Annotated in this window: 110 protein-coding genes, 1 tRNA gene and 2 pseudogenes (1 of these 113 running past the window's edge); 62 read left to right on the top strand and 51 right to left on the bottom strand. The window is 73.0% G+C overall.

The annotated features are described in order from the left end of the window. A protein-coding gene (locus ABT092_RS14370; RefSeq protein WP_351243505.1) for a MarR family winged helix-turn-helix transcriptional regulator crosses the window boundary here: on the bottom strand, positions 1-76 show its start. Its footprint begins 503 nt before the window's first position; only the first 76 of its 579 coding nucleotides appear in the window; it begins with the start codon at positions 74-76; its stop codon lies beyond the left edge, outside the window. Between the two features lie 565 nt (positions 77-641). Here ABT092_RS14370 and ABT092_RS14365 point away from each other — a divergent pair. Genes ABT092_RS14365 through ABT092_RS14330 form a run of 8 tightly spaced genes read left to right on the top strand, consistent with a single transcriptional unit; the run spans position 642 to position 8854 of the window. Beyond that, the gene (locus tag ABT092_RS14365) at positions 642-1565 is read left to right on the top strand and encodes a VOC family protein (protein WP_351243503.1); all 924 of its coding nucleotides are present in this window, start codon (positions 642-644) and stop codon (positions 1563-1565) included. Continuing rightward, positions 1562-2368 carry an aspartate dehydrogenase domain-containing protein gene (locus ABT092_RS14360; RefSeq protein ID WP_351243501.1) on the top strand — a complete coding sequence of 269 codons (807 nt, stop codon included), beginning with the start codon at positions 1562-1564 and terminating at the stop codon, positions 2366-2368. The genes ABT092_RS14365 and ABT092_RS14360 overlap by 4 nt, the downstream gene beginning before the upstream one ends. After that, a complete protein-coding gene (locus tag ABT092_RS14355) occupies positions 2368-3171 on the top strand; it encodes an alpha/beta fold hydrolase (RefSeq protein WP_351243499.1) in 804 nt (267 codons plus the stop codon). The genes ABT092_RS14360 and ABT092_RS14355 overlap by 1 nt, the downstream gene beginning before the upstream one ends. A 43-nt stretch (positions 3172-3214) precedes the next feature. Next, a complete protein-coding gene (locus ABT092_RS14350) occupies positions 3215-3721 on the top strand; it encodes a cupin domain-containing protein (protein ID WP_351243497.1) in 507 nt (168 codons plus the stop codon). A gap of 6 nt (positions 3722-3727) precedes the next feature. Beyond that, on the top strand, positions 3728-4528 hold the full coding sequence (locus tag ABT092_RS14345; protein ID WP_351243495.1) for an SDR family oxidoreductase: 801 nt from the start codon (positions 3728-3730) through the stop codon (positions 4526-4528). A 38-nt stretch (positions 4529-4566) separates the two neighbouring features. Next, positions 4567-6222 (top strand): thiamine pyrophosphate-binding protein, encoded by a 1656-nt coding sequence (locus tag ABT092_RS14340; protein ID WP_351243493.1) that lies wholly within the window; start codon positions 4567-4569, stop codon positions 6220-6222. After that, positions 6219-7715 (top strand): aldehyde dehydrogenase, encoded by a 1497-nt coding sequence (locus tag ABT092_RS14335; protein ID WP_351243491.1) that lies wholly within the window; start codon positions 6219-6221, stop codon positions 7713-7715. Before ABT092_RS14340 ends, ABT092_RS14335 begins: the two co-directional genes overlap by 4 nt. Positions 7716-7729: 14 nt before the next feature. Continuing rightward, complete coding sequence (locus ABT092_RS14330; protein ID WP_351243489.1) at positions 7730-8854, top strand: FAD-dependent monooxygenase; 1125 nt, start codon at positions 7730-7732, stop codon at positions 8852-8854. A gap of 119 nt (positions 8855-8973) precedes the next feature. On the opposite strand, the gene ABT092_RS14325 is transcribed toward ABT092_RS14330, so the two are convergent. The 8 genes from ABT092_RS14325 to ABT092_RS14290 all read right to left on the bottom strand — a co-directional run bounded on the left by ABT092_RS14325 (position 8974) and on the right by ABT092_RS14290 (position 17162). After that, positions 8974-10002 carry an aldo/keto reductase gene (locus ABT092_RS14325; RefSeq protein ID WP_351243487.1) on the bottom strand — a complete coding sequence of 343 codons (1029 nt, stop codon included), beginning with the start codon at positions 10000-10002 and terminating at the stop codon, positions 8974-8976. After that, on the bottom strand, positions 9999-10973 hold the full coding sequence (locus tag ABT092_RS14320) for a Gfo/Idh/MocA family oxidoreductase (protein ID WP_351243485.1): 975 nt from the start codon (positions 10971-10973) through the stop codon (positions 9999-10001). The genes ABT092_RS14325 and ABT092_RS14320 overlap by 4 nt, the downstream gene beginning before the upstream one ends. Before the next feature lies 1 nt (position 10974). Further along, positions 10975-12282: a protocatechuate 4,5-dioxygenase subunit alpha gene (gene ligA / locus ABT092_RS14315; protein WP_351243483.1), complete on the bottom strand. Its 1308-nt coding sequence runs from the start codon at positions 12280-12282 to the stop codon at positions 10975-10977. Between the two features lie 27 nt (positions 12283-12309). Continuing rightward, a complete protein-coding gene (locus tag ABT092_RS14310; protein WP_351243481.1) occupies positions 12310-13230 on the bottom strand; it encodes an amidohydrolase family protein in 921 nt (306 codons plus the stop codon). 9 nt (positions 13231-13239) lie between these two features. Beyond that, the gene (gene ligK / locus ABT092_RS14305) at positions 13240-13929 is read right to left on the bottom strand and encodes a 4-carboxy-4-hydroxy-2-oxoadipate aldolase/oxaloacetate decarboxylase (RefSeq protein WP_351243479.1); all 690 of its coding nucleotides are present in this window, start codon (positions 13927-13929) and stop codon (positions 13240-13242) included. Positions 13930-13951: 22 nt separating this feature from the next. Continuing rightward, positions 13952-14977 carry an amidohydrolase family protein gene (locus ABT092_RS14300; protein ID WP_351243477.1) on the bottom strand — a complete coding sequence of 342 codons (1026 nt, stop codon included), beginning with the start codon at positions 14975-14977 and terminating at the stop codon, positions 13952-13954. Between the two features lie 93 nt (positions 14978-15070). After that, a complete protein-coding gene (locus ABT092_RS14295; protein ID WP_351243475.1) occupies positions 15071-16282 on the bottom strand; it encodes a 4-hydroxybenzoate 3-monooxygenase in 1212 nt (403 codons plus the stop codon). A 112-nt stretch (positions 16283-16394) separates the two neighbouring features. After that, positions 16395-17162 (bottom strand): IclR family transcriptional regulator, encoded by a 768-nt coding sequence (locus tag ABT092_RS14290; protein ID WP_351243473.1) that lies wholly within the window; start codon positions 17160-17162, stop codon positions 16395-16397. A 75-nt stretch (positions 17163-17237) separates the two neighbouring features. On the opposite strand from ABT092_RS14290, the gene ABT092_RS14285 reads away from it, so the two are divergent. After that, the gene (locus tag ABT092_RS14285) at positions 17238-17933 is read left to right on the top strand and encodes a substrate-binding domain-containing protein (RefSeq protein WP_351243471.1); all 696 of its coding nucleotides are present in this window, start codon (positions 17238-17240) and stop codon (positions 17931-17933) included. 117 nt (positions 17934-18050) lie between these two features. Here ABT092_RS14285 and ABT092_RS14280 read toward each other — a convergent pair whose 3' ends face one another. Continuing rightward, a complete protein-coding gene (locus ABT092_RS14280) occupies positions 18051-18974 on the bottom strand; it encodes a LysR family transcriptional regulator (protein ID WP_351243469.1) in 924 nt (307 codons plus the stop codon). A gap of 114 nt (positions 18975-19088) precedes the next feature. Here ABT092_RS14280 and ABT092_RS14275 point away from each other — a divergent pair, with 114 nt between their 5' ends. The 5 genes and pseudogenes from ABT092_RS14275 to ABT092_RS14255 all read left to right on the top strand — a co-directional run bounded on the left by ABT092_RS14275 (position 19089) and on the right by ABT092_RS14255 (position 21004). After that, entirely contained in the window at positions 19089-19616 is a 528-nt protein-coding gene (locus ABT092_RS14275) for a DapH/DapD/GlmU-related protein (protein WP_351243547.1), read from the top strand. A gap of 161 nt (positions 19617-19777) precedes the next feature. After that, positions 19778-20002 (top strand): annotated as a pseudogene (locus ABT092_RS14270) (hypothetical protein). Further along, positions 19995-20303, top strand: a complete 309-nt coding sequence (locus ABT092_RS14265; protein WP_351243467.1) for a hypothetical protein — start codon at positions 19995-19997, stop codon at positions 20301-20303. Before ABT092_RS14270 ends, ABT092_RS14265 begins: the two are co-directional and overlap by 8 nt. A gap of 172 nt (positions 20304-20475) precedes the next feature. Further along, on the top strand, positions 20476-20700 hold the full coding sequence (locus ABT092_RS14260) for a hypothetical protein (protein WP_351243465.1): 225 nt from the start codon (positions 20476-20478) through the stop codon (positions 20698-20700). Beyond that, positions 20684-21004, top strand: a complete 321-nt coding sequence (locus ABT092_RS14255) for a hypothetical protein (protein WP_351243463.1) — start codon at positions 20684-20686, stop codon at positions 21002-21004. Before ABT092_RS14260 ends, ABT092_RS14255 begins: the two co-directional genes overlap by 17 nt. A 54-nt stretch (positions 21005-21058) precedes the next feature. On the opposite strand, the gene ABT092_RS14250 is transcribed toward ABT092_RS14255, so the two are convergent. The 3 genes from ABT092_RS14250 to ABT092_RS14240 all read right to left on the bottom strand — a co-directional run bounded on the left by ABT092_RS14250 (position 21059) and on the right by ABT092_RS14240 (position 23633). Further along, positions 21059-21850 (bottom strand): SAM-dependent methyltransferase, encoded by a 792-nt coding sequence (locus tag ABT092_RS14250; RefSeq protein ID WP_351243461.1) that lies wholly within the window; start codon positions 21848-21850, stop codon positions 21059-21061. 163 nt (positions 21851-22013) lie between these two features. Then, positions 22014-22256: a DUF3263 domain-containing protein gene (locus ABT092_RS14245; RefSeq protein ID WP_351243459.1), complete on the bottom strand. Its 243-nt coding sequence runs from the start codon at positions 22254-22256 to the stop codon at positions 22014-22016. A 102-nt stretch (positions 22257-22358) separates the two neighbouring features. After that, positions 22359-23633 (bottom strand): extracellular solute-binding protein, encoded by a 1275-nt coding sequence (locus ABT092_RS14240; RefSeq protein ID WP_451361543.1) that lies wholly within the window; start codon positions 23631-23633, stop codon positions 22359-22361. A 276-nt stretch (positions 23634-23909) separates the two neighbouring features. On the opposite strand from ABT092_RS14240, the pseudogene ABT092_RS14235 reads away from it, so the two are divergent. The 3 genes and pseudogenes from ABT092_RS14235 to ABT092_RS14225 form a co-directional block, all read left to right on the top strand. Beyond that, positions 23910-24782 (top strand): annotated as a pseudogene (locus ABT092_RS14235) (ROK family protein); the annotation flags it as partial. A gap of 254 nt (positions 24783-25036) precedes the next feature. Next, a complete protein-coding gene (nagA, locus tag ABT092_RS14230; RefSeq protein WP_351243457.1) occupies positions 25037-26188 on the top strand; it encodes an N-acetylglucosamine-6-phosphate deacetylase in 1152 nt (383 codons plus the stop codon). Positions 26189-26345: 157 nt separating this feature from the next. Then, a complete protein-coding gene (locus ABT092_RS14225) occupies positions 26346-27278 on the top strand; it encodes a 1-phosphofructokinase family hexose kinase (protein WP_351243455.1) in 933 nt (310 codons plus the stop codon). A gap of 15 nt (positions 27279-27293) precedes the next feature. Here the strand turns inward: ABT092_RS14225 and ABT092_RS14220 are convergent, their stop codons facing one another. The 4 genes from ABT092_RS14220 to cdgB form a co-directional block, all read right to left on the bottom strand. After that, on the bottom strand, positions 27294-29024 hold the full coding sequence (locus ABT092_RS14220; RefSeq protein ID WP_351243453.1) for an LCP family protein: 1731 nt from the start codon (positions 29022-29024) through the stop codon (positions 27294-27296). A gap of 292 nt (positions 29025-29316) precedes the next feature. Beyond that, a complete protein-coding gene (locus tag ABT092_RS14215; protein ID WP_351243451.1) occupies positions 29317-30288 on the bottom strand; it encodes a carbohydrate-binding protein in 972 nt (323 codons plus the stop codon). A 264-nt stretch (positions 30289-30552) separates the two neighbouring features. Further along, positions 30553-31275 carry a SanA/YdcF family protein gene (locus tag ABT092_RS14210; protein ID WP_351243449.1) on the bottom strand — a complete coding sequence of 241 codons (723 nt, stop codon included), beginning with the start codon at positions 31273-31275 and terminating at the stop codon, positions 30553-30555. 102 nt (positions 31276-31377) lie between these two features. Beyond that, the gene (gene cdgB / locus ABT092_RS14205) at positions 31378-33072 is read right to left on the bottom strand and encodes a diguanylate cyclase CdgB (protein ID WP_351243447.1); all 1695 of its coding nucleotides are present in this window, start codon (positions 33070-33072) and stop codon (positions 31378-31380) included. Between the two features lie 510 nt (positions 33073-33582). On the opposite strand from cdgB, the gene ABT092_RS14200 reads away from it, so the two are divergent. Both ABT092_RS14200 and ABT092_RS14195 read left to right on the top strand, forming a co-directional pair. Next, positions 33583-34158 carry a flavin reductase family protein gene (locus tag ABT092_RS14200; RefSeq protein WP_445394859.1) on the top strand — a complete coding sequence of 192 codons (576 nt, stop codon included), beginning with the start codon at positions 33583-33585 and terminating at the stop codon, positions 34156-34158. 564 nt (positions 34159-34722) lie between these two features. Then, entirely contained in the window at positions 34723-35100 is a 378-nt protein-coding gene (locus ABT092_RS14195; RefSeq protein WP_351243445.1) for a DUF6281 family protein, read from the top strand. Positions 35101-35148: 48 nt separating this feature from the next. On the opposite strand, the gene arfB is transcribed toward ABT092_RS14195, so the two are convergent. Beyond that, positions 35149-35577, bottom strand: a complete 429-nt coding sequence (gene arfB, locus ABT092_RS14190; protein WP_351243443.1) for an alternative ribosome rescue aminoacyl-tRNA hydrolase ArfB — start codon at positions 35575-35577, stop codon at positions 35149-35151. Positions 35578-35844: 267 nt separating this feature from the next. Between arfB and ABT092_RS14185 the strand changes: the two genes are divergently transcribed. After that, positions 35845-36420 carry a TerD family protein gene (locus ABT092_RS14185; RefSeq protein ID WP_351243441.1) on the top strand — a complete coding sequence of 192 codons (576 nt, stop codon included), beginning with the start codon at positions 35845-35847 and terminating at the stop codon, positions 36418-36420. A gap of 134 nt (positions 36421-36554) precedes the next feature. Here the strand turns inward: ABT092_RS14185 and ABT092_RS14180 are convergent, their stop codons facing one another. Further along, complete coding sequence (locus ABT092_RS14180) at positions 36555-38066, bottom strand: M1 family metallopeptidase (protein ID WP_502968438.1); 1512 nt, start codon at positions 38064-38066, stop codon at positions 36555-36557. Between the two features lie 108 nt (positions 38067-38174). Further along, positions 38175-38795, bottom strand: coding sequence for a GlcG/HbpS family heme-binding protein (locus ABT092_RS14175; RefSeq protein WP_351243439.1), 621 nt, complete (start codon positions 38793-38795; stop codon positions 38175-38177). Positions 38796-39009: 214 nt separating this feature from the next. On the opposite strand from ABT092_RS14175, the gene ABT092_RS14170 reads away from it, so the two are divergent. The 4 genes from ABT092_RS14170 to ABT092_RS14155 all read left to right on the top strand — a co-directional run bounded on the left by ABT092_RS14170 (position 39010) and on the right by ABT092_RS14155 (position 42729). Then, positions 39010-40299 (top strand): sensor histidine kinase, encoded by a 1290-nt coding sequence (locus tag ABT092_RS14170; protein WP_502968437.1) that lies wholly within the window; start codon positions 39010-39012, stop codon positions 40297-40299. After that, on the top strand, positions 40296-40994 hold the full coding sequence (locus ABT092_RS14165; protein WP_351243437.1) for a response regulator: 699 nt from the start codon (positions 40296-40298) through the stop codon (positions 40992-40994). Before ABT092_RS14170 ends, ABT092_RS14165 begins: the two co-directional genes overlap by 4 nt. 104 nt (positions 40995-41098) lie before the next feature. Continuing rightward, positions 41099-42178, top strand: coding sequence for a hypothetical protein (locus tag ABT092_RS14160; protein WP_351243435.1), 1080 nt, complete (start codon positions 41099-41101; stop codon positions 42176-42178). Positions 42179-42228: 50 nt separating this feature from the next. Then, positions 42229-42729 (top strand): hypothetical protein, encoded by a 501-nt coding sequence (locus tag ABT092_RS14155; RefSeq protein WP_351243537.1) that lies wholly within the window; start codon positions 42229-42231, stop codon positions 42727-42729. Positions 42730-42781: 52 nt separating this feature from the next. On the opposite strand, the gene ABT092_RS14150 is transcribed toward ABT092_RS14155, so the two are convergent. Continuing rightward, positions 42782-43795, bottom strand: coding sequence for a saccharopine dehydrogenase family protein (locus ABT092_RS14150; protein ID WP_351243433.1), 1014 nt, complete (start codon positions 43793-43795; stop codon positions 42782-42784). Positions 43796-43880: 85 nt separating this feature from the next. Here ABT092_RS14150 and ABT092_RS14145 point away from each other — a divergent pair, with 85 nt between their 5' ends. Beyond that, positions 43881-44471: a TetR/AcrR family transcriptional regulator gene (locus ABT092_RS14145; protein ID WP_351243431.1), complete on the top strand. Its 591-nt coding sequence runs from the start codon at positions 43881-43883 to the stop codon at positions 44469-44471. A gap of 85 nt (positions 44472-44556) precedes the next feature. On the opposite strand, the gene ABT092_RS14140 is transcribed toward ABT092_RS14145, so the two are convergent. Next, positions 44557-45309, bottom strand: coding sequence for a class I SAM-dependent methyltransferase (locus ABT092_RS14140; RefSeq protein ID WP_351243429.1), 753 nt, complete (start codon positions 45307-45309; stop codon positions 44557-44559). A 100-nt stretch (positions 45310-45409) separates the two neighbouring features. Then, positions 45410-46075, bottom strand: coding sequence for a pentapeptide repeat-containing protein (locus ABT092_RS14135; RefSeq protein WP_351243427.1), 666 nt, complete (start codon positions 46073-46075; stop codon positions 45410-45412). 135 nt (positions 46076-46210) lie between these two features. Here ABT092_RS14135 and ABT092_RS14130 point away from each other — a divergent pair, with 135 nt between their 5' ends. From ABT092_RS14130 to ABT092_RS14110, 5 genes are all read left to right on the top strand, one after another. Further along, complete coding sequence (locus tag ABT092_RS14130) at positions 46211-46534, top strand: hypothetical protein (RefSeq protein WP_351243425.1); 324 nt, start codon at positions 46211-46213, stop codon at positions 46532-46534. 52 nt (positions 46535-46586) lie between these two features. Continuing rightward, positions 46587-47255, top strand: a complete 669-nt coding sequence (locus ABT092_RS14125; RefSeq protein WP_351243423.1) for a class I SAM-dependent methyltransferase — start codon at positions 46587-46589, stop codon at positions 47253-47255. Positions 47256-47345: 90 nt separating this feature from the next. Next, complete coding sequence (locus tag ABT092_RS14120; protein WP_351243421.1) at positions 47346-48377, top strand: zinc-binding dehydrogenase; 1032 nt, start codon at positions 47346-47348, stop codon at positions 48375-48377. Positions 48378-48442: 65 nt separating this feature from the next. After that, on the top strand, positions 48443-49972 hold the full coding sequence (locus ABT092_RS14115) for an MFS transporter (RefSeq protein ID WP_351243419.1): 1530 nt from the start codon (positions 48443-48445) through the stop codon (positions 49970-49972). 140 nt (positions 49973-50112) lie between these two features. Next, positions 50113-50703, top strand: a complete 591-nt coding sequence (locus ABT092_RS14110) for a dihydrofolate reductase family protein (protein WP_351243417.1) — start codon at positions 50113-50115, stop codon at positions 50701-50703. 70 nt (positions 50704-50773) lie between these two features. Here ABT092_RS14110 and ABT092_RS14105 read toward each other — a convergent pair whose 3' ends face one another. From ABT092_RS14105 to ABT092_RS14090, 4 genes are all read right to left on the bottom strand, one after another. Beyond that, positions 50774-51262: a GNAT family N-acetyltransferase gene (locus ABT092_RS14105; protein ID WP_351243415.1), complete on the bottom strand. Its 489-nt coding sequence runs from the start codon at positions 51260-51262 to the stop codon at positions 50774-50776. Between the two features lie 66 nt (positions 51263-51328). Then, a complete protein-coding gene (locus ABT092_RS14100) occupies positions 51329-52246 on the bottom strand; it encodes an aminoglycoside phosphotransferase family protein (protein ID WP_351243413.1) in 918 nt (305 codons plus the stop codon). A gap of 100 nt (positions 52247-52346) precedes the next feature. Next, positions 52347-54488 (bottom strand): restriction endonuclease, encoded by a 2142-nt coding sequence (locus ABT092_RS14095; RefSeq protein ID WP_351243411.1) that lies wholly within the window; start codon positions 54486-54488, stop codon positions 52347-52349. Positions 54489-54786: 298 nt separating this feature from the next. After that, on the bottom strand, positions 54787-55362 hold the full coding sequence (locus ABT092_RS14090) for an ATP-binding protein (protein ID WP_351243409.1): 576 nt from the start codon (positions 55360-55362) through the stop codon (positions 54787-54789). A 301-nt stretch (positions 55363-55663) separates the two neighbouring features. Between ABT092_RS14090 and ABT092_RS14085 the strand changes: the two genes are divergently transcribed. The 4 genes from ABT092_RS14085 to ABT092_RS14070 all read left to right on the top strand — a co-directional run bounded on the left by ABT092_RS14085 (position 55664) and on the right by ABT092_RS14070 (position 60082). Beyond that, positions 55664-57037 carry an NsdA family TPR-like regulatory protein gene (locus ABT092_RS14085; RefSeq protein ID WP_351243407.1) on the top strand — a complete coding sequence of 458 codons (1374 nt, stop codon included), beginning with the start codon at positions 55664-55666 and terminating at the stop codon, positions 57035-57037. A gap of 189 nt (positions 57038-57226) precedes the next feature. After that, positions 57227-58189, top strand: a complete 963-nt coding sequence (locus ABT092_RS14080; RefSeq protein WP_351243405.1) for a hypothetical protein — start codon at positions 57227-57229, stop codon at positions 58187-58189. Positions 58190-58221: 32 nt separating this feature from the next. Next, positions 58222-58755 (top strand): hypothetical protein, encoded by a 534-nt coding sequence (locus ABT092_RS14075; protein ID WP_351243403.1) that lies wholly within the window; start codon positions 58222-58224, stop codon positions 58753-58755. A gap of 436 nt (positions 58756-59191) precedes the next feature. Continuing rightward, positions 59192-60082, top strand: a complete 891-nt coding sequence (locus ABT092_RS14070; RefSeq protein WP_351243401.1) for a hypothetical protein — start codon at positions 59192-59194, stop codon at positions 60080-60082. Between the two features lie 84 nt (positions 60083-60166). Here the strand turns inward: ABT092_RS14070 and ABT092_RS14065 are convergent, their stop codons facing one another. After that, complete coding sequence (locus ABT092_RS14065) at positions 60167-61669, bottom strand: 5'-methylthioadenosine/S-adenosylhomocysteine nucleosidase family protein (protein ID WP_351243399.1); 1503 nt, start codon at positions 61667-61669, stop codon at positions 60167-60169. Positions 61670-61835: 166 nt separating this feature from the next. Here ABT092_RS14065 and ABT092_RS14060 point away from each other — a divergent pair, with 166 nt between their 5' ends. Beyond that, positions 61836-62372: a hypothetical protein gene (locus ABT092_RS14060; RefSeq protein WP_351243397.1), complete on the top strand. Its 537-nt coding sequence runs from the start codon at positions 61836-61838 to the stop codon at positions 62370-62372. Between the two features lie 1092 nt (positions 62373-63464). Here ABT092_RS14060 and ABT092_RS14055 read toward each other — a convergent pair. Then, positions 63465-63538: transfer RNA gene (locus ABT092_RS14055), tRNA-Thr, on the bottom strand. A 230-nt stretch (positions 63539-63768) separates the two neighbouring features. Here ABT092_RS14055 and ABT092_RS14050 point away from each other — a divergent pair. The 3 genes from ABT092_RS14050 (at position 63769) to ABT092_RS14040 (ending at position 66509) form a co-directional block, all read left to right on the top strand. Continuing rightward, the gene (locus tag ABT092_RS14050; protein ID WP_351243395.1) at positions 63769-64899 is read left to right on the top strand and encodes an ABC transporter ATP-binding protein; all 1131 of its coding nucleotides are present in this window, start codon (positions 63769-63771) and stop codon (positions 64897-64899) included. Positions 64900-65199: 300 nt separating this feature from the next. Next, positions 65200-65646: a hypothetical protein gene (locus tag ABT092_RS14045; protein WP_351243393.1), complete on the top strand. Its 447-nt coding sequence runs from the start codon at positions 65200-65202 to the stop codon at positions 65644-65646. A 131-nt stretch (positions 65647-65777) separates the two neighbouring features. Next, positions 65778-66509 (top strand): nucleotidyltransferase family protein, encoded by a 732-nt coding sequence (locus ABT092_RS14040; protein ID WP_351243391.1) that lies wholly within the window; start codon positions 65778-65780, stop codon positions 66507-66509. A gap of 190 nt (positions 66510-66699) precedes the next feature. Here ABT092_RS14040 and ABT092_RS14035 read toward each other — a convergent pair whose 3' ends face one another. From ABT092_RS14035 to ABT092_RS14005, 7 genes are all read right to left on the bottom strand, one after another. Further along, positions 66700-68373 (bottom strand): DoxX family protein, encoded by a 1674-nt coding sequence (locus ABT092_RS14035; protein WP_351243535.1) that lies wholly within the window; start codon positions 68371-68373, stop codon positions 66700-66702. An 85-nt stretch (positions 68374-68458) separates the two neighbouring features. Continuing rightward, positions 68459-69406: a 23S rRNA (guanosine(2251)-2'-O)-methyltransferase RlmB gene (gene rlmB / locus ABT092_RS14030; RefSeq protein WP_351243389.1), complete on the bottom strand. Its 948-nt coding sequence runs from the start codon at positions 69404-69406 to the stop codon at positions 68459-68461. A 119-nt stretch (positions 69407-69525) separates the two neighbouring features. Then, positions 69526-70923, bottom strand: a complete 1398-nt coding sequence (gene cysS / locus ABT092_RS14025; RefSeq protein ID WP_351243387.1) for a cysteine--tRNA ligase — start codon at positions 70921-70923, stop codon at positions 69526-69528. A 124-nt stretch (positions 70924-71047) separates the two neighbouring features. Further along, on the bottom strand, positions 71048-71452 hold the full coding sequence (locus ABT092_RS14020; RefSeq protein WP_351243385.1) for a PPOX class F420-dependent oxidoreductase: 405 nt from the start codon (positions 71450-71452) through the stop codon (positions 71048-71050). Positions 71453-71618: 166 nt separating this feature from the next. After that, positions 71619-72119, bottom strand: a complete 501-nt coding sequence (gene ispF, locus ABT092_RS14015) for a 2-C-methyl-D-erythritol 2,4-cyclodiphosphate synthase (RefSeq protein ID WP_351243383.1) — start codon at positions 72117-72119, stop codon at positions 71619-71621. Then, entirely contained in the window at positions 72109-72876 is a 768-nt protein-coding gene (gene ispD / locus ABT092_RS14010) for a 2-C-methyl-D-erythritol 4-phosphate cytidylyltransferase (RefSeq protein WP_351243381.1), read from the bottom strand. Before ispD ends, ispF begins: the two co-directional genes overlap by 11 nt. A gap of 415 nt (positions 72877-73291) precedes the next feature. Further along, positions 73292-73774 (bottom strand): CarD family transcriptional regulator, encoded by a 483-nt coding sequence (locus ABT092_RS14005; RefSeq protein ID WP_003953493.1) that lies wholly within the window; start codon positions 73772-73774, stop codon positions 73292-73294. 804 nt (positions 73775-74578) lie between these two features. Here ABT092_RS14005 and ABT092_RS14000 point away from each other — a divergent pair. Then, positions 74579-75226 carry a copper chaperone PCu(A)C domain-containing protein gene (locus ABT092_RS14000; protein ID WP_351243379.1) on the top strand — a complete coding sequence of 216 codons (648 nt, stop codon included), beginning with the start codon at positions 74579-74581 and terminating at the stop codon, positions 75224-75226. Between the two features lie 84 nt (positions 75227-75310). Here ABT092_RS14000 and phoP read toward each other — a convergent pair whose 3' ends face one another. Together phoP and phoR are read right to left on the bottom strand one after the other, a co-directional pair. Further along, entirely contained in the window at positions 75311-75982 is a 672-nt protein-coding gene (gene phoP, locus ABT092_RS13995; RefSeq protein WP_502968439.1) for a two-component system response regulator PhoP, read from the bottom strand. A 5-nt stretch (positions 75983-75987) separates the two neighbouring features. Continuing rightward, positions 75988-77283, bottom strand: coding sequence for a two-component system sensor histidine kinase PhoR (gene phoR, locus ABT092_RS13990; protein ID WP_351243375.1), 1296 nt, complete (start codon positions 77281-77283; stop codon positions 75988-75990). Between the two features lie 202 nt (positions 77284-77485). Between phoR and phoU the strand changes: the two genes are divergently transcribed. Further along, a complete protein-coding gene (phoU, locus tag ABT092_RS13985; RefSeq protein ID WP_351243373.1) occupies positions 77486-78169 on the top strand; it encodes a phosphate signaling complex protein PhoU in 684 nt (227 codons plus the stop codon). A 96-nt stretch (positions 78170-78265) separates the two neighbouring features. On the opposite strand, the gene ABT092_RS13980 is transcribed toward phoU, so the two are convergent. Continuing rightward, positions 78266-78433, bottom strand: coding sequence for a hypothetical protein (locus ABT092_RS13980; RefSeq protein ID WP_351243549.1), 168 nt, complete (start codon positions 78431-78433; stop codon positions 78266-78268). A 450-nt stretch (positions 78434-78883) separates the two neighbouring features. Here ABT092_RS13980 and ABT092_RS13975 point away from each other — a divergent pair, with 450 nt between their 5' ends. The 3 genes from ABT092_RS13975 (at position 78884) to ABT092_RS13965 (ending at position 82340) form a co-directional block, all read left to right on the top strand. Next, the gene (locus ABT092_RS13975) at positions 78884-80713 is read left to right on the top strand and encodes a trypsin-like serine protease (protein WP_351243371.1); all 1830 of its coding nucleotides are present in this window, start codon (positions 78884-78886) and stop codon (positions 80711-80713) included. A gap of 311 nt (positions 80714-81024) precedes the next feature. Then, complete coding sequence (locus tag ABT092_RS13970) at positions 81025-81579, top strand: hypothetical protein (RefSeq protein ID WP_351243369.1); 555 nt, start codon at positions 81025-81027, stop codon at positions 81577-81579. Between the two features lie 125 nt (positions 81580-81704). Continuing rightward, positions 81705-82340: an NADPH-dependent F420 reductase gene (locus ABT092_RS13965; RefSeq protein ID WP_351243367.1), complete on the top strand. Its 636-nt coding sequence runs from the start codon at positions 81705-81707 to the stop codon at positions 82338-82340. 74 nt (positions 82341-82414) lie between these two features. Here the strand turns inward: ABT092_RS13965 and ABT092_RS13960 are convergent, their stop codons facing one another. Continuing rightward, entirely contained in the window at positions 82415-83743 is a 1329-nt protein-coding gene (locus ABT092_RS13960) for an MDR family MFS transporter (RefSeq protein WP_351243365.1), read from the bottom strand. A 221-nt stretch (positions 83744-83964) separates the two neighbouring features. On the opposite strand from ABT092_RS13960, the gene ABT092_RS13955 reads away from it, so the two are divergent. Next, positions 83965-84726 (top strand): phosphoglyceromutase, encoded by a 762-nt coding sequence (locus ABT092_RS13955; RefSeq protein WP_351243364.1) that lies wholly within the window; start codon positions 83965-83967, stop codon positions 84724-84726. 80 nt (positions 84727-84806) lie between these two features. Here the strand turns inward: ABT092_RS13955 and ABT092_RS13950 are convergent, their stop codons facing one another. After that, positions 84807-84932: a hypothetical protein gene (locus tag ABT092_RS13950; RefSeq protein WP_451364110.1), complete on the bottom strand. Its 126-nt coding sequence runs from the start codon at positions 84930-84932 to the stop codon at positions 84807-84809. A 717-nt stretch (positions 84933-85649) separates the two neighbouring features. Between ABT092_RS13950 and ABT092_RS13945 the strand changes: the two genes are divergently transcribed. Further along, positions 85650-86609, top strand: coding sequence for an SRA domain-containing endonuclease (locus ABT092_RS13945; RefSeq protein ID WP_351243362.1), 960 nt, complete (start codon positions 85650-85652; stop codon positions 86607-86609). A gap of 51 nt (positions 86610-86660) precedes the next feature. On the opposite strand, the gene ABT092_RS13940 is transcribed toward ABT092_RS13945, so the two are convergent. Next, positions 86661-87131: a hypothetical protein gene (locus ABT092_RS13940; RefSeq protein ID WP_351243360.1), complete on the bottom strand. Its 471-nt coding sequence runs from the start codon at positions 87129-87131 to the stop codon at positions 86661-86663. Positions 87132-87239: 108 nt separating this feature from the next. Then, positions 87240-87878: a class I SAM-dependent DNA methyltransferase gene (locus tag ABT092_RS13935; protein ID WP_351243358.1), complete on the bottom strand. Its 639-nt coding sequence runs from the start codon at positions 87876-87878 to the stop codon at positions 87240-87242. A 159-nt stretch (positions 87879-88037) separates the two neighbouring features. Between ABT092_RS13935 and ABT092_RS13930 the strand changes: the two genes are divergently transcribed. Together ABT092_RS13930 and ABT092_RS13925 are read left to right on the top strand one after the other, a co-directional pair. Further along, a complete protein-coding gene (locus tag ABT092_RS13930; protein ID WP_351243356.1) occupies positions 88038-88181 on the top strand; it encodes a hypothetical protein in 144 nt (47 codons plus the stop codon). Between the two features lie 63 nt (positions 88182-88244). Further along, complete coding sequence (locus ABT092_RS13925) at positions 88245-89537, top strand: penicillin-binding transpeptidase domain-containing protein (protein ID WP_351243354.1); 1293 nt, start codon at positions 88245-88247, stop codon at positions 89535-89537. 83 nt (positions 89538-89620) lie between these two features. Here ABT092_RS13925 and ABT092_RS13920 read toward each other — a convergent pair whose 3' ends face one another. Together ABT092_RS13920 and mshA are read right to left on the bottom strand one after the other, a co-directional pair. Then, positions 89621-90139 carry a type III secretion system chaperone family protein gene (locus ABT092_RS13920; RefSeq protein ID WP_351243352.1) on the bottom strand — a complete coding sequence of 173 codons (519 nt, stop codon included), beginning with the start codon at positions 90137-90139 and terminating at the stop codon, positions 89621-89623. 60 nt (positions 90140-90199) lie between these two features. Continuing rightward, a complete protein-coding gene (mshA, locus tag ABT092_RS13915) occupies positions 90200-91558 on the bottom strand; it encodes a D-inositol-3-phosphate glycosyltransferase (protein WP_351243350.1) in 1359 nt (452 codons plus the stop codon). A 339-nt stretch (positions 91559-91897) separates the two neighbouring features. Here mshA and ABT092_RS13910 point away from each other — a divergent pair, with 339 nt between their 5' ends. From ABT092_RS13910 to ABT092_RS13900, 3 genes are all read left to right on the top strand, one after another. Further along, positions 91898-92683: a class I SAM-dependent methyltransferase gene (locus ABT092_RS13910; protein ID WP_351243348.1), complete on the top strand. Its 786-nt coding sequence runs from the start codon at positions 91898-91900 to the stop codon at positions 92681-92683. Between the two features lie 533 nt (positions 92684-93216). Then, positions 93217-94293, top strand: a complete 1077-nt coding sequence (locus ABT092_RS13905; RefSeq protein ID WP_351243346.1) for a C40 family peptidase — start codon at positions 93217-93219, stop codon at positions 94291-94293. A 288-nt stretch (positions 94294-94581) separates the two neighbouring features. Next, positions 94582-95997, top strand: a complete 1416-nt coding sequence (locus ABT092_RS13900) for a PP2C family protein-serine/threonine phosphatase (protein ID WP_351243344.1) — start codon at positions 94582-94584, stop codon at positions 95995-95997. Between the two features lie 129 nt (positions 95998-96126). Here ABT092_RS13900 and ABT092_RS13895 read toward each other — a convergent pair whose 3' ends face one another. The 3 genes from ABT092_RS13895 to ABT092_RS13885 form a co-directional block, all read right to left on the bottom strand. Beyond that, positions 96127-96459, bottom strand: a complete 333-nt coding sequence (locus tag ABT092_RS13895) for a DUF2516 family protein (RefSeq protein WP_351243342.1) — start codon at positions 96457-96459, stop codon at positions 96127-96129. Positions 96460-96557: 98 nt separating this feature from the next. Next, complete coding sequence (locus tag ABT092_RS13890; RefSeq protein WP_351243340.1) at positions 96558-97280, bottom strand: hypothetical protein; 723 nt, start codon at positions 97278-97280, stop codon at positions 96558-96560. A gap of 87 nt (positions 97281-97367) precedes the next feature. Next, the gene (locus tag ABT092_RS13885; RefSeq protein WP_351243338.1) at positions 97368-97838 is read right to left on the bottom strand and encodes a helix-turn-helix domain-containing protein; all 471 of its coding nucleotides are present in this window, start codon (positions 97836-97838) and stop codon (positions 97368-97370) included. Between the two features lie 347 nt (positions 97839-98185). Between ABT092_RS13885 and ABT092_RS13880 the strand changes: the two genes are divergently transcribed. Further along, complete coding sequence (locus ABT092_RS13880) at positions 98186-99274, top strand: protein phosphatase 2C domain-containing protein (RefSeq protein ID WP_351243336.1); 1089 nt, start codon at positions 98186-98188, stop codon at positions 99272-99274. Positions 99275-99303: 29 nt separating this feature from the next. Here ABT092_RS13880 and ABT092_RS13875 read toward each other — a convergent pair whose 3' ends face one another. Next, positions 99304-100071: a hypothetical protein gene (locus tag ABT092_RS13875; RefSeq protein WP_351243334.1), complete on the bottom strand. Its 768-nt coding sequence runs from the start codon at positions 100069-100071 to the stop codon at positions 99304-99306. A gap of 71 nt (positions 100072-100142) precedes the next feature. Beyond that, positions 100143-101555 (bottom strand): proline--tRNA ligase, encoded by a 1413-nt coding sequence (gene proS / locus ABT092_RS13870; protein WP_351243332.1) that lies wholly within the window; start codon positions 101553-101555, stop codon positions 100143-100145. A gap of 120 nt (positions 101556-101675) precedes the next feature. Between proS and ABT092_RS13865 the strand changes: the two genes are divergently transcribed. The 11 genes from ABT092_RS13865 (at position 101676) to lpdA (ending at position 113222) form a co-directional block, all read left to right on the top strand. Beyond that, entirely contained in the window at positions 101676-102587 is a 912-nt protein-coding gene (locus tag ABT092_RS13865; RefSeq protein WP_351243330.1) for a phosphotransferase, read from the top strand. Positions 102588-103195: 608 nt separating this feature from the next. Then, complete coding sequence (locus ABT092_RS13860) at positions 103196-105358, top strand: MMPL family transporter (protein WP_351243328.1); 2163 nt, start codon at positions 103196-103198, stop codon at positions 105356-105358. A gap of 90 nt (positions 105359-105448) precedes the next feature. Further along, on the top strand, positions 105449-106045 hold the full coding sequence (locus tag ABT092_RS13855) for a DinB family protein (RefSeq protein ID WP_351243326.1): 597 nt from the start codon (positions 105449-105451) through the stop codon (positions 106043-106045). Positions 106046-106282: 237 nt separating this feature from the next. Next, positions 106283-106792, top strand: coding sequence for a hypothetical protein (locus ABT092_RS13850; protein WP_351243324.1), 510 nt, complete (start codon positions 106283-106285; stop codon positions 106790-106792). Between the two features lie 85 nt (positions 106793-106877). Continuing rightward, a complete protein-coding gene (locus ABT092_RS13845; RefSeq protein WP_351243322.1) occupies positions 106878-107720 on the top strand; it encodes a DUF4097 family beta strand repeat-containing protein in 843 nt (280 codons plus the stop codon). An 81-nt stretch (positions 107721-107801) separates the two neighbouring features. Further along, a complete protein-coding gene (locus tag ABT092_RS13840) occupies positions 107802-108794 on the top strand; it encodes an ATP-binding cassette domain-containing protein (RefSeq protein WP_351243533.1) in 993 nt (330 codons plus the stop codon). After that, the gene (locus ABT092_RS13835; protein ID WP_351243320.1) at positions 108791-109573 is read left to right on the top strand and encodes an ABC transporter permease; all 783 of its coding nucleotides are present in this window, start codon (positions 108791-108793) and stop codon (positions 109571-109573) included. Before ABT092_RS13840 ends, ABT092_RS13835 begins: the two co-directional genes overlap by 4 nt. A gap of 135 nt (positions 109574-109708) precedes the next feature. Continuing rightward, complete coding sequence (locus tag ABT092_RS13830) at positions 109709-110491, top strand: DJ-1/PfpI family protein (RefSeq protein WP_351243318.1); 783 nt, start codon at positions 109709-109711, stop codon at positions 110489-110491. A 73-nt stretch (positions 110492-110564) separates the two neighbouring features. After that, positions 110565-111050, top strand: a complete 486-nt coding sequence (locus ABT092_RS13825; protein WP_351243316.1) for a MarR family winged helix-turn-helix transcriptional regulator — start codon at positions 110565-110567, stop codon at positions 111048-111050. Positions 111051-111154: 104 nt separating this feature from the next. Beyond that, a complete protein-coding gene (locus ABT092_RS13820) occupies positions 111155-111670 on the top strand; it encodes a TIGR03618 family F420-dependent PPOX class oxidoreductase (RefSeq protein WP_351243314.1) in 516 nt (171 codons plus the stop codon). Positions 111671-111809: 139 nt separating this feature from the next. After that, entirely contained in the window at positions 111810-113222 is a 1413-nt protein-coding gene (gene lpdA, locus ABT092_RS13815) for a dihydrolipoyl dehydrogenase (protein WP_351243312.1), read from the top strand. A 36-nt stretch (positions 113223-113258) separates the two neighbouring features. Here lpdA and ABT092_RS13810 read toward each other — a convergent pair. Further along, positions 113259-113573, bottom strand: a 315-nt coding sequence (locus ABT092_RS13810; protein ID WP_351243310.1) for an ATP-binding domain-containing protein, incomplete at its 5' end; no start/stop codon positions are given.

Below are 113573 nucleotides of genomic sequence, written 5' to 3'. Positions count from 1 at the left end.
GGGCCGGGCCCGCATCCCCCGGCTCCTGAGGTGCCGGTCGGGACGGTGCGGAACGCTTGGCGGTTCGCTGGCTCACGAGTACCCCTGCCTTCGGGTTGTGAGGGAAAGGCTGGGCGTGAAGAGTAACAGCCCTATGTATTGACGCTCTGAGATGCTTAGATCAAAGTAGTTATTCCCGTCCGGACCGGTACACACCGGACTGGCACACAAGGGGCGTCGGCACCTACGACCGGGGGGCAGCGCACCGCCCCTCCGGACACGACCCGGCGACTGCGCCGACCGCCCGGCGGGCGACCCGAGCCGCACGGAGCAGGGCCCGCCGACCCCCGGCAGCGGCCTTCCCGGCCCGCCCGGTCGACTCGCCGAGCCGACCCCCGGGGCGAACCCGACATCGGAGGGCGGGCGCCGGCCCCCACCGCCCCGGCGACCGAACCGACCCCGCCCATCCGTCACCCCGCCCCGGCCGAGCGGCCGACCCGGGCCGACGGAGAAGGCAAGGCGGTCCTCGCACCGCACGAGCGGCCAACACGGTGGCACGGGGCGACCGTGCGCCTCCCCGAGATGACTCACCACAAGGGACATCTTGACTATAAGCCTCTCAGCTCTTAATGATTAAGCCCTGAGGTAAATGGAGGTGGGCCATGGAACAGCCGGTCGTGCGTTTGCACTCACTGCGCTCGGTGCAGCTGAAGGTGCCTGATCTGGCCGCTTGTACGGACTTCTACTCGGAGGTCTGGGGACTCTCGGTCGTCGAGCGCGACTCCGACGACACCTGGTTGCGGGGCACCGGCACGAACCACCACGTGCTCCAGCTCTCCCGTACGGAACGCAACGCGCTGGGCAGCATCAGCTTCGCCGTCCGCACCCGGGCCGAGGTCGACGAGGCCGGCCGCCGGCTCGTTGCCCGGGGCGTGCCGCTGCTGCGCGAGCCGGGCCCCCTCGACGCCGTCGGCGGTGGTTACGGACTGGAGCTCGTCGACCCCGAGGGCCGCCGCATCGAACTGAGCTGCGAGGTGCACGCGGTCACCCCGCAGGGCCACGACGGGGCGGTGCCGACCGGTGTCACGCACGTCGTCCTCAACACCGTCGACATCGACGCGGCCGTCACCTTCTACACCGAGGTGCTCGGCATGCGGGTGTCGGACTGGTCGGAGCACCAGATGGCGTTCCTGCGCTGCAACACCGACCACCACAGCATCGCCTTCAACCAGGCCGCATGGACCTCGGTCAACCACGTGGCGTACGAGATGCCGTCGATGGACCACTTCATGCGCGGCATCGGCTCGCTGAAGCACCACGGGATCACCCCCCTGTGGGGCCCCGGGCGGCACGGCCCGGGCAACAACACCTTCTCCTACTTCGCGGACCCGGCAGGGCTCGTGTGCGAGTACACCTCGGACGTCGCCCAGATCGTCGAGGACCAGTGGCTGTGCCGGGTCTGGCGCCGGGTACCGGAGCTGTCCGACCTGTGGGGCACCGCCGGTCCGCCCTCGCGCCAGGTGCGCAGCCACATGGCCGGCGTCGAGGACCGCGGAGCGTTCACGGGAGCGGAGCAGAGCCGGTGACCCGCCCCGTGCCGAAACCGGTACGCGCCGCGGTCATCGGCGCCGGAGCGATCGGGACCACGGTGATCGGCGCCCTCAGGGCCGGGCGTCTGCCCGGAGTCGAGCCCGTCGGTTTCGTCAACGACCGTCGGACGGGCGACCTCGGCCTGCCGCAGATCAGTCTCGCCGAGGCGATGGAGCGGGCCGACGTGATCGTCGAGTGCGCGGGGCAGACCGTGATCGCCCAGTCGGGCCCGACCATCCTCGACCACGGGGTCGACCTCCTGGTCACCTCGGTCGGTGCCCTCTGCGACCCCGAGGTCGCGGCGGCACTCGACGCGGCCGGCCCGGGACGCTACCTGATCACCTCGGGCGCCGTCGGCGGACTGGACATCCTCACGGCTGCCGCCGCCCAGGCACCGTTCGACAGGGTCAGCGTCACCACCGTCAAGCTGCCCGAGACCCTCGTCCAGCCCTGGATGGACGAGGCCGCCGCCGACCGGCTGCGCCGCACTGCCGAGCCCGTCGAGATCTTCCGGGGCAATGCGGCCGAGGCCACCCGTCTCTTCCCCCGCTCGCTCAACGTCGCGGCGACCGTCGGCTGGGGCGTCGGCGACATCGGTCTGGTCGAGGTGCGACTCCTCGGCGACCCGGAGGCCGCCCTGACCCGCCACGTCATCGAGGCCGAGGGCCCCTGCGGCAGCTACCGGTTCGAGATCGCCAACCTGCCCTCCGCACAGAACCCGCGCACCAGCGGCGTGGTCCCGCACGCGGTCCTCCGCTCGCTCGGCGTCCTGGTCGGGCAGCCCAGGGGGGTGATCTGATGGTCCCCGCCCACCGCACGGCCGGCACCGGCCCGGGAATGCTCCTGCTGCACGGCATCGGCTCCTCGTCGGCCTCCTTCGCGCACCAACTGGACTCACTTGCCGAGGAGTTCACCCTGATCGCCTGGGACGCTCCCGGCTACGCCGCCTCACCGGACCCGGCGGAGCCGGTCACGCTGGACGGGTACGTCACCGCCGCGGGGGCCGTCGCCCGTGCCGCACTGGGCCCGGGCCCGTTCCACCTCGTCGGCGTCTCCTGGGGCGGGGTGATCGCGCTCCGGCTCGCCGCCACCCACCCGGAACTGGTGCGGTCCCTGACCGTGATCGGCGCCAGCCTCGGCTCGGGCACCGACCCCGCGCGCGCCCGGCAGATGCGCTCCCGGACCGCCGAACTGCGACGACTGGGCCCGCAGGCGTTCGCCCGCGCCCGCGCGCCCCGCCTCCTCGCACCCGACGCCCCGGCCGAACTGGTCGAGACCGCCACCCGCACGATGGCCGAGGCGATCCGGCTGCCGGGCTACGGGGAGGCCGCCGAGTCCATGGCGTCCGCCGACCTCACCGCCGACCTGCCCCGGATCACCGCACCGACCCTCGTGCTCGCCGGCGAGCACGACACCGTCACCGGCCCGGAACGGGCCCGCGAGATCGCCGCCGGCATCCGCGGAGCCGTCCTGGCCACCATCCCCGGCGCCGGCCATCTGGCCAACCAGGAACAGCCGGACCGGGTCAACGACTGGCTGCGCCGGACGGCCCTCGCCACCGGGCCCGGCCACCCGCCACCACCCCGCCCGGTACACCCCTGACGCCACACCCGCGACACCCGTCGCCCCAAGGAAAGGAAACGTCATGACCCTGCACTACGAGGACGCCGACCTCGACGCGTTCACCGACTCCCTCATCCTCACCAGGGCCACCCGCCACGAGGACTGGGACACCCTCGGATTCCAGGCCAAGGCGGGCGCGCAGTTCGCCCGCGCCCAGATCAGGTACGTCGGCTCCGGCGCCACCGGAAACCACGAGACGGACCGCCGCACCATCGCCTCCCGCGGCTTCACGTTCTCCAACATGCTGCTGCCCCCCGGCGCCGAAGGCCCCGAGCACACGCACCACGACGCCGAGGAGGCGTTCTTCGTGCTCGAAGGGGAGGTCGAGGTCGGCATCCACCGGGACGGAAAGGTCGAGAAGCGCACCCTCGGCTACCGCGACATGATCGTCGTCCCCGCCGGAGTGCCGCGCAGCCTGAAGAACAACGGCGACACCAACGCCCTCTTCTGCGTGGTCATCGGCGCGCAGAAGCCGCAGATCCCCACCTACCCCGAGACCTCCGCCATGCACGGCGTCTCCCGGGACTGACCCGCGATGGACCTGCTGCTGAAGGACCGTACCTGTCTCGTCACCGGCGGCAGCTCCGGCGTCGGCGCGGCCACCGTGCGCCTGCTCCTGGCCTCCGGCGCCAGGGTGGTCACCTGCGGGCGCCGCGCCGACGCCCTCGCCGACGCCGCGGACCGGATCGCCGAACAGGCCGGGGCACCCCGCGAGAAGCTTCTGGCCCTGCCCTGCGACGTGCGCGACGCCGAGGCCGTCACGGGGCTCGTCGAGGCCGCCACCGAACGCTTCGGCGGCCTCGACGGCGTGGTCAACAACGCCGGCCAGTCCCGGATGGCCGGCCTCGACACCGCCGGACCGGCCGAGTTCCGGGACGAACTGGACCTGAAGTTCAGCAGCGTGCTGCACGTCCTCGCCGCCGCCCGGCCCTGGCTGGAGAGATCGCCCGCGGCCTCGGTGGTCAACGTGAACGCGGTGCTCGCCAAACAGCCCGAACCCCGGCTGGTGACCACCTCGGCGGCTCGCGCCGGACTGCTCAACCTGTCCAAGTCGATGGCGATCGAGTACGCCCCCCGGGGCATCCGGGTCAACTCGGTGTGCCTCGGACTGATCGACACCGGGCAGTGGCGCCGCCGCCACGCCGAAGCCGGGAGCGGAACCCCCTTCCCCGAGTGGGAGCGCGCGCTCGCCGAGGACCGGGGCATCGCCCTCGGCCGGTTCGGCACCGCCGAGGAGGTCGCCGCGGCCATCGCCTTCCTGCTTTCGCCCAGGTCCTCGTACATCACCGGAGCGGCCCTCGACGTGTGCGGCGGCGTCTCGCGCGGACTCTTCTGAGAGCCGTCCCCGTTCGGCCAGACAAGGAGCAATGACCCATGGCAACACCAACAGGGCACACGGGCGGTGACCTGCTCGTCGAGGTGCTCCGGCGCCATGGCGTGGACACCGTCTTCGGGATCGTGAGCGTGCACAACCTGCCCCTGGTCGAGGCAGTCGACCGGGAACTGCGCTTCGTACCCGTCCGACACGAGGCGACCGCGGTCAACGCCGCCGACGGCTACGCCCGCGCCCGGGGCGGCCTCGGCTGCGCCCTCACCAGCACCGGCACCGGTGCCGGCAACGCGGCCGGCTCCCTCGTGGAGTCGCTCAGCGCCGGAACGTCCGTCCTCCACGTCACCGGCCAGGTGGACACCCCGTACCTGGGCTCGGGGCGCGGCTTCATCCACGAGACCAAGGACCAGCTCGGGATGCTGACGGCCGTCTCCCGGCACGCCGTCACCCTCACGGACCCGGAGAGCGCCGGAGCCCTCCTGGAGGAGGCCGTCGCACGGGCCCTCGCCGCGCCGGGCGGGCCCTCCTCCGTCGAATGGCCCATCGACCTCCAGTACGCCACCCATCCGTTGCTCGGCCCCGCCGGCAGCACGCCCGCCCCCGGTGCCCCGCCCGAACCGAACGCCCTCGCCGCCGCCGCCGGCCTCCTCGCCGCCGCCGAACGGCCCGTCGTCTGGGCCGGCGGAGGCGTCGCGGACGCGGGCCCGGCCTTGCGGGCCGTCGTCGAACTGCTGGGAGCCGGGCTGCTCACCAGCAACTCGGGCCGCGGCGCGGTCCCCGAGGACCACCCCCTGTGCGTCGGCAACTACGCGACGTCCCCCGGCGGCCGGGCACTGCTCGCCGAGGCCGACGTACTGCTCAGCATCGGCACGCACTTCCGCTCCAACGAGACCGCCGACTACACCCTCGCCGTGCCCGCCGCGCACATCCAGGTCGACCTCGACCCGGCCGCCGTCGGCCGGGTGTACCCGGCGACCCACGGACTCGTCGCCGACGCGGACGCGTTCCTCACGGCGCTCGCCGCCGAACTCGCCGCGCTCGGCGCGGCACCGCGCGCCCCCTGGACCACCCGGGTACGGGCCGCCCGCGAGGCGGTCCGCGAGCAGCAGCGCGCCGCACTCGGTGACCACACGGCCTTCCCCGACGCGCTCCGCAAGGTCCTGCCGCGCCGGGCCGTCATCGCCCGGGACGTCACCATCGCCTCCAGCTCCTGGGGCAACCGGCTGCTGGAGATCCACGATCCGCGGGACAACCTCTTCCCGCGCGGCGGCGGCATCGGCCAGGGCCTCGGCATGGCCATCGGAGCCGCCGCCGCACGGCCCGAGGAGCCCACGGTGTGCATCGCCGGGGACGGCGGCCTCGCGGTGCACTTCGGCGAACTGATGACCCTGGCCCAGGAAGCCCCCTGGCTGGTGCTCCTGGTCTTCGACGACGGCGGCTACGGGGTCCTGCGCAACATGCAGGACGGGCTCGGTCGGGCCCGGTCCGGCGTCGACCTGACCAGCCCGGACTACGCCGCCGTCTGCCGGGCCCTCGGCCTGGCCCACACGAGGATCACCGACCCCACCTCCGTCACCTCGGCCCTGGACGACGCGGTCGGGCTGCGCCGCCCCGTCGTCGTCGAAGTCGACCTGGCGGCCTACCCGCCGATGCCCGCCCCCTTCACCCCGCCCGTCCACGTACCGGGAGCACCGTCTTGAACGCGACCGCCCCCGTCCCGGAACGGCTCGCCCCGCCCGGCCGCATCCTCGTCGGCGGCAAGTGGACCGAGGGCCGCGGCAGAGAACTCACCACCACCGACCCCGCCGACGGCAGCGTCCTCGCCACCTTCACGGGGGCGGCCCCGGAGGACGTCGACGAGGCAGTCCGGCTCGGCGAAGCGGCCCGCGCCGAACGGTCCTGGCGCGAGCTGCTCCCGCACCAGCGGGCCCGCCACCTCGCCCGCACCGCCGAGCTCATCGAGTCCCGCGCCGAACAACTCGCCCTGCTCCAGAGCCACGACAACGGCAAACCGATCGCCGAGACCCGGGCCCTCGTGGCGAGCGCCGCCGGCACCTTCCGGTACGTGGCCGCACTCCTGGAGACCCAGGAGGGGGCGATCCCGCCGTCCCGCGGAGAGCACCTCGCGTTCTCGGTCCACGAGCCGATCGGGGTCGTGGGCGCGATCACCCCCTGGAACAGCCCGATCGCCTCGGACGCCCAGAAGGTCGCTCCCGCCCTCGCGGCCGGCAATGCGGTGGTCCTCAAGCCCGCCGCGTGGACCCCCCTGCTCTCCCTGGAACTCGGCGCGCTGCTCCTGACGGCCGGATTCCCCCCGGGCCTGGTCAGCGTCCTCCCCGGCCCCGGGGCCACCGTCGGGCAGCGCCTGGTCGAGCACCCCGGCGTCGGACACCTCTCCTTCACCGGCGGCACCGACACCGGCCGGCGCCTCGCCGCGACCGCCGCCGGGCTGCTCAAGACCACCTCGCTCGAACTCGGCGGCAAGTCCCCGACCATCGTGCTCCCCGACGCCGACCTCGACCTCGCCGTCAACGGAATCCTCTACGGGATCTTCAGCTCCCAGGGCCAGTCCTGCATCGCCGGCTCCCGCCTGTTCGTGCACGACGACGTGTACGAGGACGTGGTCGGCCGCGTCGCCGAACGCGCCGACCGGCTCCGGGTCGGCCACCCCCGCGCCGAGGACACCCAGCTCGGACCGCTGGTCACCGCCTCGCACCGCGCCTCGGTGGAGGAGTACGTCGCCTCGGGGCTGGCCGAGGGAGGAACCCTGCGGGCCGGCGGAAGCCGCCCCGACGACCCCGCACTGACCGCCGGCAACTACCTCCGCCCCACCGTGCTGGAGGGCCTCGCCCCCGACGCCCGGGTGGTGCGCGAGGAGGTCTTCGGGCCGGTGCTGGTGGCACTGCGGTTCCGGGACGAGGACGAACTGGTCGCGGCCGCCAACGACTCGCCGTACGGACTCGCCTGCGGGATCTGGACCCGGGACTTCCCCCGCGCCTGGCGCCTCGGCCGCGCGATCCACGCCGGCACCGTCTGGATCAACACCTACAAGCAGCTCTCCGTCGCCACCCCCTTCGGCGGGGTCAAGGACAGCGGCTCCACACGCGAGAAGGGCCTCGGCGCCGTCCGCGCGTACCAGCGCCAGAAGAGCATCTACCTCGGCACCGGCGGCCCGCTCGCCTGGGCCGACTGAACGGGAAGCCAAAGATGAGTGTGCACATCGGTATCGTCGGAGGCGGCATCGGAGGTCTCGCCGCCGCCATCGCGCTGCGGTCCTGTGGCCACCGGGCCACGGTCTTCGAGCAGGCACCTGCCTTCGGCAGGGTCGGAGCGGACATCAACCTCACCCCCAACGCCGTCCGGGCACTGGACGAGCTCGGCGTCGGCGACGCGCTCCGCGAGACCGCGGCCCGCCCCAGCCACCGGATCAGCCGCACCTGGGACACCGGCCGGGAGACCTCACGGCTGGAGATGAGCGACACCGCGGAACGGAAGTACGGCGCCCCCCAGCTCACCGTCCACCGCGCGGACCTGCTCACCGCGCTGGAATCCGCCCTGGACCCGGCGGTGATCCGCCTGGGGCACCGGCTCACCGCACTGGAACAGGAGGGAGACCGGGGCGTACGGCTGTCCTTCGCGGACGAACCCGCCGTCGAGGTGGACGCCGTGGTGGGAGCCGACGGCATCCACTCCGTGGTGCGGACCGCCCTCTTCGGGCAGGAGAGCCCCGACTTCACCGGGGTCGTCGCCTACCGGGCGGTCTTCCCCACCGACCGGCTGGACATCCCCGATCTCGGCGCCTTCACCAAGTGGTGGGGGCCCGATCCGGAGACGCAGATCGTGACCTTCCCGCTCAACCGGGGCCGCGACACCTTCGTCTTCGCCACCACCCACCAGGACAGCTGGACCGAGGAGTCCTGGACCTCGCCGGGCGACGTCGTCGAACTGCGCTCCACGTACGAGCACTTCCACCCCGAGGCGCGCGCCCTCCTGGACGCCTGCGACTCGGTCCTCAAGTCGGCGCTCTACGTCCGGGACCCCCTGCCCCGCTGGTCCGTCGGCCGCGCGACCCTGCTCGGTGACGCCGCCCACCCCATGATGCCGTTCATGGCCCAGGGCGCCGGCATGGCGATCGAGGACGCCGTCGTCCTCGCCTGCGCCGTCGCCGAACGGCCCGGCGACCTCACCGCAGCCCTGGAGACCTACGAGACCGCTCGGATCGGGCGGACCAGCCGGGTCCAACTCGGATCGCGCGGAAACACCTGGCTGAAGTCCGGTGAGGACGCCGACTGGGTCTACGGCTACAACGCGTGGAAGGCCCTCCAGGTCTGAACGGCTCCGGGCCGGCCGACCGCGGCCGGCCCGGTACCGCCGCATCGGAAGGCTGCGGGCGCAACCACCCGAAGACGGGGCGGGACCGGTGCCGAACACGGGGGGCACCGGTCCCGCCCTCAGCCCGCTCGGCCGCAGCGCTCGGTATCGATCTCGGCGAGCGTGGCCCCGGGGTAACGGGCCCCGTGGACGGTCCTGTCGTTCAGCACCCGTCCCGCCGCGGCGAGGGCCTCACCGGGCGGGTCCAGGTCGAGGACGGAGAGGTTCTCCCGCAGGTGGTGTACCGAGCGGGTCCCCGGAACGGCGACGACATGAGGTCCCTGGGAGACGACCCAGGCCAGGGCGAGCTGCGCCGGGGTGAGCCCGGCACCGTCGGCGATCCCCGCGACCTCGCTCCGCAGCCTCAGGTTGTCCGGGTAGTGGTGGGCGTCGAAGCGGGGCATGCCCCGGCGGATGTCGCCCGCGGGAAGGGTGCCGAAGTTCGGCGGCATCGAGGTGAGGAAGCCCCGTGCCAGGGGGCTGAAGGCCACCAGGGTGACGCCGAGTTCGCGGGTCGCCGCGAGCGTGCCCCGCTCGGGGTTGCGCGTCCAGAGGCTGTACTCGTTCTGTAGTGCGGCGATCGGGTGCACGGCGTGGGCCCGCCGCAGGGTCGCGGCGGAGACCTCGGACAGGCCCAGGGCGCGCACCTTCCCGGCCGTGACGAGCTCCGCCATCGCGCCGATGCTCTCCTCGACCGGCACCGTCCGGTCGAGCCGGTGCAGGTAGTAGAGGTCGATGACGTCGGTACGGAGCCGGGCCAGCGCCTCGTCGGCGGTGCGCCGGATGGTCTGTGGGCGTCCGTCGATCACCCGCCGCCCGTCGACTCCGGTCATCCCGCACTTGCTGGCCAGCACGACCCGGTCCCGGTGCCGGGCGAGGACCCGGCCCACCAGCTCCTCGTTGGCGCCGAAGCCGTACAGCGCGGCCGTGTCGAAGTGCGTCACGCCTTCGTCGAGGGCGGTCAGCAGCAGCCGCTCGGCGGCCCGTGGAGTCGGCGGGACGCCGTACGCGTGGCTCAGGTTCATGCAGCCCAGGCCGACGGCCGGGACCTCGAACGGGCCGATCCGGCGCGGGGCACGCCCCGCGCCGACGAGGACCGGCCCGGTCACGGGGCGCTGACCGCGTTCAGCTGCTCCTCCAGGCCGGCCAGCGTGCGGTAGCAGGCGATCACCTGGGCGAGGGAGGAGTTCGGCTCGCGGCCCTCGCGGATCGCGGCGACGAACTCGCGGTCCTGGAGCTCGATGCCGTCCGTCGACACGTCGACGCCGCTCACGTCGATCGGCTCGTCCTTGCCGGTGAACAGGTCGTCGTACCGGGCGAGGTAGGTGCCGGTGTCGCCGATGTAGCGGAAGAACGTTCCCAACGGGCCGTCGTTGTTGAACGACAACGACAGGGTGCACAGGGCGCCGTTCTCCGCCTGCAGCTGGATCGACATGTCCATCGCGATGCCCAACTCGGGGTGGATCGGGCCCTGGAGGGCGTTGGCCCGCACGATCGGCGAACCGGTCTGGTGGGCGAACAGGTCGACGGTGTGCGCGGCGTGGTGCCAGAGCAGGTGATCGGTCCAGGAGCGCGGCTCCCCGAGCGCGTTGAGGTTCTGCCGGCGGAAGAAGTACGTCTGCACGTCCATCTGCTGGACGGCGAACTCGCCGGCCTCGATCCGCCGTTTCACCCACTGGTGGCTGGGGTTGAAGCGGCGGGTGTGGCCCACCATCGCGACGAGCCCGGTGAGCTCCTGGGCCGCCAGGCACGCCTCGGCGTCGGCGAGCGAGTCGGCGAGCGGGATCTCGACCTGGACGTGCTTGCCGGCCTCCAGGCAGGCCAGCGTCTGGGCGGCGTGCATCTGGGTGGGGGTGGCGAGGACGACGGCGTCGACGTCGTCCATCGCCAGCACCTCGTCCAGGGAGGCGACGGCGCGGCCGACGCCCTGCTCGGCGGCGAACTTCCGGGCGCGATCGAGGCTGCTGCTCACGACGGCGGCCACCTCCACGCCGTCGATCCGCTTGAGCGCGGCCGCGTGCTTGGCGCCGAAGGCACCGCCGCCGGCCAGGGCGATCCGCAGGGACCGGTCGTCAGTCATGTCACTCCTTCTCCGCGGGCCCTTCGGCCCGGGGGTGGTTCTCGATGATCAGGTGTCCGACGGCGGTGTTGGACGCGGGCACGTGGTAGAAGCGGTGCTTGACCTCGACCCCGCCCGAGCCGTCGACGTCGCTCAGGGCGCCGCGGGCGATCAGCCACATGACCAGCTCGATGCCCTCGGAGCCGGCCTCCTCGACGTACTCCAGGTGGGGGGCCTCGGCCAGCCCGGCCGGGTCCTCGACCAGCCGGTCCAGGAAGGCGTTGTCCCACTCCCGGTTGATCAGGCCGGCGCGCGGGCCCTGGAGCTGGTGGCTCATGCCGCCGGTGCCCCAGACCTGCACCTTCAGTGGCCGGTCGTACGACTCGATCGCCCTGCGCAGGGCTTGGCCCAGCCGGAAGCAGCGGGCGCCGGAGGGCACCGGGTACTGCACCACGTTGACGTGGAACGGGATGACCTTGCACGGCCATCTCTCGACGTCGCCGAACATCAGCGACAGCGGGACGGTCAGCCCGTGGTCGATGGCCATCTCGTTGGCGAGGGTGAGGTCGAAGTCGTCCCGGATCAGGGAGTGCGCGATGTGCGCGGCCAGGTCGGGTTCGCCCTCGATGCCGGGGACGGGGCGGGGCCCGTACCCTTCGTCGGCGATGGGGTAGGCGGCGCCGGTGCCGAGGACGAAGGTGGGGATCAGCGACTGGTCGAAGGTGCTGGCGTGGTCGTTGTAGACCAGGAAGATCACGTCGGGGACGTTCTCCCGTTCCCACGCCTTGGAGTACTCGTACCCCTCGAAGACCGGCCGCCAGTACGGCTCCTCGGTCTTGCCGTGGTCCATCGCCGCGCCGATCGCCGGCACGTGCGAGGTGAAGACGGCGCCGGTGATCGTGGCGTGCTCGGCCGGCGGGGTCGGGTCGGCGTGTGCGGCCTCCAGGACCGCGTGGTCGATGCGGTTGCCCTCGACCGAGCGGCCCCCGCCCACCATCATGGCGCGGTACTCCTCCTCGGTCATGCCGGTCATGGAGCCCGCCATCTGCTGGAAGGAGAAGCCCAGTGTGGCGCCCCACTTGGCGAGGAAGTAGATGTTGCCGCCCTCGCGCATCGCCGCGTTGAGGTCGCGGTCGAGCAGGGCCCGCTTCTGCTCCTCCCGCAGCGGCCACGCGTCCAGGTAGGCACGCTCGTCGGCGAGGTAGGCCGCGCGGTTCTCCGCCGTCATCAGGGACATGCAGAACTGGTTGAGGTGATAGCCCTTGGCGGACTGTTCGGCGTCGAAGACGGTCGTCCCCGGCACCAGCTTGTAGGTCTTCTCCAGTGACATGGCGTGCTTCCGATCGTCCGGGCGGGTTCAGTCGGCTTCGGGCCAGTACAGGCGCGTCGGGTTGTCGACGAGGAGCTGGTGGCGGAGCTCGGGCGTCGGCGCGATGTGCGGGACGAAGTCGACGAGCAGTCCGTCGTCGGGCATGTGGTCGGTGAGGTTGGGGTGCGGCCAGTCGGTCCCCCACAGCACCCGGTCGGGGAACTCCTCGACCACCCGCCGGGCGAAGGGGACGACGTCGCGGTAGGCGGCCCGCTCCCCGTCGAGGGCCGGCGGGCCGCTCACCGTCAGCCGCTCCGGGCAGGTGACCTTGCACCAGATGTCGGGTCTGGCCCGCATGAAGTCCAGGAACCCCTCGAACTCGGGCCCTTCGGGGTCCTTCGACGTGTCCGGGCGACCCATGTGGTCCACGACCAGCGGCACCGGTATCGACAGGAAGAAGTCCCGCAGCTCGGGCAGGTCGGCCGCCTCGAAGTAGACGACGACGTGCCACCCGTACGCGGAGATCCTCTCGGCGATGTCCCGCAGGTCCTGCTCCGGGGCCGCGTCCACCAGCCGCTTGACGAAGTTGAACCGGACGCCGCGCACGCCCGCCTCGTGCAGCTCCCGCACCTCGGCGTCGGTGACGTCGGGACGCAGCGTCGCCACCCCCCGGGCAAGGCCGCCGGAGGCCCGCAGGGCGTCGACCATGGCGGTGTTGTCGGCGCCGTGGCAGGTCGCCTGCACCACGACGTTGCGGGTGAAGCCGAGGTGGTCGCGGAGCGCGAACAACTGCTCCTTGGACGCGTCGCACGGCGTGTACTTGCGCTCGGGCGCGTACGGGAACTCCTCGTGCGGGCCGAAGACGTGGCAGTGCGCGTCCACGGCGCCCTCGGGCACCTGGAACCCGGGTCGGCTCGGACCGGCGTACCAGTCCAGCCAGCCGGGCGTCTTCTCGTAGCTCGTCGTCATCGTCGGCCCTCAGTCCTCGTAGCGCAGTCCGAGCTCGGCCAGCGGGCCGCGCATGCCGTACAGGTCCAGACCGAGACGGCCCGCGCGGAACTGCGCGCGCTTGCCCTCCTCGTTCGCCTCGCGGGCGGCGGAGGCGGCGGCCACCTCGGCGGCGCGCTCGCGCGGCACCACCACGACGCCGTCGGCGTCGGCGACGATCACGTCACCGGGGCGCACCAGGGCGTTGGCGCAGACCACGGGCGTGTTCACGGAGCCGAGGGTGGCCTTGACCGTGCCCTTGGCGTTGACCGCGCGGGAGAAGACGGGGAAGTCCATTGCCTCCAGGTCGGTGACGTCCCGGACGCCGCCGTCGATGACCAGGCCCCGGCAGCCGCGGGCCCGGAACGAGGTGGCGAGCAGTTCGCCGAAGAAGCCGTCCTCGCTCTCCGTCGTGCAGGCCGCGACGACGACGTCCCCGTCCTGGACCTGCTCGGCGGCCACGTGCAGCATCCAGTTGTCGCCGGGCTGGAGGAGCACGGTGACGGCCGTGCCGCACATCCGGGCCCCGGGGTAGACGGGCCGCAGGTAGGGGCGCATCAGGCCGACCCGGCCCATCGCCTCGTGGACGGTCGCGACACCGAACGCCGAGAGGGCGGCGACGGCTTCGGGGGCGGCCCGGTCGACTGCGGTGTGCACCACGCCGATCTCGGTGTGTTCCATGGGTCCTCCTGGAGGGACGGGGTCAGCGGCCGGCCGCGGCGAGACGGGCGGCGAGACGGGGGTAGACGCGCAGGGCGTTGCCGGAGTACACGGCGGTGCGCTCCTCGTCCGACAGGTGCGCGGTGGCGTCGACGTAGCGCTTGGTGTCGTCGAAGTGGTGGCCGGTGAGCGGGTCGACGTCGCGGACGGCGCCGATCATCTCGCTGGCGAAGAGGACGGACCGGCTGGGGATCACCCGGGTCAGCAGGTCGACGCCGGGCTGGTGGTAGACGCAGGTGTCGAAGAGGACGTTGTCGAGCAGCGCCTGGGGGTCCGGCCTGCCCAGCGCCATGGCCAGGCCCCGGAACCGGCCCCAGTGGTACGGGACGGCGCCGCCGCCGTGCGGGATCACGAACCGCAGTGTGGGGAAGTCCGCGAAGAGGTCGCCCTGGACCAGCTGCATGAAGGCCGTGGTGTCGGCGTTGAGGTAGTGCGCGCCGGTGGTGTGGAAGGCCGGGTTGCAGGAGGTGCTGACGTGGATCATCGCGGGGACGTCGTACGCCGTCATCGCCTCGTACAGCGGGTACCAGCTGCGGTCGGTCAGCGGCGGCGCGGTCCAACGCCCGCCCGAGGGATCGGGGTTGAGGTTGACGGTGACCGCGCCGAGCTCCTCGACCGCACGGGTCAGTTCGGGCAGGCAGGTCGCGGGGTCGACGCCCGGCGACTGCGGCAGCATCGCGCCCGGCGCGAAGCGGTCGGGGTAGCGGAGGCTGACGCGGTGGACCAGGTCGTTGCAGATCCGTGCCCACGCCGAGGAGACCGCGAAGTCACCGATGTGGTGGGCCATGAAGCTGGCGCGCGGCGAGAAGACGGTGAGGTCGATGCCGCGCTCGTCCATGAGCCGCAACTGGTTGCCCTCGATCGCCGCGCGCAGGTCGTCGTCGGTGATGACCAGCTCGTCGGGGTCCGGGACGGGGCCGTGCCCGTCGGCCGCCGCGATCTGCCGCTCGCGCCACTGCGCCAGTTGCGGCGGGGCGGTGGTGAAGTGACCGTGACAGTCGATGATCATGGGTGCGCTCCTGGAGGAGTGGCGCCGGACGGACCGGGCGGGCCGGGGTGGGCGGGGGAACTGCGGACGGAGGACGCCCGGCGGGCGGAGACCTCAGCCCCGGGTGCTGACGGGCCAGCCGGTGTACTGCTCCGAGAGGTAGGCGCGTCCGGCGTGCGTGCCCACCACGTTGTCGAGCTCACCGAGTTGGCGCCGCAGGTCGAAGGCGGAGGCGCCGGGCGCGGTGTGGAGCAGCCGCGTCATCCAGTACGAGAAGTTCTGCGCCCGCCACACCCGCTGGAGCGCGCGCTGCTGGTACTCCTCCAGGACGCTCTCCCCGCCGCCGCCGAGGGCCCGCACCAGCACGTCGGCGAGGACCTTCACGTCGTGCAGCGCCAGGTTGAGCCCGCGGGCGCCGGTCGGCGGCACGGTGTGCGCCGCGTCCCCGGCGAGCAGCAGCGAACCCCAGCGCATCGGCTCCTGCACGAAGGAGCGGAACCTCAGCACCGTCTTCTCCAGGACCGGGCCCTCCTCCAGGCGGAAGCCGTCCTCGCCGGCCACCCGCGCCTGGAGCGTCTCCCAGATCCGGTCGTCGGACCAGGCGTCGACGGACTCGTCCGGCGAGCACTGGAAGTACATCCGCTGCACCGACTCGGTGCGCTGGCTGATCAGCGCGAAGCCGTGCTCGGAGTGGGCGTAGACCAGCTCGGGCGCGCTCATCGGCGCCGCGGCCAGGATGCCGAACCACGCGAAGGGGTAGTCCTTGCCGTACCGCACCCGCCGCTCCTCGGGCACCAGGTCGCGGCACATGCTCCGCGACCCGTCCGCGCCGACCACGTACCGCGCGCGGATCTCGTGCCGGGAGCCGTCGGCCGTGGTGTAGCGCACCCGCGGGGCGTCCGTGGTGACGTCGAGGACTTCGGTGTCGCTGACACCGAAGTGGACCGTGCCGCCGTCGCGTTCCCGGGCGTCGGCGAGATCGATGAACACGTCGGTCTGCGGGTAGAGCCACACCGACTCGCCCACCAGCTCCTTGAAGTGGATCCGGTGCGCCCGGCCGCCGAAGCGGAGCTCGGTGCCCTCGTGTTCGTGGCCGTCCCGCAGGATCCGGTCGGAGACACCCGTCTCGATCAGGTCCCGGGCCACGTCGGCCTCCAGGATGCCCGCCCGCTGCGTCGTCTCGATCTCGTGCCGGGTACGGGTGTCGAGGACGATCGTCCCGACCCCCGCGCGCCCGAGCCGGTGCGCCAGCATCAGACCGGCGGGGCCGGCGCCGACGACGGCCACGGGGACCGAGGCGACGGTGTCGACAGGGGCATCGGTCATGGCGACTCCTGAGCGGCGGGGAACGTGGTGGCCACCACGCACGTTGGCAGCCGATCCGCCGTCCAGTCGCCATCGTTTCCGTCAGGCGGAAACCTGCCCCGGTCCGCGCCCTTCAGGAGGCCGTACGGGCACGTCGGCCGAGCTCGTCGGAGATCCCGTGGGCGGCCCGCAGCAACGCTTCGCGCAGCCCGCGCGAGCGCCCGGCGTCCGGCGCCGCGAACACGATGCCCAGCGCGGCGCTCACCGGGCCGGCCCGGCCGATGCGCACCGGCGCGGTCACCGCCACCGTGCTCTCCGAGAGCTGCCGGTCGCTGACGAAGACGTGCTCGCGGCGGATCCGGTCCAACTGCGCCCGCAGCGCCTTCGGATCGACGATCGTGTGCGGGGTCCACGCACGCAGCGGCGAGTCGAGGACCTCCTCCTGGATCTCCCGCGGCGCGTGGGCGAGGAGCACCCGCCCCATTCCGGTGGAGGCGACCGGGAACCGTTTGCCGACCGTCGTGAGGAGCTCCACCGACCGGTGCCCGGCGATCCGCTCGACGAACACGAGCTCGGTGCCCTCCCGCACCGCCAGCTGCACGTTCTCGTGGGTCGCCTCGTACAGGTCCTGCATGAACGGCAGCGCCACGTCCCGCAGGATCTGTGTGCGCGGGCACCCCGAGGCGATCTCCCAGAGCCGCAGACCCACGTGCCACGACCCGTCCTCGGCCCGTTCCAGCACCCCCCAGCCCGCCAGCTCGGCCACCACTCGGTGCGTGGTGCTCAGTGCCAGCCCCGTACGCTGGGCCATCTCCGACAGGGTCTGCGAGGGATGCTCGCGGTCGAAGGCCGCGAGGACCTTGAGGACCTTTCCCGCCGCCGTGGTCTGGGTCGTGCTCATGCCGCCAGTCTCACAGACCGGCCGAGCAGCCGGACCGGGTGCGCCCGCCGCCCGTCCGCGAACCAAGGAGCCCCAGTGAGCCGCGAGATCTCCGGACTGTCCTCGATGGCGACCCGACCGGTCCTGGCCGAGCTCTCCGAACACATCCGGACCGTCCACGGCATCCCGGTGCGTTTCGAGGCCGCCGGCGGGGTCCAGACCGCTCGGCGCGTCCGCGAGGGCGCCGGGGCCGACCTGCTCGTCCTCGCCGCCGGAGCCCTGGCGGCGCTGGAGGAGGAAGGCCACGTCCTGCCGGGCACGGCTCGCCCCCTGTGGCTCTCGGAGGTCGTCGCCGCGGTACCGCAGGGAGTTCCGCTCCCGGCCCTGGAGACGGAGGCCGACCTGCGGAACACCCTCCTGTCCGCACGGCGGATCGCCTACTCCACCGGTCCGAGCGGCACGGCCCTCGTCGACCTGGTCGCCCGGACGGGGCTCATCGACACGCTCCGGGACCGGCTCGTCCAGGCGGCGCCGGGCGTCCCCGCCGGCAGCCTCCTCGCCTCCGGCGAGGCCGACCTGGCCTTCCAGCAACACAGCGAACTGATGGGCCTTCCCGGCGTCGTGGTCGTCGGCCCCCTCCCGGGTGGTTCCGCGATCAGTACGACGTTCAGCGGGGGCGTACTGGCCTCCTCCACCCAGCCGGACCGTGCCCGCGAGGCCCTCGAACTCCTCGGTTCCGACGCCGGGGCGAGCATCGCCCGCACCAGGGGGATGCGGTCCCCCGGTGAGTAGAGGACACGGAATCAACCGCTTCCAGCGCCATGGTGCCGTCGCCGCCCGCCCGCACGAGCCGACAGCCCGCTGGGAGGCGAACGCCGAGGAAGCGGGGAGAGGTCTCACCCCGCGCTCTCATGCCCAGTCCGGCACCCACGCGTCGGGCGGGGTGCGCGGGCTCACGGCGCGCAGGTGCTCGCGGAGCGCGGTCAGCACCGGGTGCCGGTCCCCGCTGCGGAACAGCAGCAGGTGCGGGTAGACCGGGGTCGGGTCGTGCAACGGGATGCGCCGCAGGTCGTGGCCGTGTGGCCACAGGTACCGGTCCCCGCTGCCCACGAGGGTGGCCAGCGAGGCCGAGTCGGCCAGCGCGTCCATCAGGGCCTCGTCGCCGAAGTGGGGGCCGAGCGCGTCGATGCCGAGGCCGAAGTCCTCGGAGAACGAGCGGTAGAACGCCGCCCACTCGGTGTCCGGCCTGATCCCGGGGACCCAGATCCGGTGGCCGGCCAGGTCCGCGGGGCGGACCCGGGGCGCGTCGGCCAGCGGGTGGCCGGGGCCGACCAACAGTTCCAGGGGTGCGTCCAGGAGCCGCTCGGTGCTGATCCCGGCCGGCACCCCGTCCGCCGGCAGGGCGCGGAAGGAGGCGTCGACGGTCCCTTCGAGCACTGCCCGGGCGGCCTCGGCGGCGTTCTCCTCGCCCAGCGTGAGCACGTCCAGCTCCGTCCCGGGGCGGGAGCGGTAGAACCGGTGGACGGCCTGAGCGGGGGCGATGCGCCGGTGGAGGACGTCGACGCGCAGGGGACGGCTGCCGGGGCGCACCGCCCGCTCGGCCTGTTCGAGGGCGGCCAGCACCTTCCTGGCGTGCGGCAGGAGGACCTGCCCGTCCAGGCTCAGCCGGGAGCCGCGGGAGGTCCGCACCAGGAGGGTGACCCCGGTCTGCCCCTCCAGTGCCGCGATCCGCTTGGAGACCGCCTGCTGGCTGACCCCCAGCTCGTCGGCGGCTGCCTGGAAGAGGCCGGTCTCGGCGACGGCCACGAACGTCCGCAGTGCTTCAACATCCACGCCCCCACCCTAGGTGCACAACCAGCAGTGGTGTCTGTGGTGGTCCTGGTTGTTTGATCGAGCGTTCCGTGCGGTGGTGGGATGAGGCGCATGTCTACCCGCACCGAGCAGGTCATGTACGTCCAGACAGCGGAGTTCACGCGTCATGTGGAGCGCATCGTGGAGGTGACCGAGGCGACGTCCCGGTTGAACGTCCTTCCGTTCAGCGACACCGAGGCTCGTGCAGAACTCCTTTCTGTTGTGTTCGGTGGCCCCTTGCCGGAGTCGGTGACGATCTACCCGCCGTTCTTCACCGAGCACGGGCTCAACACGACGTTCGGGAAGGACGTCTTCGTCAACCAGGGGTGCACCTTCATGGACCGGGGCGGCATCCGCATCGGCAACGGCGTGATGATCGCCCCGAAGGTCAGCCTCGTCACCGGAGGCCACCCGCTGCCCCTGGCCGAGCGCCGCGAGCACCTCTCCTTCGCCCCGATCGTCATCGAGGACGAGGTCTGGATCGGGACCGCCGCCGTGGTCACGCAGGGGGTGACCATCGGCGCCGGCGCGGTGGTCGCCGCCGGCGCGGTGGTCACCCGGGACGTTCCCGCCGGCACCGTGGTCGCGGGGGTGCCGGCCCGGGTGGTCAAGACGGTCGACTGAGCCCGGCGCCCCGACCGCTCGACAGCGGGCCGTCGGGGCCGGGGTGGGATTTCCCCGTGGACCTCGCACGTCCGTCAACACCGACGACGCTCGACCCACGTGCGGGTGAACGCGCCCGTACTCCCGCCCGGCGCGCACGCGTGCGGCGATATCCCTGACCCGTGGCTCTGGGAGACAGGCACCAGAAGAAGGACATCGAGGCAGCACTCAAACGCGCGGAACGCGCCGGCCTCAAAGTGACGCACGACAAGAACCGACACCGGTGGGGGTGAGTGCTCTGCTGCCCCTGCAACCAGTCCCAGGTGGTGTACTGCACGCCCCGCAACCCAGGAGACGAGGCACGCAAGATTGACCTCTTCGTCAGCAACCACCGCGGCCATGCGTAAGTGGCACTTCACCCTGCACCTCCAGGAGCCGCTGACACCGGAACAGGCGGACACCGTGGACGGGCTCGACCGCTTCAACGACGGCCGGATCGGCCGGGTGGAGAGTCCCGGGCACACGGAGTTCAGCTGCCTCTTCGGGGCGGAGTCCTTGACCGACGCCGTCGCGGAAGCGCTGGGGTTCTTCGAGGACTTCCCCGGAGTCCTGGTGCGGAGCGTGGAGTTGAACGCCGTCGCACTCGACCACAACGGCATGGCCACCCCCGCCGTGGTTCCCGTGCCGCCGCTGCCCGACGCCCCCTGACCCGTGGCGCCCCGAGGCCCGCCCCGGGGACGGGCACCGGGTTCGACCAGGGCGTCGACCAGTCCGTAGGCGTCAAACTCGTCCGTCAATACTGATGGGCCTCGACCCACGTGCGGGTGAACGCGCCCGTACTCCCGCCCGGCGCGCACGCGTGCGGCGATATCCCTGACCCGTGGCTCTGGGAGACAGGCACCAGAAGAAGGACATCGAGGCAGCACTCAAACGCGCGGAACACGCCGGCCTCAAAGTGACGCACGACAAGAACCGACACCGGTGGGGGTGGGTGCTCTGCTGCCCCTGCAACCAGTCCCAGGTGGTGTACTGCACGCCCAAGAACGCCGGCAACGAGGCCAGGGAAATTGAACAATTCACTCGAAAGCATGCGAACTGTGCGTAATTGGCGCTTCACCTTGCACCTTCAGGGACCGCTCACGCCGGAGCAGTCCGACACCCTGGATGGTTTGGACAGCTTCAGCGACGGGCTGATCAACCTGGTCACGGGGCCGGACTCGGCCGCGTTCTGGTGCTCGTTCGACGCCGAACACCTCACCGACGCCATCGCCGAAGCGCTCGGACGGTTCGAGCACTTCCCCGGAGTGCTCGTCCGTAGCGTCGAGTTGGACGAGATGGCCCTGGACGACAACGGCATGGCCACCCCTGCCGTCCTCCCCCCGCCACCTCCCCTGCCCGACGCCCCCTGACCCGCGGCGCCCCGGGGCCCGCCCCGCCCCGGCGGGCCACGGACGCCCCGGCGGTCACTTGCGGGCGACCCCGACGTAGAACCCGGGCGGATCGCCCGCCCCCGGGACGGGGTCCCCGGGGTCCGGGCGCCATGCGTCGGGTGCCCCCACCCCGGGCTCGACGAGCTCCCACCCCCGGAAGAAGCGGACGAACTCCTCCCGGGTCCGCAGCCGGAACGGGATGCCTCCCTTCCGGTAGACCTCGACCACCCCGGCGACCTCCTCGGGGTCGCCCCCGTCGAGGGTGCCGTGGGTGAGGACCAGGCTGCTGCCGGGTGCCAGCGGCGCCGTCAGGGCGTCGACCAGTCCGTAGGCGTCGAACTCGTCCGGGACGAAGTGCAGCAGCGCCACCAGGGAGAGGGCGACCGGCCGGGTGAGGTCCAGCACCTCCCGGGCCTGCGCCACGATGCGCTCCGGATCCCGCACGTCCGCCTGCACGTACGAGGTCCGCCCCTCCGGCGTGCTGCGCAGCAGCGCCTCCGCATGGCGGAGGACGACGGGGTCGTTGTCGACGTACACCACCCTGGCGTCGGGTCTGATCCCCTGGACCACCTGGTGCAGGTTGGGCTCCGTCGGAATGCCGGTGCCGATGTCGAGGAACTGGCGGATGCCCTGCTGCGCCAGGTGACGGACGGCCCGGTGCATGAACCGCCGGTTCGCCCGGGCGAGCCGCTTGGCGTCCGGGACCACGGACACCACCCGCTCGGCGGCCTCCTCGTCGACCTCGTAGTGGTCCTTGCCGCCCAGGTAGTAGTCGTACATCCGGGCGGGATGCGGTCGGCTGGTGTCGATCGGGGGTAACGCCATGGCCTTCGCCCTTCGTCGGCTGGTGCGCGTGGGTCGGCCCGCTCAGGGGCCGCCGGTGCCGCGCTGGGCACCGGGTCACCCACTATGCAGGGGCCGGGGTGCGGAGGCCCACCGTCCGGTCGCGCGGGCGCCGGGAACGGGTCACGGCGCCCGTCCCGGGGCGTCAGCGGTCGGCGCGGCGGGTGTCGCGCAGGCGGCGCAGCCGGTTGATGGTGACCGGGTCGTGGCGCAGGGCGCGGGCGTCGTCCAGGAGGGCGTTCAGCAGCTGGTAGTAGCGGACGGGGGCCATGCCGAGCCGCTCCCGGACGGCGCGTTCCTTGGCGCCCGGGCCGGACCAGCTCTGCCGTTCGAGGGCGAGCACGTCGCGCTCGCGCTCGCCCAGCTCCTCCGCCGCCCCATCGTCCACGTCCCCAACCTACCGGGGAGGTGCGACAACCCACCGGGAGGTGCGACGCCCCCCGCACCTCACTGCGGTGCGGGGGGCGTCGCGGTCACGGTGCCGCCGGCCTCACTTCTCGGCGCGTTCGGCCTTCACGGCGCGCTGCTGGATGCCGCCGAGGACCTGTGCGGGGTCCCCGTCGGGGGCGAGCGCCGCCCCGACGTTCTTCTTGATGTCGGCGCTGACCTGCGGCCACGACGTCTTGCCCACCGGGTACAGCTGGGCGTCCCGCAGCCCGTCGACGAAGTTGAGCAGGTCGGCGTCCCCCTTGCTCTCGGCCATGTCGTTGATCGCCGAGTTGGTCACCGGCAGCAGGTCGTAGCGTCGGGAGAAGTCGAGGACGTTCTCCTTCGCGTACACGAAGTCGAGGAACTTCCCTATCTCCTCGCCCTGGCCGTTCTGCTTGAAGGCCAGCATCCAGTCGGAGACGCCGAGCCCCGTGGTGCTCCGGCCGGTGCGGCCGGGCATCGGGACCATGCCGTAGTCGACGTCGCTGCCCTTGCTCATCCGCATGAGCGTGGGGTGCCCGTTGAGCATGCCGACCTCGCCGCGGGTGAACGCCTCGAAGGCTTCGGCCCGGTCGAGCTCGGCGGGTGCCGTGGGTCCCACCAGCCCGGGTCCGACGAGCTCGTCCTTCAGCCAGGTGAGGGTGCGGACGTTGGTGGCGGAGTCGAGGACGTAGTCCCCGGTGTCGCCGGTGTAGCCGTCACCGCCGCTCAGCAGCCACATCAGCGTCTCGCCCTGGGCCTCCTCGGGGCCCAGCGGCAGGGCGTACGGGTAGCGCACGCCCTTCCCCTTGAGGAGGACGGCCGCGTCCTTCAGCTCCTCCCAGGTGCGGGGCGGGCTGGTGATGCCGGCCTCCGCGAACAGCTCCTTGTTGTAGAAGAGCAGTCGGGTGGAGGACGCGAAGGGCATCCCGTACTGGGTGCGGACGATGCGCCCGGCGGCGCTGAGGGTGGGGAGGAAGTCCCCCCGGACGCTGAGCGAGAGCAGCTCGTCCGCGTCGTAGAGCTTGCCGTCCGCCGCGTAGTCCGAGTACGCGCCGATCTGGGCCATGTCGGGGGCCTTGCCCTCCGCCACCCGCTTCTTGACCTCGGCGTCGACCTCGGTCCAGGGCAGGACCGTCACCTCGATCTCGGTGTCGGGGTGGTCCATCTCGTAGTCGGCGACGACCTCGTCCCAGTAGGTGGTGGTGCTGTTCTGCACCGAGTTCCCGTAGTCCGCCGCGATGAGCGTCAGTGTGGTGTTGCCCGGCTCGCCGTCCCCTCCGCATCCTGTCAGTACCGTCGTCGACATCATCAGCACGGCCCCCGCCGCGATCAGAGTCCTTTTCCGATCTAGCACGTTGTGCTCCCACGCTCAAGCACCCGTCGTCGCCCCCGACGACGGGTCCTGTGGATCAATTGGCGGCGAGTCTGGTGCCGTGCCTCGGAAGGGGTCTAGCTCCGTGCCGTATCACTTCGACAACGTTCGGTGACCATGGTGATGTACCGCAACTGGACTAGACCTCTTGGGCGTCTACACGCGACACTGTCCTCCGTGACTGCAACGACCCGGGAGACACCCCCCGGACCCCCGGCCGGAGAACACGTCATCGCCCTGGATGTGGGCGGGACCGGGATGAAAGCCGCCCTCGTGGCGAAGGACGGAACGCTCCTCTACACGTGCCGCCGGGCCACCCGGCGGGAGCGCGGCGCCGAGGCCGTCGTCGAGGGCATCCTCGACTTCGCCGCGGACCTGCGCGCGTACGGCGTCGAGAACTTCGGCGTCACTGCTTCCGCCGCGGGTGTCGCGGTACCCGGCATCGTCGACGCCGAGGCCGGCGTCGCCGTCTACGCCTCCAACCTCGGCTGGCGTGACGTCCCCATGCGGGAGCTGCTCAGCGCACGGCTCGACGGCGTACCGGTGGCCCTGGGCCACGACGTGCGCACCGGCGGACTCGCGGAGGGACGGATCGGCGCGGGCCAGGGCGCCGACCGGTTCCTCTTCGTCCCGCTCGGCACCGGCATCGCCGGCGCCATCGGCATCGACGGGCGGATCGAACCCGGAGCCCACGGCTACGCGGGTGAGATCGGGCACATCGTGGTCCGCCCCGGCGGACCCGAGTGCGGCTGCGGCCAGCGCGGCTGCCTGGAACGGCTGGCCTCGGCCGGCGCGGTGAGCCGCGCCTGGGCGAAGGCCGCGGACGACCCGACGGCGGACGCGGCGGACTGCGCCAAGGCCGTCGAGTCGGGCGACCCGCGGGCCGTCGCGGTCTGGCAGGAGGCGGTGGACGCGCTCGCGGACGGGCTGGTCACCGCGCTCACCCTGCTGGACCCGCGGATGCTGATCATCGGCGGCGGACTCGCCGAAGCCGGAGAGACCCTGTTCACGCCCCTGCGGGCGGCGGTCGCGCAGCGCGTGACCTTCCAACGCATGCCCGGGATCGTCCCCGCGGCCCTCGGCGACAGCGCCGGGTGCCTGGGGGCCGGACTGCTCGCCTGGGACCTCGTCATCGCCGGCGGCGGCGCTCCTGCGACCGCCCCGACCGCCCCGGCGCGCCGGGGCACGACGACCCGGCCCGCCAAGCCGACCAAGGCGGAGGGCCGGCCCGGCAAGAGCGGCGCGGCGGGCAAGGGCGAGGGCAAGGCCAGCGGCAAGGGCGAGGGCACCGGCAAGGGCGGCAAGGCGGTCACGAAGAAAGGCAAGGCATCCCGTTCCGGATCACGAGGATCCGGAACCGCTGACTCCTCGGAGGTTCCCGCCTGATGGCCCCCAGCAACGTGCTCGCCGGCGCCCGGGTGGTGCTGCCCACCGGGATCGTGGACGGCGGTGAGGTGACCGTCGACGGTGACCGGATCGTCCCCGCGCGCCCCGGCGCCGCCCCCGCGTCCGCCCTCGACCTGACCGGCCACTGGGTGGTCCCCGGGTTCGTGGACATGCACAACCACGGCGGCGGCGGCACCTCGTTCGCCAACGGCACCGCGGACGAGATCCTGCACGCCGTGCACACCCACCGGCTGCACGGCACCACCACCCTCGTGGCCTCCACCGTGACCGGCGACATGGACGCCCTCGCCCAGCAGGCGGGACTGCTCTCCGAACTCGCCGAGCAGGGCGAGATCGCGGGCGTCCACTTCGAGGGCCCGTTCATCTCGCCCTGCCGCAAGGGCGCCCACGCCGAGGACCTGCTGCGCGACCCGGACCCGGCCGAGGTCCGCAAGCTGCTGGACGCGGCGCGCGGGCGGGCCAAGATGGTCACCCTCGCCACCGAACTGCCCGGCGGCCTCGACTCGGTGCGGCTGCTGGGGGAGCACGGGGTGATCGCCGCGATCGGCCACACCGACGCCACCTTCGAACAGACCGTGGAGGCGATCGACGCGGGGGCGACCGTCGCGACCCACCTGTTCAACGCGATGCCGGGGCTCGGGCACCGGGCCCCCGGACCGATCGCCGCGCTGCTCGCCGATCCCCGGGTCACCGTCGAGCTGATCAACGACGGCACGCACCTGCACCCGGCGGCGCTGGAGCTGGCGTTCCACCACGCGGGCGCCGCCCGGGTGGCGTTCATCACCGACGCGATGGACGCGGCCGGGTTCGGCGACGGCGAGTACCGGCTCGGCCCGCTGGCCGTGGAGGTGAAGGACGGGGTGGCCCGTCTGGTGGAGGGCGGCTCCATCGCCGGCTCCACGCTCACCCTGGACCGGGCCTTCCAGCGTGCGGTGACCGTCGACGGCTTGCCCGTGGAGGACGTGGTCCGGGCGATCTCCGCCAACCCGGCCGTGCTGCTGGGCGTCGACCACGAGGTGGGCTCCCTGGAGCCCGGCAAGTACGCCGACCTGGTCGTCCTCGACGAGGAGTTCGCCCTCAAGGGCGTGATGCGCCGCGGCGAGTGGATCGTGCAGCCGGCCCTGGGCTGACCTCCCCGCGGGCGCGGGAGAGCGGGGCGGCGGTCGGCGGAGCGGTCTGTGCCGGCCGCCGCCCGTTTGGCATGATCAGGTCTGCACCCGGTCGGACCGTCCGACCGGCCCCGGCCCGGGGGACCTCGGGCACCCGCCTTCCGGGGGGAGGCCCACGGTGATCCTCACGGTCACGCTGAACACCGCGCTCGACCTCACGTACCGGGTGCCGTCCCTGCGCCCGCACGCCTCGCACCGGGTGCGCGAGGTCATCGAGCGGCCCGGCGGCAAGGGCCTGAACGTGGCCCGGGTGCTGGCGGCGCTCGGCCACCGGGTGACGGTGACCGGGTTCACCGGCGGCGAGACCGGCCGGGCGATGCGCGCCGGGCTGGTCGCCCTGGACGAGGGCGGACTGATCACCGACGCCCTGGTGCCGACCGCCGGGGCCACCCGCCGCACCATCGCCGTCGTCGACGCCGTGACCGGCGACACCACCCAGCTCAACGAACCCGGACCGCTGGTCTCCGCCGCCGAGTGGAACGCCCTCCTCGACCGCTACGACGCCCTGGTGCCCGGGGCCGCGGCGGTGGCGCTCTGCGGCAGCCTGCCGCCCGGGGTGCCGGTCGGCGCCTACGCCCGACTGGTGCGCACCGCCCGCTCCGCGGGCGTGCCGGTGCTGCTGGACACCAGCGGGGAACCGCTGCGCCGCGGGGTGGCCGCCCGCCCGGACCTGGTGAAGCCGAACGCCGAGGAACTCGCCGAGCTGACCGGCTCCCACGACCCGGAGCAGGCCGTGCGGGAGGTCCGCCGCCGGGGTGCCCGGGCGGTGATCGCCTCGCTCGGCCCGCAGGGGCTGCTGGCGGTCACCCCGGAGGGCCGCTGGCGGGCGGTGCCGCCGGGCCTGGTGAAGGGCAACCCGACCGGGGCCGGCGACTCGGCGGTCGCCGGGCTGCTCTCGGCCCTGGTCGACGGCGTCCCCTGGCCGGTCCGGCTGACCCGTGCGGTCGCCCTGTCGGCGGCGACGGTACGGGCCCCGGTCGCGGGCGAGTTCGACGCCGCCGCCTACACCGCGTACCTGGACCGGGTCCGGGTCAGCGCCGAGCCGGTCTGAGCACCGGCCCGGGGTTCACTGGGCGCAGACCTTCTTGTCGGCCTCCACCCGCTGCACGCCCTCGGGGGCCTTCGTCGGTCCGGTGATCGGCACGCCCGGGCCCTTGAAGTCGGCGCCCAGCACCAGGGCCATGGGCTCCATCGGGTCGGCGTCCGCGGTGCCGGGCCTGAGCCCCGCGGCGGGCAGGCCCAGGTAGTCGGCGAGGGTCCTGGCCTGCTCGATCTGGTTCGCCCCGAAGGCCAGGGTGGTCTTCGGCTGCTTCTGCGGGGCGTTGCTCCGGTTCGTCGACTTCGCAACGCCCTTGGTGTTCTGCAACCAGTCGAGGGTGCGCTGGGCGGCGCCCCGGGTGTCGCTGCCGTTGAACACGTCCACCCGGACCTGGTCGGCGGGCGCCCGGGGGCCCTTGAGGAGGGCGTCCTGCTTGCTCTTGGCCGCCTTCTTCTTCCGCTTCACCTCGGTGAAGGAGACGTCGTTCTGGAGCATGCTGAACATCTGGGGGGCCCTGGTCTCGTCGAGGACGACGGTCGCCTTGACGATCTCGGCGGGGTTGTCCCGCACCGGGACCGTGGTGAAGGTGATGTTCTTGACGTTGATCTTGCCGATCTCCCGGGCCAGTTCGGTCAGCTTCGGGACGTCGCCGATCTCCTTGTTCACGGTGAGGGCCTTGGTCGCCGCGTCCGCCAGGTCGAACATCCGCTTGGCGTCGCCGAGGACCTCGTCCTTCATCTTGCGGATCATCGAGGCGACGAACTGCTGCTGCATCTTGATGCGGTCGAGGTCGCTCTCGTTGCCGAGGCCGTGCCGGTTGCGGACGAAGGCGAGCGCCTGCTCGCCCTGGACGGTGTGCGGCCCCACGGACAGGTCCAGCTTCGACTCGTCGTCCTTGATGGGCTTCGCCAGGCAGACGTCCACGCCGCCGATCGCCCGGGTCAACTCCTTCACCGCGTTAAAGTCCGCCATCATGAAGTGGTGGATCGGCACTCCGGCGATCTCCTTGACGGTGCGCATGGTGCACCCCGGATCGCGGCCGGCCACTCCGAAGCTCTCGTTGAACCGCCGGTCGAGGACCCCGGGAATCACCTTCTCGGTCCCGTCCGACTGCTTCGTCGGACAGTCCGGAATGTCGACCTTCAAATCCCGCGGAATGCTCACCGCCGTGGCATTGCTCCGGTCCTCGGACACATGGAGCAAGAGGGTGGTGTCGGCATGGCCGGAGGAGTTCTTCCGGTCCCCGTACCCCGTGTTCCCCTTGCCGCTGCGCTTGTCGATGCCCAACAGCAAGATGTTGAGCGGGCCGTCCTTCAAACTGCCGCCCTCGGCGGCGTCCCCGACGTCCAGCGCGTCGATGTTGCCGTTGAGCCGCTCGTAGACGAGATAGCCGCCGACGCCCGCGACGACCACCACGAAGGCCGTGACGCCGCCCGTCCACAACAGCGCCTTCCGGGTGCCCGACTTCTTGCCCCCGGCGCTCTTCCGCTTGCGCCGATCCGTCCGTGCGGTTCCGTCAACTCGCTTTCCAGCAGGGGAACTGACGGCCCGTCGGGTGCGCTGGGCGGGCACCGGACGGCTCTCCCGGCGGGGCCGGGGACGGGCCCTTCCGCCGGCCGGGGAGGCGCCGTCGGGGGCCTCGGCCGGCGATGCGGGGTCCGAGGGCAGGCGCAGTTCGTACTCCCCGGTCCGCGGGTTCTTCACCCACTGGTCCGCGGGGTCGATGCCGTCCGCCCTGTCGCGGCCTTGCGTGTCCACGGTTGTGTGAATCCTCCGTTGACGCCCGGACTCCCCGCCCTCGCACGGACGCCGGCCGCGCCGATCCGATGGCCGCCCCACCCGGTGCCGGGCGGCTGCGGGCAGCACTGATTCACGCCAGACTATCCGTCAAACAGACGATCCTTCTACGTCGAACCCGCAGTCACGGACGGCCGTTCCGGTCACCGGCACCGACATTCCAGACAAGCACCCCGGGCCGACCCTTCCGCGGAACGCGCCCGCCCCCGCGGGGGCGGGCGACGGATCGCCGCCGGCGCGCACGGGTCGGGGTTCAGCCCCTGGTGACCCACCCCTTGGCGAGCCAGACCCGGTCCAGGTCGGCGTCGCACTGGTTGCCCTCCTCGCAGGACAACTTGACGGTGTTGGTGCCCTTGTTGAGCTCCACGTAGCCGTAGGACTCGGTCCAGCCCTTCGCCCGGTCGCCGTCGGAGGCGTTCGCGTAGTTCTTCAGGCTGAACGGCCGGGTCTGGGCGGTGCCGTTGACGGTGATGGTGGCGTTCGCGTCCTTGCCGGGCACCGTGTAGCCCACGAACACGGTGTACTTGCCGGGCTCCACGATGTCGTCCAGGGTCCAGGTGACCGCCGCGCCGACCTTGTTGAAGCCGGTGACGTACACCCCGCCGGCGGCCTTCGCCCCCGACACGTCGGTGGAGGTGCTGACGCCCCCCTCCTGCTTCAGCGCCTTGGCGTCGAGCCGGGGGAGCTCGCCGGGCTCCGGCGTCTTCTCGTCGCCGTCGCCCTTCGGGGCCTTGTCCTCCTCGCCCTCGTCACCGCCCTGGGCGGGCGCCGAGGGGGTGCTGTCCGCACCGGCCGGGGTCTTGTCGTCGTCCTTGCCCTTCAGCACGACCACGCCGATGCCGACCACCACGGCCGCCAGGACCGCGATCGCGCCGATGAGGATGCCCCGGGTGTTCGGCCCGCGCCCCCGGCCGCCCCCCGGACCCCCGTGGGCCGCCGGCGGGCCGGGCGGCACCTGCTGCTGGCCGTACGGCGGCTGACCGTACGGCGGCTGCTGCGGCGGGACCTGGCCGTGGGCCGGGGGCTGCTGGGCGTACTGCTGCTGCGGCCCCTTGTACTGGCGCTCGCCCACCGGGCGCACCTGGTGGTACGAGGAGCGGGGGCCCGGGTAGCCGTAGCCTCCGCCACCACTGGGCGGGGTGGCCCCGGCCGCCTGCCCGTCGGCGTACAGATAGCCGAACGGGTCGTCGTCCGCGGGCTTGCTGCCGTTGTCTCCGGCGGTCATCCCTGGGTCACTCCTCAGCATGGTCCAGTGCACGCGTGATGCGGGCGAGCCTACCCGTTCCGACTCATCCCATTGAGTGACGGTTCCCCCCACCTCCGCACCGCACCGGAAACTTCCATGGTAAAGGGTGACGAAGCAGGCATACCCCCCGTTCCGCGGCCCGTGACGCCCCCTCGGGCGGCGTCATCCGCACCGCCGACGGCGTCCGCGCCCACGAGCTGCACCACCACGGGGGGCGCGTCCTCGACTGAGCCGCGGCCCGACTCACGGAACGGCCGTGACCAGCGCCTCCCGGACGCCCTTCTCCTGCGCCCCCAGGAAGCGCGGGTCCGGGTCGAGCAGCACGTCCAGCGCGCCCTTGCCCGCGGCGAGGACCTCCCGGGCCTTGCCCCCGTACCAACTGGCGTCGAGCGGCTCGCTCACCCCGATGCCGTGCGACTCCACCCCCGCGGAACGGCAGAGCGTCACCGCCCGGCGGATGTGGAAGTCCTGGGTCACCAGCACCGCCCGGTCCACGCCGAACACCTTCTTCGCCCGGACGCAGGAGTCCCAGGTGTCGAAGCCGGCGTAGTCGCTGACGATGTGCCCGTCGGGCACCCCGCGCCCGGTCAGGTACGTCCGCATGGCGTCGGGCTCGTCGTACTCCGCCCGCCCGTTGTCCCCGGTCACCAGGACCACCCGGACCTTGCCCGCGTGGTACAGCTCCGCCGCCGCGTCCAGCCGGTGCGCCAGGTACGGCGACGGCTCGCCCTCCCGCAGCCCGGCCCCGAACACCACCGCCACCTCCTGCCGCGGCACCTCGGCGACCGTGGTGACCGCGTCCTCGGCGGCCAGGTGCATCCAGGTGACCGGTGCCAGGCCGACGACCGAGGCGACCATGGCCGCCTGCACCAGCCACCGCTGGGCGCGGCGGGAGCGCGCCAGGGCGCGCAGACCGACGGGGTCGGGGAGCCGGAGCCGGACCGCCGGGAACAGTCGTCGTGTCATACCCGCACCGACGCCCACGCGCGCAGAATGGTTTCGCCAGGCCGGCCCCGCGGGGCGTGCGTCCCGGCCGGACGGAACGCACGCACCCCGGGGAGACCCGTGTCAGCCCGCGCGGCGTTGTTGCTTCGCCCGGGCCCGCTTCTCCACGTACATCAGTTGGTCCGCGGACTTCAGCACCTCTTCCGCGGTCATCCCGCAGCGCGCCCAGCCGATGCCGAAGCTGGCGCCGACCCGCACGCCCCGCCCGTCCACGCGGATGGGCGGGATGATCGCGTTGCGCAGCCGCACCGCGAGGTCCTGGGCGTCGGCGCTGCCGAGGCCGTCCGCGAGGACGACGAACTCGTCGCCGCCGAGGCGGGCCACGGTGTCGCCGTCGCGGACCCCGCTGGTGAGCCGGCGGGCCACTTCCATGAGGACGGCGTCGCCGGTGTGGTGGCCGAACCGGTCGTTGATCGACTTGAAGCCGTCGAGGTCGCAGAAGAGGACGGCGAGGCCCTTGGTCCCGTCGTCCTGGCCGCCCTCGGGGGCGACCACGTGCACGTGGTCGTAGCCCACCACGGGTTCACCGGCCGGGGTATCGAACCGTTCGGCGGCGCGGGCGGCCCGCTCGGCGAGCGCCTCCGCCTCCTGGTCGAAGTCCTGCACGCCGGGCCCGCCGTACGCCGCGTCCACGGACTCCCCGGCCGCGGCCCGGGAACTGGCGCTGCCCTGGGGACGGCGGCAGAGCCGGGAGGACAGCCGGGACCGCAGCTCCGCGGCGTTGGGCAGCCCGGTGAGGGCGTCGTGGCTGGCCCGGTGCGCGAGTTGCAGCTCGCGGCGCTTGCGTTCCTCGATGTCCTCCACGTGCGTGAGCAGGAAGCGCGGGCCGTCCGCGGCGTCCGCGACGACGGAGTTGCGCAGGGAGACCCAGAGGTAGGTGCCGTCGCGGCGGGCGAGCCGCAGCTCGGCGCGGCCGCCCTCGGCGGAGGTCCGCAGCAGCGTCCCGATGTCCTCGGGGTGCACCAGGTCGGAGAAGGAGTAGCGGCGCATCGCGGCGGCCGGCCGGCCGAGCAACCGGCACAGCGCGTCGTTGGTGCGCAGGATGCGGCCGTGCTGGTCGCCGCCCATCTCGGCGATGGCCATGCCGCTGGGCGCGTACTCGAACGCCTGGCGGAAGGACTCCTCGCTGGCGCGCAGGGCCTGCTGCTCGCGTTCGAGCCGGACCAGCGCGCGCTGCATGTTTGCTCGCAGCCGGGCGTTGCTTATCGCAATGGCGGCCTGGAAGGCGTACATCTGGAGCGCCTCGCGCCCCCATGCGCCGGGTAGCCGCCCGTTGCGCGGACGGTCCACGGAGAGCACCCCGATCAGTTCGCCGGGGAGGCCGCCGTTGGCGTAGAGGGGGGCGAGGAGGCGGTCGGCGGGGTGCCACTCGTCCTCGAAGCGGGGCTCGGGGCCGTCGGTGTACCACGACGGGACGTCGTCCTCGTCGAGCACCCAGCCCTCGTTGTGCGGGATGAAGATGAGGCTGCCCCAGCGCTCGCCCATGCCGAGCCGGCGGTCCCAGGCGGTGCGGGAGCCGACCCGACCGGTGATCATGGCTTCGGCGTCGGCGTTGCCAGCGAAGGCGGCCACCACGAGGTCGCCGTCCGGACGGACCAGGTTCACCGCGGCCAGCTCGTAGTTCAGTCCGGTGACGACGCCGTTGGCGACGGTCTGGACGGTGTCGGCGAGGCTGCGGGCCGTGTTCATGTCGGCCATGACCTGGTGCAGCTGTCGCAGGGTCGCCAGGCGGACGTACGGCTCCGACTCGGTGTCCATGCTCGCCCTCCCCGAGACGTCTGCGGCTACTCCGGGTTCTCTCTTCGGCCGGGTGCACCCGAGTACACCTGAGCACGGCGTCCCCGTCACTGAATCACAGTGAGCTGTCCGCCCGGTACACAGGGTCAGCAAATAATCGGCCGTGTGACTCATATCACATCAGCCGAATATGCCGATTGACGCGCATAGACAAGCGCGCGCTTCGTTTGCTGCGGGCAAAGCGCGAGGCCGCAGAGGCCCCATTTGACGGGCGTTTCGTGGGGAGCCCGGGGGAGCCGTTCGGAGGGGGAGGGGGCGCACTCGGCACTTCCGAATATGCTCCCGGAAATCGCAGATAAGGGTTTTGGATACATACGGCGTTGGGTATACACATCCGCTTCCCTTCGTGGGGTACGCAGACGGTACCCCGCTGGCCGCCCGCGCAGCGACGAAACCCGTCCGAAGGACCTAGGACCATCGTCGATCGCTGGGCCGATGTGCCGAAATGCGCCATACGGCTAGCGTGGCGGGGTGCTGAACACCTCCTCCACCGCGCCGTCCTCCCCCGCCACCGCCCCGGCCGGGCATCCTGGGGGAGTGACCCACGACGAGTTCCGCGCCGCACTGTCCCGGCTGGCCGCGGGGGTCGTCCTGGTGACCGCGCACGAGCCGCCGCTCTCGCCCGAGGGCCCCCGCGGCGAGGACGTCGGCATGACCGCGACCGCGTTCCTCTCGGTGTCGCTCGAACCGCCGCTGGTGCTCATCAGCCTGCGCGAGGGCTCCCGCATGGACGACCTGCTCGCCGAGCAGCCGAACTGGGCGGTGTCCCTGCTGGCGGAGAGCCAGCGGCACATAGCGGGCCGGTTCGCCATGCGGGGCCGCATCAGCGACCGACTGCTCTTCGAGGACATCCCCTACGTGCGGGGCGAGGCGTCCGGGGCGCCCCTGGTCGGGGGCGCGCTGGTGACCCTGGAGTGCAGGACGGAGCAGCGCGTCACCGCCGGCGACCACACCCTCGTCATCGGCCGCGTCCTCACCGCCGACCTCCCGAGCCCGAACGGGGAGCCCCTGGCCTACTTCCGGGGCCGCTACCGCCGACTGGGCTGAGCCGGGACGGGGCCCTCGACCGGCGGAAACGGATGGAACACGGCATTCCGCGAAAGCGTCCCACTCTTCCGCACATGGCCGGATCTTGCAGTTTTCCCTGCGCGAAAGTCTGAATTCCAGCCAGCGGGCCTTCCGCACCGGGCGCCAGGGAAGAGAAATGCACGTCATGCCGGCTCTCGGCCTCCGCGCCGGACGTGAAACTCGGGCGACATACCCGCCGCTGCCCGCCCGCGAGGTCGTCCCGCGAGCCTTCGAGGTCGGCGACCGGGCCGGTGCCGGGCTCCCGGAACGGGACGAAAAGCCTTGTTCCACAGCCTTGTTGGGGCCGACCTCGCCCCGGCCGGCGGACCCCTGACCGCCCCCCGAAAGGCGGTCCCCTCCGCATCGCGCACACCCGAACGGATAAGGACGTCGACCGTCGGGAATTTCTTTCGCGAGGCTCTGGCGCGGGTCGCCCGAATGGCCTTCGATATCCGTATGGACAATTCCTCGACAGCCGGTCGGCCGGCACGGAAGAACAGGGCGCACATCGGCACGGCATTAGGGGCGATCACCCTCACCGCATTGTCCGCCGGATGCAGCGGGAGTGCGTCGACTTCCGACGCGCAGCGGGCGGAACCGTCCGGGACCGCCCATCTGCCCGCCCCCGCGTGCCCGCTGCGGGTGCGGTTCGACACCCGCGTCTACGAGGACGCGGGGCCGCTGCGGGCCGGGGTGGGCCCGGAGGTGGGGACCGGGTCCTCGGCCCCCTGCGAGGACACCGGCCGCGGCACCGGCACCGAGGACCCGGGCACCTGGACCCTGCACGCGGTCGAGGGCCTGGACCCCGAGGCGGCGCTGGCCGTCGACGGCCCCGAGGAGGGACCCCGGCTGCTCGCCGTCCGCGACGGCGGCGGCCTCCCCGAGGAGGTCGAGGAGTACCTCGACCAGGACCGCCGCTGAGGGGACCCGGGCACCCGTGCCGAGGGCTCGGCCCCGCCGCCGCCCGGCTCAGCCCCAGTCGCGGCCCGAGCGGCCCCGCTTCGTCTCGGCGCGGGCCTTCTTCTCCCGCAGCCTCCGCTCGTTGATGCCCCGTGGAATCCGGGTGGCCTTGCGCGGCTTGGGCGGCGGGGCGGTCGCCTCGGCCAGCAGCCCGGCCAGCCGGACCGCCGCCGTCTCGCGGTTGCGCCACTGGGAACGGTGCTCGGAGGCCCGTACGGTGACGACCCCGTCGACCAGGCGGTCGGCCAACCGGGCCAGGGCGCGTTCCTTCCACACCGGGGGCAGGGCGGTGGTCCGTGCCAGGTCGAAGCGCAGCTCCACCTGTGAGTCGGTGGTGTTGACGTGCTGGCCGCCGGGCCCGGAGGACCTGGAGAACCGCCACATCAGCTCGGCCTCCGGCAGGAGGACCGAACCGCGGATGACATGAGGACCGGACATGCCGTCCATGGTCCCGCCCGGGCGGCCGGCCGTCACCCCCATTTCCCGCTGCCGGGCGCCCGTCCCGCCCGCGCCCCCGGCCGGTGCGTCCGTTCCGGTGGAGGCGCGGGTGTCCCGGGCGGCCGGTGAGGCCGTCGGGGCGCCAGGCGCGGAGAAGATAAGGAGGGGTGTCAGGAACCCGGGGGCACCCGCGCGGCGTTGCTAGGGATGACGGTAGTTTCGTCCAGAGTACGAAACCCGACACTTCGCGAAGAAAGGGACATCCCCATGGCTGTAAGCCTGTCCAAGGGCGGCAACGTCTCGCTCACCAAGGAGGCACCGGGCCTGACCGCCGTCACGGTGGGCCTCGGCTGGGACGTCCGCACGACCACCGGCACCGACTTCGACCTCGACGCCTCGGCCATCGCCGTGAACAACCAGGGTCGGGTCTACTCGGACGCGCACTTCGTCTTCTTCAACAACAAGCAGACCCCGGACCAGACCATCGTCCACACCGGTGACAACCGCACCGGTGAGGGCGCCGGCGACGACGAGGCGATCAACGTCAACCTGGCCGCGCTGCCGGCCGACATCGACAAGATCGTCTTCCCGGTCTCGATCTACGACGCCGAGTCCCGCAGCCAGAACTTCGGCCAGGTGCGGAACGCCTACATCCGCATCGTCAACCAGGCCGGCGGCACCGAGATCGCCCGCTACGACCTCAGCGAGGACGCCGCCACCGAGACCGCCATGGTCTTCGGCGAGCTGTACCGCCACGGCGCCGAGTGGAAGTTCCGCGCGGTGGGCCAGGGCTACGCCTCCGGTCTGGTGGGCATCGCCCAGGACTTCGGCGTCAACGTCTGAGCAGCCGTACGACGGCCGGGCCCCGCAGCCAGCGGTTGCGGAGCCCGGCCGTCGTGCCGTCCGCGGGTCCCGGCCGCCCGGGACGGTCCCCGGCCGCCGCCGGCCGCCGCCGGCCGGGGCGGGCCTCCGGCCGGTCAGGGTCGCGGCGGCTTGCCCTCGCCGTACAGCCATCCGTCCCACACCCGGCGCAGGGCCGCGCGGTGCTCGGGGGCGGCGCGTTCGACGTGGGCGGTGAAGGCGGCGGTGTCCGCGTTGCCGTGCCGGTGGCGGGCGGGCCAGTCGCGCAGCAGCGCGCGGAAGGCGTCGTCGCCGATGGTGCGGCGCACCCGGTGCAGCACCAGCGCGCCCCGCTGGTACACCGGCGCCTGCGAGATGTCCGCGGCACCCGGCGGGTCGGCGGGCGGGAAGGCCCACACCGCCTCGTTCGCGCCCGGCTCGACCGCCTCGTCGTAGTAGTCGCCCCGGTACAGGGCCTCGGCGACGCTCTGCGCGCTCCGCCCGCCGTGCTCCTCGTCCCACAGCCACTCGGCGTAGGTGGCGAAGCCCTCGTTCAGCCACATGTCCCGCCAGGTGCGCGGGGTCACCGAGTTGCCGTACCACTGGTGGGCCAGTTCGTGGACGACGAGGAGGACGTCCGGCGCCCCCGGGTAGACCGGGCGGGTGTGGGTCTCCAGGGCGTAGCCGGCGTCGCCGCCGCGCTCCACGATCGAGCCCGCGGCGGAGAACGGGTACGGGCCGAAGGTGCGCTCGCCCCAGGCGATGACCTCGGGCACCCGGGCGAGCACCCCGCGGGCCGCCGCCGCCTCCCGCGGGTCGACGGCCGTGTGCACGGGCAGGGTCCGGCGGGCCCGGCCGGCGCCGTCCGCCTCGGTGCGCGGCTGGGCGCGCAGCACGGACTCGGTGACCTCGTAGCGGCCCACGCCCACGGTCGCGGTGTAGCTGGCGAGCGGCTCCGGACTGTGCCAGTGGAAGGTGGTGCGGCCGTCCGCGGTCCGGGTGGAGCGCAGTGCGCCGACGCTCACCGCGGTCAGCCCCTCGGGGACGGTGACGGCGATGTCGTAGGCGGCCTTGTCGGCGGGGGTGTGGTTGCCGGGGAACCAGGTCATGGACCCGGTGGGCTGGCCCAGCGCGATCGCCCCGTCCGCGGTGGGCAGCCAGCCCTCCCGGGAACCGTCCGGGTCGGTGACGCTCCGGGGCCGGCCCGCGTAGCGCACCGTGGTGCGGAACTCCTCGCCGCGGACCAGGGCGGTGCGCGGCCGGACGGTCAACTCCTGGCCCGCCCGCCGGACGGCGGCGGGCTCGCCGTCGACGGTGACCGCTTCGACCGTCATGCCCAGCAGGTCCAGGTGGAAGGCGGCGAGGTCCCGGGTGGCCCGGGCGGTGAGGGTGGCGGTGCCGGTGAGGTGCCGGTCCTCGGGCCGGTAGGTGAGGTCGAGGTCGTAGTGGGCGACGTCGTAGCCGCCGTTGCCGAGCAGCGGGAAGTACGGGTCGCCCGCCCCCGCGGCCCCGGTGTCCCGGGCGTCGGGGCGGCTCGCCGACCCCGTTGCCGGGTGGGTGCAGCCGGCCAGCAGCAGGAGCGCGCAGCAGCAGGTGGCGAGGGGGCCCGGGCGGGGGCGGCCGGGCCGGTTCCGGCGGGCGGGGTCCACGGGGCGATCCTAGGCACCGCGCGGCCGCCCCGCCCGTCGTCCCGCGGCCCCGGCCCCCGGTCCCGCCGAGGGGGACGGGCGGGGCCGGGGCGTCCGGGCGGGCGGCGGTCAGCGGTTCAGCGCGGCCACGCCGGCCTTGGCGAACTTCTCGTCCAGGTCGCCGGACGGGGCGCCCGCGACGCCGATGCCCGCGACCGGGGCGCCCTTCACGGTGACCGGCGCGCCGCCGCCGAGGAACAGGGTGCCGGGGATGTCCTTCAGGTTCGGGGTCTGCGCCAGCCGCTTGACCAGCTCGGAGGTGGGCGCGTTCCAGGAGACGGCGGTGTACGCCTTCTTCTCCGCCGACTCGTACGACTGCGGGCCGGCGCCGTTGCCGCGCAGGGTGACGAGGGTGTTGCCGTTGCGGTCCACCACGGCGACGGTCACCCGCTGGTTCTCCCGCTCGGCGGCGTCCAGGGCGGCCTGGGCGGCGCGGGTCGCGGCGTCCACGGTGAGGTGCGTGGTCTGCTGGAGGTGCCGGTTGGAGGCGTCCGAGGTGACGGTGGAGCGGCTGGACGCGGCCGGGGACTCGGCGCTCGCCGACACGGCGCCGAAGGTGCCGGCGCCCAGCGCGGCCAGGGCCACGACCCCGGCGCCGATCCCGGCCCGGCGCGAGAGGCGGCCCTTGGCCCGGTGGCGCGGGGCGGCGGCGTCGGTGGTGGTCTCGGGGGTGTCGAGCGGGTGGTTCATGGTGACGGGTCCTGTCCTTCGGCGGGGGCGACCGGTTCCGGTGGTCCGGGTCGGGCCGGCCGGTGCGGTGGCGACCGGCTCTGCTTCGATCCTGGGGCCGGACCGGGGCCGTTCCCGTCGGCGTACCGGACACCTCGACGGCGCGGGACGGTCGACCCCGGGGTCGACCGATCGGATGACCCCGGCGCCGGGGCACCGGGTCACAATGGGAGGCATGCCGGAAACCGAACCGGTCCACCGGGGCGCACCGCGCCCGGGGGCCACCCCGCCCCCGGCCGCCGCGGTCGCCGATCCGGACGCCCGCTGGCTGGCCGCCGTGATGCACACGGCCTTCTTCCTGCTGCTGGGCGCCTCCCTGGCCCGGTTCCTGCTGCGCCACCCCGGCGAGCCCCGCACCCCGTGGATCATCGCCCTGTCCGTCGCGCTCGCCCTGCTGTACGTCCTCGGCCCGGCCCTCGGCAGCGCCTCCCCCGCCGGTGCCGCGCGCGGGACCGGCGGGCGGGCGCGCACCTCGGTGGTGCCGTGGCTCGCTCTGGTCGTCGCCGTGTGGGTGGTCCTGGTGGTGCTCGCGCCGAGCTTCGCCTGGTGCGCGGTGCCCCTCTTCTACACCGGGCTGCGCACCCTGCCGGCCCGCCCCGCGCTGGTGCTGATCGCCGTGCTCACCGCGTTCGTCGTCGCCGCGCAGTGGCGGCTCGCGGACCGCTTCGACCCGAACCTGCTGCTCGCCCCGCCCGCGGTGGCGGCCATCGCCACCGCCGGCTTCGTGCACATGCAGCGCCAGGCGGCCCGGCAGCGCGACCTGATCGACGACCTGATCCGCACCCGTCGCGAACTCGCCGCCACCGAACGCCGCGAGGGCACCCTGGCCGAGCGGCAGCGGCTCGCCATGGAGATCCACGACAGCCTGGCCCAGGGCCTGTCCAGCCAACGGATGCTGCTCCAGGCCGCCGACCGGGTGTGGGACGGCGACCCGGCGAAGGCGCGGGCCCATGTGCGCACCGCCGCCGCCATCGCCGAACGCAGCCTGGCCGACGCCCGCCGCTTCGTCCACGACCTCGCCCCCGCCGACCTCGCCGAGGGCGGCGGGCTGGTGGCGGCGCTGCGCCGGGTCGCGGCCCGCGAGTCGCGCGCCGCACTCCCGGTGCGGTTCCACCTGGAGGGCACTCCGACCGCCCTGCCCGAACGCACCGAGGCGGCGCTGCTGCGCATCGCCCAGGGCGCGCTGGCCAACGTCCGCGAGCACGCCGGGGCCACGGCCGCGGCGCTCACCCTGACCTGCCTGGACGACGAGATCGTGCTGGACGTCGCGGACGACGGGCGGGGCTTCGTCCCCGCGGAGGTGCCCGCGGCCGGCACGGGGGTGCGCGGGCACGGGCTGCCCGCGATCCGGGCCCGGGCGCGCGCGCTGGGCGGCACCCTCAGCATCGAGTCGGCCCCGTCCGAGGGCACGGTCCTGACCGTGTCGATCCCCCTGCCCGCCCCCGTCGCCCGGGAGCCCCGATGACCCCCCGCAACCGTGCCCGTTCCGCACCGCCCGAGCCCTCGGCACCGCCCGGGGCCCCCGGCGTCGAAGCCGGCACCGGCCCGGTGCGGCTGCTGCTCTGTGACGACCACGCGGTGGTCCGGGCCGGGTTGCTCGCCCTGCTCGGCAGCGAGCCCGACTTCGACGTGGTCGGCGAGGCCGGCTGCGGGGACGAGGCGGTGGCGATGGCGGCGAAGCTGACCCCGGACCTCGTCCTCATGGACCTCCAACTCGGCGAGGGCATCGACGGGGTGGAGGCCACCCGCCGGATCTCCGCGGCCGGCGGCCGGGTGCTCGTCCTCACCACGTACGACACCGACGCGGACATCACCCGGGCGATCGAGGCGGGGGCCACCGGCTACCTGCTCAAGGCGGAGCGCCCCGAGGAGCTGTTCGCCGCGATCCGGGCCGCCGCGCAGGGCCGCACCGCGCTGTCGGCGCCGGTCGCCAGCCGGGTCATGGAGCGGATGCGCAGCCCGCGCCCCTCGCTGACGGACCGCGAGCGGGACATCCTCGGCCAGTTGGCGCGCGGCCTGGGCAACCGGGAGATCGCCCGGGCCCTGTTCATCAGCGAGGCCACCGTGAAGACCCATCTGGGCCGCATCTACGACAAGTTGGGGGTCGACACCCGGGCCGGCGCGGTGGCGGTCGCCACCGAGCGGCGGCTGTTGGCGTAGGGCTCCCCCGGCGGGCCGGACGCACGGAGCCGCCGCCGCCGGCCGTTGACCCTCGCCCGGGACCGAGGGACCATCACGGCGGTCGACGGCGAGGAGGACGGACGATGGGCGCGGGGACGCTTCCCCTGTCGGCACTGGACCGGGCGGGGTGGGCACGGCCGCCGGACGGCGGTCCGGCGGTCGAGGTCCCGGCCCGGCTGCGCGCCCTGGTCTCGCCGGACGGGGAGGCCCGCGCCGCGGCCTGGCACTGGTGGGAGACGTGGTTCCTGGGCGGGCACGAACAGCCGGCGCTGGCCCGCGCGGTGCCGTTCCTGCTGGGGCTGCTCGCGGACGGGGGCACCCCCGACCGGGAACGGGCCCTGGGCGGTCTGTCGCGACTGGTCGAACGCCCGCCGGGCGCGGACGGACCCGGGCCCGGTGGACCGGTGCGGGCGGCGGTGATCGCCGGGGTGCCCGCGCTCGTCCCGCTGCTGGAGGCGGCCGACGTCCGGACCGCCGGAGCGGCGGCCGAACTGCTCGCCTGGCTCCCCGAGCGGGCGCGGGAGGTCCTCCCGGCCCTGCGCGGGTTGTGCGCACGCGCGGGGCCCGGGCCGGAACGCGCCACCGCACTGATCGCCCTCGGCACCCTCGCCGGCACCCCGGCCGGGTCCGCCGCCGATCGCGCCGTGTTGGAGGGCGCCCTGCGCGGCGGGCCGGACCCCGACCGTTGGGCGGCGGCCGTCGGGCTGTGCCGGGCCGCCGCCCCCGCGCCGCCCACCGGAGTGGTCGTGCCCCTGGTGACCGAACTGGCCGCGGCGCACCGCGATCCGGACGGGTACCCGGCGGTCCGGCGCACCCGGTTCCACGACGACGACGTCGCCGGGCTGCTGGCAGCGACCCTGCGGACCCTGCCCGCGCCGTGCCGGGAGGCCGCCGGCCTGGCCGTCTCGGCCTGTCTGAGCGCACCGGACCAGCGCCCCGAGGAAGCCGACGGGTTGGCGTCCGCGCTGGTCGTGGACGCCCTGGGCGACCTGGAGCAGGTGGCCGCACGGGCGCTCACCCCGTGGCAGCGGGCCGTCCTCGGGGCGCTGCCGGGCGCCGACCCCGTGTGGGCCTCGGGCGAGCTGGGCCGCTGGCTCGGATCGGCGTACGGGCTGCCGGGCACTCCGGGGGCACTGGCCCGGTGGTGCGCCGCCCGCCCCTGAGGGCCGCCGACCCGGGCCGGGCAGCGGCGGCGGCCGTGGGACCATGGGGGGTGCTCGACATCGGCTACGCCCTCTCCCCCCGCTTCCCCGACCCCCCGCAGACCGACTACCGGCGGGCGGACGTGCGGGCGCTGCGGTACGACCTGTTCTGCGGGGACGTGTACCTCGCGGACACCGAGGAGGACCGGGAGCTGGCCACCGCCTGGGGGTGGGTGCCGGTGCTGGACTTCGCCTGGGCGCTGTGCGACATCGTCGAGCGCCTGGACCGCGACCCGCTGGGGTCCCGGTCGGCGCAGCCGCAGTACGCGGAGCTGGACTTCACGGAGTCGACGGACCGGCTGTTGTTCGAGCGGCGCTTCGGGTGGGTGGAGATCGAGGCCGAGTGGCGCCCGGTGGGCGAGAAGCCGCTGTCCTTCGCGCACTCCGCGTTGCGCCGGGAGGCGCGGGACTTCCTCCACGACCTGGTGGCCGACCTGGTCGACCTGCACGAGGACCTGGCCGACAACCCGGCGGTGTGGACCCTCCAGTCCCGTTTCCCGCGACTGCCCTGAGTGCTCCGCCGGCAGGGGGAACGCGAGGGGTGCGGTTCCTCCGGGGCGGGGCTCAGTCGTCGCCGGGCGGGCCGACGAGGACGGCGCCGGTCTCCGCCATCCGCTCGACCGCGTAGGCCGGGTCGATCAGTGCTTCGGGGGTGTGGAGGCCCGGTGCGACGGCTTCGCCGCGCAGCCCGAGCAACCGCTCGACGCCGAGGGCGATGCCGGTCGCGGTCAGCGGGCGCTGCCCTGCCGGGTGGACCAGGTAGCGGCTCGTGCTGATCGGTGCGCCCGCCCGGTCCGTTCCTTCGAGGTCGATCCGGGCCTCGAAGGACGCGGGGCCGCCGCGGCGTCGGCCTGCGGATTCGCCGACCGCGAAGGCGAAGCGGACGTGGGGCGCGTCCGTGGCGAGGGCGAGGCTCGGTACGTCGAGCACGGCGATGTGCCGGCCGGGCAGGTCGATGCCGTCGGTGCTGCGCACGTGCGTCCGTGCGTCGGGGCCGGAGACCCAGGTGAAGACGCCGTCCCGGCGCACGAGGCCCGCCGTGGTGGCGGTGGACCACCGCTGGAGATCCGCCGTCCCCGCGGGCCCGCCGGTGTCCAGTTCGTCCAGTACGGTGCCGATGCGGACGGTGTCGATCCGGTCGAACCGCCGGGCCGAGTGCAGTGCCGCGAGGACGACCGCACCGGCGCAGTAGTGGCTGGCCACCAGGATCGGCGCGGCGTTCGCCTGCTGGGCGCCCGCCACGACCTCCGGCGCGATGTCCGTCAGGCCGCTGGAGATGCTGAGGTACGGCAGCCCGCGGCGCTGCGCGTAGCGCAGCCCGTGCAACCGGTCGTCCCAGAGCGCGGCGACCACCGCCGAGTGGGGGCGGTCGGCCGGGAGGCCGAGATCGCCGCGCCGCAGATCGATGCCCGTGGCCGTCGCGGCGCCGAGGCCGTCGGCCACCCTTTGGGCGCGCTCGACGTCGCGACCCGCGATCGTCAGCGGCAGGTCCGGGTGCCACTGCCGCAGGAGGGCGGCGGCCCCCGTGCCCGCCTGGCCCGTACCACCCAAGATCAGTACCGATTCCGACCGTCCCACTGCGGGTCCCCCTCGCGTCCATGAAGTTACATTTTGTAGCCTACGTTTTGTAGCTTAACGTGGGGCGGGAACGCAAGGGAGGACCATGGCCACCACACCGACCCGCCTGTCCAAGCCGGCCAGACGGGAGCAACTGCTCGACACCGCCGTGGCGATCGTGCGCGCCCGGGGTGCCGACGGCCTGACGCTGGTCACCCTCGCGGAGGAGGCCGGGGTGAGCCGGCCGATCGCCTACGACCACTTCGCCACCCGCCCCGGCCTGCTGCTCGCGCTCCACCGACGACTCGACGAACGCCACCGGGCCGCGATCACACGGGCGTTGCGGGACGCCGCGCCCGGCGCCGGCGCGGTCGCCCGGGTCATCAGCACCGCCTACTTCGCCTGCGCCACCGACATGCCGGAGCTCATCGCCGTTTCCGCCGCACTGAAGGGAAGCCCGGAACTGGAGTCGGTCCAGCACGGGTCGACCGAAGGCTACGCGGACCTGATGGCCACCGCGCTGTCGCCGTACTCCGCCCTCGCACCCCGAGCCCTCCGGCTCCGGTGCGTCGGCGTGCTGGGGGCGGCCGAGGCGATCGCCGACGAGCTGAACCGGGCGCGGACGACCGACGGCGAAGCGGTCACGGCGTTGACCGGGCTGATCGTGGGCGCTCTCGACTCCGGGGCCGACCGCTAGCCCTTGCGATCGGCCCCGTCGCGCCCCGGTGGCCCCGGCATGGGGGACGGCATCGCCCGGCCGCCGGGGGCGGCCGGGCGACCGGTCACGGGGCGGGCGGGAGCCGGTAGACGGAGACGTGGGAGGGGGAGTCGGCGGTGAACTCGGCGCCGACCCAGTCCGCGTGCCGGTCCTCCAGCGCGAAGCCGGCCAGTTGGGCCATGAGGTCGAGCTCGGCGGGCCAGACGTAGCGGTGGGGGGTGCGGAACAGTCGTGCCCGCCGGGTCCCGTCGAAGCGGAAGTGGTGGGACACGAGCAGTTGGTGGACGGTGTCGTAGGTGTCCAGGCCGAGGTAACCGGGCTCGACCCCCCAGACCGTGGCGTCCCGGCCCGGGGGCAGCCGTCGGAGTTCGGGCACGCCGAGCTCGACCACGAACCGGCCGCCGGGCCGCAGGTGGCGGGCGGCGTTGCGGAAGCACTCGACCTGTTCGGCCTGGGTGAGCAGGTTGGAGATCGTGTTGTAGACGAGGTAGACCAGGGTGAACTCGCCGGGCACCACGGTGGTCGCCATGTCGCCGACGGTCACCGGGACGGTCGCCGCGTCGACCTTGGCGCGCAGGTGCTCCACCATCGCCGGGGACGACTCGATGCCGTGGACGGGCACCCCGCGCTCGGCGAGCGGGACGGCCACCCGCCCGGTGCCGACGGCGAATTCGAGTGCCGCCCCCTCCCCCGCGAGCCCGGCCAGGCGTGCCACGGTCGGCCCGAGGACCTCCGGTGCGAACATCCCGGTTCCGGGGGTGTCGTAGTCGCGTGCCGCCTCAGCGTCCCACAGGTGCGTCGTCCGTTCCGTCTGCATGCCGTCCACGCTCACCGCCGACCCGGCGGCCCGTCCACCGAATATGCACCCGGACGGGTGACCGTGGACGAGAACGCGCCAGGCCGCACCGGTACCCCGCTCACCCCGTCACCCGCACCCCCAACTCGGCGGCGAACCGCCAGGAGAGGTCGAGGAGTTGGGCGGGACTGATGACGGCGCCGCGGAGTCCGCCGATGCCGCGCGCGTCCTCCAGCCCACTGGCGCCCCGCAGGTCCACGTCGGTCATCCGGGCCGCGTGGAAGTCGGCCTCCCTGACCGTGCAGTCATGGAACTCCACCCGCTCCCAGACCGCGCCCGCGAAGTCCGGCTCGACCAGCACCACCGACTCGAAGACCACGTCCCGCAGCCGGGCCTGGCGCAGGTTCAGGTAGTCGATCTTGCCGCCGCGGATCACCACCCGCTCCAGGCCCGCCCCGTACAACTGCACCCCGCCGAGCCGGGCGTCGACCACCTCGGTGTCCCGCAGGGTGGCCCCGGCCAGGTCGGTGCCGACGCCGCGGGGAGCGGTGAGCACCGAATCGATCAACCGGGACCGGTGCAGCCGGGTCTCGTCCAGGACGACGCCCCCGAGCCGGCATTCGAGGAACTGCGCCCCGCCGGCGTCCCAGCGGGTGCAGTCGAGGTCGGTGAACTCGACCCCGTCGTAGTCGCCGTCCGGTTCCCATTCCGTGCCGGTGAACGGCACCAGCACCGGTTGCCCGAGCCGGGGTCGTCGGGCCGGCTTCACCACCGCGTCGCGCGTCATGCCGTCCATCGTGCACCCCACCACTGACATCGACGCCGCCCGGCGGGTCCCGGCACCCGTCGCGGGCGGTCGAACGCCCTGCGGCACCGGCCGTTCGCTGCTTGGATGGTCCCTCCGGCACGGACTCGACGAACGGTGGGCGGCGCAGTGGTACGGGACCTGTACAACGTCCGGTTGCGAGCGGCGGAAGGGGCCCCGACGCCCCTGACCGAGGAGGAGGAGCAGCGCACCCGGGCGGTGTTGTTCCACGAGCTCGGCAACGTGATCGCCGAGCGGGGCCGGGTCCGGTTCCCGGCGTACTCGCCGCCGGAGCGCCGTCGACTGGTCGAGGTCGCGCAGCGGCTCGGCGCCCACTGGGGGCAGCAGGTCTTCGTGGTGGCCGAGGACGAGTGCGCCCTCCTGCTCCACCTCGCCGGCCACGGACCGGAGTCGACGGCTCCGGGGCTACCCGGGGCGTAGGACCCGCCGCGTGGTGGGGGCGGGCCGCGGGCGGGGTCCGTAGGGTCCCCGCATGGCCGAGCCCTCCCATCTGACAGCGGTGCGGGAGTCGTACGACACCGTGGCCGCCGCCTACGCCGAGCGCGTCCCCGACCCGACCGCCCTGGACCCCCTCTCGCGGGCGGTGCTCGCCGCGTTCGCGGAGCTGGTGCGGGTCGGCGACCGGGGGCCCGTCGCGGACCTGGGCTGCGGGCCGGGCAAGGTGACGGCGCACCTGGCCGGCCTCGGAGTGCCGGTGTTCGGGGTCGACGTGTCGCCGAGGATGATCGAACTGGCCCGCGGGGCCCATCCGGGGTTGCGGTTCTCCGTGGGTTCCATGGCGGCGCTGGAGGTCGGGGACGGCTCCCTCGGCGGCGTCCTGGCCCACTACTCGACCCACCACACGCCACCGGAGCTGCTGCCGGAGGTGTTCGCCGAGTTCCACCGGGTGTTGGCACCGGGCGGGCAGGTGCTCCTGGTCGGCCACGTGGGCGCCGGCGAACGGCTGCGGCCGACCCGCGCCTACGGCGACCGCCCGGTGTCGTACGACTCCCACCGGCCGCCCGCCGACCGGCTCGGGGAGTTGCTGGAGCGGGCCGGGTTCGTGGTCGGCGCCCGGCTGCTCCAGGAACCGCCGGCGGGGTCGACCTGGCGGATCGCCAGCTTCCTGGCGCACCGGCCCGCCGACGTCGGCGCCCCTTGACCTCAAGATTGGTTGAGGTCGCAGGGTGGGGTCGTACCGTCGCTCCCGGGTCCCCGGGGGCACGTCCCCGGTCACGAGGAGTCGTCCGCCATGCGCGCCATCCGTCTGCACGCCTTCGGTCCCACCGAGAACCTGCTGTTCGAGGAGGTCCCGGACCCCGTTCCGGCGGCCGGCGAGGTCCTGATCGAGGTCGCCGCCGCCGGGGTGCACGTCCTGGACACGGTGTTGCGGCAGGGCGTCGCCGGTCCCGGGCCGGGGCCGGCCGTGCTGCCCACCGTCCCGGGGCGCGAGGTCGCGGGCACCGTCGGCGCGGTGGGCCCCGGCGCCGACCCCGCCTGGGCGGGGCGACGGGTGGTGGCCCACATCGGGATGAACCCGGGTGGGTACGCCGAGCGGATCGCGGTGCCCGCCGAGCGGTTGCACGAGGTGCCCGAGGGCCTGGACGCCGCCGCCGCGGTCGCCATGATCGGCACCGGCCGCACCGCGATGGGCATCGTCCAGTTCGCCGAGCCCGGCCCGGACGACGTGGTGGTCGTCCCCGCCGCGGCCGGCGGGCTGGGCACCCTGCTCGTGCAGCACGCCAGGAACGCGGGCGCGGTGGTCGTCGGCCTGGCCGGCGGGGCGGCCAAGGTCGCCCGGGTCCGGGCGGCGGGCGCCGACCTCGCCGTCGACTACCGCGAACCGGGCTGGGCGGGGACCGTGCGGGCGTTCCTGGACGCCGGCGCCGGGCGCCCCGGCACCCCGCGCGGGGCGACGATCGTCTACGACGGGGTCGGCGGGGACACCGCACGGGCCGCCGTGGACCTGCTCGCACCCGGCGGCACCCATGTCGTCTTCGGCTGGTTCGGCCACGCCGACCCCCTCGACGCGGGGCCCCACCGGCCGGACGAGACGTATCTGAAGGAGCGGGGGATCAGCTCCCGGGAGGTGCTCGGGCCGGTGATGCTGGAGCGGGCGGGCGGCGAGAACCCGCTGCGCACCCTGGAGCTGCGGTCCCTGTCGCTGGCCGCCCGGGGGTTGCTGGTCCCGGCCGTGACCCGGTACCCGCTCGCCGAGGCGGCCCGCGCCCACCGGGAGCTGGAGGACCGGCTCACCGTCGGCAAGGTCGTCCTGGAACCCTGATCGCGGACCGGCCGGGCCCGGAGTCCGCGGATGCGGGTCGGGGGGTTCCGTGGTGTTCTGGCGGGGTGAGTACCTCCCCGAGCGGTGCCCCGGCAGGCGAACCGGCGACGGAGGTCGCCCCGGACCGGCACCGCTGGTGGGGGCTGGTCGTCATCGCGCTCGCCCAACTCATGGTGGTCCTCGACGCGACGATCGTGAACATCGCCCTGCCGTCCGCCCAGCACGACCTCGGCATCTCCAACGCGGACCGGCAGTGGGTGATCACCGCGTACACCCTGGCCTTCGGCGGTCTGCTGCTGCTGGGCGGGCGGATCGCCGACCGGGTGGGGCGCAAGCGCACCTTCGTCATCGGCCTGATCGGCTTCGCCGCCGCCTCCGGGCTCGGCGGGGCCGCCGTCAGTTCGGGCATGCTGTTCGGGGCGCGGGCGCTCCAGGGCGTGTTCGCCGCCTTGCTCGCGCCCTCCGCGCTCTCCCTGTTGACCACCTCGTTCATCGACCCGAAGGAACGGGCCCGGGCGTTCGGGGTGTACGGGGCGATCGCCGGCGGCGGGGCCGCGATCGGGCTGATCATGGGCGGGGTGCTCACCGAGTTCCTGTCCTGGCGCTGGTGCCTGTACGTGAACGTGCCCATCGCCGCGATCGCCGTGCTCGGGGCCCTGTGGCTGCTGCACGACCGCCCCGGACACCGGGACTCCCGCCTCGACGTGCCCGGGGTGGTGCTGGGCTGCGGCGGGCTGGTGGCGATCGTCTACGGGTTCAACGAGGCCGAACCGCGCGGCTGGGGCGATCCGCTGGTGCTGGGGCTGCTGCTGGGCGGGGTCGCCCTGCTCGCCGTCTTCGTCTGGTGGCAGGGCCGCGCCCCGCACCCCCTGCTGCCGCTGCACGTGATCCGGGAGCGGAACCGGGCCGGCTGCTTCCTGACCATGGCACTGGTCACCATCGGGCTGTTCGGCACCTTCCTGTTCCTCACCTACTACCTCCAGACCGTGCTCGGGTACTCGCCGCTGAAGGCCGGGCTGGCGTTCCTGCCGATGACCGCGGCCATCATCATCGGCTCGACCCAGGTCTCGGCGCGGCTGATGCAGCACGTGCCGCCGCGGACCCTGATGGTGCCGGGGCTGATCGTCGCGGCGGCCGGGTTGACGATCCTGACCCAGCTGACCGTGCACGCCGAGTACGCGACGCACGTGCTCCCCGCGGAACTGCTGCTCGGGCTGGGCATGGGCACCACGTTCATGCCGGTGATGGCCACCGCCACGCAGGGCGTCGCCCCGCGGGACGCCGGGGTCACCTCGGCCACCGTGAACACCTCCCAGCAGGTGGGCGGCTCCATCGGAACGGCGCTGCTCAACACCATCGCCACCAGCTCCGCGACCGCGTACGTGGCCTCCCGGCTGACCCCGGCGGAGGCCCGGGACCCGGCGGCGGTGGCCCGGCTCACCAACGTGGGCGTGGTGCACGGCTACACGGTCGCCATCTGGTGGGCCGTGGGCATCATGCTGCTGGCCGCGGTGATCGCCGGGACGATGGTGACGGGACGTCCGCAGCGCCAACCGACCCCGAGCGGACGGCCCCTGGGCGGGGCGGCCTCCTGACCGCCGCGACCGTCACCGCCTCCTCCGGCACCTCCCGCGGCAGCCTGACGGCCTCTCCCCCGGCGCGGAGCGATGAGTTTCCGAACGTGCCGCGGTCTGTACTGTCGTCAACGTCAAGTGATCGAAGAGGAGCGAGTCCCGTGCGCATCGTGATCAGCGAGTTCATCAGCCTCGACGGAGTCGTCCAGGCGCCCGGCGGCCCGGACGAGGACACCGACGGCGGTTTCACGCACGGCGGTTGGACCGCCCCCTTCTTCGACCCGGAGGTCCTCGGCGGCTTCATCGACGGCGCCCTGTCCTCCGCCGAGGCGCTGCTCTTCGGGCGCCGCACCTGGAAGGTGATGGCCGGCGCCTGGCCCGAGCGGTCCGGCGACCCCTTCTCCGACCGGATGAACGCCCTGCCCAAGTACGTGGTCTCCCGCACCCTGACCACCGAGGACCTCACCTGGAACAGCACCCTGGTCCCCGGCGACGAGGCGGTGCCCCGGCTGCGCGCCCTGGCCGGTGCCGAGGGCGGCGACCTGCTGGTGATGGGCAGCCCCGCCCTGGTGCGCACCCTGCTCGCGGAGGACCTCGTCGACGAACTCCGGTTGATGACCATGCCGGTGCTGCTCGGCGGCGGCAAGAGCATCTTCCCCGCCGACGGCGGCCTGCGCACCCTGGCCCTCGCCGGCACCGCCACCACCCCCAAGGGCGTGGTCACCAGCACCTACCGGCGGACGACGGGGTGACGGCGCGGGGCCCGGACCCACGGCGACCGTTTCCAGGGGCCGGGCCCACCGCCGGGCCCGGACGCGCGGGCTAGGGGGCCGGGACCGGCGCGCCCAACGCGGCCAGCGCCCCGTCCGTCAGCCGGTACACGGTCCACTCGTCCTGGGGGCGGGCGCCCAGCGCACGGTAGAAGTCGATCGAGGGCCGGTTCCAGTCGAGGACGGACCATTCGAGTCGCTCGTAGCCGCGGGCCACGCAGATCCGGGCGAGTTCGGTCAGCAGGGCCTTGCCGTGGCCGCCGCCGCGCCGCTCGGGGCGGACGTACAGGTCCTCCAGGTAGATGCCGTGCACCCCGCGCCAGGTGGAGAAGTTCAGGAACCACAGGGCGAAACCCACCGGCTCCCCGCTCGCGTCGTCCACGGCCAGGTGCGCGTACGCGGCGGGCCGCTCCCCGAACAGCGCCTCGTGCAGCTGCTCCTCGGTGGCCCGCACCTCGTGCAGCGCCTTCTCGTAGTCGGCCAGCTCGCGGACCATGGCGTGGACGGCGGGCACGTCGTCGGGGGTGGCGGTACGAATCATGCCGGCAGTAAACCCCGTGTATCGGACAGCGGTCCAGTGCTCCCGAGGGGCGGGAGGACCCGGCGCTCAGCCGAGCCGGTGGGAGAGCAGCCGCTCGGCGATCCGCAGCTGGACGTCCTGGAGGGGCTCGCCGTCCTCGACGTCCCAGAGCGAGTTCTGGAGCACCCGGGCCAGCGTCCAGCGGGCCGCACGGGCCCGGTCCAGGCCCAGCCGCTCGGTGAGGTGGTCGAAGCGCCACAGCGTCTCGCCGTCCTCGTAGCGGTTGTCGAGGGCCGGCATCAGGTCGAAGCCCGGGTCCCCGACCAGCGGGTTCGGGTCGATGGCGAGCCAGGGCTCCCGCGTGGCGGCGAGGACGTTGTCGAAGTGCAGGTCCCAGTGGAGCAGCCGGTCCCCCGGCTCGGGCAGCACCTCGCGCACCGCCTCCCCGCAGGCGTCCAGCACCCGCCGGGCCCCCGGGTCCTCGATCCCCTCCAGGGCGGCGGGCAGCGCCGCGAGCATGTCCGCGGCGATGTCCGCGAGGTGGCGCATCCCCGCCGGGCCGGGGACCGCGGTCAGCCGGGCCAGCAGCTCGCCGATCACCGCGACCGCGGCCCGGGAGTCCGCCACGTCGTCCAGCGAACGCCCCCCGTCGGCGCGCTCCAGCAGTTGGGTGGTGGTCCGCCCGTCCTCTTCGAGGAGCCGGACGCACCCCCGGCCGTCCCACAGCCGCAGGGCGAGCCCCTGGTGCTCGCTCTCCTCGTCCGCCACCTGCATCTTCAGCACCGCGGGCGTCCCGTCGGCCCGGTCCACCGGCAGCACCAGGGACGCCATCCCGTGCATGGCCGGGCCGGTGACGCTCAGCTCCCAGCGCTCGACGAACTCGGCGGCGCGCCGGGGCAGGTCGGCGATGAACGCCCGACCCGCCTCCCGCTTGTACCGGTGCTGGCTGGCGATCAGTTCTGCGGGGATCTCGAACAGGGGACGCGGCTGGGGCTTCTCGGTCATCCGGCCGATCCTAGGGAGCGTCCCCCGCGGGACGCCCCCGAATTTCGGGCGGTGCCCTCCCTTCGGCGGGTACCGGGCGCCCGGGCCGCCCCGCCGCGGCTCACTCCACGTCGATGCCGAAGTCCCCCACCAGCTCCTCCAACCCGCCCTCGTACCCCTTGCCGCCGACCACGAAGTCCCAGTCGCCGCCCGCCCGGCGCCGGAACGAGCCGAGGACCAGGGCCGTCTCGGCGGGACGGCCGTCGGAGACCTCCAGCCGGTCGAGTTCGGCGCCGTCGGCGTCCCGCAGCCGGATGCCGGCACCGGTGAACCCGGCCAGGTCGGCGTCCGGGTTGACCTCCGGGTCCACGGCGGCCACCAGCACCAGTCGGTCGGCCCCGGCGGGCAGCGCGTCGAAGGCGACCCGCACCGCGGCCCGGTCGCCGGCGAAGCCGCCGAGCATCCGCACCGCACCGTCCGGGGTGCCGGGGTTGTTGAAGAACACGAACCAGTCGTCGCCCAGCACCCGGCCGCCCCGGCAGACCAGGGCGCACACGTCCAGGGCGACCGCACCCGACCAGTCCATGCCGAGCACGTTGTACTCCTCGCCCGCCGCCCCCTCGGCCGGGGCGCCGGCGGGCGGGTCCACCGGCAGCAGCAGGGTCGCCGCCGAGGCGGGCGCCGCCGGGGCGGTGCTCGGGGCGGGGCCGCCGCCGAGGCGCCCCAGCAGTCCGTGCCTGTGCAGCAGGTCGACGAGTTCGGGGCCGGACACCAGGGTCAGCGGCTTGCCGTTGGCGAAGGTGTACGAGCCGGGGCCGAAGCCCGAAGTGGTCACCAGGACGCCCTTGTTGGCCCCCTGGTCCTGCACGGTGCCGTACAGGTCCCGCACCGCGCTCGGCGGGACGGTGTTGCGGTAGCGCTTGACCTGGACGACGATCTTGCCGCCGCTGATCGGGTCGGGGTCGACGGCGTCCACGTCCACCCCGCCGTCGCCCGAGCGCTGGGTGGTGACGGCCTGCATGCCCCGGGCCCGGAACAGTTCCGCCACCAGGTCCTCGAACTCCAGCGGGTCCATCTCCAACAGGTCCGGTTCGGCGCCCCCGCCGTGGCTGACCACGTCCACGCCCACCTGCTCCGGGGTCCGCACCGGCCGCACCGCGGCCCGCTGGTCCGGCTTGGTCGACAGGGTGCCGCCCAGGGCGTCGCCCAGGCAGTCCACTGCGTTCACCAGCTCCAGCCGGAGCCCGCCGAACACGGCCCGCTCCGCGACCACGGAGGCCACCACGATCTCGGCCCGCCGGCCGGTCGCCGGGTCGTAGTCGTCCACGAAGCCGTTGAGCGCGACGGATTCCAACACCCGGTACTCATCGGCGGCGAACACGTCCCGCAGGGCCAGCAGCACGCTCTGCGCGAGCACCTCCCGGTACAGGGAACGCCGCTGGGTGACCGGCCGCGGACTCTCCTTCACCTGGTCCGCGTTGATCACGTACCGGGCGGACCTGTTCTCCGGGACGACGTCCAGCGCGGGCAGCTCCCAGGTCAGCACGAGTTGCCGGGGCCCGGGGTCGAAAGCCGCCGTCACCTGCCGCGGAAAGCCCTCCGGCCAGACCGAATTGGCGTACAGGGCGGCGGAGAAGTACTCCACCACCGTGTCGGGCTCCGCGGCGCGCAAGGCGACGGCCATCGTCCCCACGCCCTCGTTGTGGGCGCGCACCTCGGCCAACTGGCCGGCGGCCCACTGCTCGTAGCGGTGCCGGTAGTCCGCGAGTTCGCGCAGCCGGCGCTCCTCGGCGAGCCGGGCCGTCTCCCAGTCCTGCCGGTACCGGTCCTGCGCCTCCTGCTGGGCCCGCGCCCGCGCCCCCGGCCCCCAGCCCCCGCCCTGGGCGACGTAGGCCCGCGGGTCCGGCACCGGCACCGGGACGGCCAGCGGCCCGGGCGCGAACTCCGCCACCGCGGCCTCGCGCCGCAGCGCCGCCACCCGGAACGCCGGAGCCCCGCAGCCGGCGGCCAGCAGCCCGGACAGCTCCGCGACCCGGGCCTCGATCTCCTCGGTGCGGCGCAGTGCGTCCGCCTCCCGCTGCCTGCGGTACGCGGCCTGCTGTTCCCGGTGCATCCGCGCCAGGTCGCGTTCCCGGGCCCGCTGGTCCCGCTCGTACTCCCGTTGTCGTCGTGCCTCCTGCCGCCGGGCCTCCTCGTACTGCCGCTGCTGCTGCCGCTGAGCCTCGGCCCACGCCCCGATCAGCCCACCCGAACGCCGCCCCACCGAGCCCGTCCCCTAACTCTCCTGCGCGCCACCACCGCACGGCCCCGAACCTTTCCCCGCCCGGCCGCCCGGTGCTCCGGCCCACCAGTCTGGCCAATGCACTCACGTTCCGACAGGTTTTCGCCTGAATTCGGCGGAGTGCACGTCTCGCCGGATCGTGGACGGAGGCGGGGACCTCCAGGGTACGCGGCGGGCCACGCACGGTGACGGGCACGGCGGACGGGCGCCGTGCCCGGGTCACCGCACGGGCTCAGCCCCGCCATCCGGCGCCCCCGGGGCGGGACGGAGACGGAGACGACTACGAGGGCGAGGGCGAGGACAGGGTGCACCAGACCACCGCTCCCCCGGCCTGGACCCCCCAGTCGTCGACGAGCGCCTCCACCAGGTCCAGACCGCGCCCCCGCTCCGACAGCGGGTCCTGCGGTATCGGCTCCGGGGGCACGGAGCTCCGTGGGCCCGGCGCGCTCCGGTCGAAGCCCTCACGCGGGGCGTACGCGGCGCGAGGGCCAGGACGCGGCACGGGCCGGGCACCGGCGCGGGGGGCGTGCGCCGCCGTAGCGGACGGGACCCCCCGCGCCTCCGAGCCGGACCGCGAACCGGGTCGGGCGTACGGGGCGACCTCGTGCACCGGCCCGGTGCGCACCTCGATGCGCACCGTGCGCCCGCTACGGCCCAACCGGATGCCGACCTCGTCGCCGCGGGCGTGCTGGAAGGCGTTGGTGACCAGTTCGCTGACCACCAGTTGGGCTGGCTCGACGAGGTCCTCCAGCCCCCAGTGGCGCAGTTGCGCCCGGACGATGCGGCGGACCTGCCCGGGGCGGGCCCGGTCCCGTTCGGTGAGGGTGCCGGGGGGCGAGGCGCGCAGGTAACTCACGGCACAACCCGCCTGAGCCGTCGCACCCGTCGCCCTCGGACCCCCGTCCGCGCCCCCTGTCGCACATTCGTTCCTGAGGTCGATCGTTCTGGTGCCGCTCACCCTGAATTCTCCCGATGGACTGGTTCGCTCTGTGTCGATGGATGTCGCTGGTTGTCAATGGATGCTGCTGGATGGCTCTGGATGGCCTTCAATGTCCGTGCAAGAGATAACCGTCTGGGTGGTGTTCACCGGTACCTTTGGAGACCAGTGGGACCGTGAATACCGTGAACAACCCAGATCGGCACGGGGAGTTGAGGTCATGGCCACGAGAAAACGCACTCCTAACCCGAACCTCGCCCGGCTACTCGACGAGGCCGGATGGACGCGGACGCAACTCGCACAGCAAGTGAACCGGCTCGGGCCGCAGGCCGGTTTACGTCTGACCTACGACCGCACCGCGGTCGCGCACTGGATCGCCGGAACCTCACCGAGGCCGCAGGTCAGAGCACTGATCGTGGAAGCGTTGTCCGCCCGCCTGGGACGCCCGGTGACCCACGCCGAGGCGGGCCTGGCACCGGCCGCACGCACCTCGCCGACCGGCGAGCCGGGCTCCACCGGGGACTCGGTGGAGGAACTGATCGAACTGGGCCGGGCCACCATGGACCCGTCCCGCCGGGGCGTCCTCGCGGCCTCGGTGTTCTCCGCCGCGCTCACCCTGCCCGCGTTCGCCGCCCCCGCGCACGCCGCTCCCCGCCCCACCGCCACCTGGCGACCCGGGCAGCGCACCGTGCGCATCGGGGCCTCGCAGGTCTGGTCGGTGCGGACGATGACCACCCGGATCGCGGACATCCTCGACGAACTGGGCGCCGCCCACGCCATGCCGATGGCCTCCGCGTTCCTCGTCAACACCGTCGGCCCCTGGCTCAAGGCCCAGGCCGACGAGCCGGTCCGCAAGGACATGCTCGCCGCGGCGGCCGACCTGGCCTACCTCACCGGGTGGATGGCCATGTACGAGAAGGCCCACGGCATGGGTCAGCAGTACTACGTACAGGCCCTGAGCCTCGCCCGGGAGGCGGAGGACCAGGTCACCTACTGTCGGACGCTCCGCGGCATGTCCCTCCAGGCGTCCCACCTCGGGCACGGCCGCAAGGCGCTGGAACTCGCGGACTCGGCGGCCGAGGCCGCTCCCTCCGCGGCACCCCGACTGGTCGCGTTCCTCCGCGGCCAACAGGCCCACGCCGCGGCGATGGTGGGTGACCGTCGACAGGCGCACGACCGGCTCAGGGAGGCGGAGAACGCCCTGTCCCGGGCGGACGACCGACGCGAGGCGGTCGGCGGCTACGACCGCACGGCCTGGCTGTTCCACATGGCCCACGTCCTGCACGAGGAACGGGACCTCCAGGGCAGCGTCCGGGTGCTCCAACAGTCGATCAAGCACCAGCCCACCCAGGAACGCCAGGGCCGCGCCCATGCCTACGCGGTGCTCGCGGGCCGACAACTCGCCCTGGGCCACGTGGACGCGGCCTGCCACAGTTGGGGCCGGTTCCTCGACGACTACGAACACGTCAGCAGCGCCCGCGCCGACGACCACTTCCGCACCCTGCGCGGCGTCCTGCGCCGCCACGCGGGGGCCCGCCCGGTCACCGCGCTCACCCAACGGACGGGAGACATCGCGGCGTTGAAGGCGGCGTAGCACCGACCGTCCGCGCCCGACTAGTCACGGTGGACACCCGGCACGCATCGTCCGCCACCCCTCCCCCGCCCGCCGGTCCGCGCCTAGACTGCCCCGCCCGGGCCCGCCGATCCGCCTCCGCGCGGCTCGGGCGCGGTCCGCGCGGAGGCGGAAGCACGGAACGCGAACGGCGGGGGAGGGCGACGGACAGTGCCCAGGAGAACGGACCCGGGAAGGCGCATCTCCCGGCTGCGACAACGCGGCCGGGAGACCGAACGGGTGGCGCGTGCCCAACAGTTGCGCAAGCCCACCGAACCCGAACCGCCCACCGGCCTCCTCCGACGCACCTTCCGCGACCACACCTGCCTCACCACGGCCATCGGTGGAGCACTCGCCGCAGTGCTCACCGCCGCCGCCTTCGCGCTCGCCACCGACCTGGTCGACCTCCCCCGGTCCCGCGACGAGCTGCGGCGCGGTCCGGACGTATCCGCGGTCGTGCGACCCGTCCACCTGGACGACGAGGGCTGGTCCAAGGCCACCCGTGCCGAATACCATCCGCCTCCGCAGATCAGCGCCATGATGTCGCGACCGAACGCGGCGGTCTCACCGGACTTCCACGAGGCGATCCGGAAGGCGGGCGCGATCCACGTCGACACGCTCACCCTGCGGATCGTCCTGACCGGCCGCCGCAACCAACAGGTGAACGTCGTCGACATCGCCCCGGAGATCGTGGAACGCACCGAGCCCTGGTCGGGCACCCTGTTCAGCGTCCCCTCCCAGGCGGGTGCCCCCACCATGAAGATGCTCTTCGACATGGACCGCCCACATCCCGTCGCCCGTGAAATGGACTACGACGGGAAGACCGGTGAACTCGGTCCCGGAAAAGCCTTCTTCGCCCAACGGACGATCACCTTGAAGGACACCAAACAACAAGTCGTCATCCTGCGCGCCACCACCGAGCACCACTACGTGGCCTTCCGCCTCAAGGTCACCTACATGCTGGGCGACCAGGAGAGGACCCTGGTCGTCGACGAGGCCGGACGCCCCTTCCAGCTCACCGCCTTCAAGGCGGACGAGCAGCGCGAACGGCCGGACTACTCCAGGGTCTTCACCCTCCAACAGGGCTACTCCCTCTGCCAGTCCGTCCCTCCGACCCGGGGGTGCGAGCCGTGAGGGCCCGCTGGCTGGCGCCAGGTCCACTGCTCGTGGCACCAGCACTCCTCGCGGCCGGCACCGCTGCAGCGCTCCTCCTGACCTCCGACCCCGGCACGGCCCCACCCCGGGCACGGCCGACCACCTCCACGCCGAGCCCCGCCCCACCACAGTGCACCGAACCCGACCTGACAGGCGTCGATCCGGCGGCCCGAGCCTTCTGGAAGCAGATGCTCGCTCCGGTCCACCGGGCGGCCTGCACCCGCGACTACCGACGCCTCGCCTCCTTCGTCCAGTTCGAGGGCGACCCCAGCGGCTTCACCACCGCCCAGTGCGCCGGCTGCTCCTCGGCGGAGATCGTCGGCATGTGGCGCCAGGAGTACGGCTTCCGAGCCGAAGACCTCGCCCGCCTCCTGGAGACCCGCCCCCTCGTGGAACAGGGCGGCCTACGCTACCAACACGGCCGAGCCGTCGCCTGGTTCGCCCGCGGCACCTACGGCACCCCGGGCCAGTGGACAGCCTTCTACCCCGACTGCACCACGGAACCGGACTGCTCCGACCACACTGGGACGCCGCCTCCGCCGTAGCCACCGACCGCGACGGTGTCGGAAGGCGCTGCCCACGTCACGAGTGACGAACGCACCCAACCGGAAGGACGAGCCGTGCAAGGAAGCGCTGGGAGACCCGTGACCAGCAGCACGGCGTTCACGATCGGCTGCCCCGTGGCGGTCCGCGGTGGCATCGGTCCCCGGGTTCGTGCGACAGGGCTCCCCAATGCGGCAGCCCGGAGTGCGGTTCCGAATCTCGGAGGAGCAGATGCCCCGGCACCCGTGCCCAGCCTCGCCCTTGGCAGGCCGGGCACGGCCCCTGCCCTCGTCAACGCGGTCTCCGGCGATGACCGCGACCTGCACGTTCCAGCCGCCAGGTTCACAGATTGAGTCATAAAAAATGCAATACCGGACAGATATAGCCAATTCCGACCCTCAGGGAGACTCCCTCCAGTGAAGACCATAAGATTTTGATATGCGCTCCAACGTTTCATCACTGAAGGAAGACCCCACCCCTCGGCCCGTCACGATCACACCTGAGCTCGCCGAGGACTTACTGTCCCGCACTGCAGTCAACAGACGCCTGGACATGGGGGTAGTCGACTTCCTAGCAGAGACGATTCGTCGCGGGGAATGGCAGTTGACCCACCAAGGAATCGCCCTTGACGGCCCCTTGGAGAGCGGCTCACTCGTCGATGGCCAACACCGACTCCATGCAATCATCAAGGCCGACACCGCTGTAAGGATTTTCGTTTTTGAAGGACTATCGCGAAGCGCGTTTTCGGTCCTTGACACTGGAAAGCGTCGAAGCGGCGCCGATGCCCTTTCTCAAACCGGCGAGAAATACGTCACCCTATTCTCTTCCACCATCCGTCATGTAATTCTTTTCAAGACTGTACCAGAATTGCCATGGAGCGGAATCCGAGCCCGCGTCACAAACGATCGAACCCTAAAGGAGTACAACGCGAACACAGAAAGGTATCGAGATTCAATAGCCGTCGGCCGAAATCTTTCCAAGCAGATTTTCACTACCCCGACAGCGGCGGCGGCAGGGTATTTCCTGACGACAGAGGCAGCCCCTTCTGCGCCAGTTGAAGAGTGGATAGACGGCCTCGTCTCGGGGGCGAACCTAAAGGCGGGTGATCCACGCCTTGCTCTACTTAAGGTACCCAGGGATCCGCGAAGGAGGGGCACCAAAAAGCGATTTGACTCGAAAGAGCAGATGGCAATTTACATCAAGGCTTGGAATGCATGGGTTGAAAATGAGGCAGTGGTCAACTTGCGCCTAAAGAAGGGAGAAAAGATGCCGATTCCAATCGAATTGAAGCGAGCCAACGGCCCCTCTGAACGCCGATCCGAAATCTGACTCCACGTCACGTACCCTCTGCCCCCCCCGGACTGCTTCACAGAAAATTTCCCTCCCTGAAAAAATTCAACAGCACCGAGAAGTTCATTTCTCGCACCCGAAGCGCTGACCACCACTCCCGCTCTTGAATAATTTCACAAGCGTCGAAGTGAGATCCTCAGCGATCTCCGGTATCGCCGCCTCGATCGATTTCGCATCCCGAAGGTCTCTGGGAAGGATTTGCGCAGGGCCGCCTTTCCAGCGGCGGGCTAGGGTCGCGCTATTCGAAATTAACGCAGTACCCAGATTCGCCACGGTCAGGGTCTCTGCGGGGTCGATCGCCAGTGCTGGAGCGTACCGGACCTGGGGTACTTCATGGAGCCTCAGAAGGATTCGGAGCATATTCGCAACGCGGACCTGGGTGTAATCAGGGTCAAGCACAGGAACGTGGAGCTGAGAAGGGTACGGCAGCGGCTCCCAACAGCTTCGCTGGCCAGTCTGCAAAATAGCCAGGCCGGTACTGCCGCCACGGCGTCGATCATGGGCGAAGGCTGCTGCATAATCTGATTCAAATGCTTTGGAAACTTCAGCAGCTTCGAAGACCTCCTCCTTGCTTCCCAAGGACACAAGGACCTTTTTGAGGTGACTCATCTGGCGCACGGACAACCGAAGGTCGTGTTCCGGAACCAAGTGCACCTCCAGAGTGGCACCCTCGCTGAACCCTGGCGGCAGCAGCTTCCTCCGCCAGGTGACAGACAACGATTCCTCAAGATGCTCACAGACGGGAGCAGCAACGCTCGACAGGTCAGTCACACTGGTGGCCTGGCCAACCAAGCGGGCCTTCTTGGGGGCTCCGGAGGGCACCAGCGCTTTGATCACGGCGATGGTCATCGCCGCAGCGTTGTCGGCCGCGATGGGCTGGAACCCGCGAGCATCGGTGTGCTGTTTGGTGCCATCTGACAGATCACTGATCCCCCGGATGACCAACGAGGGGACTCGGTCGGCCATGGAGGCGGCACTTGCGAAGCCGGCGCCTTCTGTTTCGATTGCCACCACGCCGTTGTAGTGCTCGTTCAGTAGGTCATGAAGCGTGGATTCCGAGGCATTCACGACTACCTCGCCGGCAGCGATCGGCTTGAAGTGGACCTCTGGTGGCCGATGTCCTACAAAAGGACGTTTCCCCTCCCATGCGATGTCCAGGGCAACGTAGCGGGCCGTCTGTTCCAGGCGGTGGGACGCCTGCCATGTCTCGGGCCGGGCTCTGAAGGTTCCCTCCTGTTTCCCCCCGTGGTAGGCGAAGACTCGGGTCGCTACAACGACGTCGCCGATCGCGATGTCGTGCTTGAGTCCACCCGCGATGCCTGTGAAGAAGACCGCCTCCGGACCGATCATGCCGATGGCGCGGTCGGTCGCGAGTGCTGACGACAGGTTCCCCTGGCCCACTTGCGCGATGTACACGTCCCGGCTGATCCCCGGAATCCGCCCGCACTCGAAGATCGTTCCCGCCTCGTGGTCGATCCTCTGCAAACACTCCAAGCGCTGCCGCACGGCTTGGTACTCCAGCGGTAGCGCGGTGAAGACGACGATCTTTCCCCCGGACGAACCCACGTAGCACCTCACGAGGACGACTTGTCTACCCGAGCGCTCGCAGTATCGTGCACCGCTGCATCCGGGGCGTTCATCGAATCGTATCTCTCGTGCCGCCAAATCCGTTCAAAAACGAGCTGGTTGAACGTCCATGCGAGTATCGACCAGCCTTCCGGAGGGGAGCTTCATGACCACTGCTGAGGACATCACCGAAGGCAGCCTGCTGCTAGCCGAGTACGACCGCATCAAGGAGGAGCAGAAGGCACGGATCGGTTTCCGGGACAACCTGCTCTACGTCACGCTCACCGCCTCCACAGCCGTCTTGGCGATCGCCGTCCAGAGCAAGCACCACCAACTGTTGCTCGTCCTCCCCGTCATCTGCCTAGTCCTCGGATGGACCTACCTGGTCAACGACGAGAAGATCTCCGCGATGGGCCGGTACACCCGTGACTGCCTGGGTCCACGGCTGACGGAGCTCAGTGGCGCCCAGTTCCCCGTCTTCGGCTGGGAGGACTACCACCGCCGCGACCCGGACCGCGTGACGCGCAAGCGCCTGCAGACCTTCGTCGACCTGTTCACGTACCTGGCGTTCCCGATGGCTGGCGTCATCGTGTTCTGGAGCTCCCTCCCCGCCCGTCCCCAGCTCCTGGGCGTCTCCATCGTGGAGACGATCGGACTAGCCGTTCTGGCACGGCAGTTCCTGCGCTACACGGAGCGCTGCTAGGCTCGCCGCCGCTCACGAGGACGCCGAAGCACGAGCTGCTCCACGGCGACTCGGCAGACGGGATCGAGGACGGCCTCTGGGGGCCCGGCACCGCGCCCTTGGCGGTCAGTTCGTGGTTCACACTGTTCGGCGAAGGCCGCTACGTCCACCCCTCCGCGTAGGACGAACCGGCACCGTGAGGCGTGCGCCGCTGCGCACTCCTCCGCAACCTTCGGCGGGGAAACCGGAGAGGTCTCCCGTCCCTTCGACCGCCTCCAGGATTCGCACGGCGCGAGGGTGGTCTCGGAGGGCCAGGGCCTGGACCACTGCGTGTACGGCCGTGTCCATCGGCTCGTACTCCCAGATGCGAAGTGGCAGCCAACCGATTCGGATGAGGTGGGCGTCGGTCGCCCGGTCCCGGATGACGTTCGATCCGATTTTTTCCCACCACCACTCGGCGTTGTGCTTGGGTGCGTACAAGCGTTGTGGACAGGCATGCCAGGAACAACCATGCACAAAGAGCGCCATTCGCCACGGTACGAAGTCCACGTCGAACTGCGCCGGGGCAGGCCCGGTACGGGAAGGTGAACCCTGTACCGGAGGCCCAGAGCGTGCCATCCCCGCCGGAGGGCCAGCTCCGGTCCGGTGTTCCTGCTGTGTTGTGCTCGGAGACAACACGGGAGGTCACGTCCTTCGGACACTCGAAGGACGTGGGGAGGTGGTGGACCGGACCGCTCGCCTGGTCGGAGGAGGCCGCACGGGAGGGCTGAGCGGAAGCCGTGGGCCAAGGAGGTCTGGGCGGAGCTCCGGGTGGGAGACGGGGCATGACGGACCCGACCACAGCGCTCCAGCCACAACCGGACACCGGCCGCCCTCAGGCCCTGTCACCAGATGGCCATCAAGTGCGCGCTCAGCGCCCGTCCCCTCGGGGCGAGCGGACGAAGCCCGGGCGAGGTGCGTCACCCGGGCTTCCGTCCCGGCTCCGGGACTGCGCGTCCCGCTGCCGGCCCGGAGCTCCCAATGAACGAGCCCGATCACGGCGGCCCGCCCCCGGAGACAACGATGCCCCCGCCGTCACAGGATCGCGGGGGCATCGTGCCAGGTCATACAGAGAGCCCCCTGTCGGATTCGAACCGACGACCTTCGCTTTACAAGAGCGGCGCTCTGACCAGCTGAGCTAAGGAGGCGTGTCGGTGCAGTCTACCCAGAGTAGGGGGCCGCTCCGGAGGGGAACCACGATGAAGTTCACACCCTCGTAACGGATGACAGATCGGGTGGGGGCCAGGTAGCGTCCAGAAGCAGTTCACTCGAATGGACTACACCACTGCGTCATCCGCTCCGGGACTCCCGGGACGGATCACCTTCTTCCACTCGGATCGTCCGGCACGTTCCTGCCGGTGAAGGGGGCTTCACAGCCATGGCATCTGTCACGTTCGACAAGGCGACCCGGATGTACCCGGGCGGCACCAAGCCCGCCGTCGACAGCCTGGAGATCGACATCGCGGACGGCGAGTTCCTCGTCCTCGTCGGCCCCTCCGGCTGCGGCAAGTCGACCTCCCTGCGCATGCTCGCGGGCCTGGAGGAGGTCAACGGCGGCGCCATCCGCATCGGTGACCGCGACGTCACGCACCTGCCGCCGAAGGACCGGGACATCGCCATGGTGTTCCAGAACTACGCGCTGTACCCGCACATGACCGTCGCCGACAACATGGGCTTCGCCCTGAAGATCGCCGGCGTCAACAAGACGGACATCCGCGCCAAGGTCGAGGAAGCCGCGAAGATCCTCGACCTCACCGAGTACCTGGACCGCAAGCCGAAGGCGCTCTCCGGCGGCCAGCGCCAGCGCGTGGCGATGGGCCGTGCCATCGTCCGCGAGCCGCAGGTGTTCCTCATGGACGAGCCGCTGTCGAACCTCGACGCCAAGCTCCGCGTGTCCACCCGTACGCAGATCGCCTCGCTCCAGCGGCGCCTGGGCATCACCACCGTGTACGTGACCCACGACCAGGTCGAGGCGCTCACCATGGGCGACCGGGTGGCCGTGCTGAAGGACGGCCTGCTCCAGCAGGTGGCCTCGCCGCGCGACATGTACGACCGCCCGGCCAACCTGTTCGTCGCCGGCTTCATCGGCTCCCCGGCCATGAACCTGATCGAGGTCCCGATCACCGACGGCGGCGTGAAGTTCGGCAACTCCGTGGTGCCGGTCAGCCGCGACGCCGTGACGGCCGCCGCGGACAAGGGCGACCGCACCGTCACCGTCGGCATCCGCCCCGAGCACTTCGAGGTCGTCGAGCACGAGGGCGCCTCCGTCGCCAAGACCCTCAGCAAGGACGCCCCGGCCGGTCTCGCGGTCCGGGTGAACGTCGTCGAGGAGACCGGCGCCGACGGTTACGTGTACGGCACCGCCGAGGTCGGCGGCGAGACCAAGGAACTGGTCGTCCGCGTGAACGGTCGCCGGGTGCCGGAGAAGGGCACCGAGATCCACGTGGTGCCGCGGCCGGGCGAGAGCCACGTGTTCGCGACCTCCACCGGCGAGCGCCTCACCGACTGACGCACCGCCCCGCGGTCGGCGTGGCGTCCTCGGACCGCCGCCCGACCCGTGATCGACGCCGGAGCCCCGCGCACCAGGAGCCCTTCCTGGTGCGCGGGGCTTCCGCGTGATTCGGGTGATCCGGGTGATTCGCGCGGGTACGGAGGCCGACCGGCACGGCGACCGAGCCGGTCATATCGCACGTCAGGCAGCTTTTCGAGCAGCGTTCGTCAACACGGGGCCAGTGATGACCGGGATAAACCTCCCTCAAGAGAGTGACTAAAGGTCTTCACCCGACTACCGAACGCTACGCTGCCCTGCGTGACGCTTTCCCACATCTACAAGCAGCGCCGGAGGCGTGGCCCTGCCCGCCGCATCGGCCGCTCGCTCGCCTTCGTCCTGCCTGTCGTGCTGGTGCTGTCCGGCACCCTCGCGGTCACCTCGGTCAACTGGTCGGGTTCCCAGGACTCGGTGCTCACCGCGTCCGCGGAGAGCGTGCCCAGCCGCACCGAGGCCAAGGCCCCCGCCGCCCACGAGGTACTGCGCCACCGACTGCTGCGGGAGCTCCAGGAGAAGGACCCGAGCGCCGCCCTGACCCATCTCCAACAGGAGGTCGACCGCAGGCCCTCGTTGGCCAAGCACTGCGCGTCGATCGCCCGTTCCCTCGGCAAGGCCGCCGTGCGCGCCTACGGTCCGGCCCGTGCCCAGTCCTACGCCCGACCGGTCTGTGACACGGCCTTCGCCTCGGGCGTGGCCGCCACGCTCTGACCGTCCGGTCCGACCCCCGGGCCCGCCCCACGGCGGGCCCGCCGACGCCGCGCACCCCGTGACGCGTGCCGCCCCCGCCCCGTGGTGGTGCGCCCCGCGAGGTGTGCGGCGTCGGCACGTACAGTTTCGGCATGACCGATCCGCACGCCCACGCGCGTCCGACACAAGCCGTCGTCCTGGCCGGGGGCCAGGGGTCGCGGCTGCGCCCCTACACCGACGACCGGCCCAAGCCGATGGTGGAGATCCCCGGCACCGGCACCCCGATCATCGGGCACCAGCTGGCCTGGTTGGCCGAGGAGGGGGTGACCGACGCCGTCGTCTCGTGCGGGCACCTGGCGGAGGTCCTCCAGGAGTGGTTGGAGAAGGCGGACCTCCCGCTGCGGGTGACCACGGTCGTGGAGAAGGAGCCCCTGGGGCGCGGCGGCGGGCTCAAGTACGCGGCGGCGCACCTGCCGCACGCCGATGAGCCCTGGTACGCCACCAACGGCGACATCTGGACGCGTTTCTCGCTGCGCGAGATGGCTTCCTTCCACGCCGAGCGGGACGCCACCGCGACGCTGGCGCTGGCCCGGCCCCGGATCCCCTGGGGCGCCGTGGAGACGGACCGCTTCGGGCACATCACCGACTTCGTCGAGGCCCCGCCGTCCCCGTTCCTGATCAACGCGGGCGTGTACGTGTTCTCCGCCGCGTTCACCGAACTGCTCCCGGAGCGCGGCGACCACGAGCGCACCACCTTCCCCCGGCTGGCCCGCGCCAAGCGCCTGGCCGGCTTCCCGATCCCGCAGGGCGCGTACTGGCGCGCCATCGACACGGCGAAGGACCTGACGGAGGCGTCGAAGGAACTCGCCGCCCTCGCCCCCTGAGGCCGGACGCACCCTACGGCCGGGGCCCGCACGACCACCGGTCGTGCGGGCCCACCCCCCACCCGCCCGCCGCGACCCCCCGCCGATCCGCCTGCTGCTGCCCCCGAACCAGACCGCCCCGGACGAGCGCGTCGTCCGCCCCCACCACCAGCCCCCCCTCGCCCCCCGCCCCCCGGCCGTTGCCGCGGGTCTAGCCGATCAGGCCGCCGACCAGGCCGGTGCCCTCTTCGGCGCCGCCGGACGAGGCGCCCTCGCCGCTGGTGCCGGTGCTGGCGCCGGTGGCGCCGCCGCCGGTGGTTCCGGTGCTGGCCCCCGTCGAGGCGCTGCCGCCCGAGGAGGGGCCGGCGCTGGTGGCCGGGGCCCGGGTCGGGGCCGGCTGCCGGGCCGGGGGCTGCTGGACGGTGCCCTGGGTGGCGCTGGGCGTGCCGGCGGTGGTGGCCCCCGTGTCCTGCGGGGCGTCGGTGACCGTGCCGGGGGTGACGGCGGGCTGCGAGGGCCCGGCGGACGACCGGGGCTCGCTGCGGGTCGGGGTGCCGGAGGGGGTGGGGGTGCTGCTGGGACGGCGCTCGGTGGACTCCCGGGGCAGCGGGGATCCGGGCAGTTCGTTGCGCGGGGCCTGGCCCGGTCCGGGCACGGTGACCCGGTCGGCGTCGCGCACCGCGCCGCCGAGGACGGAGCCGAGCAGCAGCGTCAGGCCCACCGCGACGGAGGCGACGACCACGCCACGGCGCAGCACCCGGGCACGCAGTTCCCAGAGCCCGGCGCGCGGTCCCAGGGAGCGGTACGCCTCGGAGCCGAGCCGGCCGTCCACCGAGTACACCGGGGCGCCGGCGATGATCAGCGGTGACCAGGCGGCCAGGTAGATGATGTCGGGCGCGTCGTAGGCGGGGACGGTGTGCCAACTGACGGTCACCAGCAGCGCCGCCGACAGCAGGGCCCCGACCACCGCGGCCACCCGCTGCCAGAGTCCGAGGACGGTCAGCACGCCCACGATGACCTGGAGGAAGGCGATGGTGAGCCCGGCGCCCACCGGGTGTTGGAGGGCGAAGTCCCGCAGCGGCTCGGCCAGCCCCCAGGGGTGCAGCGAGTTGAGCCACTTCACCATGGAGCCGCGTTCCCCGCCGTCGAAGTAGACGGGGTCGCTCAGTTTGCCCAGGCCCGCGTAGATGGAGATGAAGCCGAGGAAGACCCGCAGCGGCAGCAGGACCACACCGAGGTTCAGCCGGCGGCCGGGGTAGTAGGCGTGGTGGCCGCGGGCGTCCTCGTCGCGCCGTTCCCGGACGCCGTCCCCGTCCTCGTCGTGGTGCCGGGCGTCGCCGTAGTCGTCGAGGTCGTAGGCGTAGTGGCCGTGCGGGTCGGACCCGGCGGGTCCGTCGGCGACGAGGGGCAGGCCGGCGGTGTCCTCGTAGGCGCTGCCGGCGGCGCGGGGTTGGACGGGCAGCAGCCGGGTGCCGGTGTCCTCGACACCGGTGGTCTCGACGGTGTCGTCGAGCGCGGTGCGGGGCGTCAGCCGGGGGACGACCCGGGTGGCGCCGCCCTCGTCGGGGGCGAGGGCGGGCCGGCGCACGCCGCTCTCCCGCACCGCCTGGAGCAGTCCGGTGGCACCGTCGCCGGGGGCGGACCGACCGCTCCAGACCACCGGTGCGCGCCGGCGCGCGCCGGCTGCTGCGGGGGCGCGTCCCGGGTCGGCTCCCCGGGTGATGCGCGGGGAGCGCGTCGGCACGTTGAGCTGCACGCGGAAGCTCGCATGATTGACGATGACCTGCGCCGGATCGCTCGGCACCTTCACCATGCTCAGCGCGGGAGCGTCGTCGAATCCCGACGAGCGGGCCCCCGTGAGTGTGCGGGGTGTTCTGGTGTCCACACTCATCTAACCGAGTGACGCTCGGTTAGGACACTGCCTTGACCCGGCCGAAGATGTCCGGCCCCCGACAAACCCGCCGCGGGGGTCAGCGACGGCGCTGCCGGGCGGCCTCGTAGAGCACCACACCGGCGGCGACGCCCGCGTTCAGCGACTCGGCGCCGCCCGGCATCGGGATGCGCACCCGCACGTCGCAGGTCTCCCCCACCAGCCGGGAGAGCCCCTTGCCCTCGCTGCCGACCACGATGACCACCGGGCCGGCCAGGGCGGCGAGGTCCCCGACCTCGGCCTCCCCGTCGGCGGCCAGGCCGACCACCGTGAGGCCGGCCTTCTTGTACGCCTCCAGGGTCCGGGTGAGGTTGGTGGCGCGGGCCACCGGGGTGCGGGCGGCGGCGCCCGCGGAGGTCTTCCAGGCCCCCGCGGTCATCCCGGCCGCGCGGCGCTCGGGCACCACCACGCCGTGCCCGCCGAAGGCGGAGGCGGAGCGGACGACGGCGCCGAGGTTGCGGGGGTCGGTGACCCCGTCGAGCGCCACGATCAGCGGGTCGCCGCCCTCGTCGTGGGCGGCGGCGACGAGGTCCTCGGGGTGCGCGTACTCGTAGGGCGGCACCTGGAGGACGAGGCCCTGGTGGTTGAGCCCGTCCGTCATCCGGTCCAGTTCGGGGCGGGGGGCCTCCATCAGGTGGATGCCGCCGCGCTCGGCGGCGAGTTGGAGCGCCTCGCGGACCCGCTCGTCGTTGTCGATGAACTGCTGGACGTACAGGGTGGAGGCGGGGACGCCGCCGCGCAGCGCCTCGACGACCGGGTTGCGGCCGACGACCAGTTCGGAGGTCCCCTTGCCGCCGCGGCCGCGCGGGGTGGCGGTGCGGCCCTGGGAGCGGCGGGCCTTGGCGTTGGCGGCGCGCTGCTTGGCGTGGCCCTTGCGCATCTCGGCGGGCGGGGTGGGGCCCTTGCCCTCCAGGCCCTTGCGCCGCTGGCCGCCACTGCCGACCTGCGCGCCCTTCTTTCCGGACATGCGGCGGTTGTTTGCGGCCATGACGTATCCGTTCCTCGGGTGTCTCTCGGGTGCATCGGGGTCGCGTCCGGGCGGACGCGGGTGGGTCTGTGGACGAGTGTGCCGCCCGTGGGGGCGGGCGGCACGTCGCGTCGGAGGGATCAGCGGGGTCCGAGGGTCCAGCGCGGGCCCTGGGCGCCGTCCTCGATGACGAGTCCGGACTGGTTGAGCTGGTCGCGGATGGCGTCCGCAGTGGCCCAGTCCTTGCGGGCCCGGGCGGACTCGCGCTGTTGCAGCACCAGGCGGACCAGGGTGTCGACGACGCCGTGCAGGTCCTCGCCGCGGTCGTTCTCGCCGGACCAGTGCGGGTCGAGGGGGTCGAGCCCGAGGACGCCGAGCATGGCGCGCACCTCGGCGAGGCGGGCGACGGCGGCTTCCTTGTCGTCGGCGGCCAGCGCGCTGTTGCCCTGGCGGACGGTGGTGTGGACGATGGCGAGGGCCTGCGGCACGCCCAGGTCGTCGTCCATCGCCTCGGCGAACGCGGGCGGCACCTCGGCGGCCGGCTCGACGGGGCCGCCGGCCTTCTCCACCACCCGCTGGACGAAGCCCTCGATGCGGGCGAACGCCGACTCGGCCTCGCGCAGCGCCTCGGGGCTGTACTCGATGGTGGAGCGGTAGTGCGGGGTGCCGAGGTAGTAGCGGAGCACGATGGGCCGCCACTGCTTGACCATCTCGCTGACCAGGACGGAGTTGCCGAGGGACTTCGACATCTTCTCGCCGCTCATGGTCACCCACGAGTTGTGGACCCAGTAGCGGGCGAACTCGTCGCCGTACGCCTTGGCTTGGGCGATCTCGTTCTCGTGGTGCGGGAAGATCAGGTCGATGCCGCCGCCGTGGATGTCGAAGGCGGTGCCCAGGTACTTGTGGGCCATCGCCGAGCACTCCAGGTGCCAGCCGGGTCGGCCGCGGCCCCAGGGGGTCTCCCAGTCGGGTTCGCCGGGCTTGGCGGCCTTCCACATCGCGAAGTCGCGGGGGTCCCGCTTGCCGGAGGCGCCCTCGTCGGGCTGGCGCAGCTCGTCGAGGTCCTGGTTGGAGAGCGCCAGGTACTCGGGGAAGGAGCGCACGTCGAAGTAGACGTTGCCCCCGGACTCGTAGGCGTGGCCGCGCTCGATCAGGCCCTGCATCATCTCGACCATCTCGGTGACGTGGCCGGTGGCGCGGGGCTCGTAGGTGGGCGGCAGGCAACCGAGCGCCGCGTAGCCGTCGTTGAAGGCGCGCTCGTTCTCGTAGCCGATGGACCACCAGGGGCGGTCCTGCTCGGCGGACTTCTGGATGATCTTGTCGTCGATGTCGGTGACGTTGCGGACGAACGTCACCCGGTAGCCGCGGTGGGCGAACCAGCGGCGCATGATGTCGAAGTTCAGGCCCGAGCGGATGTGCCCGATGTGCGGGGCGGCCTGCACGGTCGCGCCACACAGGTAGATCGAGACACAGCCCGGGGTGAGGGGGGCGAAGTCACGGACCTGCCGGGCGCTGGTGTCGTACAGGCGAATAGTCACCCCCCCAGGGTAGTGGTCGCAGGGCAGTGCCCCGCGACCCCTGGGACACCCGGGGTGGCTGAAACGCCGTTTTCACGACATTGGAACGGGTTGGGGGAACACGGCTCCCGCACCGCGGTGGGGATCAGATCCGGCCAACGACCTTGCGCGGGGTGATCCGGACGACGACCCGCTGGGCGTCCTCGCCGGCGGCGGGGTTGAACTCGGCGTACGACTTGCCGGTGTACTTGAGGGAGAGCTCGTCGATCAGCTCGGGGCCGCCCTCGGTGGTGAGCTGTGCGCTGCCGCGGATCTCGGCGTAGGTGTAGGGGGCGTCGAAGGGCTGGAGCAGCACGGTGATCCGGGGGTCGCGGCGGAGGTTCTTCTCCTTGCGGCGGCCGACGGTGGTCGAGACCAACAGGTCGTCGCCGTCGCGCTTGACCCACACCGGTGAGACCTGGGGGCTGCCGTCGGGCTGGACGGTCGCGACGGAGACGAAGACGGGGGTGTCGAGCAGGCTCTTGAGGTCGTCGGAGAGCTGGGCGGACATGGGTTTCCCTTCGGGTCGTCCGGTCGGCGGGCCGGCCGGGGCCTGTTGCCGGGGCGTTCGAGCCCTAGCGCTACCCCGTGAGGCCGGTTTCGAACCGGGTCCGCCCGTTCGGAACGGGAACCCTCCGGTCCCCGTTCCGCGGTGGGCGACGGGGACCGGTCGCCGGTCAGGGGCGCGGGTAGACCAGGGCGGTGGCGATCGCGGCGAGGCCCTCGGCCCGGCCGGTCAGGCCCAGGCCGTCGGTGGTGGTGCCGGAGAGGGAGACCGGGGCGCCCACGGCTTCGGAGAGGGTCCGTTCGGCCTCGGCCCTGCGCTTGCCGACCTTCGGCCGCACCCCGATCACCTGTACCGACACGTTCCCGATCGCGAAACCGGCGGCGCGGACGATCCGGGCCGCCTCGGCCAGCAGGGTCACTCCGGAGGCCCCGGCCCATTCGGGTCGGGAGGTGCCGAAGTGGGCGCCGAGGTCACCCACCCCGGCGGCGGAGAACAGGGCGTCGCAGGCGGCGTGGGCGGCGACGTCCCCGTCCGAGTGGCCGGCGAGTCCGTACCCGCCGCTGTCCGCCTCGTCCCAGCGCAGCCCGCCGCACCACAGTTCGCGACCGGCTTCGAAGGCGTGCACGTCGGTGCCGACCCCCACCCGGGGGACGATCGGCTCAGTAGCCATCGGTGGCCCTCCTGCGGGCGAGCACCGCTTCGGCGAGCACCAGGTCCAGCGGCCGGGTGACCTTGAACGCCTCCTCGTGGCCGGGGACGAGCACCACCGGCCGGCCGGTGCGTTCCACCATCCCGGCGCAGTCGGTGGCGCCCTCGCCGTCGACGGGGACGGTGGCGTGCGCGTGGACGAGGGTGGCGCGGTCGAAGCCCTGCGGGGTCTGCACCGCGCGCAGCCGCGCCCGGGCGGGGGTGGCGACCACGGGTTCGGGGGCGTCGGGGCGGGCCGGGTCGCGCGGCTCGACCTCCTTGACGGTGTCGGCGAGCGGCAGCGCCGGCACCACGGCGGGGGCGCCGGCGTGCACCGCGGCGACCACGGCGTCCACCGTGTCGACGGGCACCAGCGGGCGGGCCGCGTCGTGCACGAGGACGGTGTCGACGTGCGGCGGCAGGGCGTCGAGGCCGAGGCGGACCGACTCCTGCCGGGTGTCGCCGCCGGGCACCACCAGGAAGTCGGTGCGCTCGGGCAGGGCGTGGGTGTCGAGCAGGGCCCGGACCTCGGCGGTGCCCTCGGGCGGGGCGACGACGACGACCAGGGCCACGGCGCGGGAGGCGGCCATGGCACGGACGGCGTGGACGAGCAGGGGGACGCCGCCGAGGGGGCGGAGGGCCTTGGGGGCGCCGGGGCCGAGGCGGACCCCGCGGCCGGCCGCGGGGATCACGGCCGCGGCCGTGGCTGCTGGTGGCGCTGGGCGCGATTCGTCAGTCATCGCTTCCGTTCAGGTTTGTGTGCTCGGGCGACATGGGTATGGCCTGGGGGTACCCCCGGCCGGCGGTCGGGGGGTGTGCCGGGCGCGACGCCTCGACCGAACCCTTCCGTGACATTTGGTCGAGCCGCTGCCCGGGCCCGGCGCACGAGGGGCGGTACCAGCGGGGCACGGGGGCGGTCTTCCGGGCGTTCCACCAGTCCAGCGGGTGCGCGCGTACGTGCCGCGTCCGCATGCGCGGCACGCCCGCACCCCTCTCCGCGCGGTCGGCGGGAGCCGGGAAACGGGCCGCGGACATGCCGCAGCGCCCGGCGACCTGGTGGGGTCATCGGGCGCCACGGCGTTTCCCTGCGTCAGGGCCGTTCGCGTCGGGTTCGAGCGCGCCCGGTACCGCGGCGCGGGGTGGGCGTCGGTCGCTTCAGGACGCGAGTACTTCGTCGAGCAGCGCTTCGGCCTTGTCCTCGTTGGTGTTCTCCGCCAGGGCCAGCTCGCTGACCAGGATCTGACGGGCCTTGGCGAGCATGCGCTTCTCGCCGGCGGAGAGCCCGCGCTCGCGCTCGCGGCGCCACAGGTCGCGCACGACCTCGGCGACCTTGATGACATCGCCGGAGGCGAGCTTCTCCAGGTTTGCCTTGTAGCGACGGGACCAGTTCGTGGGCTCCTCGGCGTACGGCGCGCGCAGCACCTCGAAGACCCGGTCCAGCCCGTCCTGACCGACCACATCACGCACGCCGACGAACTCCGCATTGTCCGCCGGTACGCGCACCGTCAGGTCACCCTGGGCGACCTTCAGCACCAAGTAGGTCTTGTCCACGCCTTTGATCTGGCGAGTTTCGATGGCCTCGATCAGCGCGGCCCCGTGATGGGGATAGACCACGGTGTCGCCAACCTTGAACGTCATGTGACAGGTACCCCTTCCGTGACTATCAAGGGTAACACGGATACGGCGTCCACTGAATGGCGTTTCCGCAGGTCAGAGCATATCTCGGGGCTTGACAACAACAACGGGAACGTGCTGCGGACGGGATCGCGCGACCGCCGACCGGCGGGTATTCGCAGGTCGGAGCGGCTGCACGGAGGGGGTGAAACGTGCACGTTACGAACCCGAACGGCGGAACGCAAGGAGACGAACGTCCCGGTTTGCCGGATTCGGATGGCGTGACTTCCCCCGGCTCCCGATGACTTTCCCGCACTTCCCGGTGGTCCCGCTACTCCGTTCGGCGGCCGGAGCCGCGTTCTGGAATTGATCACCCCGAGCCCGTTGATCAATTCCGCCGTAGCGTGTTCCCCGACGTTCCCGGATAGGTGCGGGTTAGCGGTGCGGGATTGACCGGAAAACCCGTGCGGACCGGGGAACTCCTTCCCCGCATAGCCGCCCCCCGACGCGCGTCCCGCGGGAAAGGTCGACGAGAGGAGAATTCCCGGCCCGCCGGCGGGCGCCCCCGCGCCCCTGACCTCCGGTCCCCCCGGCCCCGAGCCCCTAGGGGCGGGTCGGGTGCGGTCACCGGAGAGCGGGTCGATAACCTAAGGCCGCTGACGCATCCTTAGGGCGGCTTTATGGCCGCCCTGCTCGCCGTCCGAGGCCCTCCCGGTCCCGGAGGCGGGTCCGGTGCCCGTCGGCACCGGCACCACCCGCAGGACCAGCAGGACCCGCACCACCAACAGGACCCTCCGTACCGCCCACGTTCTAGGAGTTGCCGCCGCCGTGAGCAGCAGCCTTCGACGCGGCGCCCTCGCCGCCACCGCCATCGCGTTCTCGATCGCCACGCTCGCCGCCTGCGGCGCCGGCACGAACGCCCAGACGCTGGGCATCAAGCCGGACAACGCCGCCGTCACCGTCGGCAAGATCCAGGTCCAGAACTCGAACATCATCACCCAGCCGGAGCTGGAGGCGACCGGCCCCGCCGCCATCGCCGTCACCCTCTACAACAACGGCACCGAGGACCAGACCCTCGAATCCGTCGCCCTCGACGGCGCGGGCAAGGCCGAGCTGAAGGCCGCCGGTGGCGGCTCCACCGTGACGGTCCCGGCCGGCGGTCACCTCGTGATCGGCGGCAAGGGCAACGCGTCCGCCACGCTGCCGAGCGGCCGGGAGGCCGTGCAGGACGGCGACTCGCAGACCGTCACCTACACCTTCAGCAAGACCGGTGACGTGAAGGTCGACAGCTTCGTGGTGCCCGCCGCCAGCTACTTCAAGGACTGGGGCCCGACCGAGGCGCCGGCCGCGCCCGCGCCGAAGGCGTCCGAGGCGGCCGGGGACGCCGGCGCCGAGTCCTCCGAGGCCCCCGCCGAGGAGCCGGCCGAGGGCGCCTCCGCGCCCGCCGAGGGCGAGTCACCGGCCGGCCAGGGCTGACGCCCGCACCGCTCACGCACCGCCGGAGGGCGGGACCCCGGTCCGTCCGGGTCCCGCCCTCCGGCGTCGTCGTGCCCGGGCCCGTCAGGGCTCGAACTTGTAGCCCAGGCCGCGCACCGTCACCAGGTAGCGCGGGGCGCCCGGGTCCGGCTCGATCTTCGCCCGCAGGCGCTTGACGTGGACGTCCAGGGTCTTGGTGTCGCCCACGTAGTCGGCGCCCCACACCCGGTCGATCAGCTGCATCCGGGTCAGCACCCGGCCCGCGTTGCGCAGCAGCATCTCCAGCAGGTCGAACTCCTTGAGCGGCAGGTCGACCTTGGCGCCGGCCACCGTCACCACGTGCCGGTCCACGTCCATGCGGACCGGGCCGGCCTGGAGGGCCGCGGGGGTGACCTCCTCCGGTTCGCCGCGGCGGCGCAGCACGGCCCGGATGCGGGCGACCAGCTCCCGCGAGGAGAACGGCTTGGTGACGTAGTCGTCGGCCCCTATCTCCAGACCGACGACCTTGTCGATCTCGCTGTCCTTGGCGGTCACCATGATCACCGGGACGTTGGAGCGGAGGCGCAGTTGTCGGCAGACCTCGGTGCCGGGCAGCCCCGGCAGCATCAGGTCCAACAGCACCAGGTCGGCGCCGTTGCGTTCGAACTCGTCCAGGCCGTCGGGTCCGGTGGTCGCGATGGCGACCTCGAAACCCTCCTTGCGGAGCATGTACGACAGGACGTCGGAGAAGGATTCCTCGTCCTCGACGACGAGCACTCGGGTCACGGAAGGACCTCCGGGGAGGGAAGTGGTGCGAACGGGGGGGTTGGGGTCGTACCGGTCGGCCGGTGGTCACCCCCGCCGCCGGCACCGGGGAACCCGGTGCCGGCGGCGGAGCCGGGCGCGAGCAGGGGCCGGCCGCCGGAGGACTTCGCCTCCGGCAGCCGCAGCGTGAACGTGGAGCCCTGCCCCTCGGTGCTCCACACCGTGACCTCCCCGCCGTGCGAGGCGGCCACGTGCTTGACGATGGCCAGACCCAGGCCCGTGCCGCCGGTGGCACGGGAGCGGGCCGGGTCGACCCGGTAGAAGCGCTCGAAGACGCGCTCCTTGTCCCGGTCGGGGATGCCGATGCCCTGGTCGGTGACGGAGACCTCGATCAGGTCGCCGCCGGACTGGGCCACCCGGCGGGCGGCGATGCCCACCCGGGTGCGGGCGGCGCTGTAGTTCACGGCGTTCTCGACCAGGTTGCCGAGGGCCGCCGCGAGCTGGCCGCGGTTGCCCCAGATGCGCAGGTCGGCGGTGTCGGCCGCGGCGATGGTGATCTGCTTGGTGGACGCCTGGTGCCGGCAGCGGTCGATCGCCTCGGCCACCAGTTCGTCCACCCGCACCGGGCCGGCGTACTCCAGCGGGTCGTCGTTCTGCACCCGGGAGAGGTCGATCAGCTCCTGCACCAGGTTGGTCAGCCGGGTGGCCTCGACCTGCATGCGACCGGCGAACCGCTCCACGGCCTCCGGGTCGTCGGACGCGTCCATGACCGCCTCGGAGAGCAGCGACAGCGCCCCGGTCGGGGTCTTCAGCTCGTGGCTGACGTTGGCCACGAAGTCCCGGCGGACCGCCTCGATGCGTCGGGCCTCGGTGAGGTCCTCCACCAGCAGCAGCACCAGCCGGGAGCCGAGGGGGGCGACCCGGGCGGAGACGGCCAGCGCCTCTCCGCCGCGGCCCGCGCCGCGCTGGGGGAGGTCCAGTTCCGCCTGCCGTATCTCGCCGTCCCGCCGGGTGTCCCGGGCCATCTGGAGCATCGGGTCGATGGCGAGCTTCCCGCCCCGCACCAGTCCGAGGGCGTACGCGGCCGAGCTGGCCTTCACGACGCTGTCGGACTCGTCCAGCACCACCGCCGAGGAGCGGAGCACCGACAGGACGGTGTCCACCCCGGGCGGCAGCACGGGCTCGGTGTGCAGGGAGGAGCGGGGAGGGTGCTTCAGGTCGCGTTCGCTCCAGCGGAACGCCAGCATGGCGATGACGCCGGTGAGCAACCCGGCGATCGCTGCTGCTGCGGCGACCGCCGCGTTCACGTCCATGCCTCCAGGTTAGGCACCTCCGGGGACACCGCCCCAGGGGTGGCGGTGTCTGCTGCGACACTCGTCGCCCAGAGTTCACCGAGGGGAAAGGGCCGATTCACTCCGGGTGCCGGAATAGGACGCGTACGTGCCAGAACGTGGGAGCGTGGGTACACGAGCGCCGAGTGCCCAGTCTCTCAGGCAGAAAGAAGGACGGCCCAGGATGCGTGATGCGTACCACGAAGAACTGGACTCGATCGGCGACGACCTGGTCGAGATGGCCCGACTCGTCGGTTCGGCGATAGGACGCGCCACCACGGCGATCCTGGACGCGGACCTGAAGTTGGCGGAGTCGGTGATAGCCGGCGACCAGAAGGTCGACGACCTCCAGCACGACCTGGAGGCCCGGGCGATCGCCCTGCTCGCCCGGCAGCAGCCGGTGGCGACCGACCTACGGATCGTGGTCACCTCGCTGCGGATGAGCGCGGACCTGGAGCGCTCCGGCGACCTGGCGCAGCACGTCGCCAAGCTGGCGCGGCTGCGGTTCCCCGAGCGCGCCGTGCCGCAGGACCTGGCCGCCACCATCCTGGAGATGGGCCAGCTCGCACAGCGGCTGATGGCGAAGTCCGCCGAGGTCATCATCACCAAGGACGTCGACCTGGCGATGCAGCTGGAGCAGGACGACGACGCGATGGACCTGCTGCACCGGACGCTGTTCCAGCACCTGATCGACGAGCGCTGGAAGCACGGCATCGAGACCGCGGTGGACGTGACGCTGCTCGGTCGCTACTACGAGCGGTTCGCCGACCACGCGGTGTCCGTCGCCAAGCGGGTCGTGTACCTGGTCACCGGGGAGTACGCGGACGAGCTGACGCCGGGCCCGGCCGGCGTGGACGGCGGGATCTGACCGCTCCGGAACGTGGCCGTGCCCCGTACGGCGTCGTCGCGTACGGGGCACGGGGCACGGACGGTCCGCCGGGCGGACCGCTACGGCGCGGCGGGCTCAGCCGCAACCGCCGCCGCACTGGCAACCGCTGCCGGACTGGCAGCCGCAGGAGCACCCCGGCCCGCAGCCGCAGGCGCCCAGCAGGGCGAGGCGGGGCAGGGCGGGGCGCGGAGCGGCCAGGCTCGGGGGCTCGTCGACGGTGTCGGTGACTCGGGACTCGGCCACGGGGTTCCCTCCTTGGGGGCGCGTTGGCACGGTGTCTGTTCCCCACCGAGGGAAGCGCGCGCGGTGCGGCGCATCAACGGCGCATCAGCGGCGCACCCGTGCGTCCTCGACGGGCCGCGCGCCGGCGCGGCGGGCGGTGTGCGGGGCCGCGGGCGCGGGAGACGGCAGGGTTCGCGGGCCCCGCGCCCCCGTTCCGGCGGGTCGCGCGGGGCCCGCCCCACCCCTCGGCGTCCGCGCCCGCCGGTTCGACGGCGACTCAGCCGTGACCGGTGGAGCAGGAGTTGACCGGACCGGCGTTCCGGGGTCATCGCTCGCCCCGCGCGGGCCGGGGGCCATAGACTTCGGGCGGCCGTGGGGGGATCACGGGGACGTCGCGGGGAGCTGACGTCCCGCGGAACGTGCCGCCCTCCGTCGGCGTTCGTCCGAACGCACCCGTGGGGGGTACACCGCATGACTCACGCCCGCAGCCTCTACCGCAGACCCGGTGCCGTCCGGGCCGCGGCGACGGCCGCGCTCTCGCTCGCCCTGGTGGCCGGCGGCTCCGCGCTGCCCGCCGCCGCGGCCACGCCCGCCCCGGACCGCAGCGGCCTGCCGCCGGCCCCGGGCACCGCCGCCGCGGCGCCCCGCGCCGACGGTGCCGAGCTGCGCGAACGGCTCGCCGACGCGGTCCGCGCCACCGACTCGCGCGGCTCGCGCCCCGTGGGCGCGCCGGCGAAGGCCGGTGCCGCCGGCTCCGCTGGGGAGGCCGCCCGCAACGGGACCGACGCGCGCATCCGGCCGTTCATCGTGGGCGGGTCCGCGACCACGATCGGCAGCGCCCCGTGGATGGTCCAGCTCTGGTACTACGACGAGAACGCCGGCAAGGGCTCGTTCTGCGGGGGCTCGCTGGTCGCCCCCAACAAGGTGCTCACCGCCGCGCACTGCGTCCAGGGGCTCGACTGGCGCCGCTGGGGCCTCGCCCAGGCCGGCGCCACCAACCTCGGCGACCAGGCCGCGGGGACCATCGCCCGGGTGCACCGGGTGTGGAAGCACCCCAAGTACGACCACTCCAAGCTGCGCAACGACGTCGCGGTGCTCACCCTCGACCGCACCTTCAAGCAGAAGCCGCTGCCCCTCGCCCAGACCGGCGACAGCGCGCTGTACGCGCGGGGCACCGTCGGCACCGCCTACGGCTGGGGCCTGACCTCGGGCCGCACCAACGCGCAGCTCGCGCCGAAGCTGCGCAAGGTCAGCCTGCCCATGGTCGCGGACGGCACCTGCGACAGCGCGATGCGCCGCGTCATCGGCCGGGACTACTTCGTCGCCGGCGAGATGCTCTGCGCGGGCAAGCCGGCCACCGGCCGCGACACGGGCACCAACAGCCCCTGCCACGGCGACTCGGGCGGCCCGCTGGTCGTCCGGGGCAAGATCGTGGGCATCGTCTCCTGGGGCGTCGAGCGCTGCATCGCCAAGGGCGCGTACCCGGTGTTCACCAAGGTCCGCACCTACGTGGCCGACGCCTCGGCCCGCATCGACGACAGCGACCTGTCCTACGACGGCCGCGCCGACCTGCTGGTGCGCACCCCGGGCGGCACGCTGTACTCGCAGACCAGCCGCGGGCGGTCGCTGGCCGGCCGCACGGGCGCCCAGACCGGTTGGGGCGTCGCCAGCTGGGGCCTCCAGGCCGACCTGGACCGCGAGGGCACCACGGACATCCTGATCCGCAACAAGCAGGACGGGAAGCTGTACCGCGACTACCAGAAGCTCTCGGGCAACCGGTGGGTCTGGGCGCGGTCCGCGATCACCTCGGTGGGCGGCGGCTCGAAGTCGTACGCGGTGCCCGGTGACCTCACCGGCGACGGTTGGCCGGACCTGGCGGCCCTGGACTCGGCGGGCAGCGTCTACCTGTACCCGGGCAAGGGCAACGGCCAGTTCGGCACCAAGAAGAAGGTCGTCAACCAGGCGTGGAAGGGCGGCAAGCTCTTCGGCCGGGGCGACTTCACCAAGGACGGCAAGACGGACCTGCTGGTCCGGGACCGCGCGAACACCGTGTGGCTGTACCGGGGCACCGGCAAGGCGTCGGCACCGTTCGCGGCCAAGGTCAAGGTCCGCAGCAACTGGTCGTTCACCGCGCTGGTCGGCAACGGCGACATGACCGGCGACGGCATCGCGGACGTCCTCGCCCGCGACTCCGGCGGCAAGCTGTGGCTGTACCCCGGCACCGGCAAGGCGTCCTCGTCGATCTTCGGCACGCGCACCTCGCTGGGCAGCGGCTTCAACCAGTACGACCTGCTGTTCTGAGCCCTCCGCCCCGGCCGCGGGGCCCGGTGCCGCACACGGTGCCGGGCCCCGCGGCCAGGGCGCGCTGCGGTTCCGGAGCGCCCTCGCCGCGGGCCCGTCGCCCGGTCCTCGCCGGGGGTCGCACGGGGGCGCGCCGATGCGGTTCCGGGCCGGCGGCGCCGGCCCGGAACCCCTCCCGGCCCACCGGACGCCCCCGCCCCGGGGCCGCGTAAGGGCGGCGCGCACCGCGCCCGGCGCGCGCGGTGCGTGCGCCCCCGGGTCGACGGGAAATCCGGTGGCCCCACGGGGACGGCGGCCCTACCGTGCTGCGGATGATCCTTCTGGTCGGAGGCCCGCCCCGGGTGGGCAAGAGCACCCTCGCCGCCCTGCTGCTGGAACGGGACGGGCTCCCCCACTGCCCGACGGACGCACTGGTCTCGATGCTCCAGCACGCCGCCCCCGCGCTCGGCGTCCGGCACGGGGAGCACGCCTCGAAGGCCGCCGCGGCCCTGCCGTTCCTGGTGGAGTTCCTGCGCGCGATCGCCGACGGGATCGACCACGAGGACCCGCTCGACGGCTACGTCGTCGAAGGCGACGTCATCACCCTCGACGCGGTCGCCGCGGCCCGCGCGACGGGCCTCCCGGTGGCCCCGGTGTTCCTCGGCGACACCACGCTCACCGCCGAGCGGCTGCGCCTGGACCCGCAGTGGCTGGAGGGCGCCCCGGACGCCGTGTACCGGGACACCGCCGCCCGGGTGCGCGACCGCAGCACGGCCCTGCGGGACGCCTGCCGGGCGGCCGGCGCCCCCTTCGTCGACCTGGGCGACGGCGCCGGGTTCGGGGCCGGGCTCGAACGGGCCCGTGCGCTGCTGCTCCCCGGTCGCTGACCGTTCGGTCGTCCCGGGTCACCCGAGCGGTGCCGCACGCGGTGCCGCCGGCGCCCGGCCCTGCTGTACTGGCCGGGACCGACGGACAGCGGGCCGCACCGGCCCCGGCCAGGGAGCGGGACGACGTGACCACAGCGATCATCGGCACCGGGGCGATCGGCTCGCGGCTGGCCGCCGACCTCACGACGGGCGGCGAGTCGGTGCTCCTCGCCTCCCGCGACCTCGAACGCACCCGGGAACTGGCCGACCGGCTCGGCGACCGGGCCACCGCCACCACCGTCGACCAGGCGGTGGACATGGCCGACGTGCTGATCCTCGCCGTCTGGTTCGACACCATCAAGGAACTGATCGCCCGGTACGGGGACCGGCTCTCCGGCAAGGTGGTGGTGGACCCGTCGAACCCGATCGCCGTCGACGAGCGGGGCACCTTCACCAAGACCCTCCCCGAGGACCAGTCGGCCGGGGTGGTCATCGCCGGCCTGCTGCCGGCCGGGGCCCGCCCGGTCAAGGCGTTCGGCACGCTGCTGGCCGCCTCGCTGGAGCACGAGGCGCGCCGCGAGCCGGAGCGGGCGGTGGGCTTCTACGCGGCCGACGACCCGGCCGCCGGGGAGGAGGCCGCCCGACTGATCCGGGCGGCCGGCTTCGACCCGGTGCCGGTGGGCGGCCTCGACCAGTCCCTCCGCATCGAGGTGTTCGGCGACCTGCACGAGGGGACCCTCGGCCGGGTGCCCTCCGCGGACGAGGCCCGCGCCCTGCTCTGACACCGCCCCGCGGGCGCTCGCCCGCCCCTCGGTCCTCCGTCGGCGTCGGCCGCCGGCTCCGGCCCCGGCGCGGGTCACTCCCGGGCCTGCGCGGTGGCCGGGGCCTCCGGGGCGGTCGGCGGCGTCGAGGAGGTGACGGGTGCCGGCTCGACCTCCTTCGTCGTCCCCTCCACCGGCGGCAGCCCGCGCATCAGCGCCCAGTAGCCGAGCGCGGCGGCGGCGCCGAGCGCGGCGCAGCTCGCCCAGAGCCAGGCCGCGCCATGGCGGTCGATCACGAAGCCGGCCACCAGCGGGGCCCCGAGGCTGGCGACCGCCCAGGACATCGTGTACATGCCCTGGTAGCGCCCCCGGCCGTGGACCGGCGAGAGGCGGACCACCAGGCTGGTCTGGGTGGGGGCGTTCACGATCTCGCCGAGGGTCCACACCGCGATCGTCAGCATCAGCACCAGGACCGAGTCGGCGAAGGCGGTGAGGCCGAAGCCGATGCCCAGCACCAGGGAGGAGGCGATCAGCAGCGAGCGCGGGTCCCGGTGCTGGATGAACCGGGTGACGGGGATCTGGAGGACGACGATCAGCACGCCGTTCACCGACATGGCCAGGCCGAACTCGGCGGGGCTCAGCCCGACGTCGCCCATCGCGATCGGCAGGCCCACCGAACTCTGCATGAAGACCAGCGAGACCAGGAACGACAGCCCGACCACCCCCATGAACCGGGTGTCGCGCAGCACCGTCCCCAAGCCGACGTCCGGCTCCGCGGACCGCTCCTGCTCGCTGCGCACCGGCCGGGACTCCGGCAGCTTGACGAAGACCACGACGGCACAGGCCAGGGTCATCACCGCCTCGCCCAGGAACCCGGCGAGGTAGCTGTACTCGGCGATGAACCCGGCGGCGGCGGCCGAGATCGCGTACCCCAGGTTGATCGCCCAGTAGTTCAATGAGAAGGCCCGCACCCGGTCCTCGGGCGGGACGATGTCCGCGAGCATCGCCTGGACGGCGGGGCGCGAGGCGTTGGTGGCCGCACCGACCAGGAAGGCGACGGCGGCGATGGCCGCCGGGTGCTGGACCAGGCCGAGCACGGCGACCGACAGCGCGGTGGAGGTCTGGGCGATCAACAGGGTGGGGCGCCGGCCCAGCCGGTCCGCCATCACCCCGGCGCCGAGCGCCGAGACGACGCCGCCCAGCCCGTACAGCGCGGCCACGAGCCCCGCGAAGGAGGCGGAGTAGCCCCGCTCCAGGGTCAGGTACAGGGCCATGAAGGTGGCGACGAAGCCGCCGAGCCGATTGACCAGGGTGCTGGTCCACAGCCACCAGAAGGCCGGCGGCAGCCCCGAGACGGTCTCCCGCAGCGCGCGTCGGACGCTACCGCCCGCCGCCGCGGTGCGCTTGGTGTCCCCACCCGACATGCAGACCTCCCCCAGGGCACCACGTGCCAGGTATGTAAGTAGTGAATCGTGTGACCGGAAGTTACGCCGCACGGGCGGAAGATCACCACTGAATTGACGGGGATCGTCAATCGTCCAGGTCACGGCGGGGCCGCAGCGGGCGCGTCCGGCCGGGGAGCGGACACGTATCAGGGGCCGGACCGGCCGCGCGGCCTGGGCAGGGGTTCGATTACGCTCGGGGCATGGCCGACGCACCGTACAAGCTGATCCTCCTCCGCCACGGCGAGAGCGAGTGGAACGCGAAGAACCTGTTCACCGGCTGGGTGGACGTCAACCTGAACGAGAAGGGCGAGAAGGAGGCGGTCCGCGGCGGTGAGCTGCTGAAGGACGCCGGCCTGCTGCCCGACGTCGTGCACACCTCGCTCCAGAAGCGCGCGATCCGCACCGCCCAGCTGGCGCTGGAGGCGGCCGACCGCCACTGGATCCCGGTGCACCGCAGCTGGCGCCTGAACGAGCGTCACTACGGCGCCCTCCAGGGCAAGGACAAGGCGCAGACCCTCGCCGAGTTCGGCGAGGAGCAGTTCATGCTGTGGCGCCGCTCGTACGACGTCCCGCCGCCCCCGCTGGAGGACGGCACCGAGTTCTCGCAGAGCGACGACCCGCGCTACGCGACGATCCCGCCGGAGGTCCGCCCCCGCACCGAGTGCCTCAAGGACGTCGTCGCCCGGATGCTGCCGTACTGGTACGACGGCATCGTCCCGGACCTGCTGACCGGCCGCACGGTGCTCGTCGCCGCCCACGGCAACAGCCTGCGCGCCCTTGTCAAGCACCTCGACGGCGTCTCGGACGCCGACATCGCGGGCCTCAACATCCCGACCGGCATCCCCCTCTCCTACGAGCTGGACGCCGCGTTCAAGCCCCTCAACCCGGGCGGCACCTACCTCGACCCGGACGCCGCCGCGGCGGCCATCGAGGCGGTCAAAAACCAGGGCAAGAAGAAGTAAGCAGCGCCGAACAAGCCCCCTACCTGCGGGTTCTCCGCTGGTAGGGGGCTTCTTGGTGGGGCCGGGCCGTCCGTGGGCCGTCAAGTGCGGGACGGCTCGGGCCGGGCCGTGTCGAAGACGGCGGCCACGGCCTTGCGGGTGCGCTCCTGGCTGGACGGCATGAGGTGCGCGTACACGCGGAGGGTCAGCGCAGCAACCGCCGCCAAGGGACCCGAGCTTCCCAAGCTGATTGCTCCGCATGGGAGTTTCCGTAGTTCTCGTAAGCAGTTGCCCCACAGTCGCCTCCTGCCTCCCAGGCTCTGTCACACTCGCTTCATGGGGCGTTGCTCGGGGGTGACACGGCAGGGACAAGCATGCAGAAACCCGGCCAGACGGAGCGGCTACTGCCATGTGCACGGTGGTGGAGGCCGACGAAGCCAAAGCCCACGTGTCTCTACTCCTCCCCGGCTTCCGCGCACGCCGACGCGTCCGGAAGCACACCCGCAGGGTAGGCGGAGAGGCTGGTTCTGGCGGCTGCGGTGGCTCCTCCTGGGGTGGTTCGAAGCACTGCGCAACGCAGTGAGTCGGCACTCATGAGGGTGTTGGCCGGGCCGCCCCTGGGCCGTCCGAAGCCGCTCATCACTGGCCAAGGATGACCAACAGCGACCACCAGGCACCCGAGCCCACCGCCCCCGACCAGCAAAAACCCAGCTCGCCGAGATCCCCGGCAACACCCAGGGCAAGAAGAAGTAACGCACTGCCTGAACGCCCCCGACCTGCGAGTTCTTCGCGGGTCGGGGGCTTCTTGATGGGTGCGGGCGACCGACCCGGTGGATCAATGTCCGTTTTGGACATCGATTTTCCGCATCCGATTCGCCGGTTCAGCGCCTCGCGGGGTACTCTACGACCCGTCCTAGTAGCCACCGCCCCCGAGGAGAGCAGACGTGACGGAGGCCCCCGCCCCGCCCGGAACCGCATGGCACCTCCGGCCGGGTGACCTGATCGAGCGCAAGCAGCTGCACGTGCAGTACGGCGGACGGACCCAGGGCGGCATCGGGCCGTCGGCCAGGACGCCGAACGTCATGGTCTTCACGGACCCGGTCGCCGGCGAGAAGCACGGCTACTACGACGGCTGGATGCCCGACGGGCTGTTCCACTACAGCGGCGAGGGGCAGTACGGCGACCAGCGGATGGTGTCCGGCAACGCCAGCATCCTGAACCACGTCGCCGAGGGCCGTGCGCTCCGGGTGTTCCAGGGCGCCCGCGGCACGGTCACCTACCTCGGCCAGTTCGTCACCGAGGGGTGGTACGAGGCCGACGCCCCGGAAACCGGGGACGGTCCCCTCCGGAAGGTCGTCGTCTTCACGCTCCGGCCGGTGGACACCCCGCCGCAGGCCCCCGGTACGAAGCTGGGCCGGCTCCTGGCCGGCCAGGCCGCGGCCGTCGTCGAGATCGACGTGGAGCAGCACGAGACCGAGAAGTCGTTCGTGCAGCCGAACCGGGAGCCGTACGAGGCGGAGCGCCACGAGGCCAAGTTGGTGCAGCGGTTCGGCGACTTCTTGCGGACCCGGGGGCACCGGGTGGGCCGGCACCGCATCCTGCCGCCCGGTGAGACCCGTCCGCTGCTGACCGACCTGTACGTGCCGGACCTCGCGCTGCTCGTCGAGGCCAAGGGCAGCGTCACGCGCGAGAACGTGCGCATGGCCATCGGTCAGCTCGCCGACTACGGCCGGTTCGTGGCGGCACGGCACCGGGCGATCCTGGTCCCGAGCGAGCCGCGGGAGGACCTGCTGGCCCTCGCCGCCACCGCGGGCCACGCCTTCCTCTGGCCCGAGGGCAAGGGCTACGGCTGCACCGACCAGGAGTTGCGGGCGGCACTCGTCGAGGGCGCCGGGAGCAGCTGACACCGGTCGCTGCGGGCCGGGCCGTGCTCGGGCCCGTGGCGGTGGCGGCGGTCAGTCGTCGGATCGGCGGGCCGCCTCCCACTCCTGGCGCTGCCAGAACAGCGTCAGGAAGAGCACGAGGAGGAGGTCGTCGGGGAGCGCCCGGCTCCCGTCGTGCAGCCGCACCCGAATCGGACGGGTGCCGAGACGGTCGTAGAAGACCTCCAGCGGGCCGATGCCGCGCACCCGGTTCCCGCCTCCGTCGTGCCGGAGTTCATAGGGGCCGATGCGCAGGAGACGGGCGCCGAACCTGCTGCACTCGCAACTCCACTGCCCGACCGTGCGCGGCCGGGTGGACCACTTCCGGTAGGTGATCTCGACGTCGCCCACGGAACGCAGCGTCGTGCCGAACCGCTGGTACACCAGCGGCCACGGCCCCAGCGCGCGCGGCGTGCTGTCCAGCCATTCCCTCCGGCGGTAGGAGACCGGCACGTCGCCGATGCTGCGCAGCAGTCCCCTCGCGTACGTCAGCTCGATGTCCATGTGGTGCCTCGTCTGCGGACGGCGCCCGGGTCGGGCCCGGGTCCGGGGCACGGGGTGTCCCTTCCGTTATGCCACTGCCCGCCCGGCGCCCGCAACCGCGGGGCCGTCTCACTCCTTCCGCATCAGCAGGTGCCCCCGGCGGAACCGCTCCCCCTCCTGCGGTTCCCGCAGCATCCGGCCGACCTCGGTGAACCCGGCCGCGTGCGCGAGGCCGGCGAGTCGGTCGATCGGCCAGCGGTAGGCGGTGACCACCTTGTGGTCGAACGGGGCGGCGGGCCCGCCCTCCGACTCGAAGAACCCGAGCAGGAGGTGCCCCCCGGGTGCGGTGATCCGGTGGAACTCCGCGAGGTAGGCGGGCACTTCCCGCGGCGGTAGGTGGATGAGCGAGTACCAGGACACGACGCCCCCGAGTTCGCCGTCCGGGAGGTCCAGGGCGTCCATGGAGGCGAGCTCGAACCGCAGTCCCGGGTAGGCGGTCCGGGCCAGTCGCACCATCACCGGCGACAGGTCGACGCCGAAGACGTCCACTCCCAGGTCCCTCAGGTGGGCGGTCAGGTAGCCCGGCCCGCAGCCCAGCTCGGCCACCGGGCCGGCGCCCGGGGACTGCACCGAGTCCGCGAAGGCTGCGAGCACGGCGCGATCCAGGGGAAGGGCGTCCAGCGAGTCCCTGACGAGTTCCTCGTACAGGACGGCGATGCCGTCGTACGCGTCGGCGGTGGCGGCCAGGTGGTCCGGTGTGGCGGTCATGGGCAGCAGAGCTTAGGGGACGGCGGGGCGGGCGGCGTCGGGTTCGCGCCGTCGCCGGGCGCACCCGGGCGCGGACCCGGCGGACGATGCCGGGCAACCGTTCGGATCCGGGCGACGTCCCCGAAGGAAAGCCGGTGGTGAAGCGTGGGGGGAAGCACGGTGTCAGAGCTCCTGGTGGGGGCGGCGCAGTGGATCGGTCGCGGCATCTGGATCGCCCTGGACCTCCTCAATCTGTACAGCGGGGCCAAGGACCTGCGGGACGACGTCCGTCGCCACCGGAGGCGACGGCGACGACGGGCATGAGGCGTGCGCTTCCGACCGACTGCCGTCAACTCGCTTGGCGGCGAGGGTTCTTAGGATGAGTCCATGTCTCCTTCCGCACCGCACCGCGCCACCTTCCTCGCCGCACTGGCCGTCCTGCTCGTCGTCCCGCTGGCGGGCTGCTCCGAGGACCGGTCCGTCGAGGGGGAGAAGTCGAAGGCCCCCGCCGGTCGGTCCGACCCGGGACGGGCGGAGACGACCGCACCACCACCCGACCCCGCGAAGGGCCTCGGCGACATCCTGGTGGACGGCCGCCCGGTGACCGGTTCGCAGAAGTCGGACGTCCCGGGCCCGGTTCCGTTCCGACGCACCTACACCGACGGGGAGTTGTACGGGTCCGTCACGGGCTACCGGTCGACCAGCTTCGGTGCGGGCGGCCTTGAGGGGGCGATGAAGGCCGACATCGAGGCGGGCCGGGACGTGGCGACGACCATCGACCCCGAGGCCCAGCGCGCGGCCTTCGAGGGGCTGCGGGGGCGGCACGGAGCCGCGATCGCCCTGGACGCCGGGACGGGCGACGTCGTCGCCCTGGTGAGCGCCCCGGGCTTCGACCCCGCGGCCTTCAGCGGCAACTCGCCCGAGGACGCGCAGGCATGGCAGCGGGTGAACGACGAGAAGGCCCTGCCCCTCTTCAACCGGGCCCTGCGGGACGTCCGGAACCCCGGTGCCGCCGCCCACCTCATCGTGGCCACGGCCGCCTTGGAGGAGGGCGTGCTCGACTCGGTGGACTCCCCCGTGCGGGCCCCGGCGGTGTACGTCGTCCCGGACAGCAAGAAGCGGATCGGCGGCGACCCGGACCGGTGCGTGGACACCACGCTGCGGGATGCGTGGCGGCACGACTGCGCCAATGTCTTCGCCCGCCTCGCGTCCGACCTGGGGCCGGAGGTCCTGGGTTTCACGGGCGAGGCGTTCGGGTTCGCCTCCAACGGGGGTGACGGGCTCCTGCCGGTACGGGTGGCCGGAGGGGGCGGGTGGTCGACGGGGTCCTCGGACGCCGCCGACGGACTTTCCGGGATCAAGGTCAGCCCGCTGCACCTGGCGCAGATGATGGCCGTGATCGGCAACGGGGGCAACGGGCTCCACCCCCGTCTGATCGCCGGCCGGACGGCGGACCGTCCCGCGGGGCGGGCGATCGACCGGCGGACCGCGGACCAACTGCGGTCGGTGGTGGGGGACTCGGTCGACGCCTGGGTTCCCGCCGCGTCAGCCAGTTGGTCCCTGGTGTCGGCCCGGGCCGGTGGGCGGGACCTGGTGGTCGCCGTCCTCCTCGACACCCGGACGAAGGACACCGAGCGGGCCGGGGAGATCGCCCGGCGGATCGCCTCGGCCGGGGAGTAGGGCGGCGGGCCGTCGTCTGCGGTGCGTACCTCCTGTCGTTCCGTGGTGCGGCCGGCGCCGGGGCCGCACCACCGGCCGTACGGTCAGCCGTTCGTCTCCGGTGACGGGCTGTCGGGCGCGGCGTCGCGGGTGAGGTGGGTGAAGGCGTCCAGGTTGCGGGTGGACTCGCCGCGGGACACCCGCCAGGCGTACTCGCGGCGGATCGAGGTGGCGAAGCCGAGTTCCAGCAGGGTGTTGAAGGAGCCGTCCGCGACTTCGAGGACGGACCCGAGGATCCGGTCGACCTCCTCGGAGGTGACGGCGGCCAGCGGCAACCGCCCGACCAGGTACACGTCCCCCAGGTGGTCGAGGGCGAACGCGACCCCGAACAACCTGAGGTTCCGTTCCAGGATCCAGCGGTAGACCTGCTCGGCGTTCTCGTCGGGGCGGCGCACCACGAAGGCGTTCAGGGACAGCGTGTGCTCGCCGACGACCAGGGACACGGTCGTGAAGAGCTTGCGGGTACCGGGCAGCTTCGCCACGTAGGTGCCCGTCTCGGGGCTCTCCCACTCGACGTCCGCCTCGGTCAGTGCCCGCTCGATGATCGCCGCCGCGTCAGCCATGCGGTGAGCCTACGGGACCGGCTCCCGGCGGCGCCGCCGGGAGCACCTGCGCGCTCCCGCTCAACCGTGGACCTTGGCCGGGCCGCGGCGGTACTCGTGCAGGGCTGCCGTGTACACGTCGGCCGTGGCCGCCGCCGCCGCGCCCCAGCCGAAGGACTCGGCGTGGCGGGCCGCCGCCGCGCCCATCCGGAACGACATGGCCGGGTCCTCGGCGTAGGCACCGAGCACGCGCGCGTAGGCCACCGGGTCGTGACCGGGTATCAGATGGCCGGTGACCCCGTCCCGCACCGCGACCGGCAGCCCTCCGACCCGGGCGGCGAGCACCGGGGTGCCGGCGGCCTGCGCCTCGATCGCCACCAGGCCGAACGACTCGCTGTGCGAGGGCATCACCAGGACCGAGGCGGCCCGGAACCAGTCGGCCAACTCCTCCTGGCGCACCGGCGGCCGGAAGCGCACCACGTCGGCTATGCCCAGGCGGGCGGCCAGCTTCTGGAGGCCCTCCGGTTTCGCCAGCCCGGAGCCGCTGGGGCCGCCGACCACGGGGACGACCAGGCGGCTGCGGAGCCCGGGGCGCTCGGCCAGGAGGACGGCGACGGCGTGGAGCAGCACGTCGGGTGCCTTCAGCGGCTGGATGCGGCCCGCGAAGAGCGGGACCAGGGCGTCCGGCGGCAGTCCGAGGCGGGCGCGGGCGGCGAGCCGTCCGTCGGCCGGGCGGAAGCGTTCCAGGTTGACGCCGGGGTGGACCACGGCGACCTTGTCGGGGTGGGCCTCGTAGTGGCCGACGAGGTCGTCGGCCTCCTCGGCGGTGTTGGCGATGAGCCGGTCGGCGGCGCCCACGATCTGGGTCTCGCCGATGACCCGGGCGGCCGGTTCGGGGGTGTCGCCCTCGGCGAGGGCCGCGTTCTTGACCTTGGCCATGGTGTGCATGGCGTGCACCAGGGGGACGCCCCAGCGCTCGGCGGCGAGCCAGCCGACGTGACCGGAGAGCCAGTAGTGCGAGTGGACCAGGTCGTAGTGGCCGGGGCGGTGCCGCGCCCAGGCCTGCATGGTGCCGTGGGTGAACGCGCACAACTGGGCCGGTAGGTCCTCCTTGGCGAGCCCTTCGTAGGGGCCCGCGTCGACGTGGCGCACCAGGACGCCGGGGGCCAGCTCCACGGTGGGCGGCAGTCCGCCGGTGGTGGCGCGGGTGAACACCTCCACCTCGATGTTCAGCTCGGCGAGTCGCCTGGCCAACTCCACGATGTAGACGTTCATGCCGCCGGCGTCGCCGGTGCCCGGCTGGTGCAGGGGGGAGGTGTGCACGCTGAGCATGGCGATGCGGCGCGGGCGGCGGAGGGTGCCCGGCAGTCTCAGCCGGGAGGGGGAACGGGGAGGGGAAGCGGTGGATCGTCGCCCGAGCCTGCTGACGTAGTGGCTCACGAAGCGGTCCTCCTCGTGGCTGCTTCCGGTCGTCCTGCGGGGGCGGCGCCGCCCGGCTCCCTTGCCGGTGCGGGCCCGAGGGCCCGCGGTCCGTTTTCCCTCCGGCCGCGCGTGACGCCCCGCCCCGAAAAGGGGTGCGAGGTGTACGAGGAACCCCCGGAGGGTCGCGGCCAACCCTCCGCAGCGCTGCAACGCCATACGGTGTCGTTCCCTTCCCATTTTGCACAACTATTACGTTGCGCTCATCAACCATGCAGGTCAGAGGCCATCACATACGCTCCGTGACGGCCCGTACGGTGATTACACGCGCGGCGCAGCGGGATGGTTACCCTCGTGGGCATGTCGTCTCGCCCCGTGGGGACGGTGACCCGCGGGACCACCAACCCGAACCGACTGCGCCGCATGGACCGCTGGATCGCCGCCGTCCACGCCCCCGTGCTGCGCCGCGCCGGCGACCCCGTGGCCGTGGACCTCGGTTACGGGGCCGCCCCCTGGACCGCGGTGGAGCTGCTCCACCGGCTGCGCACCGTCGCGCCCCGCGCGCGGGTGGTCGGGGTGGAGATCGATCCGGCCCGGGTGGCCGCGGCGGCGCCGTACGCGTGCGAGGGACTCGCGTTCCGGCACGGCGGTTTCGAGGTGCCGTTGCCGGGCCGTCCGGTGCTGATCCGGGCGGCGAACGTGTTGCGCCAGTACGACGAGTCCGAGGTGGGCGCGGTGTGGCGACGGCTGTGCGCCCGGCTCGCCCCGGAGGGCCTGTTGGTGGAGGGCACCTGCGACGAGGTCGGACGCCGGCACGTCTGGGTCGCGCTGGGCCCGGAAGGCCCCCGCACGGTGACCTTCGCGGCCCGGCTCGCCGCCCTGGAGCGCCCCTCGGACCTCGCGGAACGGCTGCCGAAGGCGTTGATCCACCGCAATGTGCCGGGTGAGCCCGTGCACGCGTTCCTCCGCGACTTCGACCGGGCGTGGGCGAGCGCCGCGCCCTACGCCTCGTACGGCGCCCGGCAGCGGTGGATGCGGGCGGTCGGGGAGCTGAGGGCGGGGGGCTGGCCGGTGCTGGACCGCCCGGTGCGGTGGCGACAGGGCGAAGTGACCGTGGCGTGGGAGGCGTTGGCCCCGGTCGGCTGAGCGGGTGGGACTGCCGGGGCGCCCGTGGCACCGGGTGCGGGAGGGCGGTGCGCCGCGACCCCGCCGCCGGTTCCGTCAGCCGGTGAAGCGGCTCTCACACCTGCGGGTGAACATCCGTGCGACCGGCCTCGAACGGGAACGAACACCGGCGTCCGGTCGTCATTCGGAGCGGACCGGCCGGGACGGCGGACCGGTACGAGGGGCGGCGGGCAGCCGGGCGGACGGACGGCGCTGAGGCGACGGACGGTACGGCGGACGGGGAGATGACGGACGGAGGGGACGGAGGGACGGGGAGGGAAGCGCCGGGCCGGGGGGACGACCAGGTGACGGTCCCGGGGCGGCGAGCGACAGCGCGGGGCACAGGGAGGGGACGAACAGTGCAGGTGGTGCGGCGGACACGGGTGGGGCGACCCGGACGGTGGACCGGGGCGGCCCGGTGGTGGCGGTCGAGGCGTTCGACAGCGGCGAGCCGGCGCGACCGGTCGATACGACGGGCCCGGACGGCACCGCGGGTGCGAGGGGCCGGGCCGGCGGTGGCGGTCTGCCTCGGGCTCCTGCTGTCGGCACCCGGCACCGCCGTGGCGGCGCCCGCGCCGCCTCCCCCGCCGCCGGGCGCCGTGGACGACAACGGTGCCCGCGGCGGCGCCACCGCGGGAGACGGCGCGCCGGCGGACGTCGCACGCCTGGAAGACGTGCGCCTACGGCTCGACGGGCTCTACCGCGAGGCGGCGCGGGCCACCGACGCCTTCAATGCGGCCGAGGAGGTCGCCACCACCCAGGCGGCGACCATCGCCGACCTCCACGAGCGCATCGAACTTGGACAACGGCGACTGGAGCGGCTCAAGGACCGGGCCGGCGCCGCCGCCCGGGCCCACTACCGCAGCGGCGGGTTGCCGCCCGGGATACGGCTGACGCTGAGCGACGACCCGGCGAACTTCCTGGACGGGGTCGAGCGGACCATGACCGACCAACGCGCCCTGCACACGCTGATCACCCGGCTCGGCCGCACCCAGGAGACCCTGCGGACCCACGCCGCGAACGCCGTCTCCCACCAGGAGGAGCTGACGGAGGCCCGCGCCGAGAAGGACGCCGCGCGCAAGGAGATACGGCGCAAGCTCGCCGCCGCCGAGGAGTTGGAGGAGTCCCTCGCCGCCGAGGAACGAGCCCGTCTCCGCGAGTTGGAGGAGGGCAGCCAGCGGGACGCCCAGGAGGCCTGGCTCGGCTCCCGGGCCCCCGAGGACGGCGGCGCCCGACCGGGTGACCAGGCCGCGGCGGCCATCGCCTACGCCACCGAACAGCTCGGCCTCCCCTACGAGTGGGGGGCCGAGGGCCCGCGCTCCTTCGACTGCTCCGGCCTCACCCAGCAGGCGTGGGCGGCGGCCGGGGTCACCGTCCCCCGCACCTCGCAGGAGCAGTGGCGCACCCTGCGCCGGGTGTCCGAGGCGGAGCTACGGCCGGGCGATCTGATCATCTACCACGCCGACGCCAGCCACGTCGGGCTGTACACGGGGAAGGGATCGATCATCCACGCCCCGCGGCCGGGTCGCACGGTCACCGTGGCGGGCGCGGGTTCCATGCCGATACTGGGCGTGGTCAGGCCGGGCGGCTGAACCCCGGGGCGCACCGACGCGCCCACCTCGGGGCACGTGACCTACGGCACGCACGGGGGCCGTCGCTCAACCCGCACGGCGTGACGTTCGTCATCCCGTACAGACACCCCCATGGCGCTCGACTGTCCAATTGCGGGAGGGGATGCGGCATATGACAGGAGCCGATTGCCCGGCAGCTCGGGGCACCTCGTTCCCCCGCACCGCCGCATACCGCTATGGTCCCGGTCTGGCGGTGCGTCGTTCGACGCCCCGTCGCGCGCCCTCGGGGGGAGGGAAGGAATCAAGACGATGCCCGCACCCGTACCGCGGCCACGAGCGATACCAGCAGTCGAGAACGATCCGGCCCACAGCGCCGCAGCGCCCGTCCTGACGTCGGACGCCCCCGCGCAGGCCCCGACGGCCACCGACCGGGCGGGTTCCGCCGCCACGCCCGGCAGCGGCCTGAGCCTGCTGGTGATCGAGGACGACCCCGCGGGTTCCCTGGGCATCCCGGACCTCCTGGACGCCGCCGGCAAGCCCATCCGCATCCGCACCGCCCGCAACCTCACCGAAGCCGAGCGCCTGCTCACCGACGACGTCCACTGCATCCTGTTGGACCTCGCCCTGACCCTCCCGCCCGGCGCCCGGTCACGCACCCCGGCGGCGGGCGAAGCCCGCCCCGCCACCGACCGGACGAACCGGCACGAGGACCCCCAAACCCCCAAGGTCGACGGAACCGGCGAAGCCGATGAACTCGCCTCGCTCAAGCACGTACTGCGCCTGGCCCCCGGGCACGCCGTCCTCGCCCTGACCACCTCCGGAGACGCCGAACGCGGAGCCGAGGCGGTGCGGGTCGGCGCCCAGGACTACCTGTTCCGCGACGAACTCGACGCCCGACTGCTCAGCCGCGCGATCCGGTACGCGGTGGAACGCAAGCGGGCCGACGCCGCACAGCAGAAGCTGACCGAGTCCCGGCTACGGGCCCAGGAGAACGCCCGGCTGGAACGCGGACTGCTCCCCAAACCGCTGCTGGACGGCGCCCGGCTGAGCTTCGCGGCCAGCTACCTCCCCGGCCGCTCCCGCGCCCTGCTGGGCGGCGACTTCTACGACGTGGTGCGCATGCCGGACGGCACGGTGCACGCGATGATCGGCGACGTCTGCGGGCACGGACCGGACGAGGCGGCCCTCGGCGTCGAACTGCGCATCGCCTGGCGGGCACTGACCCTGGCCGGGTTGTGCGGGGACGAACTGCTCTCCACCCTCCAGCAGGTCCTGGAGCACGAACGGTCCGACGAGGAGATCTTCGCGACGCTCTGCACGGTCGACATCGCCCCGGACGGACGGCGGGCGGGGCTGTCCCTCGCCGGCCACCCGACGCCCCTGGTGGTCCGACCCGGCCGGCTCGCGGAACTGCTCCCGTACGAGAGCGGCGGCCCCGCACTCGGACTGCTGCCGCAGGCCCGCTGGCCCAGGCGGCAGGTGGAACTGGGCGGGACGTGGAGCCTGATGCTCTACACGGACGGCCTGATCGAGGGCCGGGTGGGCGCGGGCAACCAGCGGCTCGGCCAGGACGGCATGGTGGAACTGGTCCGCCGCCAGCTCGCCGCCGGCCTGCACGGCGAGGAACTGCTGGAAGCGACCGTGAACGAGGCCCGCACCCTCAACGGCGGGGACCTCACCGACGACGTGGCGGTGGTCCTCCTGGACCGGGAGCCCGGACACTAGCCGGACGCCGGGAACGACACCCGCCGGAGAACGCCCCGTGCCCGGTCACACCAGGTGTGACCGGGCACGGTCGGGTCGATCGGTCCGGCACGGGACGGCGCACGCGGCGCGCAGCCCGCGAAGGCGGCGCTACCGGCCGCCGTTGTAGGGACCGTACGGGCCGTCGCTGCTGCTGCCGCCCCGGCGGCCACCGCCGGTGACCCCGCGCAGCGCGGGACGCACGTCCACGAAGAAGACGATCGTCGCGATCAACCCGATGACCTGGAGGAACAGCATGGGAATCAACAGGTTCACGGCCACCGTGACCCCCAGGATGATCAGCCAGAACATCTTGTTCTGTTTGTCAGCCGCTCGGTAGGCGTCCTCGCGGGCGAAGGCCGCCATCACCAGGGCCACCACGGACATGACCGTGATGGCCACGAAGAGCCAGCCGAGCACGTCGTTGAATCCTGCTCGCAGCACAGCTTCCACCACCCGTGTCGATTCGTCCTACGCCGCCACCGTACCCGCTCGACGGGGCGGGCACGCGGGTCGTTCCCGTCCCTCGCCGCGCCGGGCCGTCACTCGGCGGCGGGCGGAGTGTCCTTCTTGGCCGCCGGCTTGCGGGCGGGCGCCTTCCTGGCCGCGGGCTTCTTCGGCGCCGCCGCGGGGGCCTCGCCCAGGGGGGACTCCTGCGCCGGCACGGTGCGGGCCGTCGACGCGGCGGTCGTCGACGCCGGTCGGGCACGACGGGCCTTCGGTGCGACCCCGTCCGCCCCCTCCGTCCCGGACACCTCATCGGTCACGGGCGCCTCGTCGGTCACGGCGGGGCGCTCGGGCGTCGGCTCCGGGGCCGGCGCCACGGCCCGGACCGGGGCGAGGTCCTCGTCGACGGGCTCACCGCGCCAGGTCCGCACGGTGCGCTCACCGTGCTCGGCGACCTTCTCGTACGTCTCCCTGGCCTTGACGGCGTACTCGGCGGCGACCCCGACCCCCCGCAGGGCGAGGTCCTGCGCCGAGTCCCCGAGCTTCTTGAAGTCCCCGTCCAGAGCGGTGAGGAACTCGTTCATCTTGACCTGGACGGTCTCCTGGACCTCCCGGGCCCGCGCAGCGGCCTTGTCCTGCACCGCCTTCGGGTCGGCGTTGCGCACCGCCTCGATGCGGCCGGGCGCCTCGGCGCGGAGCTGCTCCACGAGGCCGGGCACCTTCTTGGCCTGCTGGAACGCCAGGTCAGCGGTGCCGGCGGCGAAGTAGAGGGGGGTCGGGTCGGAGAGGGTCTTGCGCAGTTCGTCGGTGATGGCCATGGTCAGCGGTCCTCCTGGATCACTTCGGATCACATCGTGCGTCGGGTCGATCGGCCGGCCGGGACTCGGTCGGCCGGTGGCAGCGCCTCAGTCGGGTCGACGGTCCCGCTCGTCTTCCCCGGTCCCCCCGGGCTCCGGCTCCGGCTCCGGCTCCGACCGTGGTGTCGCACCGCCCGCCGTCGTGGGTGCCGCGGACGCGACCGGCGGGCCGTCGGTGCCGTTCTCCTTGCGGAACGACTCGTAGATCTGGAGCAGCACCTGCTTCTGCTGCTCGGTGAGGGAGGGGTCGCCGAGGAGGACGGCCCGCGTCTCCAGCTCGCTCCGCTCCCGCTCGTCGAGGATCCCGGCCCGGACGTACAGGGTCTCCGCGGAGATCCGCAGCGCCTTGGCGACCTGCTGGAGCACCTCCGCGGAGGGCTTGCGCAGGCCGCGCTCGATCTGGCTGAGGTACGGATTGGAGACTCCGGCGGCCTCGGCGAGCTGGCGCAGCGAGAGCCGCGCGCCGCGCCGCTGCTCGCGCAGGTACTCCCCGAGGTTGCCGACGTTGAGCGATGCCATGCCCCTACCGTGCCCCGCCGCGCTAACAATTGCAAGCGATTCGCTAGCAAGAGTGTGCCGGGGGCGTCCGGGACGGACGGGCCCGAGCGGATCGGCGCCGGTGTTCCGCCTCGCTCCTTCCGGCCCCGGGCCCCGTCGCGCACCCCGTTCAGGGCACCGGGCCGGGCAGCAGGAGCGCGCCGGACGACGCACCCCACCCCTTGACGTCCCCGCCCGTCACGTCGAGGACGGCATCCGCGGTCCCGTCCCCACGGAGGAAGCCGGCACCGCCCGGTTGACCTTCACCCCGGGGGAGCCCCGAGCATCGGTGGGGCCGGGCGAGGTGCTCGGCGCGAGGAGGGACGGGCATGGGGTTGTTGACCATCGGGGCGTTCGCGAAGGCGTCCCGGCTGTCGCCGAAGGCACTGCGCCTCTACGACGAGCTCGGTCTGCTGACCCCGGCTCGGGTCGACCCGGTCACCGGCTACCGCCACTACGCACCGGAACAGGTGGACCAGGCCCGACTGGTCGCCTGGCTCCGGCGGCTGGGCATGCCGCTGGCCCTCATCCGGCACGTCCGCACGCTGGAGGCGGACGCGGCGGCCCGGGAGGTGCGCGCGTTCTGGGCCCGGGTCGAGGCGGACACCGCCGCACGGCGTGATCTGGCCGCCTTCCTCGTCGACCATCTGTCCCGGAAGGACCCCGCCATGTCCTCGACCGACCCGTCCCTCGGAATCCGCTACGCCGCCCGGTCCGACACCGGCCGGGTGCGCGGGAGCAACCAGGACACCGCCCACGCCGGTTCCCGGCTGCTCGCCGTCGCCGACGGCTACGGCAGCCGCGGGGCCCTGGCCAGCATGGTCGCCGTCGACGCGCTCAAGCCCCTGGAGGCCGAGGACCTCCCGACGGACGACCTCCTCAACCTGCTCCACGACGCCGTGGAGCGGGCCGAGCACGCGGTGCACGGCGTCGCCGGCGCGGCCCCGGAGGACGCCGGCACCACGCTCACCGCGATGCTCTGGACCGGATCACGACTGGCCCTCGTCCACATCGGCGACTCCCGCATCCACCTCCTGCGCGACGGAGAGCTGTTCCAGATCACCCACGACCACACCGTGGTGCAGACGATGGTCGACGAGGGGCGCCTCGACCCGGAGGAGGCTGCCGCCCATCCCCAGCGGTCCGTGTTGGCCCGCGCCCTGGGCCGGGGTGCCGACGCCACCCCCGACCTGCGTCTGCACGACGCCCGGCGGGGAGACCGGTACCTGCTCTGCTCCGACGGCCTGTCGACCGTGGTGTCGGCCGAGGAGGTCCGCCGGGTGCTCTCCGAGGTCGACGAACCCGAGCGGGCGGTCCGCGAACTGATCGCCCTCGCCAACGGCGCGGGCGGACCCGACAACGTCAGCTGTGTCGTCGCCGATGTCGTGGACCTCCCGCGACCGGAGCCCCGGCGGTAGGGGCAGCACCGCGCCGCCCGAGGGAGGCGTCACCCTCCCGTACCGCAGTGGGCGGCCGGTGGCCCCTCGGCACCGATCCGGGCGGCCACCGGGAAGTCCGCCGCGCAGTCCGGGCAGGTCGCGTCGCCGAACACGTGGGCCAGCGCGTGGGCGACCTCGCGCCGGCCGTCCGCCAGGGCGAGGTCGTGCAGCCGCCGGCCGACGCCGTCCAGGTTCCGGGGGGCGGCGGGGCGCAACGGCACGCTCTCCACGTCCTCGTCCGACAGGGCGTAGTCCTCGCTGGTGGTGAAGAACCCCCGGTCGCCGATCACCACGAACAGATCGGCCCCGCAGGCGGGGCAGGAGACCTCGTACTCCTCGTGGATCAGCCCCCAGGCCAGGTCCTCGCCCCAGCCGGCGAAGCCCTCGAAGGCCAGCACGGACGAGAGGAGGTGGACGTACTCCTCCCGGTCGTCGGCGGTCCGGAGGCGCTCGTTCGCCAGCGTCAGCAGGCTCGCCACCGCGCCCGCGTGCTCGACGTGGACGCCGTCGGCTCCGGGCGGCCGGTCCGCGCCCGCCACGATCGCGCCGGCCAGGACCAGGGCCCGGACCGCCTGGTCCCGGTCGTCGGCGCCGGCCAGGTCCACCAGCCGGGGCAGTGCGGCGAAGCTGGCCTCGTACACGGTGCCCTGGTGGCACAGGGTGGCCCAGAGGTCGTTCCACCGCTCGGGGCTCGGGTCGGACACGATCCCGTCCAACAGGTCGGGCACGTCCGCCGCGGAGCCGTACGCATGGGTGAGCCGCGACCAGTCCGTCATGGGTCGACATCCAACCAGGTCGACCGGGCGGGACCGTCCGGGGAAGCGGCCGACGACCGCTCGGCGGCGGGTCAGTAGGCCCGGGCCACGACGGCCGCGTTGCCCGGCTGGTCGTCGTGCTCGGGCACCGAACCGTCCGCGGCGACCAGGCAGCGCACGGTCAGACCGCGTTCGGCGAGGCGCGCCTCGCCCTCCGGCCCCAGCGCGGCCCACGGGATGCGGGCCCAGCCGGTGGCCGCCGCCTCGGCGGCCTCCTCCACCGTGCTGACCTCGACGGTGCGCGCCGTCCGCCGCCCGCGGGCCTGTGCGAGCAGCAGCGCCTGGTCCTCCTCCAACACCCCGGGCAGGATCGCGGGGAGGGCGCCGATCGGGGTGGGCGCCTTGCTGCCCGGGATGCGGCGCACCAGCACGGCGGTGTCGTTCGCCAGGTCGCGCGGTCCGACCTCGACGCGGACCGGGACCCCCTTGAGTTCCCAGTTGACCGCGCGGCGGCCGAACGGGACGTCGGTGCGGTCGTCGACCTCGGTGCGGACGCCGGCCGCGGTCAGTCCTGCGGCGATCTCCCGCACCCTGGGCAGGACCGTCCCGTCGTCCTTGACGGCGAGGACGACCACCTGGACGGGGGCCAGCCGGGGCGGGACGCGCAGGCCGTCGTCGTCCCCGTGCATCATCACCAGGGCGCCGACCAGACGCGTGGTGGAGCCCCAGGAGGTCTGCCACACGTGCTCCTGGCGGCCCTCCTCGGACAGGTAGCGGATGTGGAAGGCGCGGGCGAAGTTCTGGCCCAACTCGTGGCTGGTGCCCAGTTGGAGGGCCTTGCCGTCCCCCGTCATGCCCTCCAGGGTGAGGGTGTTGATGGCGCCGGCGAACCGCTCCCGGGCGGTCTTGCGCCCCGGCTGGACGTCCAGGGCGAGGACGTTCGCCATGAAGTCGGCGTACACGTCCCGGTGGATGCGCGCGGCGTACTCCCGGGCCTCCTCGCGGGTGGCGTGCGCGGTGTGGCCCTCCTGCCACAGGAACTCCGTGGTCCGCAGGAACGCCCGGGGGCGCAGCTCCCAACGCACCACGTTGGCCCACTGGTTGATCAGCAGGGGCAGGTCGCGGTAGCTCTGCACCCACTTCGCGAAGCAGTCGTTGACGATGGTCTCGGAGGTGGGGCGGACGACGGCGGGCTCCTCCAGTTCCTTCCCCCCGGCGTGGGTGACGACGGCCAGTTCGGGGGCGAAGCCCTCGACGTGCTCGGCCTCCCGCGCCAGGTACGACTGCGGGATGAGGAGCGGGAAGTACGCGTTCTCGGCGCCCGCCGCCTTGATCCGGGCGTCCAGCTCCTGCTGCATCCGCTCCCACAGCCCGTACCCGTACGGTCGGATGACCATGGTGCCGCGCACCGGCCCGTTGTCGGCCAGTCCGGCCTTAGCGATCAGCTCCTGGTACCAGCGCGGGAAGTCGTCCGCGCGGGGGGTGAGAACGGGTGTCTTTGCCATGGCGCGCAGGGTAGGGCGCGGCTGCGGACGGGCGCGAGTCGATTACTCCGTGGAGTCGGGGGCGCCGCAGGAGGGCAAAGTCGTTCGCGTCCCGTTCCGTCGCCGGGGAGACTGACCCGCATGGTCCTCCACCCGCACGAGATCCCCGTCGACGAGTCGCTGGTGCGGTCCCTGGTGGCGGACCAGTTGCCGCAGTGGGCCGGGCTGCCGCTGTCACCGGCCGGCGCGGGCACCGACAACACGATGTACCGCCTGGGGGACGAGTTGCTGGTGCGGGTCCCCCGCACCGCCGGGAACGCGCTGGCCGTGCGCAAGGAGCAGGAGTGGCTGCCCCGGTTGGCGCCCCTGCTGCCCCTCCCGGTTCCCGCGGTCGTCCACGCCGGGGCGCCCACGGACGCCTTCCCGCTGGCCTGGTCGGTGCACCGCTGGATCGACGGCGAGGTGGCGGGGCCGGGAACGGTGCGGGACTGGGCCGCGTTCGGGACGGACCTCGCCGCCTTCGTACGGGAGTTGCACCGGGCCGACCTCCTGGACGCCGTCCGGGCGGAGGGCCTCGACTGGTACCGCGGGGGCTCCCCGCGGCCGTGCGACGAGTGGGTCGGCGGATGCCTGGCGGACTGCCGCCGCCTGGTGGGTGCGGAGTTGGACGTGGACGCGTTGGAGGCGGTGTGGCGGGCGGGGCTGGCACTGCCCGGGCCCGACGGCCCCCACGGGTGGCTGCACGGCGATCTGAAGCCGAGCAACCTGCTGGTCCGGGACGGTGGACTGCACGCAGTGATCGACTTCGGGGGGCTGTCGGTCGGCTTCCCCGACGCCGAACACGCCGCCCTGTGGGACCTGCCGCCCGCCGCCCGGCTGGCGTACCGGGAGGCCCTGGAGCTGGACGACGTCACCTGGGCCCGGGCCCGCGCCTGGGCCGTCGCGGTCGCCGTCGGCGGCATCCCGTACTACTGGGACGTGCTGCCCGCGTTCGTCGCCGAGTGCCGGGCCCGGCTGCGGGCGGTCCTCGCGGACCTCGCCGGTACGGGCTGAGCGGACCGCCGGCGCGCCGCAGCAGCGTGCGCGACGGCTCCCGCGTCGGCGGGCACGTCCGGCCGACCGCCGATCGGGTGGAGGTCCACGGGTCCGCCCGGAAGGGGGTGTTCCGCACCGCACGGCGACAAGCCGGGCACCCGGTCCGCCACCACCGGCGCGGCGGGCACCGATCCGGCGTCCCGACGACCTCCCCCGCGGCCCCCGGGCCCGTCCGGCGGCCGCGGCCCGAACCGGCCGGGACCGGGGCGGTACTCAGCCGAATCCGTGACGCGTCACCCCCCGCACATCTGCCCGAGTCGGACCCCAGGGACCGGGCGGGGGCCACGTCCTTGCTGGTGGGAGGCCCGGCGGGGGCACTCGTTCACCCGCGCTCGCGCGCGGCGGGGGCGCGAAACGGCGTGCGCGTTCCGTGCCCCCGTTTACGGATCGTCTTTTCCTGACAGCCTCGTCACAGGTGTCCGACGCCCGGCGTCCCGTGACGGCCCGACGCACCAGCCGACCCGGAGGAGGAGCGGGCCGGGCACGACGTCGGCCCGCCCGCCGGCCGGGTCCGCAGAGACCGGCCGGGTCCGCAGAGAAGAGACGAGACGTACCGAAGGAGCTCCATGTTCGCAGGGATCGGGCGGTCCTCCGTCAGGCACCCGTGGCTGACCATCCTCGGTTGGCTGGTCGCCGCGGTCGCCCTGACCGTGTTCGCCCCCCAGTTCAAGTCCAGCGCCGACCAGGCCGACTTCCTTCCGGGCCACTACGAGTCCTTGCAGGTGGCCGACGTCCAGGAGCGGTCCTTCCCGCAGCAGGAACGCCCCGCCGCCACCGCCGTGTTCCGGCGCGAGGACGGCGGCGTGCTGACCGCCGGGGACAAGGCCGACGTGGTGCGGGTCACCGACGGGCTCGACCGGGCGGGGGTGGAGCTGGTCGAGAGCGTGAAGACCGGCCCGCAGGCCGTCTCTCCCAACGGGAAGATCGCCCTGGCCAGCATCGTGTCGACGGTGGACGACCACCAGGACCCGGAGCTGCTCGACGCCGTCAAGGAGCTCCGGGAACGGGTCGGGCCGTTGGTCGCCGGCACCGACCTGCACGTGGGGCTCACCGGAGCGGCGGCCAGCGCCCTGGACACCCGGGAGTCCTCCGGCGACACCGACGCCATGATCACCATGGCGACGCTGGCCCTCATCGTGATCCTGCTGCTGGTGATCTTCCGCAGCCCACTGATCGCCCTGCTGCCGGTGCTGATCATCTCCGTGGTCTTCGTGGTGGCCAGCGGGCTGATCGCCACCGCCGCCGAACTGGTCGGACTCACCGCGGACTCCTCCGTCAGCTCGATCCTCATCGTGGTGCTGTTCGGGGTCGGCACCGACTACATCCTCTTCCTGGTGTTCCGCTGGCGGGAGCAGTTGCGCGCCGGTCAGGAGCCGAAAGCCGCGATGGAGGAGGCGGTGGCCCGGGTCGGCGAGACCGTCGCCTCGGCAGCCGGTGCGGTGATCGTCGCCTTCCTCGCGCTGCTGCTGTCCAGCCTGGGCATGCTGCGGGCCATGGGCCCGGCGCTGGCCATCTCCGTCGCGGTGACCCTGGTCGCCGCGCTCACCCTGGTCCCGGCCGTCTTCTCGCTGCTCGGCACCCGGGCGTTCTGGCCGTCGAAGGCGTGGCGCACCGCGCCGCGCAACGAGTTGGCGGACCGCACCGGGGCGGTGATCGCCCGCCGCCCGGGGACGGTCGCCGCCGCCTCGGGTGCGGTGCTCGCCGCCCTGGCGCTGGGCGTGCTCTCCTTCAACCCGGTCTTCGACAGCGGGAGTTCGCTGCCCGACGACCTGGAGTCGGTGCGTGCCTCGAAGGAGATGCAGCGCGGCTTCGCGGCCGGCCAGACCGACCCGGTGTGGGTGCTGGTCGAGGAGGAGGACGGCGGCACCCTGTCGACGGGGGCGCTCACCGCCTACGCGGAGGAGTTGCGCGGGGTCGAGGGGGTGGGCCAGGTGGCGCCCGCGGTGACCAACGCGTCGGGCGACGTCGCCCAGATCGCGGTGGTGCTCACCCACCCGCCCACCAGCGAGCGGGCCATCGAACTGGTCGGCGGGCAGCTACGGGACACCGCCCACGAGGCGGCGCCCGAGGGCACCAGGGCGCTGGTCGGCGGCCCCACCGGGGTGTTGGCGGACATCCAGGCCGCGGTGAACCGGGACTACTCGCTGGTCTTCCCCGCCGCCGGCCTGGCCATCATGGTCATCCTGGGGTTGCTGCTGCGCAGCGCCGTCGCCCCCTGGTTCCTGATGCTCGCGGTGGCGCTCGGCTTCGGGGCCACCCTGGGCTCGACCGTGTGGCTGTTCCAGGACCTCAAGGGCGAGAGCGGACTGCTGTTCACCCTGCCCGTGATCGTCTACCTGTTCGTGGTGGCGATCGGCACCGACTACAACATCCTGATGGTGGCCCGGTTGCGGGAGGAGACCCGCAGCGGCGTCGACCCGCGGGAGGCCGTGCACCGTGCGGTCGCCCGGTCCGCGCCCACCATCGGCGCCGCCGCGATCATCCTGGCCGGTACGTTCGGGGTGCTGCTGTTGGCCGAGAGCACCATGTTGCAGCAGATGGGCTTCGCGGTGGCCTTCGGCATCCTGCTGACCGCGTTCGTCATGGCGCTGTTGCTGGTGCCGGCGGTCACCTCGCTGCTGGGCGACCGGGTGTGGTGGCCGGGCGAGCGGAGGCGCCGGGCCGCTGCCACGGTGCCGCCGCCCGCCCCGGACGAGCAGAGCGCCGTGGGGGCCTCCACCGACCGGTGAGGCCGTGCGGTCCGTCCCCCGCCGGGGACGGACCCGCTCCGGTGGGCAATTCCCGTGCCCGGCACCGCACCGGCCCGCAGAATGGCCGCCATGAGCACCCCTGACGCCAAGGCCGATCTGCGCTTCTACCTCCAGTCCGCCCGTGACGCCCTGCTGTGGAAGCTCGACGGGCTCCCGGAGTACGACGTCCGCCGACCCCTGACCCCGACCGGCACCAATCTGCTGGGGCTGGTGAAGCACGCGGCCGGGGTGGAGCTGGGCTACCTGGGCGACACCTTCGGCCGGCCGTCCGGGGAACCGCAGCCGTGGGTGACGGAGGACGCCGACCCCGATGCGGACATGTGGGCCACCGCGGAGGAGACCCGCGAGGAGTTGGTGGCGCTGTACCGCCGGGCGTGGGCGCACGCCGACGCGACGATCGAGGCCCTGCCCCTGGACGCGGTCGGCCGGGTGCCGTGGTGGCCGGCCGGACGGGACGGGGTGACCCTGCGCCACGCGGTGGTGCGCGTCATCGCCGACACCCACCGGCACGCCGGCCACGCCGACATCCTCCGCGAGCTGATCGACGGCGCGGTGGGCATAAACGAGGGCAACACCAGCATGACGGAGGGCGATGCGACCTGGTGGCAGCGCCACCACGAGCGGGTCGAGCGGGCCGCCCGGGAGGCCGGCGGAACCACCGGCTGAGACCGGGCCCTGGCCCGGCGTGGCACCGCCTGGCACCACCTGGCGCTATTCAGTGCCAGACGGTGCCACTTCAGCACCAACCTGCACCCTTCACCGTCCCGCCGAAGCCTTCCGCACCTCAACCCGTTCTCGATTTTTCGAACGTTTCCGCAGCTCAACCCGTATGACGCCATACCCGAAGCCACTATGGCACCAATCGGGCTTGCACATGCGCCATCGTGATGCCACTATTGCGTCATGGACCTCACACCGTATGTCGACACCCTGCGACGCGAACTCGCCGTGGCCGCCGAGGCCGGCGGGGAGGACGCCCGCGAGCTGGCCGAGCGGCTCACCGCCCCGCTGGAGTCGGCGACCCGTCTGGTCATGCTCAACGTGCTCTCCGCCGCGATGGACGAGATCACCCGCGAACTGGCGCCCGGCTCGGTCGACGTCCGGCTGCGCGGGGTGGACCCCGACTTCGTGGTGATCCCGCCCCCCGCCGGCAGCGGTGCCGCGGACGCCGCCGCGCCGCCCGTGGAACCGCTCGCGGCACCCGCCGGCGGCGAGGAGGGCGGCACCGCCCGGGTCAACCTGCGCCTGCCGGCGCACCTCAAGGCGCGCGCCGAGGAGGCCGCCGGCCGCGAGGGCCTGTCGGTCAACGCGTGGTTGGTGCGGGCCGTGTCGGCGGCGGTCGGCGGCGCGCAGCCGCGCACGGTGGAGACGTCCCGCGCCGTCGGTCAGAGCTTCACGGGCTGGGTGCGCTGACCGCGCCCCTCCCTTCCCGCACGTTCCGTTCACACCAGTACGTCCCGCGAGGGACGATCCCGAGACCCACGAGGACGGTACCGCCATGCCTTCTTTCGACACCCCCCGGCCGATCTCCGTCACCGCGCACGTGGAGGGCGGTTCCGTCCGGTTCGCCGCGGGCGACCGCCTCGACACCGTCGTCGAGGTGCGACCCCGCGACCCGCAGAAGGACCGGGACGTGCGGACGGCCGGGCAGACGACGGTCACCTTCGAGGACGGCGAACTGACCGTCAGGACGCCCAAGGCCGGCATGCTCGGCCGCATCGGCACCGTGGACGTGACGGTCGAGCTGCCCGCCGGCTCCGCCGTGCACGCGACCGGCTCCTGGACCCGGGTGGTCGGCGAGGGGCGACTCGGCGAGGTGCGCGTGAAGACCTCCACCGGTGACGTCCGCCTCGACACGACCGGTCGACTGCGACTGGCCGCCGCGCACGGCGAGATCGACATCGACCGGGTGGCGGGCGCCGCCGAGATCTCCACCAGCTCCGGCCGGCTGCACGTCGGCACCCTCGAAGGGGACGCCGTGCTGAAGAACTCGCACGGCAGCACCACCATCGGCACCGCGCTCGGCGAGTTGCGGGTGCGCGGCGCCAACGGGGACATCGTCATCGGTCACGCCGAGGGGTCGGTGGCCGCCACCACCGCGCACGGCGCCCTGCGCGTCGACGCGGTCACCAGCGGACAGGTGCGGTTGGAGACCTCCTTCGGCTCCATCGCGGTCGGCGTCAGCGAGGGCACCGCCGCCTGGCTGGACGTCAGCTCCGAGATGGGGCAGGTGCACAACGCGCTCACCGGCTCCGAGGGGCCCGGCAAGAGCGAGGACACCGTCGAGGTCCGCGCCCGGACCCGCTTCGGCAACATCGAGGTGCGGCGGGCCCGGGCCTGACCCCCGGGCACCCCCTCACCCGCTCCGTCTTCCTCCGTCACCCCAGCCCCCGAACGGGAGGGCCCCATGCCTTCTTCTGTCATGCCCACAACAAGGCGCACGGAGCGCGCACCGGCACCCGCCGCGGTCTCCGCCCTCGGCCTGCGCAAGTCCTACGGCGACAGGACCGTGCTCGACGGCATCGACCTGCACATCCCGGCCGGTTCCGTGTTCGCGCTGCTCGGCCCCAACGGCGCCGGCAAGACCACCACCGTGCAGATCCTCTCCACCCTCGTCGCCGCGGACGGCGGACGGGCCCAGGTCGCCGGCCACGACATCGCCACCGCACCGGAAGGAGTGCGCTCCGCGATCGGCGTCACCGGACAGTTCGCCGCCCTGGACGACCTGCTGACCGCCGAGGAGAACCTGCTCCTCATGGCCGACCTGCTGCGGCTGGGCAAGCGCGAAGGGCGCGCCCGCACACGGGAGTTGCTCAGGCGGTTCGACATCGCGGACGTCGCCCACCAGCGGGCGGCGACCTTCTCCGGCGGCATGCGGCGCCGACTGGACCTCGCCATGACCCTGGTCGGCGACCCCCGGGTGATCTTCCTGGACGAGCCGACCACCGGACTCGACCCCCGTAGCCGTCGCACCATGTGGGACACGGTGCGCTCGCTGGTCGCGGGCGGCACCACGGTCTTCCTCACCACCCAGTACCTGGAGGAGGCGGACCAGTTGGCCGACCGGATCGCCGTGCTCGACGGCGGCCGGATCGTCGCCGAGGGCACCGCCGACGAGCTCAAGGGGCGCATCCCCGGCAGCCACGTCCGGCTGCGGTTCAGCGAGCCCGCCGCCTACGAGCGGGCCGCGGCGGCCTTCACCGGGGCGGCCCGGGACGACGAGGAACTCGCCCTGCGCATCGCGGGCGACGGCGGCCTCGACGCCCTGCGCGCCCTGATCGACCGGCTCGACGCCGCCGACGTCCGGGCGGCCGACCTCTCCGTGCACACCCCCGACCTGGACGACGTCTTCCTCGCCCTGACCGGCCAGGGCACCGCCGCCGCCCCCCTGCACGTCAAGGAGATCCAGCGATGAGCACCCTCGCCCACACCGTGCAGGACTCGACGACGATGCTCCGGCGCAACCTCAAGCACGCCGTCCGCTACCCGGCGGTCTCGTTCGGCAGCGCGATGATGCCGATCATGATGCTCCTGCTCTTCGTCTACGCCTTCGGCGAGTCGATGGGCGCCAGCATGGGCGGCGGCCGGGACGCCTACCTCGACTACCTGACCCCCGGCATCCTCATCATGGGGGTGGCGTCCGGCTCGATGTCGACCTCGATCGCGGTCTGCTCCGACATGACCGAGGGCATCATCAACCGCTTCCGCACCATGAACATCGTCCGCTCCTCGTTCATGACGGGCCACGTCCTCGGCAGCATGATCCAGACGCTGGTGAGCCTGGTGCTGGTGGTGGGCGTCGCCCTCGCCCTCGGCTTCCGGTCCGACGCGAGCGCGCTGGAGTGGCTCGCCGCGGCCGGCCTGGTCTCGGGCATCGCCTTCGCGATCACCTGGCTGTCGGCGGCGCTGGGCCTGATCTCCAAGACCGTGGAGTCCGCGAGCAACAAGCCGCTGCTGGTCCAGTTCCTGCCCTTCCTCGGCTCCGCGTTCGCGCCGGCCGAGTCGATGTCCCCGGGGCTGCGCTGGTTCGCCGAGCACCAGCCCTTCACCCCGATGACCGAGACCCTGCGCGGGCTGCTGACCGGCAGCGCGATCGGCAACAGCGGCTGGATCTCCCTCGCCTGGTGCGTCGGCGTGGCCCTGATCGGCTACTTCTGGTCGCGCTCGCTGTTCAACGGCACCACCAAGCGCTGAGGGCACCCGACGAGCCCGGGTGGTGGGCCCCACAGGGGGGAGCCCACCACCCGGGCTCTCCCCGCGTGTCCCCGGGAACCTCCGGCGGCCCCGCCCCGACCACTGGGACGACCGGACGACAGCGAGGAGCCGCCCATGAACCACCCGCCCGCACGGGGCCGACGCGGGGTGCTGCGCACCGCCGCCGCCGTGACCCTGACCACCGGACTCGCCTCCACCGCCACGGCCGCCGCGGCCCGGGCCGAATCCGCCGCCGCTCCCCCGCCGCGGGAGTCCCTGGACGTGGCGGTGCTGCTGTACGACGGATTCACCGCGCTGGACGCGGTCGGGCCCTACGAGACCCTGTGCCGACTCCCGGGCGTCCGGGTGACGACGGTGGCCGCACGGCGCGGGCCGGTGCGCACCGACACCGGGCAGCTCGGCCTGGTCGCCGAGCGGTCGCTGCGCGAACTGCCGCGCGCCGAGGTGCTGGTGGTGCCCGGCGGAGGCGAACGCGGGACCGTCGCGACCATGCGGGACGCCCGCGTCCTGGAGTGGATCCGCGGGGTGCACCGGCACAGCCGGTGGACGACCTCCGTCTGCACCGGATCGCTGATCCTCGGCGCGGCCGGCCTGCTGCGCGGTCTGCCCGCCACCACCCACTGGGCCTCCCGCGACTACCTGAAGGAGGTCGGCGCGGTGTACGCACCGGGACGGTTCGTGACGGCCGGCAAGGTCATCACCGCGGCCGGGGTCTCCGCCGGCATCGACATGGCCCTGCACCTGGCCGCCCTGCTCTCCGGCGAGCAGGTGGCGCGGGCGGTCCAACTGGCGGTGGAGTACGACCCCGAGCCCCCCTTCGACTCCGGCAGCCCCGAGAAGGCCGACGCGGCCACCCGGGCCCTGGCCCTGAAGCTGATCGCCGACGCCGCCCGCTGACCGGCGGAGAGGGTACGGGACGATCCGCCACGGGATCGTCCCGTACCGGACGGATGTGGTTACCCTGGCGCCCATGACCCACCCGGCCCCGCGGCGCACCGCGCCCGACCTCTCGTTCCTCCTCGACCACACCGGTCACGCCCTGCGCACCCGGATGGCCGCCGCGCTGGCCGAGGTCGGACTCACCGCCCGGATGCACTGCGTCCTCGTGCACGCCCTGGAGGCGGAGCGCACCCAGATCCAACTCGCCGAACTCGGCGGCATGGACAAGACCACGATGGTGGTCACGGTCGACGCCCTGGAAGCGGCCGGCCTCGCCGAGCGCCGCCCGGCCCGGACGGACCGGCGGGCCCGGATCGTCGCGGTCACCGAGGCCGGCGCGGCGGCGGCCGGACGCAGCCAGGAGATCGCCGACCGGGTCCACCGGGAGGTGCTGGCCGCACTGCCCGGCGAGGACCGCGAGGCGCTGCTGCGCGCCCTGGACCTCCTCGCCGGCGGCCCGCTGGCCACCCCGGTCGCCGCCCCCCGCCCGGCCCGGCGGGCCCGCCGGGCCCACTGAAACCCCACCCCCGGCGAGACCGAGAAAAATAGTCTGCAACAAAACCATCTGCTACGGTCGTTCATGTCGTCACGCCCCGAACCGCCCCCACCAGGAGGTCCGACATGTCCGCCGCAGCCCACCGCCCCGCCCCCGCGACCGGAGACGCCCCCGCGCCCGGGGAGCGGTCCGGCCCGCCGCCCCGGGTGCTGGACGCGGGCGCGCTCGCCGCACTGCTCGCCGCGGGACGGTTCGGGACCTTGGCCGCCGTCCGCTCCACCGGGCACCCGCACCTGTCGACGGTGCTGTACGGGTGGGACCCGGACGAGCGCACCGTCCGGGTGTCCAGCACCGTCGAGCGGCTCAAGACCCGGCTGCTGCGCAGGAGTCCGCGGGCCTCGCTGCACGTGCCGGGGCCCGACGTGTGGTCGTTCGCGGTGGCGGAGGGCACCGTCGAGGTGTCCGAGCCGACCGCGGTGCCGGGCGACCCGGTCGGGCGGGAGCTGCTCGCCCTCACCCCGGGCTTCGACGACCCGGCCGAGGAGGCGGCCTTCCTCGCGACCGCCGTCGCCGAGCGGCGGGTGGTGCTGCGGCTGCGGGTCGAGCGGCTGTACGGGACCGCGCTCGACGTCACCGGCTGACCGGCGGTCCGACCCCCCGACCGGACGACGGGGACGCCCGGCCCGGACGCCGCCCGACCGGACGGCCCCGCTCCGCGGGAGTCCGCCCGGGTGGCACCATCGAGGGGTACACCCCCACCAGAGGGCAGGGAGCAGACGCATGACCACGGATGTAGACCGCTTCGACGTCGTCGTCCTGGGCGCGGGACCGGGCGGGTACGTCGCCGCCGTACGCGCCGCCCAGCTGGGCAAGAAGGTGGCGGTCGTCGAGGAGAAGTACTGGGGCGGCGTCTGTCTGAACGTCGGCTGCATCCCCACCAAGGCCCTGCTGCGCAACGCGGAGCTGGCGCACATCTTCACCCACGAGGCCAAGACCTTCGGCATCCGGGTGGAGGGCACGGTCTCCTTCGACTACGGGGAGGCGTTCCGCCGCAGCCGACGGGTCGCGGACGGCCGGGTCAAGGGCGTCCACTACCTGATGAAGAAGAACGCGATCACCGAGATCGACGGCCGGGGCACCTTCGTCGACGCGCACACCCTGCGGGTGGCCGCCGCCGACGGCAGCACCCGCACCGTCGCGTTCGAGCACTGCATCATCGCCACCGGCGCCACCCCGAAGCTGCTGCCCGGCACCCGGCGCACCGAACGGGTCGTCACCTACGAGGAGCAGATCCTCGCCGAGGACCTGCCGCAGTCCGTGGTGATCGCCGGGGCGGGCGCGATCGGCGTGGAGTTCGCGTACGTGCTGCACAACTACGGGGTGAAGGTGACGGTCGTCGAGTTCCTCGACCGGATCGCCCCCCTGGAGGACGTGGAGGTCTCCACGGAGCTGGCCCGCCGCTACCGCAAGCTCGGCATCGACGTGCTGACCTCGACCCGGGTGGACTCCATCGACGAGTCCGGGCCGCAGGTGCGGGTGACGGTGACCGGCAAGGACGGGGCGCAGCAGGTGCTGACCGCCGACAAGGTGCTCCAGGCGATCGGCTTCCAGCCCAACGTCACCGGGTACGGCCTGGAGGCGGCCGGGGTGCGGGTCACCGAGCGCGGCGCGATCGACGTGGACGGTCGCTGCCGCACCTCCGTGCCGCACATCTTCGCGATCGGGGACGTCACCGCGAAGCTGATGCTGGCGCACGCGGCCGAGTCGATGGGCGTCATCGCCGCGGAGACCCTCGCCGACGCGGAGACCATGGAGCTCGACTACGCGATGATCCCCCGGGCCACCTACTGCCAGCCGCAGATCGCGAGCTTCGGCTACACCGAGGCGCAGGCCCGGGAGCTGGGCTACGACGTGAAGGTGGCGAAGTTCCCGTTCACCGCGAACGGCAAGTCGCACGGGCTCGGCGACACCGCGGGCTTCGTGAAGCTGATCAGCGACGCCACCCACGGGGAGCTCATCGGCGGTCACCTGATCGGCCCCGACGTCACCGAGTTGCTCCCCGAGTTGACGTTGGCCCAGCAGTGGGACCTCACGGTGCACGAGGTCGCGCGGAACGTGCACGCCCACCCGACGCTCGGCGAGGCGGTCAAGGAGGCCGTGCACGGACTCGCCGGGCACATGATCAACCTCTGAGTCCGGCTCCGGGTTCCGGGGTGCGGCCGGGGCGGCTCACCCGAACGGCAGCGGCCGGCGGTGGAGGATCTCCAAGCGGGTGACCGCCCGGGTCAGCACCACGTACAGCCGGTGCGCCCCGCGCGGCTCCGCCTCCTGTACGGCGGCGGGTTCGACGAGGACGACGTGGTCGAACTCCAGCCCCTTGGCCACGGTGGCGGGCAGCAGCGTCAGCGGGCCGTCCGCACCGGGGTCCGTCGGGTCGCGGGGGTCGAGCCCGGCCGCCGTCAGCGCGGCGCGCAGCCGGGGCACCTCCGCGTCCGCCGCGATCACGGCGAGCGAGCCGGTGTCGGCGGCCCGGGCCGCCCGGGC

Source organism: Streptomyces sp. NPDC002490, assembly GCF_040296045.1.
In the GTDB taxonomy this organism is placed as follows: domain Bacteria; phylum Actinomycetota; class Actinomycetes; order Streptomycetales; family Streptomycetaceae; genus Streptomyces.
The sequence above is the reverse complement of the archived record's forward strand: the minus strand, read 5'-3'. Positions and strand labels throughout refer to the sequence as shown.

Bases quoted from the DNA above. Each gene is read 5' to 3' on its own strand.
- ABT092_RS14085 (WP_351243407.1), top strand. From the start codon at position 55,664: ATGGCCACGAGAAAACGCACTCCTAACCCGAACCTCGCCCGGCTACTC.
- ABT092_RS13875 (WP_351243334.1), bottom strand. From the start codon at position 100,071: ATGACGGACTGGTCGCGGCTCACCCATGCGTACGGCTCCGCGGCGGAC.
- ABT092_RS14215 (WP_351243451.1), bottom strand. From the start codon at position 30,288: ATGACCGCCGGAGACAACGGCAGCAAGCCCGCGGACGACGACCCGTTC.
- ABT092_RS13940 (WP_351243360.1), bottom strand. From the start codon at position 87,131: ATGGACATCGAGCTGACGTACGCGAGGGGACTGCTGCGCAGCATCGGC.
- ABT092_RS14165 (WP_351243437.1), top strand. From the start codon at position 40,296: ATGACCCCCCGCAACCGTGCCCGTTCCGCACCGCCCGAGCCCTCGGCA.
- ABT092_RS13835 (WP_351243320.1), top strand. From the start codon at position 108,791: ATGAGCACCCTCGCCCACACCGTGCAGGACTCGACGACGATGCTCCGG.
- ABT092_RS13955 (WP_351243364.1), top strand. From the start codon at position 83,965: ATGGCCGACGCACCGTACAAGCTGATCCTCCTCCGCCACGGCGAGAGC.
- ABT092_RS14040 (WP_351243391.1), top strand. From the start codon at position 65,778: ATGACCGATCCGCACGCCCACGCGCGTCCGACACAAGCCGTCGTCCTG.
- ABT092_RS14210 (WP_351243449.1), bottom strand. From the start codon at position 31,275: ATGACACGACGACTGTTCCCGGCGGTCCGGCTCCGGCTCCCCGACCCC.
- ABT092_RS13910 (WP_351243348.1), top strand. From the start codon at position 91,898: ATGTCGTCTCGCCCCGTGGGGACGGTGACCCGCGGGACCACCAACCCG.
- ABT092_RS13855 (WP_351243326.1), top strand. From the start codon at position 105,449: ATGAGCACCCCTGACGCCAAGGCCGATCTGCGCTTCTACCTCCAGTCC.
- ABT092_RS14135 (WP_351243427.1), bottom strand. From the start codon at position 46,075: ATGACGCGCGACGCGGTGGTGAAGCCGGCCCGACGACCCCGGCTCGGG.
- arfB (WP_351243443.1), bottom strand. From the start codon at position 35,577: ATGTCCGGTCCTCATGTCATCCGCGGTTCGGTCCTCCTGCCGGAGGCC.
- ABT092_RS14185 (WP_351243441.1), top strand. From the start codon at position 35,845: ATGGCTGTAAGCCTGTCCAAGGGCGGCAACGTCTCGCTCACCAAGGAG.
- ABT092_RS13830 (WP_351243318.1), top strand. From the start codon at position 109,709: ATGAACCACCCGCCCGCACGGGGCCGACGCGGGGTGCTGCGCACCGCC.
- ABT092_RS14290 (WP_351243473.1), bottom strand. From the start codon at position 17,162: ATGAGCACGACCCAGACCACGGCGGCGGGAAAGGTCCTCAAGGTCCTC.
- ABT092_RS14275 (WP_351243547.1), top strand. From the start codon at position 19,089: ATGTACGTCCAGACAGCGGAGTTCACGCGTCATGTGGAGCGCATCGTG.
- lpdA (WP_351243312.1), top strand. From the start codon at position 111,810: ATGACCACGGATGTAGACCGCTTCGACGTCGTCGTCCTGGGCGCGGGA.
- ABT092_RS14140 (WP_351243429.1), bottom strand. From the start codon at position 45,309: ATGCAGACGGAACGGACGACGCACCTGTGGGACGCTGAGGCGGCACGC.
- ABT092_RS14350 (WP_351243497.1), top strand. From the start codon at position 3,215: ATGACCCTGCACTACGAGGACGCCGACCTCGACGCGTTCACCGACTCC.
- ABT092_RS13885 (WP_351243338.1), bottom strand. From the start codon at position 97,838: ATGGCATCGCTCAACGTCGGCAACCTCGGGGAGTACCTGCGCGAGCAG.
- ABT092_RS14320 (WP_351243485.1), bottom strand. From the start codon at position 10,973: ATGACTGACGACCGGTCCCTGCGGATCGCCCTGGCCGGCGGCGGTGCC.
- ABT092_RS13820 (WP_351243314.1), top strand. From the start codon at position 111,155: ATGTCCGCCGCAGCCCACCGCCCCGCCCCCGCGACCGGAGACGCCCCC.
- cdgB (WP_351243447.1), bottom strand. From the start codon at position 33,072: ATGGACACCGAGTCGGAGCCGTACGTCCGCCTGGCGACCCTGCGACAG.
- ABT092_RS13880 (WP_351243336.1), top strand. From the start codon at position 98,186: ATGGGGTTGTTGACCATCGGGGCGTTCGCGAAGGCGTCCCGGCTGTCG.
- ABT092_RS14070 (WP_351243401.1), top strand. From the start codon at position 59,192: ATGCGCTCCAACGTTTCATCACTGAAGGAAGACCCCACCCCTCGGCCC.
- ABT092_RS14340 (WP_351243493.1), top strand. From the start codon at position 4,567: ATGGCAACACCAACAGGGCACACGGGCGGTGACCTGCTCGTCGAGGTG.
- ABT092_RS14355 (WP_351243499.1), top strand. From the start codon at position 2,368: ATGGTCCCCGCCCACCGCACGGCCGGCACCGGCCCGGGAATGCTCCTG.
- ligK (WP_351243479.1), bottom strand. From the start codon at position 13,929: ATGGAACACACCGAGATCGGCGTGGTGCACACCGCAGTCGACCGGGCC.
- rlmB (WP_351243389.1), bottom strand. From the start codon at position 69,406: ATGGCCGCAAACAACCGCCGCATGTCCGGAAAGAAGGGCGCGCAGGTC.
- phoR (WP_351243375.1), bottom strand. From the start codon at position 77,283: ATGGACGTGAACGCGGCGGTCGCCGCAGCAGCAGCGATCGCCGGGTTG.
- ABT092_RS14265 (WP_351243467.1), top strand. From the start codon at position 19,995: ATGCGTAAGTGGCACTTCACCCTGCACCTCCAGGAGCCGCTGACACCG.
- ABT092_RS13840 (WP_351243533.1), top strand. From the start codon at position 107,802: ATGCCCACAACAAGGCGCACGGAGCGCGCACCGGCACCCGCCGCGGTC.
- ABT092_RS13845 (WP_351243322.1), top strand. From the start codon at position 106,878: ATGCCTTCTTTCGACACCCCCCGGCCGATCTCCGTCACCGCGCACGTG.
- ABT092_RS14255 (WP_351243463.1), top strand. From the start codon at position 20,684: ATGCGAACTGTGCGTAATTGGCGCTTCACCTTGCACCTTCAGGGACCG.
- ABT092_RS14005 (WP_003953493.1), bottom strand. From the start codon at position 73,774: ATGACGTTCAAGGTTGGCGACACCGTGGTCTATCCCCATCACGGGGCC.
- ABT092_RS14160 (WP_351243435.1), top strand. From the start codon at position 41,099: ATGGGCGCGGGGACGCTTCCCCTGTCGGCACTGGACCGGGCGGGGTGG.
- ABT092_RS13935 (WP_351243358.1), bottom strand. From the start codon at position 87,878: ATGACCGCCACACCGGACCACCTGGCCGCCACCGCCGACGCGTACGAC.
- ABT092_RS14345 (WP_351243495.1), top strand. From the start codon at position 3,728: ATGGACCTGCTGCTGAAGGACCGTACCTGTCTCGTCACCGGCGGCAGC.
- ABT092_RS13960 (WP_351243365.1), bottom strand. From the start codon at position 83,743: ATGTCGGGTGGGGACACCAAGCGCACCGCGGCGGCGGGCGGTAGCGTC.
- ABT092_RS14105 (WP_351243415.1), bottom strand. From the start codon at position 51,262: ATGATTCGTACCGCCACCCCCGACGACGTGCCCGCCGTCCACGCCATG.
- ABT092_RS14125 (WP_351243423.1), top strand. From the start codon at position 46,587: ATGGCCGAGCCCTCCCATCTGACAGCGGTGCGGGAGTCGTACGACACC.
- ABT092_RS13970 (WP_351243369.1), top strand. From the start codon at position 81,025: ATGATCCTTCTGGTCGGAGGCCCGCCCCGGGTGGGCAAGAGCACCCTC.
- ABT092_RS13865 (WP_351243330.1), top strand. From the start codon at position 101,676: ATGGTCCTCCACCCGCACGAGATCCCCGTCGACGAGTCGCTGGTGCGG.
- ABT092_RS14365 (WP_351243503.1), top strand. From the start codon at position 642: ATGGAACAGCCGGTCGTGCGTTTGCACTCACTGCGCTCGGTGCAGCTG.
- ABT092_RS14300 (WP_351243477.1), bottom strand. From the start codon at position 14,977: ATGATCATCGACTGTCACGGTCACTTCACCACCGCCCCGCCGCAACTG.
- nagA (WP_351243457.1), top strand. From the start codon at position 25,037: ATGGCCCCCAGCAACGTGCTCGCCGGCGCCCGGGTGGTGCTGCCCACC.
- ABT092_RS14250 (WP_351243461.1), bottom strand. From the start codon at position 21,850: ATGGCGTTACCCCCGATCGACACCAGCCGACCGCATCCCGCCCGGATG.
- ABT092_RS14170 (WP_502968437.1), top strand. From the start codon at position 39,010: ATGCCGGAAACCGAACCGGTCCACCGGGGCGCACCGCGCCCGGGGGCC.
- ABT092_RS14050 (WP_351243395.1), top strand. From the start codon at position 63,769: ATGGCATCTGTCACGTTCGACAAGGCGACCCGGATGTACCCGGGCGGC.
- ABT092_RS14175 (WP_351243439.1), bottom strand. From the start codon at position 38,795: ATGAACCACCCGCTCGACACCCCCGAGACCACCACCGACGCCGCCGCC.
- ABT092_RS14060 (WP_351243397.1), top strand. From the start codon at position 61,836: ATGACCACTGCTGAGGACATCACCGAAGGCAGCCTGCTGCTAGCCGAG.
- ABT092_RS14330 (WP_351243489.1), top strand. From the start codon at position 7,730: ATGAGTGTGCACATCGGTATCGTCGGAGGCGGCATCGGAGGTCTCGCC.
- ispD (WP_351243381.1), bottom strand. From the start codon at position 72,876: ATGACTGACGAATCGCGCCCAGCGCCACCAGCAGCCACGGCCGCGGCC.
- ABT092_RS13975 (WP_351243371.1), top strand. From the start codon at position 78,884: ATGACTCACGCCCGCAGCCTCTACCGCAGACCCGGTGCCGTCCGGGCC.
- proS (WP_351243332.1), bottom strand. From the start codon at position 101,555: ATGGCAAAGACACCCGTTCTCACCCCCCGCGCGGACGACTTCCCGCGC.
- ABT092_RS14295 (WP_351243475.1), bottom strand. From the start codon at position 16,282: ATGACCGATGCCCCTGTCGACACCGTCGCCTCGGTCCCCGTGGCCGTC.
- ABT092_RS13850 (WP_351243324.1), top strand. From the start codon at position 106,283: ATGGACCTCACACCGTATGTCGACACCCTGCGACGCGAACTCGCCGTG.
- ABT092_RS14100 (WP_351243413.1), bottom strand. From the start codon at position 52,246: ATGACCGAGAAGCCCCAGCCGCGTCCCCTGTTCGAGATCCCCGCAGAA.
- ABT092_RS13925 (WP_351243354.1), top strand. From the start codon at position 88,245: ATGTCTCCTTCCGCACCGCACCGCGCCACCTTCCTCGCCGCACTGGCC.
- ABT092_RS13825 (WP_351243316.1), top strand. From the start codon at position 110,565: ATGACCCACCCGGCCCCGCGGCGCACCGCGCCCGACCTCTCGTTCCTC.
- ABT092_RS13900 (WP_351243344.1), top strand. From the start codon at position 94,582: ATGCCCGCACCCGTACCGCGGCCACGAGCGATACCAGCAGTCGAGAAC.
- ligA (WP_351243483.1), bottom strand. From the start codon at position 12,282: ATGTCACTGGAGAAGACCTACAAGCTGGTGCCGGGGACGACCGTCTTC.
- ABT092_RS13890 (WP_351243340.1), bottom strand. From the start codon at position 97,280: ATGGCCATCACCGACGAACTGCGCAAGACCCTCTCCGACCCGACCCCC.
- ABT092_RS14020 (WP_351243385.1), bottom strand. From the start codon at position 71,452: ATGTCCGCCCAGCTCTCCGACGACCTCAAGAGCCTGCTCGACACCCCC.
- ispF (WP_351243383.1), bottom strand. From the start codon at position 72,119: ATGGCTACTGAGCCGATCGTCCCCCGGGTGGGGGTCGGCACCGACGTG.
- ABT092_RS13920 (WP_351243352.1), bottom strand. From the start codon at position 90,139: ATGGCTGACGCGGCGGCGATCATCGAGCGGGCACTGACCGAGGCGGAC.
- ABT092_RS14310 (WP_351243481.1), bottom strand. From the start codon at position 13,230: ATGACGACGAGCTACGAGAAGACGCCCGGCTGGCTGGACTGGTACGCC.
- ABT092_RS14120 (WP_351243421.1), top strand. From the start codon at position 47,346: ATGCGCGCCATCCGTCTGCACGCCTTCGGTCCCACCGAGAACCTGCTG.
- phoU (WP_351243373.1), top strand. From the start codon at position 77,486: ATGCGTGATGCGTACCACGAAGAACTGGACTCGATCGGCGACGACCTG.
- ABT092_RS14145 (WP_351243431.1), top strand. From the start codon at position 43,881: ATGGCCACCACACCGACCCGCCTGTCCAAGCCGGCCAGACGGGAGCAA.
- ABT092_RS13860 (WP_351243328.1), top strand. From the start codon at position 103,196: ATGTTCGCAGGGATCGGGCGGTCCTCCGTCAGGCACCCGTGGCTGACC.